Source organism: Cupriavidus sp. SZY C1 (genome assembly GCF_032190535.1).
GTDB classification, from domain to species: domain Bacteria; phylum Pseudomonadota; class Gammaproteobacteria; order Burkholderiales; family Burkholderiaceae; genus Cupriavidus; species Cupriavidus pauculus_C.
Genome location: NZ_JAUANU010000006.1, coordinates 1 through 112,443 on the forward strand (window position 1 = coordinate 1; position 112,443 = coordinate 112,443).

Annotated in this window: 105 protein-coding genes, 2 tRNA genes, 1 rRNA gene, 1 pseudogene and 2 riboswitches; of the genes and pseudogenes, 55 read left to right on the forward strand and 54 right to left on the reverse strand. The window is 69.1% G+C overall.

Annotated elements, in window-relative coordinates; genetic code table 11:
* Positions 1-545, reverse strand: a 16S ribosomal RNA gene (locus QTN24_RS11235); the annotation flags it as partial.
* Between the two features lie 531 nt (positions 546-1,076).
* Here QTN24_RS11235 and QTN24_RS11240 point away from each other — a divergent pair.
* From QTN24_RS11240 to QTN24_RS11255, 4 genes are all read left to right on the forward strand, one after another.
* Entirely contained in the window at positions 1,077-1,463 is a 387-nt protein-coding gene (locus tag QTN24_RS11240; RefSeq protein WP_313837095.1) for a DUF488 domain-containing protein, read from the forward strand.
* Positions 1,464-1,536: 73 nt separating this feature from the next.
* Positions 1,537-2,781 (forward strand): nucleoside recognition domain-containing protein, encoded by a 1,245-nt coding sequence (locus tag QTN24_RS11245; RefSeq protein ID WP_313837097.1) that lies wholly within the window; start codon positions 1,537-1,539, stop codon positions 2,779-2,781.
* A gap of 386 nt (positions 2,782-3,167) precedes the next feature.
* Positions 3,168-5,276, forward strand: coding sequence for an FUSC family protein (locus QTN24_RS11250; protein WP_313837099.1), 2,109 nt, complete (start codon positions 3,168-3,170; stop codon positions 5,274-5,276).
* A 95-nt stretch (positions 5,277-5,371) separates the two neighbouring features.
* Positions 5,372-5,650, forward strand: coding sequence for a DUF1488 domain-containing protein (locus QTN24_RS11255; protein WP_124683008.1), 279 nt, complete (start codon positions 5,372-5,374; stop codon positions 5,648-5,650).
* 57 nt (positions 5,651-5,707) lie between these two features.
* Here QTN24_RS11255 and QTN24_RS11260 read toward each other — a convergent pair whose 3' ends face one another.
* Complete coding sequence (locus QTN24_RS11260) at positions 5,708-6,178, reverse strand: universal stress protein (protein ID WP_124683007.1); 471 nt, start codon at positions 6,176-6,178, stop codon at positions 5,708-5,710.
* A gap of 207 nt (positions 6,179-6,385) precedes the next feature.
* On the opposite strand from QTN24_RS11260, the gene paaA reads away from it, so the two are divergent.
* The 7 genes from paaA (at position 6,386) to QTN24_RS11295 (ending at position 12,028) form a co-directional block, all read left to right on the forward strand.
* Positions 6,386-7,405, forward strand: a complete 1,020-nt coding sequence (gene paaA, locus QTN24_RS11265; RefSeq protein ID WP_313837103.1) for a 1,2-phenylacetyl-CoA epoxidase subunit PaaA — start codon at positions 6,386-6,388, stop codon at positions 7,403-7,405.
* A gap of 22 nt (positions 7,406-7,427) precedes the next feature.
* Positions 7,428-7,718, forward strand: coding sequence for a 1,2-phenylacetyl-CoA epoxidase subunit PaaB (gene paaB / locus QTN24_RS11270; protein WP_124683005.1), 291 nt, complete (start codon positions 7,428-7,430; stop codon positions 7,716-7,718).
* Positions 7,719-7,728: 10 nt separating this feature from the next.
* Positions 7,729-8,580: a 1,2-phenylacetyl-CoA epoxidase subunit PaaC gene (paaC, locus tag QTN24_RS11275; protein WP_313837106.1), complete on the forward strand. Its 852-nt coding sequence runs from the start codon at positions 7,729-7,731 to the stop codon at positions 8,578-8,580.
* 13 nt (positions 8,581-8,593) lie between these two features.
* Entirely contained in the window at positions 8,594-9,226 is a 633-nt protein-coding gene (paaD, locus tag QTN24_RS11280) for a 1,2-phenylacetyl-CoA epoxidase subunit PaaD (RefSeq protein WP_409559009.1), read from the forward strand.
* 12 nt (positions 9,227-9,238) lie between these two features.
* Complete coding sequence (gene paaE / locus QTN24_RS11285) at positions 9,239-10,333, forward strand: 1,2-phenylacetyl-CoA epoxidase subunit PaaE (protein ID WP_313837108.1); 1,095 nt, start codon at positions 9,239-9,241, stop codon at positions 10,331-10,333.
* A gap of 214 nt (positions 10,334-10,547) precedes the next feature.
* Positions 10,548-11,345, forward strand: coding sequence for a DUF1835 domain-containing protein (locus QTN24_RS11290; protein ID WP_313837110.1), 798 nt, complete (start codon positions 10,548-10,550; stop codon positions 11,343-11,345).
* A gap of 44 nt (positions 11,346-11,389) precedes the next feature.
* Positions 11,390-12,028, forward strand: a complete 639-nt coding sequence (locus QTN24_RS11295; protein WP_313837112.1) for a TetR/AcrR family transcriptional regulator — start codon at positions 11,390-11,392, stop codon at positions 12,026-12,028.
* Here QTN24_RS11295 and kefC read toward each other — a convergent pair.
* Both kefC and QTN24_RS11305 read right to left on the reverse strand, forming a co-directional pair.
* Positions 12,025-13,848 carry a glutathione-regulated potassium-efflux system protein KefC gene (kefC, locus tag QTN24_RS11300; RefSeq protein WP_313837114.1) on the reverse strand — a complete coding sequence of 608 codons (1,824 nt, stop codon included), beginning with the start codon at positions 13,846-13,848 and terminating at the stop codon, positions 12,025-12,027. The genes QTN24_RS11295 and kefC overlap by 4 nt on opposite strands.
* Positions 13,848-14,435: an NAD(P)H-dependent oxidoreductase gene (locus tag QTN24_RS11305; protein WP_313837116.1), complete on the reverse strand. Its 588-nt coding sequence runs from the start codon at positions 14,433-14,435 to the stop codon at positions 13,848-13,850. Before QTN24_RS11305 ends, kefC begins: the two co-directional genes overlap by 1 nt.
* 344 nt (positions 14,436-14,779) lie before the next feature.
* On the opposite strand from QTN24_RS11305, the gene QTN24_RS11310 reads away from it, so the two are divergent.
* Positions 14,780-15,478 carry a GNAT family N-acetyltransferase gene (locus tag QTN24_RS11310; RefSeq protein ID WP_124682998.1) on the forward strand — a complete coding sequence of 233 codons (699 nt, stop codon included), beginning with the start codon at positions 14,780-14,782 and terminating at the stop codon, positions 15,476-15,478.
* Positions 15,479-15,554: 76 nt separating this feature from the next.
* On the opposite strand, the gene QTN24_RS11315 is transcribed toward QTN24_RS11310, so the two are convergent.
* From QTN24_RS11315 to QTN24_RS11335, 5 genes are all read right to left on the reverse strand, one after another.
* On the reverse strand, positions 15,555-16,049 hold the full coding sequence (locus QTN24_RS11315; RefSeq protein WP_124682997.1) for an Lrp/AsnC family transcriptional regulator: 495 nt from the start codon (positions 16,047-16,049) through the stop codon (positions 15,555-15,557).
* Positions 16,050-16,256: 207 nt separating this feature from the next.
* On the reverse strand, positions 16,257-16,871 hold the full coding sequence (locus tag QTN24_RS11320; protein WP_313837121.1) for an EF-hand domain-containing protein: 615 nt from the start codon (positions 16,869-16,871) through the stop codon (positions 16,257-16,259).
* 175 nt (positions 16,872-17,046) lie between these two features.
* Positions 17,047-17,643: a type II secretion system protein N gene (locus QTN24_RS11325; protein ID WP_409559010.1), complete on the reverse strand. Its 597-nt coding sequence runs from the start codon at positions 17,641-17,643 to the stop codon at positions 17,047-17,049.
* Between the two features lie 104 nt (positions 17,644-17,747).
* Positions 17,748-18,968 (reverse strand): globin domain-containing protein, encoded by a 1,221-nt coding sequence (locus QTN24_RS11330; RefSeq protein ID WP_313837123.1) that lies wholly within the window; start codon positions 18,966-18,968, stop codon positions 17,748-17,750.
* Between the two features lie 94 nt (positions 18,969-19,062).
* Positions 19,063-19,518: an RrF2 family transcriptional regulator gene (locus QTN24_RS11335; protein WP_172966020.1), complete on the reverse strand. Its 456-nt coding sequence runs from the start codon at positions 19,516-19,518 to the stop codon at positions 19,063-19,065.
* Positions 19,519-19,743: 225 nt separating this feature from the next.
* On the opposite strand from QTN24_RS11335, the gene gspG reads away from it, so the two are divergent.
* The 11 genes from gspG to gspF all read left to right on the forward strand — a co-directional run bounded on the left by gspG (position 19,744) and on the right by gspF (position 31,246).
* Complete coding sequence (gspG, locus tag QTN24_RS11340) at positions 19,744-20,178, forward strand: type II secretion system major pseudopilin GspG (protein ID WP_172966019.1); 435 nt, start codon at positions 19,744-19,746, stop codon at positions 20,176-20,178.
* A gap of 18 nt (positions 20,179-20,196) precedes the next feature.
* Positions 20,197-20,706: a prepilin-type N-terminal cleavage/methylation domain-containing protein gene (locus QTN24_RS11345; protein WP_313837452.1), complete on the forward strand. Its 510-nt coding sequence runs from the start codon at positions 20,197-20,199 to the stop codon at positions 20,704-20,706.
* Positions 20,703-21,101: a type II secretion system minor pseudopilin GspI gene (gspI, locus tag QTN24_RS11350; protein ID WP_124682992.1), complete on the forward strand. Its 399-nt coding sequence runs from the start codon at positions 20,703-20,705 to the stop codon at positions 21,099-21,101. Before QTN24_RS11345 ends, gspI begins: the two co-directional genes overlap by 4 nt.
* A complete protein-coding gene (locus QTN24_RS11355; protein WP_409559011.1) occupies positions 21,079-21,816 on the forward strand; it encodes a type II secretion system protein J in 738 nt (245 codons plus the stop codon). The genes gspI and QTN24_RS11355 overlap by 23 nt, the downstream gene beginning before the upstream one ends.
* Positions 21,816-22,823, forward strand: a complete 1,008-nt coding sequence (gene gspK, locus QTN24_RS11360; protein WP_124682990.1) for a type II secretion system minor pseudopilin GspK — start codon at positions 21,816-21,818, stop codon at positions 22,821-22,823. Before QTN24_RS11355 ends, gspK begins: the two co-directional genes overlap by 1 nt.
* A 244-nt stretch (positions 22,824-23,067) precedes the next feature.
* Positions 23,068-24,657 (forward strand): type II secretion system protein GspL, encoded by a 1,590-nt coding sequence (gene gspL, locus QTN24_RS11365; RefSeq protein ID WP_313837128.1) that lies wholly within the window; start codon positions 23,068-23,070, stop codon positions 24,655-24,657.
* Positions 24,654-25,259, forward strand: coding sequence for a type II secretion system protein M (locus QTN24_RS11370; protein WP_124682988.1), 606 nt, complete (start codon positions 24,654-24,656; stop codon positions 25,257-25,259). The genes gspL and QTN24_RS11370 overlap by 4 nt, the downstream gene beginning before the upstream one ends.
* Positions 25,259-26,065: a type II secretion system protein N gene (locus QTN24_RS11375; protein ID WP_124682987.1), complete on the forward strand. Its 807-nt coding sequence runs from the start codon at positions 25,259-25,261 to the stop codon at positions 26,063-26,065. The genes QTN24_RS11370 and QTN24_RS11375 overlap by 1 nt, the downstream gene beginning before the upstream one ends.
* Positions 26,066-26,102: 37 nt before the next feature.
* Positions 26,103-28,478: a type II secretion system secretin GspD gene (gene gspD / locus QTN24_RS11380; protein ID WP_124685016.1), complete on the forward strand. Its 2,376-nt coding sequence runs from the start codon at positions 26,103-26,105 to the stop codon at positions 28,476-28,478.
* A 5-nt stretch (positions 28,479-28,483) separates the two neighbouring features.
* Positions 28,484-30,025, forward strand: coding sequence for a type II secretion system ATPase GspE (gene gspE, locus QTN24_RS11385; RefSeq protein ID WP_172966018.1), 1,542 nt, complete (start codon positions 28,484-28,486; stop codon positions 30,023-30,025).
* A 3-nt stretch (positions 30,026-30,028) separates the two neighbouring features.
* The gene (gspF, locus tag QTN24_RS11390; RefSeq protein WP_124682986.1) at positions 30,029-31,246 is read left to right on the forward strand and encodes a type II secretion system inner membrane protein GspF; all 1,218 of its coding nucleotides are present in this window, start codon (positions 30,029-30,031) and stop codon (positions 31,244-31,246) included.
* A gap of 228 nt (positions 31,247-31,474) precedes the next feature.
* Here gspF and QTN24_RS11395 read toward each other — a convergent pair whose 3' ends face one another.
* On the reverse strand, positions 31,475-32,872 hold the full coding sequence (locus tag QTN24_RS11395) for an NYN domain-containing protein (RefSeq protein ID WP_313837132.1): 1,398 nt from the start codon (positions 32,870-32,872) through the stop codon (positions 31,475-31,477).
* Between the two features lie 324 nt (positions 32,873-33,196).
* On the opposite strand from QTN24_RS11395, the gene QTN24_RS11400 reads away from it, so the two are divergent.
* The 4 genes from QTN24_RS11400 (at position 33,197) to QTN24_RS11415 (ending at position 39,927) form a co-directional block, all read left to right on the forward strand.
* Positions 33,197-36,790, forward strand: coding sequence for an indolepyruvate ferredoxin oxidoreductase family protein (locus QTN24_RS11400; protein ID WP_313837134.1), 3,594 nt, complete (start codon positions 33,197-33,199; stop codon positions 36,788-36,790).
* 201 nt (positions 36,791-36,991) lie between these two features.
* Positions 36,992-37,342 (forward strand): GFA family protein, encoded by a 351-nt coding sequence (locus QTN24_RS11405; RefSeq protein ID WP_313837136.1) that lies wholly within the window; start codon positions 36,992-36,994, stop codon positions 37,340-37,342.
* 112 nt (positions 37,343-37,454) lie between these two features.
* On the forward strand, positions 37,455-38,678 hold the full coding sequence (locus tag QTN24_RS11410; protein WP_313837138.1) for an MFS transporter: 1,224 nt from the start codon (positions 37,455-37,457) through the stop codon (positions 38,676-38,678).
* A 34-nt stretch (positions 38,679-38,712) separates the two neighbouring features.
* The gene (locus QTN24_RS11415; RefSeq protein WP_124682981.1) at positions 38,713-39,927 is read left to right on the forward strand and encodes an MFS transporter; all 1,215 of its coding nucleotides are present in this window, start codon (positions 38,713-38,715) and stop codon (positions 39,925-39,927) included.
* 18 nt (positions 39,928-39,945) lie between these two features.
* On the opposite strand, the gene QTN24_RS11420 is transcribed toward QTN24_RS11415, so the two are convergent.
* Entirely contained in the window at positions 39,946-40,827 is an 882-nt protein-coding gene (locus QTN24_RS11420; protein ID WP_313837455.1) for a class III extradiol ring-cleavage dioxygenase, read from the reverse strand.
* Positions 40,828-41,118: 291 nt separating this feature from the next.
* Between QTN24_RS11420 and QTN24_RS11425 the strand changes: the two genes are divergently transcribed.
* From QTN24_RS11425 to QTN24_RS11440, 4 genes are all read left to right on the forward strand, one after another.
* Complete coding sequence (locus QTN24_RS11425; protein WP_409559017.1) at positions 41,119-41,406, forward strand: hypothetical protein; 288 nt, start codon at positions 41,119-41,121, stop codon at positions 41,404-41,406.
* Positions 41,407-41,566: 160 nt separating this feature from the next.
* Positions 41,567-42,877, forward strand: a complete 1,311-nt coding sequence (locus QTN24_RS11430; RefSeq protein WP_313837143.1) for an MFS transporter — start codon at positions 41,567-41,569, stop codon at positions 42,875-42,877.
* A 161-nt stretch (positions 42,878-43,038) separates the two neighbouring features.
* Complete coding sequence (locus tag QTN24_RS11435) at positions 43,039-43,662, forward strand: DNA-3-methyladenine glycosylase I (RefSeq protein WP_313837145.1); 624 nt, start codon at positions 43,039-43,041, stop codon at positions 43,660-43,662.
* Between the two features lie 382 nt (positions 43,663-44,044).
* Complete coding sequence (locus tag QTN24_RS11440) at positions 44,045-44,674, forward strand: LysE family translocator (RefSeq protein WP_124682977.1); 630 nt, start codon at positions 44,045-44,047, stop codon at positions 44,672-44,674.
* Here QTN24_RS11440 and QTN24_RS11445 read toward each other — a convergent pair.
* From QTN24_RS11445 to QTN24_RS11530, 18 genes and pseudogenes are all read right to left on the reverse strand, one after another.
* A complete protein-coding gene (locus tag QTN24_RS11445; RefSeq protein WP_124682976.1) occupies positions 44,666-45,595 on the reverse strand; it encodes a cation diffusion facilitator family transporter in 930 nt (309 codons plus the stop codon). The two genes, QTN24_RS11440 and QTN24_RS11445, sit on opposite strands and share 9 nt — an antisense overlap.
* A 62-nt stretch (positions 45,596-45,657) precedes the next feature.
* Complete coding sequence (locus QTN24_RS11450; protein ID WP_124682975.1) at positions 45,658-45,981, reverse strand: hypothetical protein; 324 nt, start codon at positions 45,979-45,981, stop codon at positions 45,658-45,660.
* On the reverse strand, positions 45,978-46,697 hold the full coding sequence (locus tag QTN24_RS11455) for a thioesterase domain-containing protein (protein ID WP_313837457.1): 720 nt from the start codon (positions 46,695-46,697) through the stop codon (positions 45,978-45,980). Before QTN24_RS11455 ends, QTN24_RS11450 begins: the two co-directional genes overlap by 4 nt.
* Positions 46,698-46,805: 108 nt before the next feature.
* Positions 46,806-47,018: pseudogene (locus QTN24_RS11460) on the reverse strand (PAAR domain-containing protein); the annotation flags it as partial.
* Between the two features lie 391 nt (positions 47,019-47,409).
* Positions 47,410-47,485: transfer RNA gene (locus QTN24_RS11465), tRNA-Ala, on the reverse strand.
* A gap of 68 nt (positions 47,486-47,553) precedes the next feature.
* Complete coding sequence (gene soxB / locus QTN24_RS11470) at positions 47,554-49,278, reverse strand: thiosulfohydrolase SoxB (protein WP_313837151.1); 1,725 nt, start codon at positions 49,276-49,278, stop codon at positions 47,554-47,556.
* Between the two features lie 147 nt (positions 49,279-49,425).
* Positions 49,426-50,103, reverse strand: a complete 678-nt coding sequence (gene soxX / locus QTN24_RS11475) for a sulfur oxidation c-type cytochrome SoxX (protein WP_313837153.1) — start codon at positions 50,101-50,103, stop codon at positions 49,426-49,428.
* A 12-nt stretch (positions 50,104-50,115) separates the two neighbouring features.
* Positions 50,116-50,967, reverse strand: coding sequence for a sulfur oxidation c-type cytochrome SoxA (gene soxA, locus QTN24_RS11480; protein ID WP_313837154.1), 852 nt, complete (start codon positions 50,965-50,967; stop codon positions 50,116-50,118).
* Positions 50,968-51,083: 116 nt separating this feature from the next.
* Positions 51,084-51,536, reverse strand: a complete 453-nt coding sequence (locus tag QTN24_RS11485; RefSeq protein WP_313837155.1) for a DsrE family protein — start codon at positions 51,534-51,536, stop codon at positions 51,084-51,086.
* Between the two features lie 29 nt (positions 51,537-51,565).
* Positions 51,566-51,877, reverse strand: coding sequence for a thiosulfate oxidation carrier complex protein SoxZ (gene soxZ / locus QTN24_RS11490; RefSeq protein ID WP_124682970.1), 312 nt, complete (start codon positions 51,875-51,877; stop codon positions 51,566-51,568).
* A 56-nt stretch (positions 51,878-51,933) separates the two neighbouring features.
* On the reverse strand, positions 51,934-52,389 hold the full coding sequence (gene soxY / locus QTN24_RS11495; protein WP_124682969.1) for a thiosulfate oxidation carrier protein SoxY: 456 nt from the start codon (positions 52,387-52,389) through the stop codon (positions 51,934-51,936).
* A gap of 136 nt (positions 52,390-52,525) precedes the next feature.
* On the reverse strand, positions 52,526-52,855 hold the full coding sequence (locus QTN24_RS11500; RefSeq protein ID WP_124682968.1) for a c-type cytochrome: 330 nt from the start codon (positions 52,853-52,855) through the stop codon (positions 52,526-52,528).
* A gap of 289 nt (positions 52,856-53,144) precedes the next feature.
* Complete coding sequence (locus QTN24_RS11505) at positions 53,145-54,038, reverse strand: EamA family transporter (RefSeq protein WP_124682967.1); 894 nt, start codon at positions 54,036-54,038, stop codon at positions 53,145-53,147.
* Between the two features lie 118 nt (positions 54,039-54,156).
* Entirely contained in the window at positions 54,157-55,422 is a 1,266-nt protein-coding gene (locus QTN24_RS11510) for an NAD(P)/FAD-dependent oxidoreductase (RefSeq protein WP_313837158.1), read from the reverse strand.
* Positions 55,423-55,426: 4 nt separating this feature from the next.
* Entirely contained in the window at positions 55,427-55,834 is a 408-nt protein-coding gene (locus QTN24_RS11515; RefSeq protein ID WP_313837160.1) for a c-type cytochrome, read from the reverse strand.
* Between the two features lie 10 nt (positions 55,835-55,844).
* Positions 55,845-56,690 carry a BON domain-containing protein gene (locus tag QTN24_RS11520; RefSeq protein ID WP_313837162.1) on the reverse strand — a complete coding sequence of 282 codons (846 nt, stop codon included), beginning with the start codon at positions 56,688-56,690 and terminating at the stop codon, positions 55,845-55,847.
* A 166-nt stretch (positions 56,691-56,856) separates the two neighbouring features.
* The gene (locus QTN24_RS11525) at positions 56,857-57,444 is read right to left on the reverse strand and encodes a phosphoheptose isomerase (RefSeq protein WP_124682963.1); all 588 of its coding nucleotides are present in this window, start codon (positions 57,442-57,444) and stop codon (positions 56,857-56,859) included.
* A gap of 31 nt (positions 57,445-57,475) precedes the next feature.
* Complete coding sequence (locus QTN24_RS11530) at positions 57,476-57,898, reverse strand: YraN family protein (RefSeq protein WP_124682962.1); 423 nt, start codon at positions 57,896-57,898, stop codon at positions 57,476-57,478.
* Between the two features lie 15 nt (positions 57,899-57,913).
* On the opposite strand from QTN24_RS11530, the gene rsmI reads away from it, so the two are divergent.
* Positions 57,914-58,843, forward strand: coding sequence for a 16S rRNA (cytidine(1402)-2'-O)-methyltransferase (gene rsmI, locus QTN24_RS11535; protein WP_313837168.1), 930 nt, complete (start codon positions 57,914-57,916; stop codon positions 58,841-58,843).
* Between the two features lie 130 nt (positions 58,844-58,973).
* Here rsmI and QTN24_RS11540 read toward each other — a convergent pair whose 3' ends face one another.
* Entirely contained in the window at positions 58,974-59,738 is a 765-nt protein-coding gene (locus tag QTN24_RS11540) for a septal ring lytic transglycosylase RlpA family protein (RefSeq protein WP_172966017.1), read from the reverse strand.
* Between the two features lie 297 nt (positions 59,739-60,035).
* Here QTN24_RS11540 and QTN24_RS11545 point away from each other — a divergent pair, with 297 nt between their 5' ends.
* The 3 genes from QTN24_RS11545 to QTN24_RS11555 all read left to right on the forward strand — a co-directional run bounded on the left by QTN24_RS11545 (position 60,036) and on the right by QTN24_RS11555 (position 61,742).
* Entirely contained in the window at positions 60,036-60,686 is a 651-nt protein-coding gene (locus QTN24_RS11545; protein WP_124682960.1) for an MBL fold metallo-hydrolase, read from the forward strand.
* A gap of 11 nt (positions 60,687-60,697) precedes the next feature.
* On the forward strand, positions 60,698-61,342 hold the full coding sequence (locus tag QTN24_RS11550) for an exonuclease (RefSeq protein WP_313837172.1): 645 nt from the start codon (positions 60,698-60,700) through the stop codon (positions 61,340-61,342).
* A 169-nt stretch (positions 61,343-61,511) separates the two neighbouring features.
* Entirely contained in the window at positions 61,512-61,742 is a 231-nt protein-coding gene (locus QTN24_RS11555; protein WP_124682958.1) for a hypothetical protein, read from the forward strand.
* Positions 61,743-61,841: 99 nt separating this feature from the next.
* On the opposite strand, the gene arsC is transcribed toward QTN24_RS11555, so the two are convergent.
* Positions 61,842-62,201: an arsenate reductase (glutaredoxin) gene (gene arsC / locus QTN24_RS11560; RefSeq protein ID WP_124682957.1), complete on the reverse strand. Its 360-nt coding sequence runs from the start codon at positions 62,199-62,201 to the stop codon at positions 61,842-61,844.
* 205 nt (positions 62,202-62,406) lie between these two features.
* Here arsC and QTN24_RS11565 point away from each other — a divergent pair, with 205 nt between their 5' ends.
* Positions 62,407-62,979, forward strand: a complete 573-nt coding sequence (locus QTN24_RS11565) for an N-acetyltransferase family protein (protein WP_313837175.1) — start codon at positions 62,407-62,409, stop codon at positions 62,977-62,979.
* On the opposite strand, the gene QTN24_RS11570 is transcribed toward QTN24_RS11565, so the two are convergent.
* The 3 genes from QTN24_RS11570 to QTN24_RS11580 are packed head-to-tail and all read right to left on the reverse strand — an operon-like array spanning position 62,968 to position 64,532.
* Entirely contained in the window at positions 62,968-63,591 is a 624-nt protein-coding gene (locus QTN24_RS11570; protein WP_313837177.1) for an FMN-dependent NADH-azoreductase, read from the reverse strand. The genes QTN24_RS11565 and QTN24_RS11570 overlap by 12 nt on opposite strands.
* A 24-nt stretch (positions 63,592-63,615) precedes the next feature.
* On the reverse strand, positions 63,616-64,065 hold the full coding sequence (locus QTN24_RS11575) for a GNAT family N-acetyltransferase (RefSeq protein ID WP_124682954.1): 450 nt from the start codon (positions 64,063-64,065) through the stop codon (positions 63,616-63,618).
* Positions 64,062-64,532 (reverse strand): carboxymuconolactone decarboxylase family protein, encoded by a 471-nt coding sequence (locus tag QTN24_RS11580; RefSeq protein WP_313837180.1) that lies wholly within the window; start codon positions 64,530-64,532, stop codon positions 64,062-64,064. The genes QTN24_RS11575 and QTN24_RS11580 overlap by 4 nt, the downstream gene beginning before the upstream one ends.
* 58 nt (positions 64,533-64,590) lie before the next feature.
* On the opposite strand from QTN24_RS11580, the gene QTN24_RS11585 reads away from it, so the two are divergent.
* Complete coding sequence (locus QTN24_RS11585; protein ID WP_313837182.1) at positions 64,591-65,106, forward strand: MarR family transcriptional regulator; 516 nt, start codon at positions 64,591-64,593, stop codon at positions 65,104-65,106.
* Positions 65,107-65,205: 99 nt separating this feature from the next.
* On the opposite strand, the gene QTN24_RS11590 is transcribed toward QTN24_RS11585, so the two are convergent.
* On the reverse strand, positions 65,206-66,456 hold the full coding sequence (locus QTN24_RS11590) for a M20/M25/M40 family metallo-hydrolase (protein ID WP_313837459.1): 1,251 nt from the start codon (positions 66,454-66,456) through the stop codon (positions 65,206-65,208).
* Between the two features lie 66 nt (positions 66,457-66,522).
* Positions 66,523-67,779 (reverse strand): allantoate amidohydrolase, encoded by a 1,257-nt coding sequence (locus QTN24_RS11595; RefSeq protein ID WP_313837184.1) that lies wholly within the window; start codon positions 67,777-67,779, stop codon positions 66,523-66,525.
* Between the two features lie 382 nt (positions 67,780-68,161).
* Between QTN24_RS11595 and QTN24_RS11600 the strand changes: the two genes are divergently transcribed.
* On the forward strand, positions 68,162-69,565 hold the full coding sequence (locus QTN24_RS11600; RefSeq protein ID WP_124682949.1) for a C4-dicarboxylate transporter DctA: 1,404 nt from the start codon (positions 68,162-68,164) through the stop codon (positions 69,563-69,565).
* Positions 69,566-69,616: 51 nt separating this feature from the next.
* A complete protein-coding gene (locus tag QTN24_RS11605) occupies positions 69,617-70,309 on the forward strand; it encodes a GntR family transcriptional regulator (protein ID WP_124682948.1) in 693 nt (230 codons plus the stop codon).
* Between the two features lie 258 nt (positions 70,310-70,567).
* Here the strand turns inward: QTN24_RS11605 and QTN24_RS11610 are convergent, their stop codons facing one another.
* Complete coding sequence (locus QTN24_RS11610) at positions 70,568-71,521, reverse strand: LysR family transcriptional regulator (protein ID WP_124682947.1); 954 nt, start codon at positions 71,519-71,521, stop codon at positions 70,568-70,570.
* Between the two features lie 113 nt (positions 71,522-71,634).
* Positions 71,635-72,303: a hypothetical protein gene (locus QTN24_RS11615; RefSeq protein ID WP_124682946.1), complete on the reverse strand. Its 669-nt coding sequence runs from the start codon at positions 72,301-72,303 to the stop codon at positions 71,635-71,637.
* Positions 72,304-72,665: 362 nt separating this feature from the next.
* On the opposite strand from QTN24_RS11615, the gene gcl reads away from it, so the two are divergent.
* The 6 genes from gcl (at position 72,666) to QTN24_RS11645 (ending at position 80,443) form a co-directional block, all read left to right on the forward strand.
* On the forward strand, positions 72,666-74,450 hold the full coding sequence (gcl, locus tag QTN24_RS11620; protein WP_124682945.1) for a glyoxylate carboligase: 1,785 nt from the start codon (positions 72,666-72,668) through the stop codon (positions 74,448-74,450).
* A gap of 110 nt (positions 74,451-74,560) precedes the next feature.
* Entirely contained in the window at positions 74,561-75,340 is a 780-nt protein-coding gene (hyi, locus tag QTN24_RS11625; protein WP_313837191.1) for a hydroxypyruvate isomerase, read from the forward strand.
* A 294-nt stretch (positions 75,341-75,634) separates the two neighbouring features.
* Positions 75,635-76,558, forward strand: coding sequence for a 2-hydroxy-3-oxopropionate reductase (glxR, locus tag QTN24_RS11630; RefSeq protein WP_313837192.1), 924 nt, complete (start codon positions 75,635-75,637; stop codon positions 76,556-76,558).
* Positions 76,559-76,624: 66 nt separating this feature from the next.
* Positions 76,625-77,947 (forward strand): glycerate kinase, encoded by a 1,323-nt coding sequence (locus QTN24_RS11635; RefSeq protein ID WP_313837194.1) that lies wholly within the window; start codon positions 76,625-76,627, stop codon positions 77,945-77,947.
* 45 nt (positions 77,948-77,992) lie between these two features.
* A complete protein-coding gene (pyk, locus tag QTN24_RS11640) occupies positions 77,993-79,459 on the forward strand; it encodes a pyruvate kinase (protein ID WP_124682941.1) in 1,467 nt (488 codons plus the stop codon).
* Between the two features lie 105 nt (positions 79,460-79,564).
* Positions 79,565-80,443: a neutral zinc metallopeptidase gene (locus QTN24_RS11645; protein ID WP_313837197.1), complete on the forward strand. Its 879-nt coding sequence runs from the start codon at positions 79,565-79,567 to the stop codon at positions 80,441-80,443.
* Between the two features lie 174 nt (positions 80,444-80,617).
* Here QTN24_RS11645 and QTN24_RS11650 read toward each other — a convergent pair whose 3' ends face one another.
* From QTN24_RS11650 to QTN24_RS11660, 3 genes are all read right to left on the reverse strand, one after another.
* Complete coding sequence (locus QTN24_RS11650) at positions 80,618-80,962, reverse strand: hypothetical protein (protein WP_124682939.1); 345 nt, start codon at positions 80,960-80,962, stop codon at positions 80,618-80,620.
* A gap of 532 nt (positions 80,963-81,494) precedes the next feature.
* A complete protein-coding gene (gene rnk / locus QTN24_RS11655; protein WP_124682938.1) occupies positions 81,495-81,908 on the reverse strand; it encodes a nucleoside diphosphate kinase regulator in 414 nt (137 codons plus the stop codon).
* Positions 81,909-82,308: 400 nt separating this feature from the next.
* A complete protein-coding gene (locus QTN24_RS11660) occupies positions 82,309-82,743 on the reverse strand; it encodes a Cd(II)/Pb(II)-responsive transcriptional regulator (protein WP_313837200.1) in 435 nt (144 codons plus the stop codon).
* A gap of 301 nt (positions 82,744-83,044) precedes the next feature.
* Between QTN24_RS11660 and QTN24_RS11665 the strand changes: the two genes are divergently transcribed.
* Both QTN24_RS11665 and htpX read left to right on the forward strand, forming a co-directional pair.
* A complete protein-coding gene (locus QTN24_RS11665) occupies positions 83,045-83,431 on the forward strand; it encodes a hypothetical protein (protein ID WP_313837202.1) in 387 nt (128 codons plus the stop codon).
* Between the two features lie 115 nt (positions 83,432-83,546).
* Positions 83,547-84,425 (forward strand): protease HtpX, encoded by an 879-nt coding sequence (htpX, locus tag QTN24_RS11670; RefSeq protein ID WP_313837204.1) that lies wholly within the window; start codon positions 83,547-83,549, stop codon positions 84,423-84,425.
* 25 nt (positions 84,426-84,450) lie between these two features.
* Here the strand turns inward: htpX and QTN24_RS11675 are convergent, their stop codons facing one another.
* The 4 genes from QTN24_RS11675 to QTN24_RS11690 form a co-directional block, all read right to left on the reverse strand.
* Positions 84,451-87,645 carry a bifunctional cytochrome P450/NADPH--P450 reductase gene (locus tag QTN24_RS11675; RefSeq protein ID WP_409559012.1) on the reverse strand — a complete coding sequence of 1,065 codons (3,195 nt, stop codon included), beginning with the start codon at positions 87,643-87,645 and terminating at the stop codon, positions 84,451-84,453.
* A gap of 124 nt (positions 87,646-87,769) precedes the next feature.
* Complete coding sequence (gene arfB, locus QTN24_RS11680) at positions 87,770-88,174, reverse strand: alternative ribosome rescue aminoacyl-tRNA hydrolase ArfB (protein WP_124682934.1); 405 nt, start codon at positions 88,172-88,174, stop codon at positions 87,770-87,772.
* 76 nt (positions 88,175-88,250) lie between these two features.
* Positions 88,251-89,642 carry an FAD-binding oxidoreductase gene (locus QTN24_RS11685; protein ID WP_313837209.1) on the reverse strand — a complete coding sequence of 464 codons (1,392 nt, stop codon included), beginning with the start codon at positions 89,640-89,642 and terminating at the stop codon, positions 88,251-88,253.
* 241 nt (positions 89,643-89,883) lie between these two features.
* A tRNA-Arg gene (locus tag QTN24_RS11690) sits at positions 89,884-89,959 on the reverse strand.
* A gap of 322 nt (positions 89,960-90,281) precedes the next feature.
* Between QTN24_RS11690 and QTN24_RS11695 the strand changes: the two genes are divergently transcribed.
* The gene (locus QTN24_RS11695) at positions 90,282-91,184 is read left to right on the forward strand and encodes a c-type cytochrome (RefSeq protein ID WP_313837211.1); all 903 of its coding nucleotides are present in this window, start codon (positions 90,282-90,284) and stop codon (positions 91,182-91,184) included.
* 118 nt (positions 91,185-91,302) lie between these two features.
* On the opposite strand, the gene hemN is transcribed toward QTN24_RS11695, so the two are convergent.
* Positions 91,303-92,769, reverse strand: a complete 1,467-nt coding sequence (gene hemN, locus QTN24_RS11700) for an oxygen-independent coproporphyrinogen III oxidase (protein WP_313837213.1) — start codon at positions 92,767-92,769, stop codon at positions 91,303-91,305.
* 264 nt (positions 92,770-93,033) lie between these two features.
* Between hemN and QTN24_RS11705 the strand changes: the two genes are divergently transcribed.
* Positions 93,034-94,206: an ABC transporter substrate-binding protein gene (locus tag QTN24_RS11705; RefSeq protein ID WP_313837215.1), complete on the forward strand. Its 1,173-nt coding sequence runs from the start codon at positions 93,034-93,036 to the stop codon at positions 94,204-94,206.
* 270 nt (positions 94,207-94,476) lie between these two features.
* Here QTN24_RS11705 and QTN24_RS11710 read toward each other — a convergent pair whose 3' ends face one another.
* From QTN24_RS11710 to QTN24_RS11720, 3 genes are all read right to left on the reverse strand, one after another.
* Positions 94,477-95,751 (reverse strand): ATP-binding protein, encoded by a 1,275-nt coding sequence (locus QTN24_RS11710; RefSeq protein WP_313837217.1) that lies wholly within the window; start codon positions 95,749-95,751, stop codon positions 94,477-94,479.
* Positions 95,752-95,755: 4 nt separating this feature from the next.
* Positions 95,756-96,487, reverse strand: a complete 732-nt coding sequence (locus tag QTN24_RS11715) for a response regulator (RefSeq protein WP_124682929.1) — start codon at positions 96,485-96,487, stop codon at positions 95,756-95,758.
* A gap of 350 nt (positions 96,488-96,837) precedes the next feature.
* Positions 96,838-98,925, reverse strand: coding sequence for a UvrD-helicase domain-containing protein (locus QTN24_RS11720; protein WP_313837220.1), 2,088 nt, complete (start codon positions 98,923-98,925; stop codon positions 96,838-96,840).
* Between the two features lie 277 nt (positions 98,926-99,202).
* On the opposite strand from QTN24_RS11720, the gene QTN24_RS11725 reads away from it, so the two are divergent.
* The 6 genes from QTN24_RS11725 (at position 99,203) to QTN24_RS11750 (ending at position 106,746) form a co-directional block, all read left to right on the forward strand.
* The gene (locus QTN24_RS11725) at positions 99,203-99,427 is read left to right on the forward strand and encodes a glycine zipper 2TM domain-containing protein (RefSeq protein WP_124682927.1); all 225 of its coding nucleotides are present in this window, start codon (positions 99,203-99,205) and stop codon (positions 99,425-99,427) included.
* Positions 99,428-99,515: 88 nt separating this feature from the next.
* Positions 99,516-99,603: riboswitch (glycine riboswitch) on the forward strand.
* A gap of 21 nt (positions 99,604-99,624) precedes the next feature.
* Positions 99,625-99,758, forward strand: a riboswitch (glycine riboswitch).
* A gap of 62 nt (positions 99,759-99,820) precedes the next feature.
* A complete protein-coding gene (gene gcvT, locus QTN24_RS11730) occupies positions 99,821-100,948 on the forward strand; it encodes a glycine cleavage system aminomethyltransferase GcvT (RefSeq protein ID WP_313837222.1) in 1,128 nt (375 codons plus the stop codon).
* 113 nt (positions 100,949-101,061) lie between these two features.
* Complete coding sequence (gcvH, locus tag QTN24_RS11735; RefSeq protein WP_124682925.1) at positions 101,062-101,442, forward strand: glycine cleavage system protein GcvH; 381 nt, start codon at positions 101,062-101,064, stop codon at positions 101,440-101,442.
* Positions 101,443-101,517: 75 nt separating this feature from the next.
* Positions 101,518-104,442 carry an aminomethyl-transferring glycine dehydrogenase gene (gcvP, locus tag QTN24_RS11740; RefSeq protein WP_313837225.1) on the forward strand — a complete coding sequence of 975 codons (2,925 nt, stop codon included), beginning with the start codon at positions 101,518-101,520 and terminating at the stop codon, positions 104,440-104,442.
* Between the two features lie 101 nt (positions 104,443-104,543).
* Positions 104,544-105,920 (forward strand): L-serine ammonia-lyase, encoded by a 1,377-nt coding sequence (locus QTN24_RS11745; RefSeq protein WP_313837227.1) that lies wholly within the window; start codon positions 104,544-104,546, stop codon positions 105,918-105,920.
* A gap of 79 nt (positions 105,921-105,999) precedes the next feature.
* Positions 106,000-106,746 carry an MBL fold metallo-hydrolase gene (locus tag QTN24_RS11750; RefSeq protein ID WP_313837229.1) on the forward strand — a complete coding sequence of 249 codons (747 nt, stop codon included), beginning with the start codon at positions 106,000-106,002 and terminating at the stop codon, positions 106,744-106,746.
* A 12-nt stretch (positions 106,747-106,758) separates the two neighbouring features.
* On the opposite strand, the gene QTN24_RS11755 is transcribed toward QTN24_RS11750, so the two are convergent.
* The 5 genes from QTN24_RS11755 to QTN24_RS11775 all read right to left on the reverse strand — a co-directional run bounded on the left by QTN24_RS11755 (position 106,759) and on the right by QTN24_RS11775 (position 112,184).
* A complete protein-coding gene (locus QTN24_RS11755) occupies positions 106,759-107,874 on the reverse strand; it encodes a YbdK family carboxylate-amine ligase (RefSeq protein WP_124682921.1) in 1,116 nt (371 codons plus the stop codon).
* Positions 107,874-109,097 (reverse strand): cation:proton antiporter, encoded by a 1,224-nt coding sequence (locus QTN24_RS11760; protein ID WP_172966016.1) that lies wholly within the window; start codon positions 109,095-109,097, stop codon positions 107,874-107,876. The genes QTN24_RS11755 and QTN24_RS11760 overlap by 1 nt, the downstream gene beginning before the upstream one ends.
* Positions 109,098-109,282: 185 nt before the next feature.
* The gene (locus tag QTN24_RS11765; protein ID WP_313837234.1) at positions 109,283-111,250 is read right to left on the reverse strand and encodes a tetratricopeptide repeat protein; all 1,968 of its coding nucleotides are present in this window, start codon (positions 111,248-111,250) and stop codon (positions 109,283-109,285) included.
* Positions 111,251-111,441: 191 nt separating this feature from the next.
* On the reverse strand, positions 111,442-111,816 hold the full coding sequence (locus QTN24_RS11770; RefSeq protein WP_313837235.1) for a hypothetical protein: 375 nt from the start codon (positions 111,814-111,816) through the stop codon (positions 111,442-111,444).
* A 2-nt stretch (positions 111,817-111,818) separates the two neighbouring features.
* Positions 111,819-112,184, reverse strand: a complete 366-nt coding sequence (locus tag QTN24_RS11775) for a hypothetical protein (RefSeq protein WP_313837237.1) — start codon at positions 112,182-112,184, stop codon at positions 111,819-111,821.
* Between the last annotated feature and the right edge of the window lie 259 nt (positions 112,185-112,443).

The window sequence follows — 112,443 nt, forward strand, 5'->3', positions numbered from 1 at the left end:
ACGCTCGCACCCTACGTATTACCGCGGCTGCTGGCACGTAGTTAGCCGGTGCTTATTCTTCCGGTACCGTCATCCGCCCCAGGTATTAACCAGAACGTTTTCTTTCCGGACAAAAGTGCTTTACAACCCGAAGGCCTTCTTCACACACGCGGCATTGCTGGATCAGGGTTGCCCCCATTGTCCAAAATTCCCCACTGCTGCCTCCCGTAGGAGTCTGGGCCGTGTCTCAGTCCCAGTGTGGCTGATCGTCCTCTCAGACCAGCTACTGATCGTCGCCTTGGTGAGCCTTTACCCCACCAACTAGCTAATCAGACATCGGCCGCTCCTGCTGCGCGAGGCCTTACGGTCCCCCGCTTTCACCCTCAGGTCGTATGCGGTATTAGCTAATCTTTCGACTAGTTATCCCCCACAACAGGGTACGTTCCGATGTATTACTCACCCGTTCGCCACTCGCCGCCAGACCGAAGTCCGCGCTGCCGTTCGACTTGCATGTGTAAGGCATGCCGCCAGCGTTCAATCTGAGCCAGGATCAAACTCTTCAGTTCAATCTCTGTGTGCCCCGAAGGGCTCGCTCTTTCGAGCGGTCGCTCACTCTCAGAAAACTGACTGGCTCAGCTCCGAAGAGCCAAACCAACATGTTTTACTGTGCGAGCACTTGATACTGTTGAAGCAACACCAGGAACCCGAAGTCCCCGGCGGCGTTCGCCATCAAGCGCCCACACTTATCGGTTGTTTGGTTGTTAAAGAACACCAGCGAGCCGGCTTCGCCGTTCGCTGTCGCTGCGTATTTCGTCGCAGCGGAGAAACGAGATTATGCAGAGCATTCAACGTTTCGTCAACAGGTTTCGCAGAACTTTTTTCTGCCGGCCGGCGCTGGCAAACCCCGCCAACTCCAACCCCCATCAACCCCGCAACCCTTGTCGCTGCTGCGTTTGCAGCGCGGTTCGTGTTGCGAGGGGGCGAATATTAGACGGGTTCCACGCGGTGCGCAAGGGCTTTCTGAAAAAAGGGAAGACGACCCCTGCCGGGCCATCTGGCATAAGCTTTCCGACACTGAATCAATAAGGAGCAGACCGATGGCCATCCGCATCGTCAGGCTGGGCGAAGCGCGTGCCGCGGATGAAGGGCTGCGCATGGGTACCGTGCGACGGCCACCGCGCGGCGTGCCCAAGGCCGAGTTCGCCAGCCGCGATTTCTATGACGTCTGGTACCCGGTGCTGTCGCCATCCGCCGACCTCGTGGCCCAGGCGCAGGCGGCGAAGGATCCCAAGGCGTGGCGGGCGTTCGAGAGGCAGTTTCGTGCCGAGATGGCGCAGCCCGACGCCAGCCGCACGCTGGACCTGCTCGCCGCCTTCTCCCGCCAGACCAATTTTTCGCTCGGTTGCTATTGCGAGGACGAATCCCACTGCCATCGCTCGATCCTGCGCGCGTTGCTGGCCGAACGCGGCGCCGACATCGCCTAGGACGGGCAGGCTATGATGCGAGGCTTCGCCGCGCCGCGCGGGGCGAAGCCTTCCACTGGCCTCATATACGTCGATGGCACTGAACCTCGTCTGGCTCGGATTCTTCCTATTGTCTTTCCTGGCCGCCTGCGTCCGGCTCGTGGCCGGCGATACCACGGTCTTCCCTGCCCTGCTCGCCAGCCTGTTCGACAGCGCGCGCACCGCGTTCGAGATTTCGCTGGGCCTGGCCGGCGTCATGAGCCTGTGGATCGGCATCATGCGGATCGGCGAACGGGCCGGCGTGATCGACCTCTTTGCCCGGTTGATGAACCCGCTGCTGCGGCATTTCTTTCCGGGCGTCCCCCAGGGCCACCCGGCCCAGGGCGCGATGATGATGAACGTGTCCGCCAACATGCTTGGCCTGGACAACGCCGCCACGCCGCTCGGCCTGACCGCGATGCGCGAGCTGCAAACCCTCAACCGCCGGCCCGACGCCGCGACGAACGCGCAGATCATGTTCATCGTGCTCAACACGGCCGGGCTGACGCTGATTCCGACCTCGGTGATCGCCATCCGCCAGGCGCTGGCCGTCAAGCAGGGGCTGGTCGGATTCAACGCGGCCGATATCTTCCTGCCGACACTGCTGGCCACCGGCGCGTCCTGCCTGGCCGGGCTGCTCGCCGTCGCGTGGGTACAGCGGCTGAACCTGTTCAAGCCTGCCGTGCTGATCGCCTTCGCCCTGGCCGGCGCGGCCGTCGCCGGGCTGTTCGTCTGGCTGCGCCATGCCCCGCCCGACCAGGTCAGCCAGATGGCGGCGCTGGCCGGCAGCGGCTTCATCCTGTCGCTGATCATGTTGTTCCTGGTCTGCGGCGCCCTGCGGCGCGTCAATGTCTATGACGCCTTTATCGATGGCGCCAAGGAAGGCTTCGGCGTCGCGGTGCAGATCATTCCCTATCTGGTCGCCATCCTGGTAGCGATCGGATTATTCCGAGCCAGCGGCTGCATGGACGTGGCGATGCGGGCCCTGACGGCCGGATTCCAGTGGCTGGGCGTCAATACCGATTTCGTCCCGGCCCTGCCGGTCGGGCTGATGAAGATCCTGTCCGGCGCCGGCGCCCGGGGCCTGATGGTCGACGTCATGACCACCTACGGCGTCGATTCCTTCCAGGGCCGGCTCGCCGCGATCATCCAGGGGTCCACCGAGACCACCTTCTATGTGCTGGCCGTCTATTTCGGCAGCGTGAACGTGCGCAATACCCGCCACGCCCTGGGCTGTGCCCTGTTCGCCGATGGGGTCGGGCTGGCCGCGGCCGTGTGGATCGCCTACCTCTTCCGCTGAACCATCCCCCGCCTGTTGTACGACAACAACGCTGATTGTGCGGTCTTGCAGGCATTTTCACGGCCGAAGCTTGGTGCGTCGCAACAAGTCGTGTATAGTGAAGTCTGTCTCCTCCACCACCTCGGTGGATTCCAACCCGCGCACAACCTGCGCGGGTTTTTTTTACCCAAAATTTGGGCAATCCCTTGGCTGCCCGCCATCTTTCCGTCGCAAAGCTGCCGGAATGGCCTTCCGGCACCCGGGTGGATCACATTTCCCCAAACTGGTGCAACCGAGCACAAGCGACGCGCAAAACGCCGTGATTCCATGGAAATGTTGCGACGCAGCAATAGTGCCCGTAGAGTGGGATCGGTACTCACCCTGAGACATCCCGCTTCTTTCCGCCCATGCGCCGCCCCCTGCGCCTTCCCTCGTTCTGGCTTGACGCCGCGTTTGTCCAGCGCGGCGTCGTCTATGCGCTGTCGTTCTTCGCCCTGGCCGGCATCGGGTGGCTCACGGGCGACCAGGGTTACCTGTGGTCGGCCACCGCATCGATCTGGACGTGCCTGGCCGACCGCCAGGGCACCGCGGCTTCCCGCATCCGTGGCCTCGGCGCGGTCGGCATCGGCGGCGCGGCGGCCAGCCTGACTGGTGCCAGCCTGGCGCATTCGCCGCTTGCGGCCCTCGCCGTGGTAATCGCCGCGGGCGTCATCGCCGGGCTGGCCGAATTGCGCGGCCCGGCCGCCGCGCTATGGTTCAAGCTGCTCTATGTGGTGCTGATCGCCGCCTGCCTGCAGCCGGTGGGCGATGCCGCCGTGCTGGCCCATGCCGGCGCGGCTGCCGTCGATTACCTGCGCGGCGGCGTCTTTGCCTGCCTGATGTGCCTGGTGCTGGTGCCGTCGCAGCGCGATGCGCGCCCGCGCCCCGAAATCATCGCGGTCTACGACGCCCTGCAGCGCTTTGCCGATTGCCTGGCGGCGCCCACGCCCGGCGACACTGCCCCGCACAAGAAGGAAATCCGCGAGCGAATTGAAGCCGGGCGCGCCGCAGTGGCCGCGCGGCGTGGCCTTGTCGATCCGGTCGGCATGCTCCACTACGCCTACACGCTGGCCGTGGCCGACGCGATGTTCGCGCTGCTGATCGTCGCCGGCGAGCTGCGCGAGCGGGCCGGAGATAACCACGCGCTGCCGCTGGCCTACGCCGCGCGCTGCCTGGCCGATACGCAGGAGCAGGTACGGCAGGCGCTGGCCCGCCATGCCCCGGACCTGCCCGCGCTGAGCGCCATGCTCGACCGCGACGTGCGCCGCCTGATCGGCCAGCGTGCCAATGCCGGCGCCCCGCCGGCGTACCAGTCGGCGCTGGCCGCGCTGGCCCAGCATCCGCCGTTCGATCGCTGGCGCGACACCTTCGCATGGCCGAAGGCCGGCCTGGCCACCGTCATCGACCGGATCGGACAGGCGCTGGCCGACATTGCCGCCGGCGATGCGCGGGTCACGCGGCACGCGCTGCGCATGGCATTCGCCGGGGCCTTGAGCCTGCTGCCGTCGCAACTGCTGCAGGTCGACCATGGCTACTGGGTCGCCGTCACCGTGATCATGGTGTTGAGTCCGCGCCTGCAGACCACGCGCCAGATCTCGTTCCAGCGCTTTGCCGGGTCGCTGGCCGGCGCGCTGCTGGCGTGCGCGGTGGGGCTGGCCCATCCCAGCCCGGTGCTGGCCCTGGGACTCAGCGCGTTGGGGCTGGCCGCCGCCTACGCGCTGCGGCTGGCCGGCAGCGCGGGCGGCTTTGCGTTCTGCCTGACGCCGGCGGTCATCCTGTTTTCGTGGCTCGGCGAGCCGGCGTCCAGCAGCAGCCATGTGGCGGCGCTGCGCGGCGTGGATACGGCCATTGGCTGCCTGATCGCGCTGGCGAGCTATTACGTGCTGGCGCCGCGCGCGGAACTGTCGCGCGCCTATCGGCACACGCTCGATGCGCTGTCGGTCAACGCGGTCTATCTGCGCGCCGCCATCAGCAGCGCGCGGACCGTCACGCCGGCCCGGATGCGGCTGGAGGCGCTGCGCGTGGCGGCCGGCCGGGCGTCGACGCGGGCCGAGGAGACGCTGGCACAGTGCGCCGGCGATCTCGACGCGCAACTGGGCGCCGCCCACGTGGCGCTGCATGCCACGGCCCGGCGCATGGCGTCGCTGGCCGGGCTGGTCCGGGCGGGCGCCGAATCGGGCGAGCCCCACGCGCTACCGGGGCCGGCCATCCAGACCCTGCTGTCCGATCTGGAAACCCGGCTGGCCGAAGTGGCCGTGCGGCCGGGCCGCACCGGCGTCAGCGCTGCCGTGGCGCCGGCGCGCCGGGTGCCGCTGACGCCGTCCGACCCGTTGTTCGAACAGTTCCTGGCCGAGCAGTGCACCTATGCGGACGGCCATATCGACGCCGCCCACGACACCGTTGCCCGCCTGCGGCGGCTGGCGGCCGAGCAGGCCATGGCGCGGCGCCTGCGCCTGCCCGGCGCCGCTCCGGGTTGATCCAGCACCCGGTGCGCGGCTTGCCAGGCATCGGTAATTGCCTATATTGAAAGGATATTCGCGGTTTCCCCGTTCCCGGCAAGACGAGGTATGCCATGGCCGATATCACCTTTCCCACCAGCGTTCCCACCTACTGCGGGGCCAGCCTGACGCTGTCCTGTCCCGCCACGGTCAACGGCAACTGGTCGCAATATTCGGTCACGGCGGAGGCGCTGGAAGCCTATTGCGGGGCGCAATCGCCACGCGAGGAGGATCTGGTGCGGGCGTTCACGACCAACCGCAAGCGGATCGAGCAACTGGCCGAAACGCTATTCGAGCTGACCGAGGCACGCGAGATCGTGCTGCGCGGCGGACATTTCCGCTTTGCCGGATGATGGCTGGCTAATGGCAGCCTGCCCCCCGGCCGCCCGCCGCGCGGTGGCGCGACGCCGTCAGTCGGCCGCTGCCTCGCCGCGTACCAGCAGCACCGGCATGGTCGATTGCCGAATCACGGCCTCGGCCACGCTGCCCAGCACCAGCCGCCGCACGCCGCGTCGGCCATGGGTGCCGATTACCAGCAGGTCGGCGCCCCATTCGCTGGCGGCCGCGTTGATCGACCCGGCGATATCGCCAATGACGGCCGGCTCCGTCACCAGCCGCGTCTCGAATGCCACGCCCGCGTTGCCCAGCAGTTGCCCGGCCGATTCCAGCGCCTTCTTGCCGCTGTCCACGTAGGCCCGTTCGATCTGCGTCGGATCGTAGAAACCGGCATCGAACAGCATGACGCCGTTGTCGACCACGTAGAGCGCCAGGATCGTACCGCCGCCCCCGCTGGCCACGCGAATCGCCTCTTGCAGCGCCAGGTCGGACGTGCTGCTGCCGTCCACTGCCACCGCGATCTTGCTGTAAGCCTTGCCAGACATCGTCATGCCCTCCGTGAAGAAGATGAAGTTCGATACTACACGTGGCGCCGGCCTCACGTGTTGATCGGGTTTTGTCGCGCCTGTCCATCGTACAAACCTTAAATTGACCGACCGGTCGGTTTATCTATATAGTAGCCAGACTGCCCGATCCCACTACCCATACCAATCCAGCGATCGGCCCCGCCAAAGACGAGTCAAGGAGACGCGATGTACACACAGAGCCTCGACCTCCCCGGCCAGCCCCAGCCGGCGCCCGACGCGCCGCATGCCGACGCTGGCGCCAGACAGGCCGCCTTCGACGCCCGCATGGCCGAGGACGGCAAGATCGAGCCGATGGACTGGATGCCCGACGCGTATCGGAAAACGCTGGTGCGCCAGATCTCGCAGCACGCGCATTCCGAGATCATCGGCATGCAGCCGGAAGGCAACTGGATCAGCCGCGCGCCGTCGCTCAAGCGCAAGGCCATCCTGCTGGCCAAGGTGCAGGACGAAGCCGGCCACGGCCTCTATCTATATAGCGCGGCCGAGACGCTGAACGCCTCGCGCGACGACCTGGTCGATGCGCTGCACACCGGCCGCGCCAAGTATTCGTCGATCTTCAACTACCCCACGCTCACCTGGGCCGATGTCGGCGTGATCGGCTGGCTGGTGGATGGCGCGGCGATCATGAACCAGATTCCGCTGTGCCGCTGCTCGTACGGGCCGTACGCACGGGCGATGATCCGCATCTGCAAGGAGGAATCGTTCCACCAGCGCCAGGGCTTTGACGCGCTGCTGGCGATGATGCGCGGCACCGAGGCCCAGCGCGCCATGGTGCAGGACGCCGTGGACCGCTGGTGGTTTCCGGTGCTGATGATGTTCGGCCCGCCCGACGCCGCCTCCACCAACAGCGCCCAGACGATGGCCTGGGGCATCAAGCGGATCTCGAACGACGACCTGCGGCAGAAGTTTGTCGACGCCACGGTGGAGCAGGCCAAGGTGCTCGGCGTGACGCTGCCCGACCCCGGCCTGGTCTGGAATGCCGACCGCGGCCACTACGACTACAGCCCGCTCGACTGGGACGAATTCTGGCGCGTGATCAACGGCGACGGCCCGTGCAACCGCGAGCGGCTGGCCACGCGCGTCAAGGCGCACCAGGACGGCGCGTGGGTGCGCGAAGCCGCGCTGGCCCATGCCGAAAAGCGCGCCCGGCGCGCCATCGCCGGCCAGACCGCCCAGGCCGCCTGACGCGCCGGCCAAGGAGACCACCATGACACAACAGAAGGAATGGCCGCTGTGGGAAGTCTTTGTCCGCAGCAAGCAGGGCCTGGAACACAAGCATTGCGGCAGCCTGCACGCCGCCGACGCGCAGCAGGCGCTGCACATGGCGCGCGACGTCTACACGCGGCGGCAGGAAGGCGTGTCGATCTGGGTGGTGCCGTCGTCGGCCATCACGGCCAGCGCGCCGGCCGAGAAAGCCGAGCTGTTCGACCCGGCCGCCGACAAGATCTACCGCCACCCCACGTTCTACCAGTTGCCCGACGAAGTGAACCACATGTAAGGCCGGCCCCATGACGCAAACCCTGGTCAACGACGGCGCCGCCGCCCTGGCGCGCCTGCCCCTGGCGCAGACCGCGCCGCTGCAATACGTGCTGCGCCTGGCCGACAACGCGCTGGTCCTGGGCCAGCGCAACGCCGAATGGTGCGGCCACGGCCCGGTGCTGGAAGAAGACATCGCGCTGGCCAACATCAGCCTGGACCTGATCGGGCAGGCCCGCCTGCTCTACAGCCACGCCGGCGTGCTGGAAGGCCGCCTGACCGGCCGCGCGCGCCACGAGGACGACTACGCCTACTGGCGCCGCGAGTCCGACTTCCGCAACTGGACGCTGCAGGAACTGCCGCACCATGGCCCGCTGGCCGGCACCGCGCGCGCCGACCGCGACTACGCGGTCACCATCACGCGCAACTTCCTTTACAGCGCGCTGATGGCCGAGCTCTGGCCGGCGCTGGAAGCCAGCCGCGACGCCGACCTGGCGGCCATCGCGGCCAAGTCGGCCAAGGAGGTGCGCTACCACCTGCACCATGCGGCCGACTGGATGGTGCGGCTGGGCGATGGCACGGCGGCTTCGCACGACCGCATGCAGCGTGCGCTGGACCACCTGCTGCCGTACATGAACGAGTGCTTCGCCGTCGATGCCGTGGAGCAGGAAGCCGCCGCGCAGGGCGTGGGCGTGCTGACGGCCGACCTGCGCGGGGCGTGGGACGCCACGGTGACCGCCGTGCTCGACGACGCCACGCTGCGCCGCCCGGCCGCGTCGGGCTTCGTTTCCACCGGCAAGCACGGCGTGCATTCCGAACACATGAGCTACCTGCTGGCCGAACTGCAGGGGCTGGCGCGGGCCCATCCGGGCGCGCAGTGGTAAGCGGGAGCCCGCCATGCACCGCCCTGCCTTGCCGCCAGCCTTGCCGATGACGCCGCCCGCCGCCTCGCCGTTCGCGCCGGTGTTCGATGCCGCCCCGGCCAGCGCAGCGCCAGGTACGGCCGACGACCGTCTGGCGCGGGCCTGGGCGGCGCTGGAGGCCGTGCCGGACCCGGAAATCCCCGTGGTGTCGATCCGCGACCTCGGCATCCTGCGCGACGTGGCGCTGGCCGACGACGGCACGACCATCGAGGCCGTGATCACTCCCACCTATTCGGGCTGCCCGGCGATGTCCCAGATCGAGGAAGACGTCGGCCGCGCGCTGCAAGCCGCCGGCCTGGGGCCGTGGCGCGTGCGCACCGTGCTGGCCCCGGCCTGGACCACCGACTGGATCACCGAAGCCGGCCGCGCCAGCCTGCGTGCCTACGGCATCGCGCCGCCCGGGCAGTGCGCGCCGGGCCCGTCGCGGCCGGGGGCCGCGCAGCCACTGCGCTTCGTCCCGCGCGCCGCGCAGCCGGTGGCCATCGCCTGCCCGCACTGCGGCAGCCGGCACACGCAGGAAGTGTCCCGCTTCGCGTCCACGGCCTGCAAGGCGCTGTACCGCTGCCTGGACTGCCGCGAGCCGTTCGACTACTTCAAACCCTACTGAGCACCGCCGGCCATGACTCCCCAGTTCCATCCGCTGCGCGTGGCGCAGGTCCGCCCGGAGACGTCGGACACGGTTTCGATCGCCTTCGACGTGCCGCCCGACCTGCGCGACGCCTACCGCTTCACCCAGGGCCAGTTCCTGACGCTCCGGGCGCCGGTCGACGGCACGGACGTGCGGCGCTCCTATTCGATCTGCTGCGGCGTGCAGGACTACGACGAGCGCGGCGAGCTGCGCGTGGCCGTCAAGCTGGTGGACGACGGCGTCTTCTCCACGTGGCTGCACGACACCGTGGCGCCGGGCCAGACCCTCGACGTGATGACGCCGGACGGCCGCTTCCACGTGCCGCTCGATGCCGCGGCGGCGCGCCACTACGTGGCCTTCGCGGCGGGCAGCGGCATCACGCCGGTGCTGTCGCTAATCCGCACCACGCTGGCCGTGGAGCCCGAGAGCCGTTTCACCTTGATCTACGGCAACCGCAGCGTCGACACGATCATCTTCTCCGAAGCGCTGGAGGACCTGAAGAACCAGTACCTGTCGCGCTTCACGCTGTACCACGTGCTGTCGCGCCAGCCGCAGGAGGTAGACCTGCTGCACGGCCGGCTGGACGGCCCGCGCGTGACCGCCTTCCTGGAAACGCTGCTGCCCGTCGATGACATCGACGCCGCGTTCGTCTGCGGCCCCGCGTCGATGATCGACGAGGTGGAGGCGGCGCTCAAGGCCGCCGGGCTGGACCCGCACAAGATCCACGCCGAGCGCTTTGGCGTGCCGCTGGCGCCCCGGCGCCCTGCCCCGGCCGCATCGGCCGCCCATGCCAGCCACGCCGGCACGGCCGAACTGGTGGTCGTGCTCGACGGCAAGCAGCACAGCATGCGCCTGCCGCTGGAAGACGCCAATGTGCTGGACACCGCGCTGGCCGCCGGGCTGGACCTCCCCTATGCGTGCAAGGGCGGCGTCTGCTGTACCTGCCGGGCCAAGGTGCTGGAGGGCCAGGTCGAGATGGAGAAAAACTACACGCTTGAGCCGTGGGAGATGGAAAAGGGCTTCGTGCTGACCTGCCAGGCCCGCGCGCTGACCCCGCGCGTGGTGGTCAGCTACGACGAACGGTGACACGGTGACGCCCGGCCGGTGTCAAGGGGGGCCCGGGCTATGGCGGGAATCCCACATGTCAGACGGCCGCCGATGTCCGGCGCACCGCGGGCCGTGATTACAATGGCGGAACACGCTTCATGCGTCGCATCGCCCGACGTGGCGCCGTTCGCCGGCCGGTCCGGCGGGCGCGGCCGGAGGCCCGGAGCCCGTCGCACCCTATACAATCACGGTCATGCAATACATTCATGTCGTCAACGGCGATGTCGCGGGCAATACGCTGCGCCAGGCACTGGCCCAGGCCGCCCGCCCCGACCCGGTGGTCGTCCTGCGCGACGACCTGGCCGTGGGCCCGATCGCCGACGTCGACAGTACCGGCCTGATCCGCTCCGGCTTCTGGCAGCGGGTGGCCCCGCACACCGACATCGACTTCGCCGCCGAGATGCGCCAGGCGCTGGACCAGCTCCAGCAGCTTCGGCGCGACAACATGGAAGTGGCGATCTGGCACGGCCAGAGCGCGTCCGACCAGTTGATGTTGCGCCGGGTGGTCTTCCACCTCTACCAGGCGCCGCAACGCATCAACGAGGTGGCCATGGACCTGCGCGAGCTGGAAACCCCGGCCCACGGCAGCCTGACGGCCATCGGCATGTACCCGGCGGCCCGCCTGGCGCGGCGGTTCTCGACCATCGCGCCGGTATCGGTGCTGCGCCTGGGCCGGCTGGGCTACGAGTGGCAGCAGAACGTCAAGGAAAACGCCGACGTGCGGCTCTGGAAGGGCAATACGCTGGTGCCGGCCGCCTATCACAACGTCGACGACGTGATCCAGGACCGCGCCCCGGCCGATTGGACGCCCGCCGCGCAGGTCGTCGGCAGCGTCATGGGCGCCATCGAGGGCCTGCTGGCCAGCGACTGGTTCGTGTTCTGGCGCTGCCGCGAACTGGTCAGCACCGGCCAGCTGCAGTTGCGCGGCAACCCCGAAAGCCTGGATTCCTGCGAACTCCGCCGCCACCACGCCGCCAGCAGCGCCGATTGACGCCGTACCGATAACAGCACAACAGGCGGATCGATCCGACCCCTATGGCAAGAACCAAGGCGCCCGATTTCGAGGCGCAACGCGAGCAGATCCTGGACCTGGCGGCGACAGCCTTCGCGGCCACGAGCTATCCGAGCACGTCGATGGCCGACCTGGCCGCCGCCTGCGGCACCTCGAAGGCGCGGCTCTACCACTACTACGAGAGCAAGGAAGCAATCCTGTTCGACCTGCTGGACCGCTACACGGGCCAACTGATGCAGATCGTCACGGATGTGGAGCGCGACGGCGTGCGCCACGGCCGCAGCCACCGCGAGACCTTTGCCGAACTGCTGCGGGCCTTCCTGGCCGAGTACGAGACGTCGCAAACCCGCCATATCGCGCTGATCAACGACGTGAAGTTCCTGGCCGAAGCCCAGCGCAACCAGATCCTGCAGCGCGAGCGCGACGTCGTCGCCGCCTTTGCGCGGCTGCTGCAGCGGGCCTACCCCGAGCGGGTGACCGCCGACAACCAGACCGCCCTGACCATGACCGTCTTCGGCATGATCAACTGGACCTTCACGTGGCTCAAGCCCGGCGGCCGGCTATCCTACGCAGGCTTTGCCGAGATGGTGGTCGGCCTGCTCGAAAACGGCCTGGCACCCGGCGCGGCCCCGCTGGCCGCGGCCGGCCGCCCGGCCCGCTAGGACCACTCGGCCTCTTCCTGCTTGCGGCGCTGCTCGCGGTCCTGGCGGAACATTTCCTCCAGCTCGTCGCGTGCCTGCTTGGCCATCGACACCAGCTTCTTCTGGTCCTTGTAGTACGGGTAGAAGCGCTCGATGGCCTGGATGTTGTGGCGCCGGAAGCGCAGCGCCACGCCGCGCGCCTCCACGGGGTCGAAACCCAGCCCTTCCAGCACCTTGCGGCCCAGCGCCAGCGAACCCTCGAACATCTCGCGCTCGTAGCTGCTGGCGTCGATGCCGCGGTCCATGAGCTGGTAGACGTGCGAGACGTGCCGCGCCCGCGTGTAGATCCGCAGTTCCGGCCAGCGGTGGCGCACCTTGTCGATCAGGGCCAGGTTGTCGTCCAGGTCCTCGATCGCGACGATCAGGATGCGCGCCTCGCCGGCGCCGGCGGCCTCCAGCAGGTCCATCCGCGTGGCATCGCCATAGAAGATCTTGAAGCCGTACTGGCGCAGGAACTCGATCTGGTCCGGATCGTGGTCCAGCACCGTCACGCCCACGCCCTGCGCGTACAGCAGCCGGCCGATGATCTGGCCGAAGCGGCCGAAGCCGGCGATGATCACCGGGTTGTGATGATTGGTGATCTCGTCGTCGGGCCGCTGCGACATCGCGTTCAGGCGCGGCGCCAGCAGCTTGTCGAACATCAGCAGCAGCAGCGGCGTGGCCACCATCGACAGCGCCACGATCAGCACCAGCAGCGCCTCGGTGTCCTTGGGCAACAGGCCGACCGTGCGGGCCTCGGCAAACACCACGAACGCAAACTCGCCGCCCTGCGAGATCAGCAGCCCAAACAGCAGCCACTGCCCGCGCGACACGCCAAAGCGCCGCGCCAGCATCGTCAGCACCGCCGTCTTGACCAGCACGAACGCCACCACGAAGCCCACCACCTTGCCCGGCGACTGCGCCAGGATGGCGAAGTCGATCGACATGCCCACGGCCATGAAGAACAGCCCGAGCAGCAGCCCCTTGAACGGCTCGATGTCGGCCTCCAGCGCGTGGCGGTATTCCGAATCGGCCAGCAGCACGCCGGCCACGAACGTGCCGAGCGCCATCGACAGCCCCACCGCGTCCATCATCAGCGCGATGCCCACCACCAGCAGCAGCGCGAACGCGGTGAACATCTCGCGCATGCCGGTCCGCGCGATGATCCGCAGCGCCGGCCGCACCAGGTAGCGCCCGCCCACCACCACGGCGCCGATCACGGCCACGGCCTTGGCGGCCGTCTGCCAGTTCTCCGGGCCGTGCGCGGTGGCCGCCCCGCCCGCGTCGGCCGCCAGCAGCGGCAGCAGCGCGATCATCGGAATGGCGGCAATGTCCTGGAACAGCAGGATGCCGAAGCTGGCCGCCCCGGCGCCGGTGTTCATCAGGTTGCGTTCGGCCAGCGTGGCGAACGCGATGGCCGTGGACGACAGCGCCAGGCCCAGGCCCGCCACGATCGCCACCTGCCACGGCGCGCCGAAGGCCGCCGCCACCGCCCCGATGGCCAGCGCGCAGGCGGCCATCTGCACCGACCCATACCCGAAGATGCTGCGCTTGAGCGCCTTGAGCTTGCGCGGCTCCAGTTCCAGGCCGATCACGAACATCATCAGCACGACGCCGAACTCCGAGAAATGGAGGATCGACTCGACATTGGTCACCAGCCGCAGCGCGAACGGCCCGATGGCCGCGCCGGCAATCAGGTAGCCCAGCACGGCCCCAAGCTGGAAGCGGCGCGCCACCGGCACGGCCACCACGGCGGCCACAAGGAACACCAGCAGCGCGATCAGAAAGTCATGCTGGTTCATCAGGCGCCCTCCCCGGTGACTTCCGTTTCCGGAAAGTCCTGCACGCCGGGCGGCAGCGGCGGCGCGGCCAGATGGCGCGCGACGTGTTCGATATGGAGCGCGACGGCGTCGGTATCGGCACGGTCGGCGTCATGCAGCACGATGGGCGGCATCCACGTCATGCCGCACAGCAGCGCGGTCTGTTCCAGCGGCAGCAGGAAATCGCCGATCGGATGGCCGTGGGTGCCGTCCGGGCCGTAGGCATCGGCATGGCCGCCCGTGCTGACCACGGCCAGCATCGACTTGCCACGCAGCGCAGTGCCACCGGGGCCGTAGGCCCAGCCCATCTCCAGCACGTCGTCGAGCCAGAGCTTCAGCAGCGCGGGCACGCTGTACCAGCGCACCGGAAACAGCAGCACGACCGTTTCGGCCGTCGACAGCAGGCGCTGCTCGGCCACTACGTCGATGTCGTAGTCGACATAGCGCCGGTACAGCTCGCGCACCTCGACATGGGGGAGTTCCGCCAGCGCCTCGGCCAGCGGGTGGTTGACGCGGGAGCGGCGGGGCGCGGGATGCGCATAGATCACAACAATGGGTGGCTCGTTCATCGAGGGCGGGGATTCCTGGCCGGTCGGACCGATGCCGGCGGCGGGCCGGGCCGGTGCGGCGTTGCAGCATATCCACAACACCCGCCCCAATAGCGGCCCGGTCGCACCGGCAAGTCCATGATTATTCGGTTCTTTTTGATATGCGGCACTTTCTGGCCGCAGACGGACGGTTCTGAAGCTTACGCCAGGCTGACAATTCCACTACAATACTTTTCGCATCGCAGCAACCTAGTGTTTGCCCGAATCCGGCATTTTGCATCACAAATGCCGCATCGTCCGAAAACGAGCAGGCAGACACCGCGCCGGTGCTATTTTTATACCGATCCCGGAAGAAGGAAACCAAAGTGAACCCGCTCGAACTGAGCAAGGCCGTCGGCGCTGTCACCGACGAAGATCTTCGCCGCGCAGCCGAGGCGAGCCAAGCCAGCCAGCGCCCCACCACCCTGGTGCGGGAGCTCGCGGCCCATCATCGCTCGCGCCTGCAGAAGCATTTTCTCGCCCTGGGCGAGGAAGATCGCCTGCTCCGTTTTGGCCAGTCCGTTGGCAACCACGTGATCGAAGCCTACGTCGAGAGCATCGACTTCGACCATGACTCAGTGTTCGGCGTCTATGACGAACACCTGGAACTGGTGGGCGTGGGCCACTTTGCCAACCTGCGCGACAACGCGCAGGGCCGCGTGGCGGAGTTTGGCGTGTCGGTCTCGAAGAGCGCCCGCGGGCGCGGCATCGGCAGCGCCCTGTTCCAGCGCGCCGCCATGCACGGCCGCAACACCCATGTCCGCACGCTCTATATGCACTGCCTGTCGCGCAACGCGGCGATGATGCACATCGCCAAGAAGGCCGGCATGAAGGTCCAGTACGCCTACGGCGAGGCCGATGCCTACCTGGAACTGCCGCCCGCCGACACGGTGAGCCGCCTGACCGAAGCCATTGACGAGCAAGTGGCCGACCTGGACTACCTGGTCCGCCGCAACCTGCGCGATGCCCGCCGCTTCGGCCTGCGCTTCTGGCGTTCGCTGGTGCCGCAGAAGGGCACCGCCTGACCGCCCGCCGGCCAGCCGCCCCATGCAAAACGGCGCACCATCACGGTGCGCCGTTTTTCGTTTGGTGCGCGGGACGTCAGGCGGCGCCGGCCACCGGCAGGGCCGTGGTGTCCTTGATCGACTCCAGCGCGAAGCTCGACCGCACGTCGATCACCGACGGATGCGCCAGTAACTGCTCCTGCATGAAGCGAGCAAAGTGCTCCATGTCTTCCACATAGACCTTCAGCAGCAGGTCCATCTCGCCGGTCATGGCGTGGCATGCGGCCACTTCGGGCCAGTTCTGGATCGCGGCGCGGAACAGGTCCAGCGGCGCCTTGCCCTTGGGCGTGCCGCCCTGCTTTTCCAGCCGGACGTTGATATAGGCGAGCAGCCCGAGGCCGATCTTGTTCGGCTCCAGCAGCGCGGCGTATTGGCGAATCACGCCGATTTCCTCCAGCCGGCGGATACGGCGCAGGCAGGGGCTGGGCGACAGGTTCACGCGCTCGGCCACTTCCAGATTCGTCAGCCTCCCATTGGTCTGCAGGACCTCCAGTATTTTCCGGTCGATTTTGTCCAGCTCCACCTTGCTCACGTTTTGTTGCTCCGCAATATGTTTGTCGGCAATTTTTTTGCGCAAATTTAGCAAGTCGTGCACAAGTCCGCAATTTATTTCATGTAAGGACAAGTACGGTGGGCATATGCGGCGGGCGCATGCATCACGTGCAGGGAGGCAAGGATGGTGCCAGCTAACGAAAAAACGCGGCCCGGAGGCCGCGTTCGTGAGCGCTTGCGCGCCGGCTTAGTTGCCGCTGGTCGACGGGACCGCCGGCGCCGAGGCACCGCCCGGGCCGCGACGTTCCATGCGATCCATCCGGTCCTTGTGCATCTTCTGCATGTCGGACTGGATCTCGGCCATCGTCACCTTGCCGTCGCGGTTGGCGTCAAGCTTGTCGAACCGGTTGGCCATGCGCGGGAAGGCCGTCTTGAACTCGTCGCGGGTCAGCGCGCCGTCGTTGTTCTTGTCGGCCGCCTTGAACTTGGCGTCGAACTCGGCCTTCATCTCGGACCGGCGCTGTTCCCACTGCGTCTTGCGGTAGGCCGCCATTTCCGACTTGTCCAGCTTGCCGTCGCGGTTGGTGTCGATCTTGTTGAACAGCGCGTCGGCTTCGGCCTTCGAGATGGCGCCATCGCCGTCGGTGTCCACCGACTTCATCCACATCTTGCCGCCGCCATGGTGGCCGTGCTCGCCGGGACCGCCCATGCGGTGGTGCGGGGCGGTATCGCCCTGCGTGGCGCCGGGCGCGGCCGGTGCGGGGGCCGGGCTGGTCTGGGCGAAGGCGGCGCCGGCCGCGACGACCATGGCCGAGGCCACGACAAAGCTCTTGAGGATGTGCGTCTTTTGGGTGCGTTGCATGTCCGTGCTCCTTTTCATGACGTTGGGCATGTACGGATTAGAACGCAGCGCCCCCGTCAGAGTTGGCATTTTTAATACGTTGTTACGGGGCTCACAGATTCGACTCCCGCGCTGAACACACGTAAGACAGTCAAATATTGCGCAACGCTTTGAAACGCGGATTCTTACGATTGGATCAGTCGCGCGGAATCTGGTTCTCGCCCGATCCGCCCGCGTGAGGCTCCTGCGCTGGCGGCGCAGCCAGCACCGGCGCCGGCATGGGCGTCGACAGCGGCGCGGCCGCGCCGGCCGGCGGCGGGGCCGGCAGACTGCCAGGCCCGCCCGCCGCCGCGTTCTGCAGCGGCAGCGCGATTTCCTGACGCACGCCATTGCGTTCGATCACGACCGTGCGGCCGTGGATTTCCACCAGTTGGATCTGCGGCGACAGCGTGGCGCCGACGCGCACGGCCTTCGGCGGGCCGCCATCGAGCGACACGATCGCCGCGGCCGGGCCGGCGCCGCTGACGGTCGCCACCACGCCAATCACCTGCACGTCGCGCACGCCTGGCTGGGCGCTGCCGCCGAACAGCGTGGCGGTGGCGCCGGTCTCCACGGCCTCGGTCTGCGCCACGCGCGCCGATTCGGGTACGGGAATCGTCCGCATCGCGCCGAAGCCCAGCACCCAATGCGTCACCAGCGCGCACAGTGCAACAAACAACAACAGACTGGCTGCGCGAGGCAGCCAGAGAGCAGTCAGGTCAAGACGGAAGGCAGGCCGGGTGAGAGTGGGCACGAACGTACGCCGGGCGGCGGAAGCAGGAGACCGCCAAGCGTACCAGACGGATGCGACGATTGTCTGTCAGTCGTGCTGCGTCGCCCGGCCGGCGCGGGGCCAGCTCAGAGCAGCTCGTCGAGCAGGTCCGGGCCGAACACTTCGCGGTGGATATGGCCCACCGGAATGCCGGCGCCGATCAGCGCATGGCGCTGGGCCTGCATGAACCCCAGCGGGCCGCACAGGTAGAAGCGGGCATCGTTGAACGCCGACGTTTCCTGGGCCTGCAGCAGCGACGCGATCGGCATGGTCCCGGCGTGGTCGTAGTCGGCACCGGCAACATCGGCCGCCAGCGGCGCCTCGTAGCTGATGTGGGTACGCAGGTTCGGCATCCGCGCGCGGGCCCAGGCCACGTCGCCCCGGTGCGCATGGTGCTGGCCGTGGCGCGCGGCGTGCGCGAACAGTACCGGCCGATGCGGATTCTCGCGGGCCAGCGTGCGCAGCACCGACACCATCGGCGTAACGCCGATACCGGCCGACATCAGCACGATCGGCCGGCGTCCGTCGATTTCCGGCGCAAAGTCGCCCCACGGCGTGCTCACGTTCAGCGTGGTGTCGACGTGGGCATGGTCGTGCAGCCAGTTCGACACCGCACCGGCCGGCGTCTCGGCGTTGCCGGGCTCGCGCTTGACCGAAATGCGCCACGTCGGCAGCCCGCGCTCGCCGGACAACGAGTACTGACGAAGCTGGCGGTACCCGTCGGCCAGCACGGCCTCGACGCTGATGTACTGCCCCGGCGCGAAGTCGCGCAGCGGCGACCCATCGGCCGCGGCCAGCGTCAGCGCCACCACGTGCTCGCCCTCTTCCTCGCGCTGCACCACGCGCACCCGCTGCAGCTCTCCCGCCTTGACGTCGTGACGGTCATAGAGCCGCGCCTCGGCCGCGATCAGCTCGCCGGCCAGCAGCCAGTAGGCTTCGTCCCAGGCGGCCAGCAACGGCGGCGTGGCGGCGGCGCCCAGCACCGCGGCAATCGCTTCCAGCAGGTACTTGCCGACGATCGGATAGTGCGCCGGCGTCAGGCCCACGGCCACGTGCTTGTGGACGATGCGCTCCACCACCGGCGCCAGCACGTCGGCGCGGTCGATGTTGGCGGCATAGGCGAACACGGCCGACGCCAGCGACTGCTGCTGCGATCCATTGGCCTGGTTGCCCATGTTGAACAGGTTCTTCAGCTCGGGCCGGGCCGCGAACATCTCGCGGTAGAAATGGGTGGTAATGGCAAGGCCGTGCTCGCGCAGCACGGGGACGCTGGCATCGATATAGGGGCGGGAAGCAGCGGACAACATCAGAAAGGACTCCTTGTTATTTCATGCATCTTGTATGCATGTTTTCTCGCACAGTAAAACCGGCGGCTGCCTGCGGCGGGGTCTTGCCCCGTCCTCAGGCCGCGCGCCGGCTCAGGAAATCGCGATGCAGGTTGATGATCGACTCTGCCGTGCGGCTGTTGCCGGACACATCGTCCAGCGTCACGCCGTCCAGCGCCTGGTAGAACGCCTCCTCCGCCTGGTCCAGCGCGCGCTTGAGCCGGCAATTGCCGTGCAGCGCGCACGCGGGTTCGGAGCAGTCGATGATCGACTTGTGGCCTTCCAGCTCGCGCAGGATCGTTCCGATCGACAGCTTGCCGGCGCCGGGGCCCATCTGCAGGCCGCCATGGCGCCCGCGCGTGGCCGAGATCCAGCCTAGCTTCGACAGCCGCGCCGCCACCTTGACAAGGTGGTTGTGCGAAATGTCGAATTGCTGGCCAACCTCGGCGATCGTGATGGGCCGGGTGCCGTCGCCGCGCGAGACATACATCAGCAGGCGCAGCGCGTAGTCGGAGAATCGGGTCAGTTGCATCTTGACGGGAATCATAGTTAACGTGCATCTGCAATGCAAGATTTTTGTTGCAATTGCACATGGCTGCGGCGGCACCGGCACGCCCATGGCCGGATTGCGGTACCTGCGCCGCTCCCGGCACACCAAATGGTCATGAGACGAGGGTTATACTCTCCCACCATATCGTCCACTCCTGACATCAAGGCATACCAACCGATGCGCAGAACCGTCCTCCAGCCTTCCGCCATGCAGAACGCTCCCCGCCGCCGCGCCCGTGGCTTCACGCTGATCGAGATCATGGTCGTGATCGTGATCCTGGGCGTGCTCGCGGCGCTGGTCGTGCCGAAGATCATGAGCCGCCCCGACGAGGCCCGCATCGTGGCCGCGCGCCAGGACATCTCGTCGATCATGCAGGCGCTGAAGCTGTACCGCCTGGACAATGGCCGCTATCCCACCACCGAGCAAGGCCTGGCCGCGCTGGTCAGCAAGCCCACCACCGAGCCGGTGCCGAACAACTGGAAGGGCGGCGGCTACCTGGAAAAGCTGCCGAAAGACCCGTGGGGCCACCCGTACCAGTACCTGAACCCCGGTGTGCGCGGCGAGATCGACGTCTTCAGCCTGGCCGCCGACGGGCAGGCCGGCGGCAGCGGCAACGACGCCGACATCGGCAACTGGGAATAAGCGCCCACTTTCCTCATGATGCCGGCGACGCCGCGCGGCCAGGCCGCCTTTCTCCAGCGTCGCCGGCCGCACGGCTTCACGCTGCTCGAACTGCTGGTGGTCATGGTGATCGCCGGCATCGTCATTTCCCTGGTGGCCGTCAACGCCACGCCCAACGACCGCGGCCGTGTGCTCGATGACGGCCAGCGCATCGCCCGCCTGTTCGAACTCGCCCAGGAAGACGCCCAGCTAGGCGCCCGGCCGCTGGCCTGGGAAGGCGACGCCACGGGCTGGCGCTTTCTGGAATCCACGCCGCAGGGCTGGGTGCCGCTGCGCACCGACGTCTTTGCACCGGGCCGCTGGCGCATTCCGCTGGACGGCGCCGTGATCGTCCAGGGCGGCCGCCAGCCTGGCAACGGCCCCGTGCGCCTGATCTTCGGCCGTGAACTGATCGACGAACCGCAGCGGCTGGTGCTCACGCGCGGCGACATCCGCGTGGATGTGGCCGGCGACGGCAGCGGCCGCTACGTGGCCACGGTGACGCAATGAGCCGGCGCCCCCGCCCGGCCCCGGCCGGCTTCACGCTGATCGAGGTACTGGTGGCGCTGACCATCCTGGCCGTCGCGCTGACCGCTGCCATGCGCGCGATGGGGTCGATGACCGAGTCCAGCGCGTCGCTGCAGCAGCGCATGCTGGCCGAGTTCAGCGCCGAGAACCACCTGGCCACGCTGCGGCTGTCGAAGACCTGGCCCGAACCGGGCACGCGCGGCTACGACTGCCCGCAGGGCGGCGTGGCGCTGTGGTGCGAGGAATCGATCTCGGGCACGCCCAACCCGTCGTTCCGGCGCGTCGAGATCGCCGTGTATCCATCGGCCACCAACAAGTCAGTACGGCTGGCGTGGCTGGTGACGCTGGTGCCCAATGAATCCCGCAATGTCCTCTGAGCGCCGCCTCCGCCGCGCCCGCCCGCGCGGCTTCACGCTGCTGGAGATGCTGGTGGCCATCACGCTGCTGGCGGTGATGGCCGTCATCGGCTGGCGCGCGCTCGATTCCCTGACCCGCACGCGCGAGCGGCTGATCGACCACGACGCCCGGCTCGACGCGCTCAAGGTCCTCTACGGCCAGTTCCAGTCCGATTGCGAACACCTGGCGCAGCCCGCGCAACTGCAGGCCAGCCCGGTCGAGATCGCGCCGAACCAGTTGCTGATGGTGCGCGACCGCCGCGACGAAGGCCAGCCGCCGACGTGGCAGGTGGTGGCGTACCGGCTCGACGGCAACACCGTGGTGCGCGTGGCCAGCCGCGCCGCCATTTCCCGCAACGACGTGCAGAGCGCGCTGCTGGCGCTGCGGCAGGCCGGCAGCACCGGCGTGCAGGTGCGGCCGCTGCTGGGCCAGGCCGACCAGCTTTCGGCCCGCGCCTGGGTGGAGCCGGTGGGCTGGGTGGTCGACAGCAACCGCGTGCGCACGGCCCTGGTGCAGGGCAACGCGGCGGCCAGCGCGGCGGCGGCGGCCGCCCAGGCCACCGGCGCCAGCGACGCGCAGGCATCGACCTTTTCTGACGCCGTGTCGCTGCGCGCGGTGGAACTGACCGTGCTGGCCCGGATGGGCGACGGCGACACGCCGCGCCAGTTCCAGAAAGTCTGCATGACGGGGATGTGATGACGCGCGCCACCCGCTTCCGCCCCCTGTCGCGCCAGCACGGCGCCGCCGTGGTCACCGCGCTGCTGATGGTGACGCTGGCCGTGGTCGTGGTCTCGGGCATGCTCTGGCGCCAGCAGGTGCAGATCCGCTCGATCGAGAACCAGCGCCTGGTGGCCCAGGCCGCGTGGATCGAGAAGGCGGCCGTCGACTGGTCGCGGCTGATCCTGCGCGACGACCAGCGCCGCTCGCAGGTCGACTACCTGGGCGAGCCGTGGTCGGTGCCCGTGGCCGAAACCCGGCTGTCCGACTTCCTGGGCGCCGGCGTCAGCACGGCCGAAGGCGGCGAGACGTCGTTCGTCTCTGGCCGGATCCTCGACGCCCAGGCGCGCTTCAACCTGACCAACCTCTATGAATGGCAGGCCGACGCCACGGGCCGGGTCGTCAACGTCAACCCCGTCAGCCTCGCGGCCTTCCGGCGCCTGCTTCAAACGCTCGGCATGAACGCCGGGCTGGCGGAGCCCACGGCGCAGTATTTCCTGCGCGCCGCGCGCGGCGTATCGACGAACGGCCAGCCGGCGCCCCGCCCGCCCGACAGCATCGAGGACCTGCTGGCCATCCCCGGCTACACCCCGGCGATGATCGCGGTGCTGGAGCCGTTTGTCACGGTGCTGCCGGAGCGCACGCTGGTCAACGCCAATACCGCCGAGGCCGAGGTGCTGGCGGCCGTGATCGACAAGCTGCCGATCGACCGCGCGCGCGAACTGGTGCGCCAGCGGGACCGCAGCTACTTCCGGAATACGGGCGACATCACCAACCAGCTCCGTGGCATCGCCCCGCAGGCGGACGCTTCCGCCGGCACCGTGGATGTCAAAACCCGCTACTTCCTGATCTACGGCCTGGTGCGGCACGACCGGGCGCGGCGGCTCAAGGTGTCGCTGGTCTACCGACCGGACGTCGTGGGCAGCGGCAGCAGCACCCGCATCGTCTGGGTGCGCGACGCCGACGCCATGCCCGCGCAACGCTGAAACGCCGCCGGGCCGCAAGCCGGTTTTTGCCCCGATGCGTGTCGGCGTCATCCTTCCGCAGAATCAGATGGGTAGCTATTGACGCGGTTAAGTCACACAGGCAAGGTATGCTGCTGCACCGAGCCCGGCCCACCGCGGCACCCTGCCGCGCGCCACCGTGGCGCCCGCCCAGTGCGGCATTCCGGGGCCCATCGCAGCTCCCAGGCGCCTCCAGCGCGACTTCGCCACTGATAACAGGGAAATCTTGAGTACCACGCTCTACGTCCGCCTGCCGCACCGGCCGCATGACCAGCCGCAACCGTGGCAGTTTGGCGCGATGCCGTTTGCGCTGGTACGGGCTTCCGCCGAGAAAAGCCGGCCCGGCGCCACGCCGCCGGCGCCCGAGCTGTTGCGCGAAGGCCACGGACTGCCCGCCGACATGCCCGCCGCGGACCGCCTGGTCCTGATCGTCGCCGCCAGCGACGTGCTGCTGACCGCCGCGATGGTCCCGCCGCTGCCGCCGGCCCGCCTGCGGCTGGCGCTGCCGAACCTGATCGAAGACGTGCTGGCCACCGACGCGGCGCCCTGCCACATCGCGCTGGGCCCCGCGCTGGACCCGTCCGCCCCGGCGCGCGGCCCGCGCCGCCGCCTGCTGATGGTGACCGACCGTGCCTGGCTGCGCGCCGCGCTGGACCAGTTCGCCGAACACAAGCACCGCCGCCGCAGCGTGCTGCCCGCGCAGCTTTGCCTGCCGCTGGCCGAAGCGGAAGCCGAACCCGAACCCGAAGCCGAGACCCCGGCTGCGGCCGAATTGCCCGAACCGGCGCTGGCCGAAGGCGCCGCGCCCCCGCTGGCCGAAGGCGCCGAGCCGGCGCCCGCGCCCGCCCCGGCCGTGCCGCAGGCGCCCGTGGTGCCGGACGAACCGGTACCGGCCGCCACGCTGGTCGTGGAAGCCGCCGCGTCGGCACTGGCCCCGTCGGCCGGACTGCTCGACGCCGCCGCGCCCCCGCCCGCCGCCGCCGAATCCGCCCGGCTGTGGCAACTCACGGTCCGCACCGGCCCCTACGACGGCTACGGCCTGCTGCTCAACGACCAGGCGCTGGCCGCGTGGCAGGCGCTGGCCCCGGCCGGCGAATGGCACGGCGACAAGGCGGCCCTGGCCCACGCGCCCGTGCCGGCGCTGCGCAACCAGCGCCGCATCGCGCGGGCATCGCGGATTTCCGAAGACTGGCGCATCTGGCTGGCCGGCGCCGAAGCCTGCCTGCGCGAGCCGCAGGTCGACCTGGCCCAGTTCGAATTCGCCCAGGGCACGATGGACCGCTGGAACCTGCTGGCCTGGCGCCTGCCGGTGGCACTGGCCGTGGCGCTGGTGCTGGTCCAGATCATCGGCATGAATGCCCAGTGGCTGATGCTGCGCCAGGAATCGCGGCGCATCGAGGCCGCCCAGGTCGACATCCTGCACACCGCCTTTCCCAACGTCCCGCCCGTGGCCGAGCCGCCGCTGCTGATGCGCCGCCAGATCGAACAGCTTCGCACCGCCAGCGGCCGCAGCACGCCGGGCGATTTCCTGCCGCTGGCCGATGGCTTCGCGCGCGCCGCGCAGAGCCTGCCGCCGGACGCGCTGCTGCAGCTCGACTACCGTGCCGGCACGCTCTACGTCGCGCTCAAGGCCGGCACCAACACCAACGCCCTGCGCAGCGCCGTGCGGCAGGCGGGCCTACAGATGGAAGAAGACAAGACGCCACCCGACGCCGCCGTCCGCGCGGGCGGGGCTCCCACACCGCCGGGATCGCGCTGGACGATCCGCAGCGAATCGCGCGCCGAAGGCAAGGCGCCGGGCAGGGCCGCATCATGACGCCCGCCAAGCCCACCAACCCCGCAAAGCCTGCCGCCCGGCCCGCCGGCAACAGCCCGGCCGCCCGGCTGGCCCGCCTGCGGCCGCGCGTGCCGCCCGCCTGGCGCGAGCGGTTCGACACCTTCTGGAACGCCCGCAACCCGCGCGAGCAGGCCATCCTGGGCGGCGGCACGGTCGTGCTGGTCCTGGTATTCGGCTACCTCGTGCTCTGGGAGCCGGCCGCCACGGGCCGCGACCGCCTGATCCGCAACCTGCCCGCCCAGCGCGCCGACCTGGCCGAAATGGAAACCCTGGCGCAGGAAGCGCGCGGCCTGCAGGCCAGTCCGGCACCGTCGCTGCGCGGCGATGCGCTGACGCAGGCGCTGCAGGACAACCTGGACCAGCACGGCCTGAAGGCCACGCGGCTGGCCGCCACCGGCGACAACGCCGTGCAGGTCCAGCTGGACAAGGTGCCGTTCGGCGCCGTGGCAAGCTGGCTGCAGGACGTGCGCGCGCAGCAGCGCCTCAAGGTGACCGACGCGCGCATCAGCTATGTTGGCGCCACGGCGCTGGTCAACGTCACGGCGACGCTGCAGGGCCCCGGTGCCGGCGGCCGCAACTGATGGCGCGGCTCGAAGCACTGCGCCTGCCCCGCCGGCAAGCCCGCGCGTCGCGCGGCTGGCAGTGGCTGCGCTGGGCGATACTGGGCGTCGCGACGGTGGCGGTGACCGTGGTGGCATCGATGCCGGCCACGTGGATGGCGGACCGCATCGCCACCGAAACCGGCCGGCGCGTGCTGCTGGCCGACGCGGCGGGCACGCTCTGGCACGGCAGCGCCACGCTGGCGCTCTCGGCGGGCACGGGCAGCCAGACGGCCACCGTCCTGCCGGGCCGGCTCACGTGGGACGTGGCGTTCTGGCCGATGCTGGCCGGCACGCTGCGCATCGTGCTGGAACAGGACATGGCGATGGCCGCACCCGTGACGGTGGCGGCCACGCCGGCCGGCTGGACCGTGCAGCCGGGCAGCATCCGGCTGCCGGCGTCGCTGCTGGAAGGCATCGGCGCGCCGTTCAACACGCTGCGCCCGGACGGCACGATGCGCGTGGACTGGTCCGCGCTGCAGGGCAAGTTCGCCGGCAACCAGAAATTCGGACATCTGACGCTGCAGCTCGACCAGATGTCCGCGGCGGTGAGCCGCCTGCGCCCGCTGGGCAGCTATCGTGCGGAGGTCGACCTGACCGGCGCCGATGGCAAGCTGCAACTGAGCACCACGGCCGGGCCGCTGCACCTGGAGGGCAGCGGCACCCTTGGCCGGCAGTCCCGCTTCGAGGGCACGGCGCACGCCGACCCCGAGGCGGCCACCCAGCTTGCGGGCCTGCTGAGCCTGCTGGGACGAACAGAAAACAACGTGACAAGGCTGCGCTTCTGATTGCCGAAGCTGCCGAAGCCCAAGCCTGGAACCGATGATGACCACGCAATCCACCCACCGACTTGTCCGAACCGCCTGCGCCCGCGCCACGGCGCTGCTGTGCACCCTGTCCCTGCTGTCGCCGGCCCTGGCCTGGGCGCAGCCGCAGCAGCCGGTGCCGCAACCGAACGACATCACGCCGCGCAACCGCGACCAGGTGGTGCTGAACTTCGTCAACGCCGACCTGGAATCGGTCGTCAAGGCGGTGGGCCAGGCCACGGGCAAGAATTTCGTGATCGACCCGCGCGTGAAGGGCACCGTGAACCTGGTGACCGAGCAGCCGGTGTCGCGCGCCCAGGCGCTGGAAACGCTCGGCTCGGTGCTGCGCATGCAGGGCTACGCGATGGTCGAGTCGAACGGGTTCACCAAGGTCGTGCCGGAGGCCGATGCCAAGCTGCAGGGCTCGCCCACGGTGATCGGCGGCGGCGCCGGCCGGGGTGACCAGGTGGTGACGCAGGTGTTCCGCCTGAACTACGAGTCGGCCAACAACCTGGTGCCCGTGCTGCGGCCGATGATCGCGCCGAACAACACGATTACCGCCTACCCGGCCAACAACACGCTGGTCATTACCGACTACGCCGACAACCTGCGCCGCCTGGCCCGCATCATCGCGGCCGTGGACGCGCCGGCGTCGGGCGAGGTGGAATTGATCCCGCTCAAGAATGCCGTGGCCAGCGACGCCGCCGTGGTGCTGCAGAAGCTGCTGGACCCGTCGGCGGCCGGCGGTGCCGGCGGGGGCGCGGGCGCGACCGATGCGTCGCTGCGGACCACCGTGGTGGCCGAGCCGCGTAGCAATTCGCTGATGATCCGCGCCACCAGCCGTGCGCGCGTGCAGCAGGCGCGCCAGTTGATCGAGAAGATCGACCAGCCGTTCGCGCGGCCCGGCAACATCTGGGTGGTGCCGCTCAAGAACGCCGACGCCGTGAAGCTGGCCGCCACGCTGCGCGCGATCGTCGCGGCCGACAGCTCGTTCGCCAGCACGGCCCAGCCCGGCCAGGCCGGCGCCACCAGCGCCACCACGGGCACGTTCCAGAACACGGGCACGCAGCAGGCGGGCCAGTACTCGGGCGGCACCACGGGCTACAACCGCAGCGGATCGTCGTCGTCCTCGGGCTTCGGCAGCGGCACGGGCTCCAACGCGTTCTCGGCGTCGTTCGCGGTCAACCAGCAGCCGACCACGGGCGGCACGATCCAGGCCGACCAGTCGACCAACTCGCTGATCATCACCGCCAGCGAGCCGGTCTACCGCAACCTGCGCGTCGTGATCGACGACCTGGACGCGCGCCGCGCGCAGGTCTACATCGAGACGATGATCGTCGAGGTCACGGCCACCCAGGCGCAGCAGCTTGGCATCCAGTGGCAGGGCATCGTCAACCAGGCCGGCAACACGATTGGCGTGGCCGGCACGAACTTCGGCACCGGCGGCCAGAACATCCTGAACCTGACGCTGGCCGGCCTGCTGTACCGGAACAACAACACGGCCGGCATTGCCGCCGCGCAGCAGCTCGTGCCGGACATCGGCGGGCTGAACATCGGCGTGGTCAACCGGTCGTCGGGCCTGGGCGCGCTGATCAGCGCGCTGGGCACCAACGACAGCGTGAACCTGCTGTCGACGCCGAACCTGATCACGCTGGAGAACGAGGAAGCCAAGATCCTGATCGGCCAGAACATTCCGATCACGACCGGCTCGTACGCGCAGACGGGCAGCACGTCGACGGTGTCGCCGTTCCAGACCTTCGACCGCAAGGACGTCGGCATCACGCTGCGGGTGCGCCCGCAGATCACCGAAGGCGGCCAGGTCAAGATGCAGATCTACCAGGAGTCGTCGTCGGTGGTGGCCAGCACGGCCACACTGATCCAGGGGCCGACCACCAACGTGCGGTCGATCGAGACCAACGTGCTGGTGGACGACGGCCAGATCATCGTGCTGGGCGGCCTGATCGAGGACAGCTACGGCGACGGCGTGCAGAAGGTGCCGCTGCTGGGCGACATTCCCTACCTGGGTTCGCTGTTCCGCTACGAGAACAAGAACCGCCGGAAGACCAACCTGCTGGTGTTCCTGCGGCCGTACGTGATGCGCACGGCCGGCGCGACCGACCGCCTGACGCAGGACCGCTACGAGTACATCCGCGGCCAGCAGCAGGGCTTCGTGTCGCCTAACATGGTCGTACGCGACAAGGACACGCCGGTGCTGCCGCCGGCCGACGCGCCGTCGGCGCCATTCGTCGATCCGCGCTACAACGGGCCGGTGCAGGCACCGCTGCCGCTGGACCCGACGCTGCCGGCCGCGCCCGCACCGCAACCGGCGCCGCAGGTGCCGCCGCGTCCGCTGTCGCTCAACGACGGGGCAGCCGTCCAGCGCCCGCAGGGCTGAGCACCATGGCTACCGAAACACTCGCCAATCCCGCCGCCGGGGCCGAGGCCCCGCTGGAGCCGCCGTCGCCCATGGCGGCGCGGCTGGTGTCGTATTCGTTCTCGCGCGAGGCCCCGCTGCTGATCGCCCATCAGCGCCCGGACGGGCTGGAAGTGTGGGTCAGCCGCAAGACCTCGCCGGCCGCGCTGGCCGAAGTGGCGCGCGTGCATGGCGCGCTGCACCTGCGCGTGCTGGAGCCAGCCGCGCTGGAAGCGGCGATGTCCGACGCCTACAACCGCCAGGACGGCTCGGCCGCCCAGGTGGTGGGCGAGGTGGAGGGCGAGGTGGACCTGTCGCGGCTGATGCAGGACATCCCGGCCGTGGAAGACCTGCTCGAATCCGAGGACGACGCGCCGATCATCCGCATGATCAACGCGCTGCTGACGCAGGCCGCGCGCGAGCAGGCGTCCGATATCCACATCGAGCCGTTCGAGTCGTCGTCGGTGGTGCGCTTCCGCGTGGACGGCACGCTGCGCGACGTGGTGCGGCCCAAGAAGGCGCTGCACGGCGCGCTGATCTCGCGGATCAAGATCATGGCGCAGCTCGACATCGCCGAGAAACGGCTGCCGCAGGACGGCCGCATCACGCTGCGCGTGGGCGGCCGGCCGGTTGACGTGCGCGTGTCGACGCTGCCTACCGGCCACGGCGAGCGCGCGGTGCTGCGTCTGCTGGACAAGGAGGCTGGCCGGCTGGACCTGGCCAAGCTGGGCATGGCGCGCGAGACGCTGGCCGGCTTCGACCACCTGGTGCGCCAGCCGCACGGCATCGTGCTGGTGACCGGCCCGACCGGCTCCGGCAAGACCACCACGCTGTACGCGGCGCTGTCGCGGCTCGATTCGCACACGACGAACATCATGACCGTCGAGGACCCGATCGAGTACGACCTCGACGGCATCGGCCAGACGCAGGTGAACCCGCGTATCGACATGACGTTCGGCAAGGCGCTGCGCGCGATCCTGCGGCAGGACCCGGACGTGGTGATGATCGGCGAAATCCGCGACCTGGAAACGGCGCAGATTGCCGTGCAGGCGTCGCTGACCGGCCACCTGGTGCTGGCCACGCTGCACACCAACGACTCGGCGTCGGCCGTGACGCGGCTGGTGGACATGGGGATCGAGCCGTTCCTGCTGTCGTCGTCGCTGCTGGGCGTGCTGGCGCAGCGGCTGGTACGCCGCCTGTGCCCGCACTGCAAGCGCGAGGAAGTGATCGAGGTGACCGCCGCCGACGCCGCCACGCTGCAGGCCGAGGGCCGCCCGCTGCAGCGCGTGTGGCACGCCGTGGGCTGCGACAAGTGCGGCCATTCGGGCTATCAGGGCCGGATGGGCGTCTACGAACTGCTGACCGTGGACAGCGAGATCCAGACGATGATCCACCGCCAGCAGCCCGAATCCGAGATCAAGCAGGTGGCGCTGGCCAAGGGCATGCACACGATGCGCGGCGACGCGCAGCGCTGGATCGACAGCGGCGCCACCTCGCTGGAAGAGGTGCTGCGCGTCACGCGCGAGTAAGCCATGCCCGCCTTTCGCTACGAAGCCGCCGACGCCGCTGGCCGCGCCGACCGCGGCGTCATCGAGGCCGACAGTCCCAGGCAGGCGCGCTCGCAGCTCCGCGCGCGCGGGCTGACGCCGATCACCGTCGATGCGCTGGCCGGCGCCGGCCTGGCCCAGCGCAGCCGCGGCGGCATGTTCGTGCGCCGGCTGACCACGCAGGAACAGGCGCTGTTCACGCGCCAGCTAGCCAGCCTGATCGTATCCGGCCTGCCGCTGGACGAGGCGCTTGGCGCGCTGGCCGACCAGGCCGAGCGCCAGTACGTGCACGAGTTGCTGGCCGGCATCCGCGCGGAAGTCATGGGCGGCAGTTCGCTGTCCGTGGCGCTGGCCCAGCATCCGAAGGATTTTCCGGACATCTACCGCGCGCTGGTGTCGGCGGGCGAGCACTCGGGCCACCTTGGCGTGGTGCTGGAGCGGCTGGCGACCTATATCGAGACGCGCAACCAGCTTACGTCGAAGATCCGGCTGGCGTTCACCTACCCGGCCATCGTTACGTTCGTGGCGTTCGCCATCGTCATCTTCCTGCTGTCGTACGTGGTGCCGCAGGTGGTCAGCGTGTTCGCCAACACCAAGCAGAAGCTGCCCACGCTGACGATCGTCATGCTGTGGCTATCCGATTTCGTGCGCAACTGGTGGTGGGCCGCCGTGGCCGTGATCGCGGTGGTCACGGCCATCGTGCGCAGCCTGCTGCGGCAGCCCGACGTGCGGCTGTCATGGCACCGCTGGCTGCTGACCGCGCCGCTGGTGGGCAAGCTGATCCGTGGCTACAACACGGCCCGCTTTGCGAGCACGCTGGCCATCCTGGTATCGGCCGGCGTGCCGATCCTGCGCAGCCTGCAGGCCGCCGGCGAGACGCTGACCAACGTGGCGCTCAAGGCCAACGTCGACGATGCCACCACGCGGGTGCGCGAAGGCGCGTCACTGGCCCGCGCGCTGGCCGCGCAGAACCAGTTCCCGCCGGTGCTGGTGCACCTGATCCGCTCCGGCGAAGCCACCGGCAACCTGCCGGTCATGCTGGAGCGCGCCGCCACGGGCGAGGGCCAGGAACTGGAACGCCGCACGCTGTTCCTGACCAGCCTGCTGGAGCCGCTGCTGATCCTGACGATGGGGGTGGTGGTGCTGCTGATCGTGCTGGCGGTGCTGATGCCGATTATCGAGATCAATCAGTTGGTGCGGTAGCTGGGGGACGGGCCAAGGCTGTCGGGTTTCGATACGCCTTGCCCTCTCCCCCAACCCCTCTCCCGCGCGCGGGAGAGGGGAGCAAACCAAGGGGCTTGGGACGCGCGGTTGGCTCCCTCTCCGGCGCGCAGAAGCCGGCAGCAAACCGGCGGCATGCCGAGTTACGCGGGGGTCTCCCCTCTCCCGCCTGCGGGAGAGGGCCATCGCGTCCGGCACCGACAAATTCCCTTACTCCCCGCCCGCCACCTTCTTCTTGGCCGGCGCGCGCTTGCGCGGGGCGGCCTTCCTGGCGGCGGTCTTGGCCGGGGCCTTGGCCGGCGCGGCTTCCTCGGCGGCCGGCGTCACGTCTTCTGCCACCGCTTCCCGCGATTCGACCGATTCCACCGCTTCCACGGTTTCCACCGCCGCCACCGGCGCCGATGCCGACAGCACGGTCGTGCCCGGCGCCGAGAATACCGACTGGTCGATCGGCCACGGCGTTTCGCTGAGTGTCACCTCGGGGCGGCGGGTGCGCTTGCCGCGGGCTTTGGGGGCTTCTTCCACCGGGTCCACGGTTTCCGCGATCAGCGTCGAGGCCGAGCCGGCGCCCTCTTCCTCGGTCTCGGCGGACAGCGCCGGGGCCGGTTCGGGAATGGCGTCGATGTCGACGACCGGGGCCGGGGTTTCCACCGGCGGCACCGGCTGGGCGACCGTCGTGGTCGGCGGCTGCGGGGCCGGCTTCGGCTGGCCCTGCGGCGGACGCGGCTGGCCGCCCTGGGGCTGGGCCTGCGCCTGCGGCTGGCCGGAAGTCTGGCCGGAAGACTGGCCCGAAGCCTGCACCACCCCCTGCCCGCCCTGCTGTCCGCCCTCGCCCTTGCCGCGCTTCTTCAGCCGCACCCAGATGGTCTTGTTGTTGCCGCCGTTGCGCGTTTCCACCTCGAACAGGTTGGTGGCGGCCACCAGTTCCGACAGCTTGCCGTAGCCGTAGTTACGCGAATCGAACTCGGGGGCCTGCTTGGCGATGTAGTTGCCGATGCCGCCCAGCGTCGACCAGCCGTCCTCGTCGGACACGGCCTGCGACGCGTTCTGCAGCAGCCGCACCAGCCGCGAGTCCTGGCGCAGTTCCTGGCTGCTGCGGCGGCGCGCGGCCGGGGCGGCCTCGGTCTCGGCGTCGCTGTCGGTATCGGCATCGGCCACGCCGGCGCGCAGCACGTCCGAATAGATGAACTTGTCGCAGGCGGTCACGAACGGCTTGGGCGTCTTGCGCTCGCCAAAGCCGTACACCATCAGGCCCTGCTCGCGGATGCGCGACGCCAGCCGGGTGAAGTCGCTGTCACTCGACACGATGCAGAAGCCGTCGAAGCGGCCCGTGTACAGCAGGTCCATCGCGTCGATGATCATCGCGCTGTCCGTGGCGTTCTTGCCCACGGTGTAGCGGAACTGCTGGATCGGCTGGATCGAATGGGCCAGCAGGCGGTCCTTCCAGCCTGACAGGTTCGGGCGCGTCCAGTCGCCGTAGATGCGCTTGACGGCGGCCACGCCGTACTTGGCCACCTCGGCCAGCAGGCCTTCGACGATGGCGGGCGCCGCGTTGTCGGCGTCGATCAGCACGGCCAGGGTGGCGCCCTGGCGGGGGGAATTGGTCATGGTCGGGTTCTTCTCGATGGGGCCGGTTGCACCATGGCGGGGTGGCCGGCGTGTGGCGCGCGGGCGTCATGCGACGCGGGCGCGCGCCCGTTGGATGCACCGCAGTGTACACGCGCGGACCGCGCGTATACGGGAAATCACGGGGGCATCTGGCGCGTTTTATGCTGCATCGCACGGTACCGCGGCCTGCACGCCGGTGCTACCATGCCGCGCAGAGACACGGCTGCCCAATGCCTCCACAAGAGACCAGCGGACGGCCGCCCATAACTGATGTGTCGGTGATCCCGACAGCATGCCCCACGCAGGGCCCAAAGAGGAGCACCCATGAATGCCCCCCTGACCCCACCGGTCAGCGACGCCATCCGCCGCGCGCTCGAAAACGTTTCCCTCGAAGACAAGTACACGCTGGAGCGTGGCCGCATCTACATCAGCGGCACGCAGGCGCTGGTCAGGCTGCCGATGCTGCAGCAGGAACGCGACCGCGCCGCCGGGCTGAACACCGCCGGCTTCATCTCCGGCTACCGGGGCTCGCCGCTCGGCGCGCTCGATCAATCACTCTGGAAGGCCAAGAAACACCTGGCGGCGCATAACGTCGTGTTCCAGGCCGGCCTGAACGAGGACCTGGCTGCCACGTCCGTGTGGGGGTCGCAGCAGGTCAACATGTACCCCGACGCCCGGTTCGATGGCGTATTCGGCATGTGGTACGGCAAGGGCCCGGGCGTGGACCGCACCGGCGACGTCTTCAAGCACGCCAACTCCGCCGGCTCCAGCAAGTACGGCGGCGTGCTGGTGCTGGCCGGCGACGACCACTCGGCCAAGTCGTCCACGCTGGCGCACCAGTCCGAGCACATCTTCAAGGCCTGCGGCCTGCCCGTGCTGTACCCGTCGAACGTCCAGGAATACCTGGACTACGGCCTGCACGGCTGGGCGATGAGTCGCTACTCCGGCCTGTGGGTGGCAATGAAGTGCGTGACCGACGTGGTGGAATCGTCGGCATCGGTCGAGCTGGATCCGCACCGCGTGCAGATCGTGATTCCCGACGACTTCGTGCTGCCGCAGGGCGGGCTGAACATCCGCTGGCCGGACCCGCCGCTGGAACAGGAAGCCCGGCTGCTGGACTTCAAGTGGTACGCGGGCCTGGCCTACGTGCGCGCCAACAAGATCGACCGGATCGAGATCGATTCGCCGCACGCGCGCTTCGGCATCATGACGGCCGGCAAGGCGTACCTGGACACGCGCCAGGCGCTGGCCGACCTGGGCCTGGACGACGACACCTGCGCCCGGCTGGGCATCCGGCTGTACAAGGTGGGCTGCGTCTGGCCGCTGGAGGCGCACGGCGCGCGCGCGTTTGCCGAGGGGCTGCAGGAAATCCTGGTGGTCGAGGAAAAGCGCCAGATCATGGAGTACGCGCTCAAGGAAGAGCTGTACAACTGGCGCGACGACGTGCGGCCCAAGGTGTACGGCAAGTTCGACGAGCGCGACAACGCGGGCGGCGAGTGGTCGATCCCGCAGAACAACTGGCTGCTGCCGGCGCACTACGAGCTGTCGCCGGCCATCATCGCCAAGGCCATCGCCACGCGGCTGGAAAAGTTCGACCTGCCGTCGGACATCCGCGCCCGCATCGAGGCCCGGCTGGCGGTGATCCACGCCAAGGAACGCGCGCTGGCCACGCCGCGCGTGACCGCCGAGCGCAAGCCGTGGTTCTGCTCGGGCTGCCCGCACAACACCTCGACCAACGTGCCCGAGGGCTCGCGCGCGCTGGCCGGCATCGGCTGCCACTACATGACGGTCTGGATGGACCGCAACACGAGCACGTTCAGCCAGATGGGCGGCGAGGGCGTGGCCTGGATCGGCCAGGCACCGTTCGCGGGCGACAGCCACGTGTTCGCCAACCTGGGCGACGGCACGTACTTCCACTCGGGCCTGCTGGCGATCCGCGCGTCGATCGCGGCCGGGGTGAACATCACGTACAAGATCCTCTACAACGACGCGGTGGCCATGACCGGCGGCCAGCCCGTGGACGGCCAGCTCTCGGTGCAGGACATCGCGTTCCAGGTGGCGGCCGAGGGCGCGAAGAAGATCGTCATCGTCACGGACCAGCCCGAGAAGTACAACAGCGCGATCAAGCTGCCCGACGGGCTGACCGTGCACCCGCGCGAGCAGCTGGACACCATCCAGCGCGAACTGCGCGAGGTGCCCGGCTGCACAATCCTGATCTACGACCAGACCTGCGCCACCGAGAAGCGCCGCCGCCGCAAGCGCGGCACGTTCCCGGACCCGGCGCGCCGCGCGTTCATCAACGACGCGGTCTGCGAAGGCTGCGGCGACTGCTCGGTCAAGTCGAACTGCCTGTCGGTGGAGCCGCTGGAGACGGAGCTGGGCACCAAGCGCCAGATCAACCAGTCGTCGTGCAACAAGGATTTCTCCTGCGTGAACGGCTTCTGCCCGAGCTTTGTCACGGCCGAGGGCGCGCAGGTGCGCAAGCCCACGGCGCACGGCATCTCGATGGGCGGCCTGCCCGAACTGCCGCTGCCGGCGCTGCCCGACATGCGGCGCGCGTACGGCATCCTGGTGACCGGCGTGGGCGGCACCGGCGTGGTGACGATCGGCGGGCTGCTGGGCATGGCCGCGCACCTGGAGAACAAGGGCGTGACCGTGCTGGACATGGCCGGCCTGGCGCAGAAGGGCGGCGCGGTGCTGTCGCACGTGCAGATCGCCGCCAGCCCGCAGGACCTGCATGCCACGCGCATCGCCATGGGCGAGGCCGACCTGGTGATCGGCTGCGACGCGATCGTGTCGGCCACCGACGAGGTCATCTCCAAGACCCAGTCGGGCCGCACGCGCGCCGTGGTCAACACGGCCCAGACGCCGACCGCCGCGTTCATCAAGGACCCGAAGTGGCAGTTCCCGGGCATGTCGGCCGAGCAGGACATCCGCAACGCCGTGGGCGACGCCTGCGACTTCATCAACGCCAGCGCGCTGGCCGTGGCGCTGCTGGGCGACACGATCTACACCAACCCGCTGGTGCTGGGCTACGCCTGGCAGAAGGGCTGGATTCCGCTGACGCTGGCCGCGCTGGAGCGCGCCATCGAGCTGAACGGCGTGTCGGTGGACAAGAACAAGGCCGCGTTCGACTGGGGCCGCCACATGGCCCATGACCCGGACCACGTGCTGGCGCTGACCGGCAAGCTCAAGACCCAGACCGAAGGCGCCGACGTGGTGAAGCTGCCGACGTCGAGCGGCGCGCTGCTGGAAAAGCTGATCGCCAGCCGCGCGGACCTGCTGACCCGCTACCAGAACGCGGCCTATGCCGAGCAGTTCCGCGAGGCCGTGCAGCGCGTGCGCGCCGCCGAATCGGCACTGGTCGGCGCCGGCAAGCCGCTGCCGCTGACCGAGGCCGCCGCGCGCAACCTGGCCAAGCTGATGGCGTACAAGGACGAGTACGAGGTGGCGCGGCTGTACACCGACCCGCTGTTCCTGGACAAGCTGCGCGCCCAGTTCGAGGGCGAGCCGGGCCGCGACTACCAGCTCAACTTCTGGCTGGCGCCGCCGGCCACGGCCAGGCGTGACGACAAGGGGCACCTGGTCAAGCGCCGCTTCGGGCCGTCGACGATGACGCTGTTCCGCATCCTCGCCCGGCTCAAGGGCCTGCGCGGCGGCCCGCTGGACGTGTTCGGCCGCACCGAGGAACGCCGCACCGAACGCGCGCTGATCGTCGAGTACCGCACGCTGCTGGACGAACTGTCGCGGGGCCTGTCGGCCGCCAACCACGCCACGGCCGTGGAACTGGCCAACGTGCCCGACGACATCCGCGGCTTCGGCCACGTCAAGGAAAACAACCTCAAGGCCGCCCGCGCCAAGTGGGACAGGCTGCTGAAGGTCTTCCGCGACCCGAAGACGGGGCAGCAGGCGGCTTGAGGATGCCGGGGGCGGTGCTCCCGGCTGACGTATCGTTTTGCTCCCCTCTCCCGCATGGCGGGAGAGGGGCTGGGGGAGAGGGCCAGCGGTTCTGATGAAACCGGTCGCAACGTAAGCCGCCACACCCTCTCCCCCGACCCCTCTCCCGCGCGCGGGAGAGGGGAGCCAACCCGACGTCGCGACCGCCAACCGGAGCTCACCATGCCCACCTACCAGGGAAGCTGTCACTGTGGCCGCGTCGCCTTCGAGGCCGACGGGGAGATCACGCACGTCCTGCAATGCAACTGCACGATGTGCCGGCGGCGCGGCCATCTGCTGTGGTTCGTGCCGAAGGCCAGCTTCCGGCTGAAAACGCCCGAGGATAACGCGTCCACCTACCGGTTCAACACGATGAAGATCGCGCACCGGTTCTGTCCCACCTGCGGCATCGGGCCGTATTCCGAGGCCACCGACCCGCAGGGCAATCCCACCGCCGCCGTGAACGCGCGCTGCCTGGACGGCGTGGACCTGGCGGGCCTCAAGGTCATCGACTACGACGGGCTGCACAAGTAATCCGGGCGCCCTACCCCCCTACGGGCGCCTTTCCTCCCCGGCCGCCGCGCCGATACAATTCCCGCTTCTCTCACCGCATCGCACCGGCGCTCCCGCCTGCGCCGGGCGCGCCATGACCGCCTCCGCCGCCCCTGCCCCCGCGCTGTCGCCCCGCCAGATCGTCTGGACGCTCGGCATCACCGAGATCATCAGCTGGGGCACGCTGTACTTCACCTTCACGGTCTTCATCGGGCCGATGCACGACGCGCTGGGCTTCGGCAAGCCCTTCCTGGCCGGCGGGTTCTCGCTGGGGCTGCTGGTCTGGGCGATGTGCTCGTTCGCGGTGGGCCGCCTGCTGGACCGCGTGCCGGCGCGCAAGGTGATGGGGCTGGGGTCGGTGCTGGCGGCCATCGGGCTGCTGCTCTGGGCGTGGAGCCCGTCGCCGGCGCTGTTCCTGCTGATGTGGCTGCCGCTCGGGCTGGCCATGGCCACCACGCTGTACGAACCCGCCTTCGTCGTGCTGCGCCAGGCGTTCGGCGACGGCTACCAGAAGCCCATCGTCCAGGTGACGCTGCTGGCCGGCTTTGCCAGCACGATCTTCATCCCGGTGGGCCAATGGCTGGTGCTGCATCTGGGCTGGCGCGAGACGCTGGTGGTCTTTGCCGCGCTGAACCTGTTCGTCTGCGCGCCGCTGCATGCGCGGCTGCGCTACGCGGTGCATGCCACCTATGGCGGCACGCCGGTGCCGGGCGCGGGGTCGCCGGGCATTGCGCGGTCCACGCTGCGCCAGCCCGTGTTCTGGGCCGTGGTGCTGGCGTTCACGGCCACGGCGGTCATCGCGTCGCTGCTGGGCGCCCACCTGATCCCGATGCTGACCGAAAAGGGCATGCCCGTGGGCCAGCAGCTCGTGGTGGCGGCGCTGATCGGCCCGGCGCAGGTGGCGGGGCGCCTGGCGATGGCCCGGCTGCCCACGCGCCACCCGGTGCGGCTGTCGATGCCGGTCTACATCGTCATGAGCCTGGGCCTGCTGTGCCTGACCCTTGGCCACGGCTACTGGCTGATGGTCGCGGCCATCTGCTACGGTTGCGCCAATGGCGTGAACACGATGCTGCGCGCGATGGCCATGCCCGAGCTGATCTCGCGCCATCACTACGCCACGCTGAACGGGTTGATGATGACCCCGGTGCTGCTGATGCAGGCGGCCGCGCCGTGGTTCGGCGCGCTGCTGTGGCGTGCGGCCGGCGGCTACTGGCTCATGCTGTGGGTCATGGTGGCGCTGGCCGTGGGCGCGCTGGGCGCCTTCGCGTTCGCGCTGCACCAGCGGGGCCTGCTGCGGCAGGTAGCCGCGCCCGCCTGAAACTTTTCCGCCATCCGCTGTCCGGCCGTACCCGATGTCCGACTATTCGATCGAAACGCCCTCATCCGCCCCCTCGTCCGCTGCCGCCACCCCGGCCCCGTCGCCGGCGGCCGTCTCGCGCGCCACGCGCGGCACGATGGCGCTGTTCTTTGCCAACGGCGCCACGTTTGCCACCTGGGGCGTCCATATCCCGACGATCAAGGCGCGCTTCGGGCTGTCCGACGCCATGCTGTCGCTGGCGATGCTGGCCGTGGCCGGCGGCGCGATACTGATCATGGGCCCGGTAGGCCGCTGGGTTGGCCGGATGGGCAGCGCGCGGGCGTCGATGATCGGCGGGCTGGCGTTCGCCTGCATGACGCTGGCGATCCTGGCAATGCCCAGCTTTGCGCTGCTGCTGCCGGCGCTGCTGGTCTTCGGCATGGCCAACGCGCTGTTCGACGTCGGCATGAACGCGCAGGCCGCCACCGTGGAGGCCAGCCGGACCCGGCCGATCATGTCGGCGCTGCACGGCATGTTCAGCCTGGGCGGCATGGCCGGCGCGGCATTTGGCGGGCTGATGCTGGCGCTGCACGTGCCGCCGCTGGCGCACACCGCGCTGATCGCGGCGCTGACGGCGGCCGTGGCGCTGGCCAGCCATCGCGGGCTGCTGGCCGACCATCCGGTGTTGCCATCGGCCGATCACCACCGCGAGCACGCGTCGCGCGCGCTGTGGCTGCTTGGGCTGATGGCGTTCCTGGGGCTGGTGGGCGAAGGCGCGATGTACGACTGGACCACGGTCTACATGCGCGAGGTGGCGATGGCGCCGCTGGCGTGGATCAGCTTCGGCTACGCGGCGTTCTCGGGCGGCATGGCCTGCGGCCGCTTTGGCGGCGACCGCCTGCGCGCCCGGTTTGGCGATGCCCGCACGCTCACCGGCAGCGCCTGGCTGGGCTTTGCCGGCATCGCGCTGGCGATTGCCGTGCCGTACCCACTGGCCGCGCTGGTCGGCTTCAGCCTGATGGGGCTGGGCGCGGCAAACATGGTGCCGATCTTCTTCGTGGCGGCGTCGCGCCTGCCGGGCGTGACCGCGGCCGAGGCCATCGCCCGCGTGGCGCGCTTTGCCTACGTCGGGCTGCTGATCGGCCCGGTGCTGATCGGCGGCGTGGCCCACCTGGCCGAACTGCGCGCCGGGCTGGCCGTGGTGGCGCTGACGATGGGCTACATCGCCCTGTTCGGCGCCCGGGCCGTGCGTCGCTACCTGACGACCTGAGGGCCTGAGGCCCCGGCCCTAGGCGGCCTTGGGCAGCGGCGCGTGGCCGGCGCCGATGCCGTCGAACACGAACGTATCCATCGCCAGCACGCCGTAGGTGACCTCGTCGGCCACGCGGGACACGCTCGCGTCCTGCCCGGCCGCCGTGGCCGGACCCAGCGCCGCGCCCAGCGTGACGTAGAACGGCAGCAGGTGCTCGTCGGTGGGGTGGGCCCGGCGCGCGTACGGCGCCTGGGTGCGGTAGTCGGCAATCCGGCTGACGTCGCCCGTGGCCAGCGCCTCGTTCAGCGCGTCGGCCATCCAGCCACGGAACGCGTCGACGTACGGCTCGGTCTGCGGCCCATGCTGGGCCTTGCGGGCGCCGCTGCCGAACACTTCCTGCAGGTTGTGGGTGAAGCTGCCCGACCCGACCACCAGCACGCCCTCCTGGCGCAGCGGCGCCAGCGCGCGGCCGATCTCGATCTGCGTGGCCGGGCTCAGATACGGGTTGAAGGCGAGCTGGACCACCGGCACGTCGGCATCGGGAAAGAAAAAGCGCAGCGGCATCCACGCGCCGTGGTCGAGCGGGCGATCCTCGTCCTGGGCGACAAAGCCGGCGCCCGGAATGGCGGCGGCCTCGATCAGCGCCTTTACCCGCGCGGCCACGTCCGGGGCGCCCGGGGCGTCGTAGCGCAGCGCGTACAGTTCGCGCGGAAAGCCGCCGAAGTCGTGCCACGCCTCCTGGCGGGCGCGCGTGCCGACGGCCAGCGTGCTGTAGATCCAGTGCGCGGAGATCACCAGCACGGCCTTGGGCCGCAGCGCGCGCAGGCGCTCGCCCAGCGCGCTGAAGGCGGCGCCGGTGGGGCCAGGATCGATCGCCAGCATCGGCGATCCGTGGGACACGTAAAGGGCGGGAAGCATCGGGGTCATGGCAGCAACCTGTCTGGCTTTTCAAGCGATGGCCCCAGTCTGGCAAACCCGACGGCCGCTGGCGCATGCCATTTGCGGACAAGTCCTGCAAAAAACTTGAACGTGCGCGACGCCCGCTGTGACGGGCGTTGGATACCGCACACACCCCACGCCGGTTTCCGCTTGTCTGACAGCGGCCGCAGCGGGAATCGGCCTATGATTGCCGCAGAGATGCGCGTTACGCATCCGCCGGAGAAAGCCGTGTCAAAGCGTTTCGATCCCCTGCACGCCCTGCCCCACGCGCTGTGGTGGCAGCCCGGCGTCTATGGCAGCGGCCCGGCCGTGCTGCTGTGGATTGTCGCGCGGCTGCCGGCCGACGTGCTGGCCGACATCTTCGGCACCCCCTACGCCCCGGCCCTGCTGAACCACGCCGGCGACACCGTGTTCCTGGTGGGATGGCTGGCCAGCGCCGCCTGGCTCTGGTTCACGCGCAAGCGCCCGGCGCCGGCCGCCCCGGCTGCCACACTGGACCTTGGCGCCCCTACCCGGACCCCGCCCGCCGCACATCCGCCCGGCCACCACGCCGGCTGACCGTGCGCGGACATGGTTGACACGTGATCTGTCATCCACGTCGGCGGCATGGCCGTTCGACGAAACGATGTAAGGAATCGCTTAAGATGTCGGCTTGCGTCACCGCCGGGGCACACCGGCGGGGGCATCCACCGGTTCTTCTTCAGCAGTTTCCTGCCTCATGTCCGTTACCGCCGCATCCGCCAACGACCTGTCCCGCGCCACCCGACGACGCGCGATCATTGCCGCCACCATCGGCAATGGCCTGGAATGGTTCGATTTCACCGTCTACAGCTTCTTTGCCGTCATCATCGCCAAGCTGTTCTTTCCCACCGGCAATGACCTGACGTCGTTCCTGCTCACCGTTGCCACGTTCGGCGTGGGCTTCTTCATGCGGCCCGTGGGCGCCATCGTGCTGGGCGTCTATGCCGACCGCGTCGGCCGCAAGGCGGCGCTGACGCTGACCATCCTGCTGATGGCGCTGGGCACGGCCATCATCGGCCTGGCCCCCACGTACGACTCCATCGGCCTCTGGGCGCCGGCGCTGATCGTGCTGGCACGGCTGATCCAGGGCTTTTCGGCCGGCGGCGAGGTGGGCGGCGCCACGGCGTTCCTGATCGAGCATGCACCGGACGAGGAACGCGGCGCCTACGCCAGCTGGCAGCAGGCCAGCCAGGGGATCTCGTTCATGCTCGGCGCCGCCATGGGCGCGCTGGTCACCAACGGGCTGGACCAGGCGCAGATCGACGCCTGGGGCTGGCGCATCCCGTTCCTGTTCGGCCTGCTGATCGGCCCGGTGGGCATGTACATCCGCTCGCACCTGGAGGAGCCGCCCGAGTTCGAGCAGCGCCGTGCCGAGCGCCGCGCCAGCAATGTGAAGTTTTCGCCGCTGTCGCAGGTGCTGCGCGACTATCCGCGCGAGGTGCTGGCCGGCCTGGGCGTGACCATCCTGTGGACGGTCTGCACCTACGTGCTGGTGTTCTACATGCCGTCCTACGCCAAGCAGCAGCTTGGCCTGCCGCTGGGCGCGACGTTCCAGTCCACCGCCATCTGCGGCGCCATCATCCTGGTGCTGTGTCCGCTGATGGGCATGCTGTCCGACCGCGTGGGCCGCAAGCGCATGCTGAGCGTGGTGGCGCTGGCCATCCTGGCGCTGGCGTACCCGCTGTTCCACTGGCTCAACGTGTCGCCCACCACCGCCACGCTGCTGCAGGTGCAGATCGTGCTCGGCATCCTGCTGGCCGCGTTCACGGGCCCGGCGCCGGCCGTGCTGGCCGAGCAGTTCCCGACCGAGGTGCGCTCCACGGGCCTGTCGCTGGCCTACAACTTCGCCGTGACGATCTTCGGCGGCTTTGCCCCGCTGATCGTGACGTGGCTGATCGAATCGACGCAGAACAAGCTGGCGCCGGCCTATTACGTGATTGCCGCGGCAGCCATCAGCTTCGTCGCGCTGATCTTCATGCATGACCGCACCGGCAAGAAGCTGGCCTGACGCCAGGCCATTGCCGCCCTGCCGCAAAGCCAGCCCCCGGGCTGGCTTTTTTTCGTCCGGCGGTTGGCAGTTGGATGTCCGGATCCAGCGGTTTCGGTGGATTACGATGTCGGCTGCCGGTCCGATGGGGCCGGCCTGTCTGCCTAAAGGAGCTTTCCCGTATGACGACGACGTCCGCGCCGCAGCCCCCGGTACGCTGTGGCTGGTGTGGCGACCTGGAGGACTACTGCCACTATCACGACAACGAATGGGGATTTCCGGTCGACGACGACCGGCGCCTGTTCGAGAAACTGTGCCTGGAAGGCTTCCAGTCGGGCCTGAGCTGGCTGACGATCCTGCGCAAGCGCGAGGCGTTCCGCAAGGCGTTTGCCAATTTCGAGATCGACAAGGTGGCGCGCTTTACCGAGCGCGACGTGGAGCGGCTGCTGGGCGACGCCGGCATCGTCCGCCATCGCGGCAAGATCGAGGCGGCCATCCACAATGCCCGCTGCGCGCAGGAACTGCTCAAGACCGAGCCGTCGCTGGCGGCCTACTTCTGGAAGTTCGAGCCCGACCCGAAAAGCCGCCCGGCCAGGCTGACGCCCGAGGTGCTGCGCACCATGGCGATCAGCCCCGAATCCACGGCGCTGTCGAAGGACCTGAAGAAGCGCGGCTGGAAGTTCGTCGGCCCGACCACGATGTACGCGCTGATGCAGGCCATGGGCCTGGTCAACGACCACATGGACGGCTGCGCCACCCGCGACAAGGTGCTGCGCGCCCGCAAGGCGTTCAAGGTGCCACGCTAGACGCCAGCGCGCGCAACGGTCCGTATACGTATACCTGCATTGTTTACGTATACATAAATAGTAGTAGTAATGGTTAACGCGGGGTCCGGGCCGTGGATAACCGCCTTTTTCCTTGCCCGATCAGGGACTTGCCGGACAGATAACCCTCTGGGCAAGCGGGCGGCGTATACGTGGACCGGCGTGGACAAGCCGGGCGTGCCGCGCGGCCACGCCGGCCCGGGCGCCGGGTTGTCCGTATACGCTCCACACCGCATCCCCATGGCGCTCCACAGACTGTCCCCAGCCTTGCCCGGGAGATGTCCACAGGAAGCGCGTGCATCCGGGCGGGAATCGGCTCACACTGACGCCTCGCCGATACGGCGCCTTGCCCGGAGCGCGTTCGATGGATAGCAGCACCCTGTTCCTGTACTTGATTGCCGTGGCCGCCGTGATGGTCACGCCCGGCCCGACCATGCTGCTGGCGCTGAGCAACGGCGCCACGCGGCCGATGCGCGTGGCCGCCTGCGGCATCGCCGGCGCCGCGCTGGCGGACCTGATCCTGATCGGCGCGGTCGGCTGCGGGCTGGGCGCTGTGCTGCAGGCGTCCGAGCAACTGTTCACGGCCATCAAGTGGATCGGCGCGGCCTACCTGCTCTACCTGGCCATCGCAATGTGGCGGGCGCCGACGCAGGCGCTGGCCGCATCGTCCGACGCCAGCTCGGCCAGCGGCCGCTCGGCCTTCCTGCGCGCGCTGTTCGTGGCGGTGTCGAATCCCAAGGCGCTGCTGTTCACGTCGGCCTTCGTGCCGCAGTTCGTCCGCCCGGACCAGCCGGTGGCCATGCAGTACGCGATCCTGGCCGTGGTGGCGGCGCTGATGGATATCGCGATGATGTCGATCTACGCGTTCGGCGGCCGGCACGCCATGCGCACGCTGTCCGCGCGGGCCGTGCAGTGGATCAACCGGGGCTGCGCCGGGATGCTGGCCTGCCTGGCCGTGGGCCTGACGCTGTACCGGCGCAGCGACCTACGCTGACACCGCCGCGTCGCGCGGCAGCCGCACTGGGTCTACGTGCGTCATCACGTTGAGCACGTCGTCGCGCGCCATCGCCCGGCGCCGGGCCTCGGTGGCGATGGCGTGGCCCTGCTCGACGGTCAGGTCAGCCTGGATCTCCAGATGCACGTCGACCAGGATCAGGTCGCCCATCTTGCGCGTCTTCAGGTCGTGCAGGCCCAGCAGGCCGGGCGTCTGGAGCATGGCGTCGCGCAACGCGGCCACGACGTCCTCGTCGGCGGCACGGTCCATCAGGTCGTTCATCGCATCCCAGCCAAACCGCAGGCCCATGCGCGACACCATCAGCCCGACCACGATGGCCGCCACCGGGTCCAGCACGTGATAGCCCAGCAGGTTGCCGCCGATACCGAGCGCCACCACCAGCGACGACGCCGCATCGGACCGCGCATGCCAGGCATTGGCCACGAGCATGCTCGACCGCACCCGCTCCGCCACGCGCAGCATGTACCGGAACAAGCCCTCCTTGGCCGCCAGCGTGCCCAGCGCCACCCACAGCGCCATCCCCAGCACCGGCTGCACCCCCTCCGGATGCTGGATCTTGCCAACCGCCGCCCACAGCATCCCCACGCCCACGGCCAGCAACAACGCCCCCAGCGCCAGCGACGCCGCGGTCTCGAACCGCTGATGACCGTACGGGTGATCGTGATCGGCCCCCTTGCGGCTATGATGGCCGGCAAACAGCACCACGAAATCGGAAACGAGATCGGACAACGAATGCAGCGCATCCGCCACCAGCGCCTGCGACCCGGCCACCACGCCAATCGTCCCCTGCGCGACGGTCAGGACGACGTTGACGACGACACTGACGAGCGTCGACCGCCTGCCGGCAAGATGACGGGCTTCCGGAGAAAGGGTATCGGGGGCGACTGACGGTTCGCGCATGACCGGACGAGGGAGGCTGTAGCGCGTACGGTAGCATTTTTGGGGGTAGGGTATGAAGCGCTTCAGGTGTGGAGCCCGAAGCTGAAGCGCAGGACCTGCATCGACAGGCCGTAGGCGGCGACGAAAGCCAGCGCCGACAGGACGGCGATCAGGCAAAGCTGCAGGCGTCCGACGGGCGCGGCCCACAGGCTATAGGCAAAGCCGCCAAGCCCCACCACCCCCACCAGCAGATCGAGCAGCAGGACAACGCCGGTCGCGGCCCCGGCCTGGCCGACATAGAAGTCGTTCTTCGTCGGCGCGGTGACGAGGTAATAGAGCGTCAGGCCCAGCAGGGACGCCGGGAGCAAGGCAGCGGGGAACAGGAAGAGCCAGCGTGTGGCAGTCATCTGACCCCCTCGGCAGCAATTCGCCGCGCCAGTCTGTCCAGCCGTTCCGGGAGCTCCGCCGTGACATGCGCGTAATAAAAATGGCCATGTCCCTTGCCGGCCGACATTTGAGCAGCAAGGATCGGCGCCGCTGCAACAACCTCCCATTGCGATATGCCAGCGTAGAGAGGGTCCCCCTGCTCCTGGAGATCAATCACCACAACCTTGCGTATGGCCTTGTTGGCTCGAAGGTTTCCGAGAAACACGGCGTCGATGGGACTGCCGATCAGCACCAGGTGATCCACGGTATGGCCTTGGTTGGCGTAGTAGTTGGCCGTCTGCGCCGCCAGGAGAGAACCGTAACTGTAGCCAATCAGATTGAACTGCCGTGCCTCGCTGTCCATGCCTGACATAATGACCCACTCACCATCGTCCTGGTACCGTATTGTCAGGCCAGCGCGCAATGCATCGACAAACATTCCGCCACCTCCCAGGACGGTTTTCGTCGCCGTGTTCGTAAGGCCTACGTTGATCGCCGCGATGCCTGCCCGCTGAAAAGCTTTCGCAGTAATTGGAAGATAGTCGCCGTCCAACCCCGCCCCACCCCAATACAACGTTCCTTTCGGGCGAAGCAGATACGACTTAACGGGCAGGCCCGTTGGCTGTAACGTCCGCGCGCCCGATTCTGCCTCTGCCTGTCTGGCCGCATCGGCGGCCTCCTGTCCTGCCGTCTTCAAGCTCGCGTGCGAAAGGGGCGACGCATGCGAGCGGCTCCCGTCTCCCGCGTGGCAAAAGATTCGGGCATCCGCACCAGCGATGACGCGGTTCTTGCCGCATGGGCACAGTACCGCCTCTCCATCCACGACCGCCGGACGACCTTGTTCCGATATGCCGTGCCCCGCGCCGGCAATCGGATATGCCCCTTTACACCGTCCGCACGTGGCCTTGTCCCCTGCCAGGGCGACTCTCTTGCCGCTGTCACGCATTGTCGACGTGCACGCAATGACCTGCCCCCCGGTCGTGGTTGCGTCGCCATCCCGAACCACTGCCTTACGCATGGCAAGCCCCCAGTCCGTTCCAGCCGAGCAACGTCAAAACGGCGACCCTCTTTTTGTTCATATCCCGCTCCCTCAAGGCGCGACAGCGCGCGCCCTCGATACGACAGGAGGGACGGCGACGGAACAATCGGGGAACGCTTAAAAAGAGGAGTTACTGGGGGATTGCCGCTACAGGCTTTGGGGCCGGGAAGCCGGCAGATGGGCGGAAGGGATCGCGGATTGCGCGTAGCGTCGCTACGGACGCTTGCGACGGACTTATGGTGGCATTGCGCCAGTTGATGTGGTCCGTTGCCACAAATTTGCCACACGCATCGTGCAGAAAACTGCTATCTCAAAGCAAAACAACGCACTACATCGCCAGACGTAGTGCGTTGTTTTACAAGAAAAATCCTGGTGGACCGAAGGAGGATCGAACTCCCGACCTCTGCATTGCGAACGCAGCGCTCTCCCAGCTGAGCTATCGGCCCGTAGCGGAGGATTGTAGCCCAATCCCGAGCGGCCTTTCAATCGCTTCGGGGCAACAGTTTGCCCGGTTTCAGGCGGGGGCCATGCCGGGGTTGCCGTCCATGCCGCGGACCTTGGGCAGGTTCAGGGGGTGGGCGCTGACTTCCTTGCTGGCGCGCAGCCACTGGGCCATGACGTCCCAGATTGGCGGGCCGCCGGTTTGGCGGGCGTCTTCCGATACCGGGGCCCAGCCGGCTACCTTGTAGGTTCGGCTGGCGTCAATTGGCTGGCCGGCCAGGCGCATGTCGGTGATGCGCTGGCCGATGGGCTGGAGCGGGTCGATCGTGTATTGCAGGCCGCCCACGCGCACCATGTCGCCGCCCTGCTGGTAGTACGGATCGGGGTTGAACAGGTTGTCGGCCACGTCTTCGAGGATGGTCTTGATCGTGGCGCCGGTCATCGGCGTGACCGTGGTGTACGGGTAGGTGATGGCTGTCTGGTCCATCAGCGCTTCCATCGTGATGGGCTGGCCCGGCAGCAGCGTCGTGCCCCAGCGGAAACCTGGCGAAAATGCGATCTGGGCGTCCTGCACCGCCATCAGGCCGTCCAGGATCAACTGGTCGAAGGTGCCGTTGAAGTTGCCGCGGCGGTACAGCAGGCCCTGGTTGACGGCCAGTACCTCGTTCAGGCGGGTCTCGTACGGGGCGCGCACCTTGCGGATCAGCGCGGTCATTTTGGGATCGGCCGGCAGGTAGTTGGCGAAGACCGGCAGCAGCCGGTATCGGAAATCGGCCACCTTGCCCTGGCGGACGTCGAAGTCCAGCACGCCCAGGAACTTGCCGTTGGAGCCGGCGTTGGTCACCAGCGTCACGCCGCCGGCGTTGCGGACCGGCACCGGGGCCGGCACGCCGTCGTGGGTGTGGCCGCCCAGGATGGCGTCCAGCCCGCGCACGCGCGACGCCAGCTTCAGGTCCACGTCCATGCCGTTGTGCGACAGCAGCACCATCACCTTCGCGCCCTTGCCGCGTGCCTCGTCAATCACCTGTTGGAGGTTTTCCTCCTGGATGCCGAACGTCCAGTCCGGCACCAGGTAGCGCGGGTTGGCAATCGGCGTGTACGGGAATGCCTGGCCGATGATGGCCACGGGCACGCCGTTCATCTCGCGGATCACGTACGGGTCGAACACCGGGTCGCCGAAGTCGTTGGTCCGCACGTTCTGCGCCAGGAACGACACCTTGCCCTTGAAATCGTTGTCGACGATCTGCTTCACGCGGTCGGCGCCGAGCGTCATTTCCCAGTGCGGCGTCATCACGTCGACGCCCAGCAGCAGCGCCGCGTCCACCATGTCCTGCCCCTGCGTCCACAGCGCCGTCGCCGATCCCTGCCACGTGTCGCCGCCATCCAGCAGCAGCGCGCCGGGCCGGCCGGCCTTCACGCGCTGGATCAGCGTGGACAGGTGCGCGAACCCGCCCATCCTGCCGTAGCGCCGCGCGGCCTCGGCAAAGTCGATCGACGTGAATGCGTGTGCCGCCGCGCTGCCCGGCGCGATGCCGTACTGGCGCAGGAACGCCTGGCCCACCAGGTGCGGCGGCTTGCCGGCCCATTCGCCAACGCCCAGGTTCACGCTGGGTTCACGGAAGTGCACCGGGTTGAGCTGCGCGTGGCAGTCGGTGAAGTGCAGCAGGTGGACGTTGCCGAAGCGCGGCACGTCGTAGAGCCGCGCGGCCGCCTGCGCCGCCTGGGCGTCGCCGCCCGGAAAAGCCATGCCTCCGGCGCCGGCCACCGCCAGCGCCTGCAGGAACTCGCGTCGGTTCATGCTGTTATCCGTCTCGATGGGTGGCGCGGCTACGGGCGTCCGGCACGCACAACGCCGGCAAACCCTTGCGGGGGCCGAACGCGCGCCGCGGGCTGTCGGAGCCCATGGCGGCCGGGAACGTGCAGCCGCGCTGCTTCAGGTACGCCGTTACTGGTTGACCGGCGAGGCCGGGTCCAGCAGCAGCGCCATCACGTCGCGAATCTGCTGCTCGGTCAGGATGCCCTTGTGGCCAAAGCGCGGCATGTTCGAGCACGCGCTGTAGGCGTTCGAATCCCAGATCTTGCCCCACGTGTACTTGACCACGTCCGGCGAATTGCCGCGCAGCTTGCCGTACTGGTACAGCGACGGGCCGATGTTGCCGAACGAGATCTCGGCCTTGGTCAACTGGTGGCAGGCGTAGCAGTTGGCGCCGTTGGTGCCGCCGACCTGGTCGGAAAACTGCATCCCCCGGCCGTTCTGGGCGATCTTCTCGCCCTCCTTCCAGTCGCCCAGGAAGTTGTTGTCCGCCGGGTACTTCACCTGCTTCAGCTCGGCGGCCTCGACCTTGCGGGCCACGGCGGCCGGCACGTGCAGGCGGTCCGGGTACTGGCTGCACGCCTTCTGCGTGGCGTCCTGGTTGATCACGCCCTCGACCGTGGCCGGGCCCTTCGACTGGAACGACGATTCGATCAACTGCCGCAGGTCGGCATCGGTCACCTTGACCGGCTTCTCGCCCCGGGCGCCCTTCGCGGGAGTCTGGACCTGAGTCTGGGCCTGGGCTGCCGGCGCGGCCAGCAGCGCCAGTGTCGTCGCCGCTGCCAGCGCCATCGTATGCAATGTCTTCATGATGTCCCCTGGTCAGCGCTTCATGTTCGGGCCGTCGTACGTGCCGCCGTTCGCGTTCCGGGCCAGGAACATCGACAGGGCGGTGATCACGTCGGAGCCGTAGGCCGGCTCGGGAAAGCGCTGCTGGCGCAGGCAGTCGTACAGGCGGTGCTGCATCGTGCGGACCTCGCCCTGCGACACGCGGTACGCCGGCCACGTCGTGTACGCGGCCTGGGCGCCCTTGTCGGTCATCAGGTTCGGCAGGTCCTGCAGGCGGATGCGCTGGCCGTCCGCGGCGTGGCACGTGGCGCACGCGAAGTCGTAGGCGCCGCCCCGGTAGAAGAACATCTTCTGGCCCAGCGCGTAGACCCGCTTTTCTTCGGGATGCCGCAACTGGACATTCATCTTCACGCCGCGCGATTCGCCGGTCAGGAAGGCGGCCAGCCGCTCGATGTCCGACGGCTTGCCCTGCGACGAGAACGGGTTCTTCGTCGCCTCTTCCTGCGTCAGGCCCTGCAGCGTCACGCGGCACCAGGCCAGCCGCTGCTCCAGGTCCATCACCTTGTTCGCGTCCTTGAAGTAGCGCGGCAGCTCGGCGTAGGCGCCCTTGGTCACGCCCGGGCCCTTGCCCAGGTCGCACTGTTCCAGCGACGCGTTCTTCGGCCCGGCCGGCTTCTTCCACAGTTCCTCGCCGGCGGCTTCCCACAGCTCGGCGGGATTGCCCTCGGCCAGCATCTGCCGATACTTGGCGATTTCCTCGGCGGTCTTGTCCTGGGCCAGCGCGGGGCCGGCCAGCGTTGCCGCCGCGGCGGTGGCCAGCGCGCCCAGCGCCACCAGCGCGGGGGCCACGGCGCGGCGCAGGCGGATGTTGCGCACGGTAACCATTGGGGGATTCTCCTCGCCATCGCGCCGCATGGTCGGCGGGCGGACGGCCTTCTTGTGCGGGTCCGGCGGCTCGTTGCCGGACGGCTTGTCAGGGCTGGGCCGACCGGCCCGGCCCGTCACGGCTTGATATACGCGTAGCCTTCGTCGAACTGCAGCCGGGCGATTTCCACCACGCCGGCCTGCACGACCTTGGCATCCATCAGCAGGCTCTGCTCGGAAATCCGGCGCGCGGTCAGCGTGTTGCGGCAGGCGCGGAATTCCACGCCCGACGAACTGAGCGCCGCCACGGGGGCCTCGAACGTGTTGCCGCGCGCGTCCTTGGCGCCTTCCACCAGAAAGTCCACGCCGTACCCGAACGCCACCACCACGATCTTGGTGTCGGGCGCGCCGTTCAGGTGGTTGCGCAGGTTGGCCATCGCGCGCACGGCCTGGTCGATGCCGTCGGATAGCTGGTAGACCACCTTGACGCGGCCCTTGCCCGGCGCCGCCGGGGCCTGCTGGGCCGCCGCCCTGGCGGACAGCCCAATGGCGGCCAGGGCCGCCGTCGCGCGGATGAATGCTCGGCGCATGCTGGTTCTCCTTCGCCCGGTTCAGGCCGTCAGGCGATGGTCGCTTCGTCGGTCCGCTTGTCGCCGCGGTTGTCGACCCAGGTCACGGCGACCTTGTCGCCCTTGGCGCCGCCCTTGAACTTGAAGTTCAGGAACGGGTCCTTGGACACCGCCGGACCAAACTGGGCGTGGAACACTTCCTTGCCCTTGTACGACGCCACCACGGTCTGGATATGCCAGGCCGGGATGGTCTTGCCGGCCGCATCCTTGCGCTGGCCGGTCTCCATGTCGTGCTTCATCAGAATCTTGACGTCGACGACGCCGCCGTTTTCCGTGGCGCGAACGCGCATCGGGTCTGCCATGTGCTTCTCCTGTCAGCAGGTATGGGGAAATCCGGTCTCGGGGTACGTGCGCGGCATCAGCCGCCGCAGCCGCCCAGCGTGACCTTGATTTCCTTCGATGCCACGTACCACTTGCCGCCGGCCTTGACCGCGGCGTGCACCACGGACGTCTGGCCCATCTTCACGCGCGTGGACACGAACGGCTCGGTGCCGGCGGGAATGGTGAAGTCCGCCGCCAGCGTGTTCGGGTTCTTTTCCACCAGGATGGCGATCTGCTCGGTGTCGGGCAGGTTGCTGGTCACCGCCACGGGCACCACGGCGCCGTTCTCGGCGATGTCGGGCGCGTTGAACACGATGGCCGTGCTCTTTTCGGTGCCGCTGCCGCCCAGGGCCTTGATTACGTCGGCCACGCTCTTGCCATCGAAGGCGGTCTTGTTCCATTCCGCGGCCTGGGCCTCGCTGATCAGGCCGGTGGCGGCCATCAGCGACAGCACGGCGGTCATCCGCAGTACATCTCGTCGTTTTGCGTTCATCTTGCTGTGTTTCCCGTACTACCCGGTTTCCTGTCGACCCCTGCGGCGCCGGTGCGTCGCCGGCCCATGTCGTGGCGTGGATGAGCGCCCGCGCCGGCCGCCGGCATTGCCGGCCGGCCCGCGCGGGGTATCCGGATTACTTGGCCGGTGCGCCGGCCAGCACCCACTCGACCACGGTCTTGATGTCGGCGTCGCTGACGGCGGCGTTGGCCGGCATCGGCACCGGACCCCAGACGCCCGAGCCGCCGTTCTTCACCTTGGCCGACAGCTTGGCCAGGGCGTCCTTGTCACCCTTGTACTTGGCGGCCACCTCCTTGTACGACGGGCCCACCAGCTTCTTGTCCGCCTGGTGGCAGCCCATGCAGGCGTTCTTGTTGGCGATGGCCTGGGCCTTGGCGGCGTCGACGGCGGCATGCGCGGACGCGGCGGCGGCCAGCAGCGCGGCGGCGATGACAAACTGCTTCATGTGTTGTGCTCCAAACTGTATGAGAGCCGTGGGGACGGCAAATGGCCGCGCTCGGAATGGCTTCCGCGGCGCGGCGCGCGCTGGCCGCCGTTGGGGCGGGCTTCTCAGGAGTGCCTCTGCGGTGATCGGTAAGGGCTCCCGGGCGGTTGCGGCCAGTCCGCTATTTTGCCTGAAGTCAACGTCCGCAAACGGATGCGACAGTGATAACCATATGCACAAAAGCGATGGGAAATGTCGCCTTGCTACGGGTTAACCCTTGGGACAGGCCAACACGGCTCCACGGTGGCCGCTATCGGCGTGCCAGCGCCCTGCCCGCGCCCAGCCGGTTGCCGAACACGTTGACCAGCAGCCCGGCCATCACGACCACGGCGCCGGCCCATTGCGCGGGCGCCAGGTCCTCGCCCAGCAGCAGGTGGGCCGATACCAGCCCCACCACGGGCACCAGCAGCGTCAGCGGCGCCACCTTGCTGGCCGCGTAGCGCGTGAGCAGCCGGCCCCACATCGTGTAGCCGAACAGCGTGGCGGCGAACGCGAGGTAGCACACCGCGAACACGCCCCGGCCCGACACCTCGGTCAGCGCGTGGGCAATGCGGGCCGGACCCTCGAACCAGAGCGACAACAGCGCGAACGGCACGATCGGGACCAGCGCGCCCCAGACCACCAGCCCCAGCAGGTCTACCGGGCCGATTTTCTTGCTGACGATATTGCCCGTGGCCCAGCACAGCGCCGCGCACAGCGTGAGCAGGAAGCCCGCCACCGTCATGCCGCCCGGGCCATGGGCCGCCGCGCTGCCGATCAGCGCAAGCCCGCCGGCCGCGATCACCATGCCGGCCAGGTTGTGCCAGCGCACCGGCTCGCCCAGCCACAGCGCGGCAATGGCCACCGTGAAGAACACCTGCGACTGCAGCACCAGCGACGCCAGCCCGGCCGGCATGCCCACGGCCATCGCGTAGAACAGAAAGGCGAACTGCCCCAGGCTGATGGACGCCCCGTACGCCACCAGCATGCGCAGCGGAATGCGCGGGCGCGGAATGAAGAAGATGGCGGGAAACACCACCAGGGCAAAGCGCAGCGTACCCAGCAGCATCGGCGGCACGCCGGCCAGCCCCACCTTGATGACGACGAAATTGACACCCCAGACCACGATGATGGCGAGGGCGAGCAGACGGTCTTTGGCTTGCATGATCGAGAAGAAAGTGCCGCGTCCCGGGGGCGGGACGTCCGGCACGGCCAGCGTACCAGCCGCTGCGGCCGGCCGATTGCACGATCCTGCGGTTCTGTTGCCGGTCGCCGGTCGCCGCCTAGGCGAGCATGTCGGCCCAGATGCTGCGCGCCCAGGCCCAGCCGTACTGGCCCTCCAGCGCGCTTGGCGCCGTGGACAGGCCGCCCGAGCCCGGCACCGTCACCATCGTCCGCTGGGCGGGGTCGTAGCGGTGGACGCTGGCGATGTGGATCGCCTCGGTCGCCGACGTGAAGCTGTAGCAGGTATTGGTATAGAGCGGCACCGGGTCCGGCGCCTGCCCCGCCAGCAACTGGAGGATGGCCGCCGCGGCCACCTTGCCGTGCTGGTTGGCCATCGTGCCGGACTTGGGCATCAGCGGCGCGATCTGCACCGCGTCGCCCAGCACGTGGATGTCGGGCGCCACCTTCGACGCCATCGTCAGGAAGTCGACCTCGCACCACCGGCCGTTGGCGGTGGCCAACCCGGCCCCCACCGCGATGGCGCCGGCCCGCTGCGGCGGCAGCAGGTTGGCCACGTCCACTTTCTCGTCGTCCTGCACGTCGAAGCGCAGCGTGCCCGTGGCCGGGTCCACGCCCACCGTCTCGTGCTGCGGCCGGTACTCGATCATGCCGGCGTAGCGCGTCTGCCAGACCTTGCGGAACAGCGCACCCTTCGACGTGATGTCGGGATTGGCATCGAACACCAGCACCTTGCTGCGCGGCTTGTGCTGCTTCAGGTAGTCGGCCACCAGGCAGGCGCGCTCGTACGGCCCGGGCGGGCAGCGGTACGGCGCCAGCGGAATGGTGATGGCGAAGGTGCCGCCGTCGCGCATGGCGGCCAGTTGGCGGCGCAGGATATCGGTCTGCGGGCCGGCCTTCCAGGCATGGACCACCCGGTCGCCAGCGCCGGCCAGCCCGTCGATGGCGCTGGACTGCATCTCCACGCCGGGCGAGAGAACCAGCCGGTCGTACGGCAGCGTGCCGCCGCCGGTCAGCCGCACCTGGCGCCGCGACGTGTCGACGGCGGCCGCCGTGTCCCGCACGTGCTGTACGCCGTGGCGCCGCACCAGCGCGTCGTAGGGCAGCGTGAGATCGGCCATCTGCCGGAAGCCGGCCACAACCAGGTTCGACAGCGGACACGAGACGAACGCGGCATCGGGCTCCACCAGCGTCACGTCCACCGTGCCCCGGCTCCAGGTGCGCAGGTAGCGCGCCGCCGTGGCGCCGCCGTAGCCGCCGCCGATGACCACCACCTTCGCGCGGGCGGCCGCGCGCGCCTGGCGCACGGACAACGCGCCCGGCGCCGTGGCGGCCAGCGCGGCCTTCAGTACCGTCCGGCGGTCCATCGGCTTACTTCTGGTCCGCGAACCACGCGGCCATCGCGATGATCTCGGTGTCGCTGTAGCCCTTGGCGATCTGCGGCATCACCGTGCCGGGCCGCTTGCCGTTCTTGAAGTTCAGCATCAGTTCGATCAGCTCCGCCTGGGACCGCCCGGCCAGCCCGGGCACGGGACTGTCCGCCGGCGCCCGGCCGTCGGGGCCGTGGCAGACCGCACACGATGCGGCCTGGTTGCGCGCCTGGTCGGTCCGGGCGCGCTGGACCTCAACCGTCATCTTGCCGGTATCGGCCGGGCCGGCGGTCATCGGTGCCGAGGCCGGGACCGCAGCCGGTTGCGCCAGCAGCGGCGCGGCGCACATCGCCGCCGCGAGGCCGGCCATCCAACGCAGGGAGAACGGGTATCGCAGCGGCGCGGTCATGGCAGTTTCCTTAAGGGAGATTGCGGCCCGGCGGCAGCGCCACCGGGGACGATACCGGCGCGGTCACGGGGCTCGTGGTGGCGCCCGAGGTGCCCATCGACGCCGGCGCATCGGAGGTGACCGGCGCGTTCGGCTGGCTGCCCGGCACGCTCTGCACCGGCGCCGGGGTGCCCACGGCCTCGCTGCCGGCGTTACCGTTCTGCGAGCTCGACGCCTGGTCCAGGCGGGCACGCTCGGCCTCGCTGACGTAGTCGAACACCTTGACCACCTTCTGCACGCCGCTGGCGTTGCGCGCCACGTCGGTGGCCTTGTCGCCTTCGGGCGAGGTCACCACGCCCATCAGGTAGACCACGCCCTTTTCGGTCGTGACCTTGATCGAATTGGCCGGCACGCCCTCGGCCGTCACCAGCAGCGTCTTGACCTTGCTGGTCAGGTACGTGTCGTTGCTGCGCGTCATGAACCCCGGCGACGCCGTGACCTCCAGCTCGTTGACCACCTCGCGGGCGTTCGACAGGCCGCGCACGTACTGTTCGATCTGCTGTTTGATCTGGGCGTTGGCCGCCTCGCCGGTCAGCAGCACCTTGCGGTTGTACACGGTGGTGTTGACGCGCGCCTGGCTGTCACCATAGCGCTGGCTCAGCGTGCTGTCGATTTCCACCTGCAGGCCGCGGTCGATCGCCTGGGTGCCCGTGGGCCGGCGGTCCGTCGCCAGCACCACGCCGGTTCCTACCGCGCCGGCCAGCACGGGAAAGCAGCCAGCCAGCTGCGTGGCGGACACCAGCAGGGCGGCCACGGTGACGGCGGTACGGGCCATGCGGGCGGGAGAGGTCTTCTTGGAATGGGTCACGTTCGTCATGCGTAGAGGGTGTCTGGATGAATGCCGAGATTGCCTGAAAAAACCGTGCTGCGCGAGGCGCCAATGCCGCCGCGCCTGTGGATAAGCCTGTGGAAGACGCGGCCATTCCTGTGCACAGGCTGTGGGTAGCCCTGTGGATAGCCGGGGATAACTGCCGCGCGGCGCGTCATGCCTCGCCCAGCAGCGCCTCGTCGATCCCGTCGCACAGGCAGTGCAGTGTCAGCAGATGCACTTCCTGGATGCGTGCGGTGCGATCGCTCGGCGCGCAGAGGTGGATGTCGAATTCGTCGAGCACCGTGGCAATGCGCCCGCCGCCCTTGCCGGTCAGCGCCACCACGCCCATGTCGCGCTGGTGGGCCGCGTGCACCGCCGCCACGACGTTGGCCGAGTCGCCCGACGTCGACAGCGCCAGCAGGATGTCGCCGGGCTGGCCCAGCGCTTCCACCTGCTTGGAAAACACCACGGAGAAGTCGTAGTCGTTGCCGATGGCGGTCAGGATCGAGCTGTCGGTGGTCAGGGCGATGGCGGCCAGCCCCGGCCGCTCGCGCTCGAAGCGCCCGATCAGCTCGGCGGCAAAGTGCTGGGCATCGGCCGCGGACCCGCCGTTGCCGCACACCAGGATCTTGTTGCCGCTGGTCAGCGCGGCCACCATCCGCTCGACGGCCGCGTCGATATGCGGCGCCATCAGCGTGGCGGCCAGCCGCTTGGTTTCGGCACTGTCCAGGAAATGCTGTTCGATACTGTCAATACTCATGGTCTGGAGACATCCGCGGAAATCCCGCGCATTATGACGCAGCGTCCGCCCCGCCGTTCCCGTCGGCCGACGTGAGATCGAACGCGCCGGGCAGCCAGTCGATCCGGCCCGGCTCGATGGCCACCACGTCCACCCGGCACGGCGGCACACTCGGCAGCGTGGCCAGGTAGTGCGCGGCGGCGTGCAGCACCCGCCGCTGCTTGGCCGGCGTGATGCTCTGCGCCGCGCCGCCAAACCCCCGGCCGCGCCGCTGCCGTACCTCCACGAACACCAGCGTCCCGTCCGCGGCGCGCATGATCAGGTCGATCTCGCCGCCTTTGCAGCGATAATTGCGCACGACCTGCGCCAGCCCCTGGCGGCGCAGATAGGCCAGCGCGCGGTCCTCGGCCAGCGCACCGGCCTGCGTCGCGGTACGCGCCACGCCCGGCGTGGTGGATTGGAATGAGCGATTCAACGGAAGTTCTCAAGCATGAGTGACTGGACCCAACTGGCCGCCGGCCAGACCTATCCCGCCGGTACGCTGTACGTGGTGGCCACGCCGATCGGGAATGTCGCGGACCTGTCGCTGCGCGCGCTGCACGTGCTGGGCCTGGCCGACGCCATCGCCTGCGAGGACACCCGCAACACCGGCCAACTGCTGTCGCGCGTGGGGCTGCAGCGGCCGCTGGTGGCCGTGCACGAGCACAACGAGCGCGAAGCCGCCGTGCGCATCGTCGAACGGCTGGGCGCGGGCGAGCGCATCGCCTACGTCTCCGATGCCGGCACGCCGGGTATTTCCGATCCCGGCGCCCGGCTGGTGGAGGCGGTGCGCGCGGCCGGCCTGAAGGTCGTGCCACTGCCGGGGCCCAGCGCGGCGGTCACGGCGCTGTCGGTGGCCGGCGACATGGTGGAGGCCGGCGACGGCCGCTTCACGTTCGTCGGCTTCCTGCCCGGCAAGGCCAAGGCGCGCCAGGACGCCATCGCGCAACTGGCCGCGCTGGACCATGCCTGGATCCTCTACGAAGCACCCCACCGCATCGCCGACACGCTGGCCGCGCTGGCCCAGGCCCTGCCCGCCACGCGCCGCCTGCTGATCGGCCGCGAACTGACCAAGCTGTTCGAGGAAACACCGGTGGTGACCGTTGCCGATGCACCCGCGTGGCTGGCGGCCGAGGCGGCGCGCGGCAAGGGCGAGTTCGTGCTGGTGGTGGAAGGCGCGGGCCGTGCCGAGGACGCCGATGCCGACACGCCCGACCCCGAGGCGGCGCGCGTGCTGAAGCTGCTGCTGGCCGAGCTGCCGGCCAAGCGTGCCGCCAAGCTGGCGGCGGCCATCACCGGGGCCCGCACCGACGCGCTGTACCAGTTGGCGCTCGCGCAGCGCGGCGAAGCGGGTGCGGACGGCAGCGAGCAGGAAGCCTGAAACGCTGCCTGAAACGCCAAACGGCACGCCCTTGCGGGTCGTGCCGTTTGAGATATTTCTTACTGGAAGGAGAAGCGGGAGGCGGCAGGTCGGGAGCGGGAGCATCCGGTGCCAGCCGTGGCGCATCGCCTTACTTCTTCTTGTGCCGGACGGTGCGGGCCTTGGCCTTCGCCTTGGTCGGCACCAGCGTGCTGGCCGTGTCGGGCACCTCGTCGGCGCCGCTGCCGTCGCCGGCTTCCATGCCGCCCGCCTCGACGTTCGGGCCCAGCGCCGCCACTTCGGTCCGCGACAGCCGGCGGATTTCCACCTGCGTGGCGCCGTGATCGACGAAGTTCAGCCGCTTGGCGGCGGCGTAGGACAGGTCCAGGATCCGGTTGCCGTGGTACGGGCCGCGGTCGTTGATGCGCACCACGGCCACCTTGTTGTTGCGCAGGTTGCGCACCAGCACCCAGCTATCGAGCGGCAGCGACGGGTGGGCCGCCGTCATCGCGCGCATGTCGAAGCGCTCGCCGTTGGCGGTCTTGCGGCCGTGGAAGCCCTTGCCGTACCACGACGCCATGCCGCGCTGCTCGAACGTGCCCATGTCGGCGCGCAGGCCGTCGATCGACGGCTGGGACGGCGCGTTGTCGTCCTGCAGCCCGAACAGGTTCCAGTTGCCGCGATCCTCGGACTTGGCGCCGGCGGCCGTGGCCGGACGCGCCGGCCGGGTCTTGGCGGACTTCGTGGCGATGGCGCCCGAGGCATCCGCGGCGGTGTCGGTCTCGCTGCCCGGTGGCGTCGCGCACGCGGCCATCACCAGCGCCGACACGATGATGGCGCATTGACGAAGGAAGCGGTTGGAGCCGGGCGCTGCCTCGCGCACGGACCCCGGACGAAATAGGGGCAGACTGAGCATCGGCGCAGTCTAACACCGGTCGTTTCAAGCTAGTGCCTTGATTTTGTTACGAAATCTGTAAGATTGGTGCCCAATTTCCCGCAATCCGCCGTCTGACAAGGGATTGCGCCGATTGGCCCGGCGCGTCGCGCGAGTGATCGATATTTTACTTTCAGACGATTCTCACTCGCGCTTCAAACGCCGAACCGAGGATTCCGGACACCGCCGCGCCTGCCGCCGGCGGCTACAATGTTCCACCCCGCCGGCGCGCCATCCGCCCTGCCGGCCGGCCCTTCAAGCGCTCTGTCGATCACAAAAATGAAAGTCCTCCTGATCCCCGTCACGCCGTTCCAGCAGAACTGTTCGCTGCTGATCGACGAAGCCACGCAGCGCGCGGCGGTCTGCGACCCCGGCGGCGACCTGAACCGCATCACGGCGGCGATCCAGGAGCACGGCGTCACGCTGGAGAAGATCTTCCTGACGCACGGCCACGTCGATCACTGCGCCGGCGCCGCCGCGCTGGCGCGCCAGTTTGGCGTGCCGATCGAGGGCCCCCACGAGGACGAGCGCTTCTGGATCGAGCAACTGCCCGAGCAGACGCGCCGCTTCGGATTCGGGCACGCCGAGGTCTTCGAGCCCGACCGCTGGCTGCAGAACGGCGACACGGTCACGTTCGGCAACGAGACCCTTGAGGTCTACCACTGCCCCGGCCATACGCCGGGCCACGTGGTGTTCTTCTCGCGCGCCAACCAGCTGGCCATCGTCGGCGACGTGCTGTTCGCCGGCTCGATCGGCCGCACCGACTTTCCGCGCGGCAATCATGCCGACCTGGTCCGCTCGATCCGCACGCGGCTCTGGCCGCTGGGCGACGACGTGACGTTCGTGCCCGGCCACGGCCCCGTCTCGACGTTCGGCGACGAGCGGCGCAGCAACCCGTTCGTGGCCGACCACGTGATCGACGCCGCCTGACGGCCCGCCGCATGGCCAGGAAGCAGCCGCCCGACACCCGGCCCGAAATCTACGTCAGTACCGACGTCGAGGCGGACGGCCCGATCCCCGGGCCCCATTCGATGCTGTCGTTCGCGTCGGTCGCGATGCTGGCGGACAAGACCGTCGTCGGCACGTTCGCCGCCAACCTGGAGACGCTGCCCGGCGCGGCCGGCCATCCGGTGCAGATGCAGTGGTGGAAGACGCAGCCCGACGCCTGGGCGGCCTGCCGCCGCGACCTGGAACGGCCCGAGGACGTGCTGCCGCGCTACGTCGACTGGGTGGAAAAGCTGCCCGGCAAGCCGGTGTTCATCGCCTTCCCGGCCGGCTTCGATTTCACGTGGATGTTCTGGTACATGATGCGGTTCGCCGGCCGTTCGCCGTTCGGCTGGGCCGCGCTGGACATCAAGACGCTGGGCTTCGCGCTGACCGGCCGGCCCTACCGCAAGTCGGTCAAGGCCGCGTTTCCCGCCCACTGGCACGATCCGTTGCCACATACCCACGTGGCGCTGGACGATGCCCGCGAGCAAGGCGCGCTGTTCTGCAACATGCTCGCCGAACTGCGGGCGCGGGAAGCCCGGCTGGCGGCCGCCGACCCCGGCAGCCCGGCCGATCCCTCGCCGCCGTCGACGTCCTGACACAGCCGGCGGCGCGGCATCGGTGCGCTGGCCCACCGGCGCCGGCGCGACACGCCGGGCCACATTTTCGCGGCGTCTTCTATATTGGAAGGTGGGAATGGCCATCTGACGGCCATGTGAGCGCGGCCCCGGCCTCCGGGCGCGGTGGCATGCGGAAGGAGGCAAGACCATGCGATTCCATCCAGACCTGCATCTCAGGGACCTGTCCGGCAAGCTGCACTGGCCACACCGCTCTCCGGCGCGCACCAACGTCGTCTCGCATTTCCATTCCTCGTCGGAAGACGCCGAGGTCGCCAAGGCGCTGATCTACGTCAGCGCGGTCACCGCCATCGTGCTGCTGGTGGTGCTGGCAGGCATCAGTTTCGGTCAGGAAGCCATGCACTGGCTCGGTGTCGAATAACACGACGACCGCGCCTGAAGCAGATTGCCCACTGACCGGCCGGCCTCCCTCGGGGAGGCCGGTTCTGTTTTGTGCGCCGCAACAGGGCGCCCGCCCGGTTCAGTCCAGCAGCGGTGCGACGTTTTCCGGCGGGCGGCCGATTACGGCGCGGCGGTCGCGCACCACCACGGGCCGCTGCAGCAGGATCGGGTTGTCGGCCACGGCCGCCAGCAGCTCGGCGTCGGTCAGGCCCGAATCGGCGAGGTCCAGCTCCTTGTAGACCGCCTCGCCGTCGCGGATCATCTCGCGCACCGGCACGCCCAGCATGGTATGAAGCTGCCGCAGCGTGGACAGCGTCGGCGGCGTCTTCAGGTACTCGATCACCTCCACCGGCTCGCCCAGGCGCTGCGCCGCCGTCTCCACCAGCGCGAGCGTCTCGCGCGACTTCGAGCAACGGGGGTTGTGGTAAATCGTGATCATGAAGGTTCTCCTGCCGGCTTTTGGGGCCGATCCGGTGCGGTGGACGGGCGTGCGCGGGGCGCGATGACTGGCACTATACAACCGGCCCCGCCCGATGCACCATGCTGGCGCGCACCATTGGGGCGCCACGGGCATGCATCGTGCGTGGGCTGCATCACAGCGGCCCGCCGTGGCCGTTCCGCCCGATAACCGAGACCATTCCGTGATGCCCGCCGCCTCCCCGCGCCCGCCGTTCCGGCTGCGCGATGCCACCCCCGACGACGTTCCCGCCATCCACGCCATCTACGCGCACCACGTGCGGCACGGCCGCGCCTCGTTCGAGGAAGTCGAGCCCAGCGTCGACGACATGCGCCTGCGCTTTGCCGAAGTGCGCCGCAAGGGCCTGCCCTACATCGTGGCCGAGCGCGACGGCGCGGTGCTGGGCTACGCCTACGCATCAAGCTACCGCGCCCGCAGCGCCTACCGCTTCGCCATCGAGGATTCGATCTACATCGACCATCGCCATACCGGCGAGGGCCTGGGCCGCGCGCTGCTGGGTGAGCTGATCGCGCGCTGCGAAACCGGCCCGTGGCGCCAGATGGTGGCCGTGGTGGCGCTGACGTCGGCCGGCGAGGGCGCCGGCTCGGTGGCCGTGCACGAGCGGCTGGGGTTTCGCACCGTCGGCCGGCTGGAATCGGTGGGCCTCAAGCACGGCCAGTGGATCGACACCGTGCTGATGCAGCGCCCGCTGGGCGCCGGCGACGCCTCGGTGCCCGACCCCGACGCGCTACGCCAGTAGCGCCGGCACCACGGTCGCGCACCAGCCCTGGAGCTTGTCGAACGCGCGCGCCACGTGCTCGGGGCCGCGCGCCGTGCTTTCCAGCCGCACCACGTCCACCCGCCTGAGCCCGATGGTTTCCATCACGTAGGTCAGGTACGGCGTGAAGAAGTCGCGCTGGCTGATGGCGTCGTCCGAGAACCGGCCGCCGCACGCCACCACGGCCAGCACCGGCCGGTCGCGCAGCATCCCCTGCTTGCCCTGCGGCGTGCCGGCGAACGTGCGCTCGGGCCGGACGACGAGGTCGATCCACGTCTTCAGCGTGGCCGGCACCGTGTAGTTGTGCATCGGCGACGTGATCAGCACCACGTCGGCCGCCTCCAGTTCGGCGATCAGCGTCTCGGACAGCGCCAGCGCGGCCCGGTCCACGTCCGCATGGCCGGCCGCCACGGCCAGGTTGGCGTGCGTGAAGGCCGCGTCGATCGGCGGCAGCGGGCTGGCGGCGAGGTCGCGCTCGATCACGGTCAGCGTGCCGTGGTGCGCGGCCAGTTGTTCGCGGACCAGCTGGCCCGCGCGGCGGCTGGTGGAGGTGTCGCCCCGCGGGCTGACGTTCAGGTGAAGCAGGGTTGCCATGGGTCGTTCCGGCCGGGCCGGGATTCAGTCGATCGGAAAATAGAAGCGCAGCGCCCGCGCCAGCAGGCCGTTGCGGTAGTAGAAGCGGTGGCCCAGCACGTTGGTCAGCGGGGTGTCCAGCACGAGCTGGGTGCAGCCGGCCGCCGCCGTTTCGGCCTTGAGCCAGTCCATCAGCCGGCGGCCGTACCCGCCGCTGCGCGCGTGGGCGTCGGTGACCAGGTCATCGACATACAGGTGCTGGCCGACGATCAGGTTGTCGGCCAGCCGGTAGCCGGCCAGCGCCACCAGCGCGCCGTCGTCCCACAGGCCGGCCAGGTGGTAGCCGTCGCCGGTCTGGCGGCGCCAGCGCGTGACCAGTTCGGCGGCGTCCGTCAGGTGCGGGCGTAGCTGGTGCATCAGCGGGAAGGCGGCGGCAACTTCCTCGGCCGTTTCCAGCCGGCGGATTGCGATGCGGTCGGCGATGCGGTCGCTCATTGCTGGCCTCCGCGCGGTGCCTCGGCCGGCGGCGGAAAGTGCAGGCCGACGGCGATACGGTTCCAGGCGTTGATGGTGGCCACGGCGGCGGCCAGGTTGACCAGTTCCTTCTCGTCGAACACGGCGCGCGCGCGGGCCAGGGCGGCGTCGCGGGGGCCGGGGGTGCCGGCATCGGCCAGCCGCGTCAGCGCCTCGGCCCAGTCCAGCGCGGCGCGCTCACGCTCGGTGTAGAGGTCGGCGTCGCGCCAGCCGGCCAGCAGGTCGAACTTGCGCGGATCGATATCGAGCTTGCGCGCGATGTTCAGGTGGAATTGCAGGCAGAACGCGCAGCCGTTGATTTGCGAGACGCGCAGCTTGACCAGTTCGACCAGCGCCTTGTCCAGGCCCGAGGCCGTCACCGCCTTGCTGACGCCACCCAGCGACGCGTACACGTCCGGGGCGAGCTGCGTGAAATTCTGAAAGTCCATCGGGGGCTCCTGGAGTAAGATGTCAGAGCTCGAAGATTAATGTAAGAACTCTGACAACATGGCAAAGACCCCTGCATCGAAAGGGAAAACAACCGGCGACACGCCGCCGGAGGTGGAAATCCCGGCACCCGGCGAGGGCAAGCGTGGCGAAAGCGGCTACCTGGCCTATCTGCTGCGCCAGGCCAGCGCCGCCAACCGGCTGCGGATGGAACGCGCGCTGGCGGACCTTGGCGTCACGCTGCCGCAGTTCTTCGTGCTGACGATGCTTGGCGCCTACCCGGGCGCGTCGGGCGCCGACGTGGCACGGCTGGCGCTGCTGACGCCGCAGACGGTCAGCGTGATCATGGGCAACCTGGAGAAGATGGGCGCCATCGCCCGGCAGCCGCACCCGGTGCACGGCCGCATCCAGACCATCGCGCTGACCGACGCCGGCACGGCGCTGCTGGCGCAGTGCAAGGTCCGCGCGAGCGCGGTGGACGGCGAGTTGCGCGCGGGGCTGACGCCCGACGAGGAGCAGGTCGTGCGGCGCTGGCTGGTCAGCCTGGCCGTGCCCGGCGACGCCGTGGCCGAGTAGCCGGCGCCATGAAAAAAGGCCCCCCGGCGGCATGCCGGGCGGGCCATCGTCACAACCAGGAAATCAGCGGATTCGCGGCGGGCGCGAACCCTGGGGCGCTCAGCCCATCAGGTCCGACAGCGCCAGCGCCACCACCTTCGTGGCACGGTTCAGGTCGTTCAGACGCAGGTTCTCATCGGAATTGTGGCCGCGCGCTTCCATCAGCGTGCGCGGGCCGGCGCCGTACAGCACCGTGGGGATGCCGCGGCTCGTGTAGTGGCGCGCGTCGGTGTACAGCGGCACGCCCTGCACCGGGATGTCCACGCCGAACACAGCCTCGGCGCGGGTCTTCAGCGCGCCGATCAGCTTGTCGACGCCGGGCAGTTCCGACAGCGGCTCGGCCAGGATGATCCGCTCCACCTTGACCTCGATGCCTGGGCGCTCCTTCGCGGCCTTCTCCACCACGGCGCGCAGTTCGCCTTCGGCATCGAAGCCGATTTCTTCCGGAATCATGCGGCGGTCAACGCGGAACGTCACCAGGTCCGGCACCACGTTGGTGTTGATGCCGCCCTTGATCAGGCCGACGTTCAGCGTGGCGGTGTCGATGCCCGGCACCTTGCTCTTGCGCGTGGCCAGCTCGGCGCGCAGGCCGTAGATTGCCTGCAGGATGTGCGTGGCGGCCTCGATGGCGTCCACGCCCGTGTGCGGCATGGCGGCGTGGCCCTGCTTGCCCTTGACCGTCACTTCCACGTGCAGGCAGCCGTTGTGGGCCGACGTGATGCCGTACGAGAAACCGGCCGAGATCGCGTAGTCGGGCTTGGTCAGGCTCTCGTCGAGCAGGAACTTCGGGCCGATGTCGCCGCCGGTTTCCTCGTCGTAGGTGAACTGCAGCTCCACCGTGCCATTCAGCTTCGCGCCCTGCTTCTCGGCTTCCATCAGCGCCAGCACGGCGTACGTGTAGGTGGCGAAGTCCGACTTGGACACCGCCACGCCGCGGCCGTACATGACCGGGCCGTGCTCGCTGTCGGCAATCTCGCCGCCGTACGGGTCCTTGGTCCAGCCCAGCCCGGGCGGCACCACGTCGCCGTGGGCGTTCATCGCGATGGTCGGGCCGCCGCTGCCGAACGTCTTGCGCACCAGCAGGTTCGTGGCGCTGATCATGCCCGCCGCCTTGACCTTGTCCTCGGGCACCTTGTGGGCTTCCACCTTGAAGCCCAGCCCTTCCAGCAGCGCCTTGGCGCGCAGGCCGTGGGCCTCGCAGTCGCCGGCCGGGTTGTCGGACGGCACCTTCACCAGCTCGGCCAGGAACGCCTCCTGCTCCGGGCGGTGCTGGTCGACGTACTGGGTCAGCGTGGTCTCGATCGGATTCATGTTGTCTCGTGCGGTCATCTTGGTCTCTCGGATTGTCTGGATGTCTGGCGGCGCCGTGGCCGCGTCTTACTGCGGACGGTGGAAGTGTTCGACGAAGCTTGCGAACACCCGCGCGGCGATCTGCGCGTCTTCGGCCGTCATGGTTTCGGTGGGGTGGTGGCTGATGCCGCCGTTGCCGCAGCGCACGAACAGCATCGCCACGTCGGCGATGGCGGCGATGGCCATGGCGTCATGGCCGGCGCCCGACGGCAGGTGCCGCACCGGCACGCCCTGGCGCTCCACGGCTGCGGCCCATTGCGACTGCAGCCACGGCGCGCACGGCACGCTGGCCGCCTCGTGCGTCTTGCGGATCTGGGCGCGCACGTTGCGGCGGGCGCAAACGCGCTCGATCTCGGCCAGCACGTCGTTGACAGCGGCCTCGCGCTCGGCGTCGACGCCCGCGCGGATATCGATCGAAAACGTCGCGCGGCCCGGCACCACGTTGGTGGCGCCGTTGGGCACGTTGAACTGGCCCACCGTGCCCACCAGGCCCGGCTTGCCGCCGCAGCGGAGCTCGATGTACAGGCCGATCTCGGCGCCAGCCATCGCGGCGTCGCGGCGCATGTCCATCGGCACGGTACCGGCGTGGCCGGCCAGCCCTTCCAGCTCGACGATGAAGCGCGTGGCGCCGGAGATGGCCGTCACCACGCCCACGGGCAGCCCTTCGTTGAGCAGCACCGGGCCCTGCTCGATATGGACCTCGACGAACGCCAGCACCTGGCTGCGGTCGTGGCGCGCGGCGGGCAACTGGGCGGCGTCGAAGCCGGCGTCGCGCATCACGTCGCGCATGGTGCGGCCGGCGTCGTCCACGTTGTCCAGCACGTTGGTATCGAACGTGCCGGCGATGGCGCGGCTGCCCAGCAGCGTGGCCTTGAAGCGCACGCCCTCTTCCTCGGCAAACCCGACCACCTCGATGGCGAACGGAAAGCGCTTGCCCTGGCGGTTCCACTCGGCCACGCAGGCGATGGGCAGGATCACGCCCAGGTTGCCGTCGTAGCGGCCGGCGTCGCGCACGGTGTCGAAGTGGGACCCGGTCAGCAGCGCGGGCGCGCCGGGCGACGTGCCTTCGTAACGGCCGATGACGTTGCCGGCGGCGTCGCGGCGCACGGACATGCCGGCCGCCTGCATCCATTCGGTCAACTGCGCGGCCGCGCCGTGGTGGGCGTCGGTCAGGTAGGTACGGGTGAGCAGGCCGGGCTGTTCGGTATGAACGGCCAGGGCGTCGGCCCAGGACATGATGCGGGTGCCGGTGTCGGCCGACAACGGCGGAAGGGTTGCTGCCATGTGCGTGTCTCTCCTGCTGGTGGTGCGGAGCCGGTTCTGGGCGGGGATGACGGGCGGGCGCCCGCTGCCGTGGCTCTATTCTGTGCGATTCATGTTAGCACAGTGAATTCAAAAATTGCATACAAAAATGATATGCACTATATTGGCCTGCACGCACCGACAATCCGCCGCGGACAATCCAGTCCGGACAAGCGGGTAGCGCGGATTCCGCCTCAACAGGGAGGCTTATCCAGCGCGGGCAACGCCGACATGGCGTCTGCCGGCGGTGCCATGCCAGCCCGGCGTCTGCAAGGCACGTGACGGCGGGCACCCCTGAACCAGATCAGGGCCGGACGATGTGCGCCACCAGGCGCCACGGACCAGGCCCGGCACGGAGACAACGATGCAGCATGCCGTACCCCCGCAGCCCGCCAACCGCGCGCGCCTGCACATCCGCTTCACCCGTTCCCTGTTTGGCCAAGTGCTGATCGCACTGGCGCTGGGCACCCTGCTGGGGCTCGCCTTTCCCGAATTCGCCGCCAAGCTGAAGCCGCTGGGCGATGGCTTCATCAAGCTGATCAAGATGCTGATCGGGCCCGTGGTCTTCTGCGTGGTGGTGGGCGGCATCTGCGGCGCCGGCGAGCTCAAGAAGGTGGGCCGCGTCGGCATCAAGGCGGTGGTCTACTTCGAGATCGTCACGACCCTTGCGCTGGCGCTGGGCATCGTGCTGGCCTATGTGTTCCAGCCCGGCGTGGGCATGAACGTGAACCCGGGCAGCCTGGACGCGTCGGCCATGGCCGCGTACGTGGAATCGGCCGACAAGGTCAAGAGCGCGGGCACGGTGGACTTCCTGATGAAGCTGATCCCGAACACGATCATGGGCGCCTTTACCAGCGGCGACGTGCTGCAGGTGCTGCTGGTGTCGGTGCTGTTCGGCTGCGCGCTGTCCGTGGTGGGCGAGCCCGCGCGGCCGGTGGTGAGGCTGATCGACGCGTTCTCCAGCGCGCTGTTCAAGATGATGGGCTTCATCATCAAGCTGGCGCCGCTGGGCGTGCTGGGCGCCGTGGCGTTCACGGTGGGCAAGTACGGCATCGGGTCGCTCAAGCAGCTTGGCTTCCTGGTGATCCTGTTCTACGGCGCCGTGGCGGTGTTCGTGTTCGGCGTGCTGGGCGTGGTCATGCGCCTGTGCGGCTTTTCGGTGCTCAAGCTGATCCGCTACCTGCGCGCCGAGCTGCTGGTGGTGCTGGGCACGGCGTCGTCCGACAGCGTGCTGCCGCAGGTGATGAAGAAGCTCGAATTCATGGGCATCCGCAAGTCGGTGGTCGGGCTGGTCATTCCCACGGGCTACTCGTTCAACCTCGATGCCTTCTCGATCTACCTGACGCTGGCGGCGGTGTTCATCGCGCAGGCCACCAACACGCCGCTGGCGCTGGGCGACCTGCTCGGCATCCTGGCCGTGGCGCTGGTCACGTCCAAGGGCGCGCACGGCATTCCGGGCTCGGCGATCGTGATCCTGGCCGCGACGCTGTCTGCCCACCCGGCCATTCCGGCCATCGGGCTGGTGCTGGTGCTGTCGGTGGACTGGTTCATCGGCATTGCGCGCGCCGTGGGCAACCTGATCGGCAACTGCGTGGCCACGGTGGTGGTGGCCGCCTGGGAGCGCGATATCGACCGCGACCGCGCGCACGCCGTGCTCAACGGCACGGTGCCGGCCGGCGAGCTGGACGAGGGGCTGCCCGCGCTGCCGGAGGCACCGGGGGAAGTCCCGGTGCCGGCGCCGCTGCCGGGCACGGCCCCAGGGCGGTAGAATCGCGCATCCCAGTCAACGCGCAGGTCCGGCAAGAGACGCGCGCTCACCATGCCCGAGCATATCGATCCCGACATGACCGCCGAGGCGATTGCCGACGACATCGTCGCCGCCATCGTCTCGCACCGTCTGCCGCCCGGCACCAAGCTGCGCGAGGAAGCGCTCGCCAGCGTGTACCGCGTGAGCCGGACGAAGGTACGCGCGGCGCTGCTGATGTTGTCCAAGGACAAGGTCATCCAGATCGTGCCGGACAAGGGCGCCTTCGTGGCCAAGCCCAGCGCCGAGGAAGCGCGCGAGGTCTTTGCCGTGCGCCGCATCCTGGAGGCCGCGCTGGCGCGCGAGTTCGTCGCCCGCGCCACGGCGGCCGACTACAAGCGGATCGAGAAGCACCTGGTGGCCGAGCGCAAGTCGCTGGCCGGCAACGACGCGCAGACGCGCACGCGGCTGCTGGGCGACTTTCATATCGTGCTGGCCGAAGTGGCGGGCAACAACGTGCTGACCGAGATCATGCGCGAGCTGTCGATGCGCAGCGCCGTGATCACGATGCTCTATCAGAGCCGTCGCGATGCCACGTGCTCGTCGGACGAGCATCGCGCGTTCATCGACGCCGCCAAGGCCGGCGACGCCGACCGCGCCGTGGCGCTGATGGTGGAGCACCTGAACCACGTGGAAAGCGCGCTGCATTTCGAGGAAGCCCCGGCCGCCGCGCGCGGCAAGGACCTCGTGGCCGCGCTGCTGGCCTAGGACAGTGCGATCGGCTTGATCGCCATCAAGGACGAGAACGGGGTGGGAGGCGCATCATTCCTCTCGCCATGGAGTTGCGGGGGCGCACTTCATGAGCTCTCCCCGTCCTTCGCAAGAAGGACTGCCCGCAGACCGCAATGGCTGCGGGCTTTTTCTTTCGGGCGTCCGGTTCCGGCCGGGCGCCCATCCCCTTTCCCGATCCCCCTTTCCCGATCCCCCTTTCCCGATCCCCCTTTCCCGATCCCCCATACCCGATAGCTATCCGTTCCCATGCCGGCGCGTGCTGCCCGGCGTCCAGCTACTGTCGCGCTCGGTCCAGTAACCGGGCTTGCCGAACGCCTGCTTCAGGTGCTCGATGAAGAAGCGGATCTTGGCCGGCACCGGGCGCTGCTGCGGGTACACGGCCAGGATGTCGTAGTCGGGCAGCGCGAACTCGTCGAGCACCGTGATCAGCTCGCCGCTCTCCAGCTGCGGCAGGATTTCCCAGGTCGATCGCCAGCCCAGCCCCAGGCTCTCGCCGGTCCAGCGGTGCAGCAGTTCGCCGTCGTTGCAGTCCAGGTTGCCGCGCACGCGCACGGTCACGGTCTTGCCGTTCTGCTGGAAGTACCAGCCGCGCTGCTGGCCGCCCTGCAGGTTGAACGCCAGGCAGTTGTGCTTTTCCAGGTCTTCCAGCGTGTGGGGCACGCCGTGGCGCGCAAAGTAGGCCGGCGTGCCGCAGACCACGCGCTTGTTGGTCGCCAGCTTGATCGCCACGAAGTTGGGGTCGATGGCGCCGCCGATGCGGATGCCCAGGTCGTAGCCCTCGCGCACCAGGTCCACCACGCGGTCAGTCAGGTTGAACGAGATCTGGACTTCGGGGTTGGCCGCCAGGAAGGCCGGCGCGTGCGGCGCCACGTGCTTGCGCCCGAACGCGGCCGGCGCCGACACGATCAGGTGCCCGGTGGCCTTGTGCTTGCCTTCGGCGATCAGCATCTCGGCCCGGTCCAGGTCGGACAGCGCCTTCTTGCACTGTTCCATGAACGCGGCGCCCTGCTCGGTCACCACGATGCGCCGCGTGGACCGGTGCAGCAGCTTCACGCCGATGCGCGCCTCCAGCGCGTTGATCCGCCGGCCGATCATGACCGGCGTGACGTTCTGCGTCAGCGCCGCGGCCGCCATGCTGCCGTGCTCGACCACGGCGATGAATGCTTCGATTTGTTTGAGTTTGTCCATAACGCCATTTGTCTCCTGCCGCCACATTGTGAGGCATTGGCGCCGCCATGCGGTATGCCCGCCCGGCGATGCCGCCCATGCGCGGGCGGCCATGGACTGAGGCCCGCCCGGCCCTAGCGGGCCAGTTTCTCGCTGATCTCCGCCGCCTCGCCCAGCACGTAGGCCAGCCGCCGCAGCGGCGCGCTGCACTGTAGCTGGGCGAACAGCGCCAGCGCCGCGCCCAGCACCAGCACCACGCCGTAGATGGCCACCACGGCCGGCGCGTGGCCCGGCTTGACCACGGCCATGCCGTCGGCCAGCACCACCGCGGCCGGGACCAGCGCCAGCACCAGCGCCACCGTACGGGCGCTGCCTTCCCAGATGCGGGCCTGCAGCAGGATGCGCCGCTGCCGCGCGCGCAACTGCAGCGCTGGAATCCGGCCCAGCCGCCGCAGCAGCGCGTTCTCGACCTCGTTCTGGCTATCGACCCGGCGCGACAGCCAGTGCCGCGGATGCCGCCACACCTCGCGCCCGCCCAGCAGCCGCGCCAGCCATGCCGCCACGTAGAACACGCCGCTGACCGCCAGCAGGATGTGGAACGCCTGCGGCAACCAGCCCGGTGGCGGCTGGAGCAGGACCTGGTGCCACCAGACCAGCGCCCCGCCGGCCACCAGCGTGGGCACCAGCGCCAGCACGAAGCCGGCCCACAGCACCGCGCCCAGCCGGCTGTCGGGCCGCTTCTGGGCCGGCGCCGTCTGGAGCGCTTCCATCAGTTCGAAGGTGGTGGGCAGCCGCGTGTACATGGCAAGGCGATGGCAATTCCAAACCCGCTATTCTGGCCCGAGCCCCTTGCGCGCGATAGTGCGGCGTGACCCTCTTTTGGTCTGGGGTGGAGGTTGGCCTGGAATGGGTCGCGTCGCGGGTTGGGCGGCAGGCTCCCTCCCCTGGGCCGTCTCCCGATCGCGGGAGAGGGGAGCAAACATCGGCGAATTGGCCAAGCGAGAAGTGCGCAAAGCGCCATAAATCTCCATCTTCCTCGCTGCCATTGCAAACCCCACGTATCGAATCAACTGATCCCCCTTCCGTTTATCCACAGGCTGCAGCGGCATAGCATCAACTCCAGAACGAATCCCACCCATTGTTTTTGAGCGTACTGGAGAGAGACATGCCGAAAATGAGAGCAGTCGACGCGGCCATTGCCGTGCTGGAAAAGGAAGGCATCACCACCGCGTTCGGCGTGCCCGGCGCCGCGATCAATCCGTTCTACTCGGCCATGCGCAAGGCCGGTTCGATCAAGCACCTGCTGGCGCGCCACGTGGAGGGCGCGTCGCACATGGCCGAGGGCTACACCCGGGCCGAACCCGGCAACATCGGCCTGTGCGTGGGCACCTCGGGCCCGGCCGGCACCGACATGATTACCGGCCTGTACTCGGCCTGGGCCGATTCGATCCCCATCCTTTGCGTCACCGGCCAGGCGCCGCGCGCGCGGCTGTACAAGGAAGACTTCCAGGCCGTCGACATCGAGTCGATCGCCAAGCCGGTGACCAAGTGGGCCGTGACCGTGCGCGAACCGGCGCTGGTGCCGCAGGTGTTCCAGCAGGCGTTCCACCTGATGCGCTCGGGCCGTCCCGGCCCGGTGCTGATCGACCTGCCGTTCGACGTGCAGGTGGCCGAGATCGAGTTCGATCCCGAGACCTACCAGCCGCTGCAGCCGTACAAGCCGGCCGCGTCGCGCGCGCAGATCGAAAAGGCCATCGCGATGCTGAACCAGGCCGAGCGCCCGCTGATCGTCTGCGGCGGCGGCGTGATCAACGCCAACGCCAATGCATTGCTGGTGGAGTTTGCCGAGCTGGTCAACGTGCCCGTGGTGCCCACGCTGATGGGCTGGGGCGTGCTGGCCGACGACCACCCGCTGCAGGCCGGCATGGTCGGGCTGCAGACGTCGCACCGCTACGGCAACGCCACGCTGCTGGCGTCGGATTTCGTGATGGGCATCGGCAACCGCTGGGCCAACCGCCACACGGGCAGCATCGACGTCTACACCAAGGGCCGCAAGTTCGTGCACGTGGACATCGAGCCCACGCAGATCGGCCGCGTGTTCGGGCCGGACCTGGGCATCGTGTCCGACGCCAAGGCCGCGCTGGAGCTGTTCGTCGAGGTGGCGCGCGAGATGAAGATGGCCGGCCGCCTGCCGTGCCGCAAGGGCTGGGTGGCCGACGTGCAGAAGCGCCGCCGCACCATGAAGCGCAAGAGCGACTTCGACAACGTGCCGGTCAAGCCGCAGCGCGTGTACCGCGAGATGAACCAGTACTTCCCGCGCGACGTGCGCTACGTGACGACGATCGGCCTGTCGCAGATCGCCGCCGCGCAGTTCCTGTCCGTGAACCAGCCGCGCCACTGGATCAACTGCGGCCAGGCCGGCCCGCTGGGCTGGACCATCCCGGCCGCCATCGGCGTGAAGACCGCCTCGCCCGATTCGGACGTGGTGGCCATCTCGGGCGACTACGACTTCCAGTTCATGATCGAGGAACTGGCCGTGGCCGCGCAGTTCAAGGTGCCGTACATCCACGTGGTGGTGAACAACTCTTACCTGGGCCTGATCCGCCAGGCGCAGCGCAACTTCGAGATGGACTACTGCGTGCAGCTGGCCTTCGACAACGTCAACGCGCCCGAGCTGGAAGGCTACGGCGTGGACCACGTCAAGGTGGTGGAAGGGCTGGGCTGCAAGGCGATCCGCGTGTTCAAGCCCGAGGACATCGCCCCGGCCTTTGCCGAGGCGCGCGACCTGATGGCCGAGTTCTCGGTGCCGGTGGTGGTGGAGGTAATCCTGGAACGCGTGACCAACATCGCGATGGGCACCGAGATCGACAACATCAACGAGTTCGAGCCGATCGAGGACATCGAGGACGCCGACGAGGCCATCCTGGCCGAGGAAACCGCCACCGCCTGAGTTTCGCGGCAGTCGTAATCCCACGAGTTTTCCGCAGCAAGCCGCCCCTGCCCCGCCCCCTTGCGGGCAGGTGCGGTGCTTTTTCCCCAGACACCTAGAGAGACAACACAATGCCAAAGCTCGCAGCCAACCTGACGATGCTGTTCAACGAGGTGGGATTCCTGGACCGCTTCGAGGCCGCCGCCCGCGCCGGCTTTCGCGGCGTGGAGTTCCTGTTCCCGTACGCGTTCCACGCCGACCAGATCGCCGACCGCCTGAACCGCTTTCAGCTCGACCTGGTGCTGCACAACCTGCCGGCCGGCAAGTGGGATGCGGGCGAGCGCGGCATTGCCTGCCACCCGGACCGCGTGGGCGAGTTCCAGGACGGCGTGGGCGAGGCCATCAAGTACGCCAAGGTGCTGGGCGTGCGCCAGTTGAACTGCCTGGTCGGCATCGTGCCGCCGAACGTGCGCCGCGAGCAGGCCGGCGAGACGCTGGTGGAGAACCTGCGCTTCGCGGCCGGCGCGCTGGCCCGCGAGCAGATCGACCTGCTGGTGGAGCCGATCAACACGTTCGACATCCCCGGCTTCTACCTGTCCGGCACGCGGCAGGCCGTGGACCTGATCGGCCAGGTCAACGCGCCGAACCTGTACGTGCAGTACGACATCTATCACATGCAGCGCATGGAGGGCGAGATCGCCAACACGATCCGCGCCAACCTGCCGAAGATCCGCCACGTGCAACTGGCCGACAACCCCGGCCGCAACGAGCCCGGCACCGGCGAGATCAACTACCAGTACCTGTTCCGCTTCCTTGACGAGATCGGCTACGACGGCTGGATCGGCTGCGAATACAAGCCGAAGACGACCACCGAGGAAGGCCTGGGCTGGCGCAAGGCGCACGGGGTCTGAGCGGCGCTGGCTTGTTGCGCCGGTTTCCCATGGTGTGGGAGCCCCCTTGCCTGCTCACCCGCCCGCGCAGTGGGCGGCCCTGCTTCTCGCTCCCCTGCCTGCGCTGGGGGAGCCCCCGCTTCTCGCTCCCCTCTCCCGCGCAGTGGGAGAGGGGTTGGGGGTGAGGGCAAGGCAGTTCTGCTTGCCGACCTTGGCAACTTGAACCGCCGGCCCTCTCCCCCGGCCCCTCTCCCGCATGCGGGAGAGGGGAGAAAACCAGCTTCAAAACATTTCATTCATCCACCGGAGACAAACATGGCAAATCAACGAAACATCGGCTTTATCGGCCTGGGCATCATGGGTGCGCCGATGGCGGGCCATCTGCGCGCTGCCGGGCATACGCTGTTCGTGCATGACGTGAACCCGGCGCCCCAGGCGCTGGTCGATGCCGGCGTGACGGTCTGCACGAGCGCCGAGGAAGTGGCCAAGCGCGCCGACATCGTCATCGTCATGGTGCCGGACACCCCGCACGTCGAGGCCGTGCTGTTCGCCGACAAGGGCGTGGCCGCCGCGTACAAGGCCGCCGGCAAGGAAGCCACCTACGGCAAGATCGTCGTCGACATGAGCTCGATCTCGCCGATCGCCACCAAGGATTTCGCGGCGCGCATCAACAAGCTCGGCGCGTCGTACCTGGACGCCCCGGTGTCGGGCGGCGAAGTGGGCGCCAAGGCCGCGTCGCTGACGATCATGGTCGGCGGCCCGTCGGAGGCATTCGACGAGGTCAAGCCGCTGTTCGAACTGATGGGCAAGAACATCACGCTCGTGGGCGGCAATGGCGACGGCCAGACCACCAAGGTGGCCAACCAGATCATCGTGGCGCTGAACATTCAGGCCGTGTCCGAGGCGCTGCTGTTTGCATCGAAGGCCGGCGCGGACCCGGCCAAGGTGCGCCAGGCGCTGATGGGCGGCTTCGCGGCATCGCGGATTCTTGAAGTTCACGGCGAGCGCATGGTCAAGCGCACGTTCGACCCGGGCTTCCGCATCGAACTGCACCAGAAGGACCTGAACCTGGCGCTGCAGGGCGCCAAGGCGCTGGGCGTGGCGCTGCCGAACACGGCCACCGCGCAGGAACTGTTCAACACGTGCGCGGCCAACGGCTTCGGCAAGCAGGATCACTCGGCGCTGTGCCGTGCGATCGAGATCATGTCGAATCACGAAATCGCCAAGAACGCGAAGTAAGCCGCACCGCCGCCGCCCGCGCCGGGCGGTGGCCCCGTTTTTCCGCACCCGCCTTCCAGGACCCGCATGTTCGCCACCGACGCCAATGCCGCGCTGCTGTCACCCCAGCGGCCGCCCGATTACCGCCACCCCGCGCAGGCCCGCGCGCTGCTGCGCGACCTGTTCGACACGGCCGTCGCGGCCGTGAGCGCCAGCCACTGCCTGCCGCCGCACCTGCCGCAGCCCCCGCGTGGCCGCACGGTCGTGATCGGCGCCGGCAAGGCCGCCGCCGCGATGGCGCAGGCCGTGGAATCGCACTGGCAGGGCGAACTGTCGGGCCTGGTCGTCACGCGCTACGGCCACGGCGCCGCGTGCCGGCGCATCGAGGTGGTGGAAGCCGCGCACCCGGTGCCGGACGCCGCCGGCCAGCAGGCCGCGCAGCGCATGGTGCAGATGGTGCAGGGGCTGACCGCCGACGACCTCGTGCTGTGCCTGATCTCGGGCGGCGGTTCGGCGCTGCTGGCCGCGCCCGCGCCGGGGCTGACGCTGGCCGACAAGCAGGCCGTGAACAAGGCGCTGCTGCGCAGCGGCGCCAGCATCGGCGAGATGAACTGCGTGCGCAAGCACCTGTCGGCGCTCAAGGGTGGCCGGCTGGCGCTGGCGTGCGCCCCGGCGCGCGTGGAGACGCTGCTGATTTCCGATATCCCAGGCGACGACCCGACGCTGATCGCCAGCGGCCCGACGCTGCCCGATGCCACCACCTGCGCCGACGCGCTCGCGGTCATCGCCAAGTACGGCATCGAGGTGCCGGCCGCCGTGCGCGCCCATCTGGAATCGGGCGCCGGCGAGACGCCCAAGCCCGGCGACCCGCGCTTCGACGGCCACCGCAGTGTCACGCTGGCCAGTGCCCAGCAGTCGCTGGAAGCCGCCGCCGCGCGCGCCCGCGAGCTGGGCCTGACCGCGCACATCCTGTCCGACAGCATCGAGGGCGAGGCCCGCGACGTGGCCGAGGTGCACGCCGCCATCGCCCGGCAGGTGGCGTCGCACGGCCAGCCGTTCCAGCGGCCGTGCGTGATCCTGTCCGGTGGCGAGACCACGGTCACGGTGCGCGGCAACGGCCGCGGCGGCCGCAATGCCGAATTCCTGCTGGCGCTGGCCGTGGCGCTGGACGGCCTGCCGGGCGTGCACGCCATCGCGGGTGACACCGACGGCATCGACGGCTCCGAAGACAACGCCGGCGCGCTGCTGGACCCCGACACGCTGACCCGCGCCGCCGCGCGCGGCCTGTCGGCCCGGGCGCACCTGGACAACAACGACGGCTACGGGTTCTTTGCCGGGCTCGACGACCTGATCGTCACCGGCCCGACCCGCACCAACGTCAACGATTTCCGCGCGATCCTGATCGTCTGACCGACGCGCGACCCCGCATAAAAGAGGATGGAGAAGGAGACACACATGAGACGCCAGCGCAAAGCCAAGATCGTCGCCACCCTGGGTCCGGCCAGCTCGGACATCGCGGTCATCCGCCAGTTGTTCGATGCCGGCGCCGACGTGTTCCGGCTGAACTTCAGCCACGGCAACCACGAGGACCACCGCGCCCGCTACGACGCCGTGCGCCAGGTAGAGGCCGAGACCGGCCGCCCGATCGCGATCCTGGCGGACCTGCAAGGCCCGAAGCTGCGCATCGGCACGTTTGCGGCCGGCAAGGTGGCCGTGCGCGCCGGCGACCCGTTCGTGCTCGACAGCGACCCCACGCCCGGCGACGGCACGCGCGTGCACCTGCCCCACCCGGAACTGTTCAAGGCCGCCAGCGCGGGCCAGTCGCTGCTGATCGACGATGGCAAGGTGCGGCTGAACATCGAGTCGGTGTCCAGCGGCAGCATCATCACGCGCGTGGCCAACAACGGCACGCTGTCCGACCGCAAGGGCGTGAACGTGCCCGACGCGGTGATCCCGATCCCGGCGCTGACCGACAAGGACCGCCGCGACCTGGCTTTCGCGCTGGAGCTGGGCGCCGACTGGATTGCGCTGTCGTTCGTGCAGCGGCCGTCGGACATCGTGGAGGCGCGCGAGATCATCGGCACGCGCGCCGGCGTGCTGTCGAAGATCGAGAAGCCGGCCGCGCTGCAGCAGCTGGAGGAAATCGTGCGTGTCTCCGACGCCGTGATGGTCGCGCGCGGCGACCTTGGCGTGGAACTGCCGCCCGAGCGCGTGCCCGGCGTGCAGAAGCGCATCCTGCGCATCTGCCGCCAGCTCGGCAAGCCAGTGGTGATCGCCACGCAGATGCTGGAGTCGATGATCGACTCGCCGGTGCCCACGCGCGCCGAGGCGTCGGACGTGGCCAGCGCCATCTACGACGGCGCCGACGCCGTGATGCTGTCGGCCGAATCGGCCAACGGGCGCCATCCGGTGCCGGCCGTGTCGATGATGGACCGCATCATCACCGAAGTGGAGCGCGACCCGCTGTACCGCAACATGATCGATGCGCAGCACGAGGTGCCGCTGTCCACGCGCCAGGACGCCATCTGTGCCGCGCTGCGCGAGGTCACGCACATCATCGGCGCGCGGGCCACGGTCACCTACACGTCGTCGGGCGCCACCGCGCTGCGCGCCGCGCGCGAGCGGCCGGGTGCGCCCATCGTCAGCATCACGCCGAACCTGGACATCGCCCGCCGGCTGGCCATTGCCTGGGGCGTGCATTCCACCGTGAGCCCCGACGTGCAAAGCGTGGACGAAATGGTGGAGGCCGCCGCGCGCGCCGCGTTGGTGGAGGGCTACGCGTCGCCCGGTGACCAGATCACCATCGCCGCCGGCATGCCGTTCGGCCAGGGCGGCACCACCAACCTGCTGCGCGTGGCCGAGGTGGGCACGGAAGTGGGCGCGCTGGCGCTGGGCAGGTCGCCGGCGGCCGCGGCGGTCTGACCGGGGGACGGAGGGACGACGGCCGGGCCAGCCCCGGCCTCCGGCGCCCCGTGCCCCGTTGCTATACTCCCTCGGACACCCCAACAAACCCGACGGAGCCCCCAAATGCGTCTCGACGACGAAGCCGAAAGCCAGAACGTGGAAGATCGCCGCGGGGGCGGCTTTGGCGGGGGTGGCTTCCCGCTGGGCGGCAAGTCGATCGGCATCGGCACCATCGTCATCGCGCTGGCGGCGTCCTACTTCTTCGGCATCGACCCGATGCTGATCCTGGGCGGCGCGTCCAACGTGCAGCAGCAGCCGGCGCCGTCATCGCAGGCCCAGCGCGCCCCGGCCACCGACGAGCTGACCGTCTTCACGCGCAAGGTGCTTGGCAACACCGAGCGCACGTGGTCGCACATTTTCGAGACCGACCTGAACCGGCGCTACGCGGCGCCCACGCTGGTGCTGTTCTCGGGCGCCACGCCGACGGCCTGCGGCACGGGGCAGTCGGCCATGGGTCCGTTCTACTGCCCGGCCGACCAGAAGGTCTACATCGACCTGTCGTTCTACAACGAACTGCGCCAGCGCTTTGGCGCCAGCGGCGACTTTGCGCAGGCGTACGTGATTGCGCACGAGGTGGGCCACCATATCCAGAACCTGCTGGGCGTGTCGGGCAAGGTCGACGCGGCGCGCCGCCGCATGGGCGAGGCGCAGGCCAACCAGTTGTCGGTACGCATGGAGCTGCAGGCCGACTGCCTGGCCGGTGTCTGGGCCGCCACGGCGCAGAAGATGAACCAGCAGCTACTGGAGCCGGGCGACATCGAGGAAGGGCTGAAGGCGGCGGCGGCCATCGGCGACGACCGGCTGCAGCGGCAGTCGCAGGGCTATGTGGTGCCCGAAGCCTTCACGCACGGCTCCAGCGAACAGCGCGTGCGCTGGCTGCGGCAGGGGCTGACGAGCGGCGACATCCGCAAATGCGACACGTTCGCGCAAAAGCAGCTTTAGGAATTCAGGGGAACGACCAGGGGAGAAGACCGGGGCGGGGCAAAAATCACCTGCGCGACGTGAGAGAGAAGGAGGAGGTCGGTCGCGCAGGTGGGAGAGAAACCGGAAATCAGGATCGGCGGCCAGCGTGTGGAACGGGGCCGCCGATTTGCGTTCTGGCCGGCTGACGGGTCATCAGACCTTGTAGCCGTACAGGTCGCCGTTGCGTGCGTTGTCCAGCGCCGAGCCCGAGATCTCGCCGCTGAACGCGCGCGAGCCTTCGCTGAAGCTGTCGAACTTGCCGGTGCGGGCACCTTCGCTGAACGTGTCGAACGAGCCCTGGCGGGCGCCGTCCGTGAAGGTGTCGTACTTGCTGATCTTCGAACCTTCACTGAACGTGTCGAACTTGCCGGTGCGCGCGGCGTCGGCATACACGTCGAACTTGCCGACCTTCTTGGTGGCGGCGGGCGCGGCAATCGCTGCCGACGCGGCAAACGCGGCGAGCACGAGGGCGCCGCCAACGAAACGTTTGGCGTTCATCTGGGACTCCTTCAACTGATTTACGACTTGTTATGGGTGCTGCCGACTGCTGCCCGCCGACGCTCTCTGTGTAGCGATGCGAGCACGGAGTGAAGGTTAGTGGCTCGTAGTTCTACGAGAAATACCGCTGCGACGAATGGTGCGTTGCACGCCGTGAAACGCTGGGTCTGTGGACGAACGGTAGGGGTAGCCGGCCGAATGGAAAAGCGGCCGTCATTCTGCGGAGCGGAATGGGCCACCTACCGGGCGGTACGGGGAGGCGGTCTACGGGAGGAGGCGGTCTACGGGGAAGAGGTTGGGACGGGCTGGTGGTTCAGCTCCCCCCTCCCGCGGTTGGGACGGCTGGTGGTTCAGCTCCCCTCTCCCGCGCGCGGGAGAGGGGTTGGGGGAGAGGGCCAGCGGTCCAATCCGCGACAGGTCGGCAAGCAGCACCTCAACACCCTCACCCCCGGCCCTTCTCCCGCGCTGCGGTGAGAGCGGCAGCCAGACATCGCCGGATACAGGCCAACCATGCCCGCCAGCCCGGCCAGCCTCACAGCGTGAACTGCCCGCTGGCCTCCGGCTGGAACGCGATGCTGACGATGGTCACGCGCTGGGCGCTGCCGTTGGGCAGCCGGTAGTCCACCGTCTTGCCGGCGCGGGCGCCCAGCAGCGCCTGGCCGATCGGGGACAGCACCGACAGACGGCCGGCGGACAGGTCGGCGTCGTCGGGGTAAGCCAGTGTCCACTCACGCGGCGCGGGCTCGCCCTCCAGCGTGCAGACGACGCGCGAATTCATCGTCACGACGTCTTTGGGGATGGCGTCGGGCGACACGATGGCCGCGCGGGCCAGCAGCGCGTCGAGCATCTCGTCGAGTTCGGCGGTGCCGGCGCGGCTGGCAATGCCTTCCAGGCGCGTCACGTCGAGTTCGGTCAGGTAGAGGGTCGGGTTCTGGGTCTTTGCCATGACGGGTGTCTCGCAAAAGCGGCGGCGTGGCGTCGGGGCGACGCGGACGGCAGCCAGGGAAAAATCGGTCGGCGCCAGCGCGCAGGCGCGCGGCGGTTCTACAGCTGCGATGCGGGGTGGCTGGGGCCCGGTTCGGCGCCGGACCCGTGCCGTTCAGGCGTGGGGGCGGTCAGGCCGGGACCGGGCGGGATCAAGCGGGGCGTCGATCCGGCGGCTGGCGGTGATGGGCTGCGCCACCGCCATGCGCGCGCGGGCCGGCCGCATGGAGCGGACCCGGGCCAGTACGGCGGACGGAAGGTGGCGAGACATCATGAGAATGTTCTGGGTAGCGAAGGAGCGTCATGGGTGACGCGAACGGCCATGCTAGCACAGGCCCGGCGCGGCGGCGGCGGGCCGGGTGCTAGTGCCGCGGATGGCATTCGCAGCCGGCGCCCTCGGCCGCCTGCTGCAGGTTCTGCAGGATGCCGCACTCGCTGGCCGGGTGCGGGTCGGGGTTCTCGCAAGTATGGCGCAGCGCCCGAAGCTGGACTTCAAGTGCTTCCAGCGCCACGCGCTGCGCGTGGATCTGTTCGATCTGGCGGTCCAGGAGCATGTTGATGTCGTCGCAGGCCAGCGACGGATTGCGCTGGAAATCGCGCAGCCGCCGCACGTCGGCCAGCGTCATGCCGAGCGAGCGGCAATGCCGCACGAAGTTGAGCTGCACGAGGTGGCTGTCGCCATAGCGGCGATAGCCGTTGTCCTCGCGCTGCGGGGCGTCCAGCAGGCCCTCGCGCTCGTAATACCGGATGGTTTCCACGTCGCAGCCGCTATGGCGCGACAGTTCGCCGATTCGCATGGTCAATCTCCGCGATGGCCGGCCGCCGTGACGCGCGCCGTGCCGCTATCTCTGTAGTGACTACAGGGTTAAGCGGCAGTGTAGACCTGTCTGCCGCAGCGCGCAAAACCCGGCCGCGCGCAGGGTCTGGCGGCGAGGCGGCAGGCAGGCAGGCCCTTGTGCCGCCCGGCCATCGCCCCATATGAGAATCGTCGGATAGTGCGGGCCCCGCCCTGCCGGCCCGCGCGCCATCCTGTAGAATCGGCGCATCGTTTTTTGGTCTTCCGCGTCACCCGCCCCCGTGCACCCGTTTCGATTCCTGATGATGATCGTGCTGCTTGCCTTCCTGCCGCTGCAGGCGTGGGCGGGCATGGGCGCGTCCGCATCAGTGGCCGGGATGGCGCGCGCGGCGCACACGGTGACCGTCGCGCCGGCAGCCGCCAGCGCAGAACGTGCCCACCCGGCCGACCTGGCCGCGCTTGCCGATGTGGCCGGCCACGCCGACGCCGCGCCGGACACGCCCGACCCTTCCCTGCCCGGCGACACCGCCGAGCCGACCCCGCCGGGCGCCGATTTCGCCGAGCAGTTGCTGCCGGCGCCGCTGCCCCGCGTGGCAACGTCGGGCGCGCGCGGCACCGTGCCGCGCTATGCCGCCGCGGCGCTGCCCGATCCCGACCTGCCCCTGCCGCCGCGCCCACCGCGCGGCTGACCCGTCTCGCGCGCGCCCTGGCGGCCCGCGCCTGCCCTGAACGCCTGGCACGCGCATCGCGTGCCGCGCGCCCCTGCGGCCACGGCCGCGCCTTTACCCGTATTGCCCCACAACCATGAAACGCATCTTCCTGTTCCTGGCGACCAACCTCGCCGTCATGCTCGTCCTCAGTATCACGGCCAGCCTGCTGGGCGTGAACCGATTCCTGACCGCCAACGGGCTGAACCTTGGCATGCTGCTGGCCTTTGCGGCGCTGATGGGCTTTGGCGGCTCGTTCATCTCGCTGCTGATGTCCAAGACCATCGCCAAGTGGTCCACCGGCGCGCAGGTCATCACGCATCCGAGCACCAGCACGGAGCTGTGGCTGATGCAGACCGTGGAAAAGCTGGCCACGCGCGCCGGCCTGCCGATGCCCGAAGTGGCCATCTACGATGGCGAACCCAACGCCTTTGCCACGGGCGCGTCGAAGAACAGCTCGCTCGTGGCGGTGTCCACGGGGCTGCTGCAATCGATGTCGCATGACGAGGTGGAAGCCGTGCTGGCGCACGAGGTGGCCCACGTGGCCAACGGCGACATGGTCACGCTGACGCTGATCCAGGGCGTGGTAAACACGTTCGTGATCTTCATGGCGCGCGTGGTCGGCTACTTCGTCGATTCGTGGCTGCGCCGCAACGACGAGGAATCGAGCGGCCCCGGCATCGGCTACATGATCACCGTGGTGATCTGCGAGATCGTGTTCGGCATCCTGGCCAGCATCATCGTGGCGGCGTTCTCGCGCCACCGCGAGTACCGCGCGGACGCCGGCGCGGCCGGCCTGATGGGCACCCCGACGCCGATGGTGGCCGCGCTGCGCCGCCTGGGCGGCCTGGACGCCGACGGCCTGCCGCAGAACATGCAGGCCATGGGCATCTCGGGTGGCAAGTCGTGGCTGGCGCTGTTCTCCAGCCATCCGCCGATCGAAGCCCGCATCGCCGCGCTGCAGAACGCACGCTGACCGGCAGGCGCCGCGCGGGACGGGTTCAGTTGAACACGTCCTGCCGGTACCGGCCCTGCCGGACCAGGGCCGCGAACCAGTCGGACGCGGCCTCGGGCGCCATGCCGCCCTGGTCCGCGCCGATGTCGATCAGCGTCTGCCGCACGGCCGGCGCCATGCGGCGGCCATCGCCGCAGACATAGACCGTGGCGCCCGCCTGCAACTGCGCCCAGACGTGGGCGCGGCGCTGCCAGAGCAGGTCCTGCACGTAGCGCGCCGCGCCGGGCACCACCGAGTACGCGGTGTGCACCTCGGCCACGCCCGCCGCCGCCCATCGGGCAATCTCGTCGTGAAACAGCCAGTCGTGGCGCGGATGCCGGCAGCCGAAGTAAAGCTGCACCGGCGTCACGCGCTCGCCGGCCGCCTGCTGGGCCGCGCGTTCTTCCAGGAAGCCCCGGAACGGCGCGATGCCGGTACCGGGCCCGACCAGCAGCATCGGCGCCGACGGATCGGCCAGCGGCGCGAACGGCGGGTTCGGCGTGCGGATGGACGCCGACACCGTCGCGCCGGGCGCCAGCCCCTGCAGCCACGTGGACGCCACGCCCCGGAACTGGCCACGCCCCGACAGCGCCGGCGCCCAGACCGTACCCACCAGCAGCGTCGCCACGTCCGGCGACACGCGCGGCGACGACGCGATCGAATAGAAGCGCGGCCGCATCGGCACCGTGCACGCCAGCAGTTGCGGCAGCGTCGGCGTGACGGCCGGATGGGCCGCCAGCACGTCGCACAGGTTCAGGCGGCGGGCCGCCACCTGCGTGGCGTAGCCGTCGGCCTCATCGTCCGATGCCAGCCGTTCCAGCGCCGCGCGCGTGGCCGGGCAGCGCGTGGCCTGCGCCAGCGCGCGCAGCGTCTGGCGCGACACCACGTCCTGCAGTTCGACGAAATGCGTCAACACTTGCCGCAGCGGCAGCGGCTGGCCGATCGGCAGCCCGCGTCCGGCGCCATGCGGGGCGGACAGCGTGACCATCGCGTCGGCATCGAGGTCCAGCCGGGCGCACAGGTCATCCACCAGGGCGTCCGCGTTGCGGGGCCAGACCGCCACGTGATCGCCGGTCTCGTAGGTCATGCCCGGCGGCAGTTGCAGGCGGATGGCGCGCGTGGACGTGCGCGGCGGCTCGACGGCGAAATCCCACAGCCCGGCCGGGTCGCCGACCAGTTCCTCGTTGGCCAGCACCGTGAAGGTCCGGGTGCCGGCCGGCAGCGTGTCCGCGCGGATCGCCGCCACGCTGCGCACGTCGACATCCACCCCGATGCCGCCCGCGCCGGCGCCGTCGGCCTGCAGCGCCTGCCAGAGCGCGGCCAGCCAGCGCTCGGCCGCCTGGTCGAAATCGCCATTGCCGTCGGCCTCGCCGCGCGGCAGCAGCGGCACCGCGCCGGCCTGCGTGAAGACGTCGAACACGCGGCGCGGAAACGCCTGGTACGTCGCCCACTGCGAATTGCCGCAGCCCAGCAGCGCCAGCCGCAGGCCGTCCGCGCGATAGCCGTCGGCGCCGCCCGCGTCGAGCATGGCCTCGAAGCGCCGGCCCGAATCGGGCGCGTGGCCGTTGTAGGTGGCGGCCACCACAACGAGCAGGCCCGATGTGGGCAGCGCGTCGGCCACATCGTCCAGGTCGGCCAGCGTGGCGTCGAAGCCCGCCGCCACCGCGCCGCCGTGGATCTGCTCGGCCAGCTCGCGCGCGGTGCCCAGGCTCGACGCGCAGAGCACCGTCATGGGCTGCCCGTGGCCGCGCACGTCGGCCTGCGCCGCATCGGTCACGGCCGGCGTGGCGGCCTGCGCGGCGATGCGCTCGTGCGGACGCCGCCGGCGCGCGCGCAGCACCAGGTTGTCGGGCTTGATCGTCAGCGTTTCCTTGAGCCGGAACTGGTAGTCGTAGGGGTCGTGGAACGCAAAGTTGCGCAGCATCAGCGCCAGCGCGAGCTTGGCCTCGGTCAGCGCGAACTGCCGGCCGATGCAGGCGCGCTCGCCGTGCCCGAACGGCAGGTAGGCATGGGCGGGCAACTTTGCCTCGTGCTCGGGCAGGAAGCGGTCGATGTCGAACCGCTCGGGGTGGTCCCAGACCGCCGGGTCGCGGTGCAGCGCGGTAAGCACCACCGAGATCCGCCGGTTCTGCCGCAGCCGGTAGCGGCCGCCGAGCACGACGTCCTCGAACGGCGCCACCGCAAAGGCCGGCGCGGTGGGCCAGAGGCGCAGCGTTTCCTTGAGCACGCGGTCCAGCACCGGCATGCGCGCCAGGTCGGCATGGACGGGCGGCGCATCGCCGGGCAGCACGGCATCCACTTCGGCGTAGGCCTGGGCCAGCACGGCGGGGTTGCGCAGCAGTTCGTACAGCGTGAAGGTCAGCAGGCCGCTGGTGGTCTCGTGGCCGGCAATCAGGAACGTGATGACCTGGTTGCGGATGTTGGCGTCGTCGAGCTGGCGGTCGGTCTCGGGGTCGCGCGCCTCCAGCATCAGGTTCAGCAGGTCCATGCCGGGTCGGGGCGTGGCGCGCCGCTGGCGGATCACGTCGTCCACGAGGTTGCGCATGGTCGCCACGTCGTCGGCGAAGCGCCGGTGCGCGCGGCCCATGAAGCGGTCCTGGATCGGCAGTCGCGTGAGCTTGCGCATGGCCTCTTCGAGCGCGCCGACCATCGCCACGATGAACGGGTCCGGCGCGTCGCTGGCGAACGACCGGAAGTCGTAGCCGAAGCCGGCCAGCGCGATGGTGTCGAGCGTCAGCCGCGTCATGTCGTCGGCCACAGCAATGTCGGCGTCGGGGCCGTTGCGGTCCCATTTTTCGACGAGCCGGTTGGCCACGCGCAGCATCACGACGAAATAGCCCTTCATCGCGCGCTGGCTGAACGCCGGCATCAGGATGCGGTGCGCGCAGCCCCAGTTGGGCTCGTCGCTGTGGGCCGTGAACAGGCCGTCGCCGGCCATGTCGCGCAGGTACGACAGCGGCGGGCCGATGATCTTGCGAAAGCGGGCCGGGTCGCAGACCTCGGCCGCCAGCGCCACCGACGACACGAACGGCACGCGCCGGCCCGCGAAATCGAGTTCGAAGATGCCCTGGTGATGCCGGCTGCGCGCCAGCAAGTGCTGGCCGACCTCGCCCGGCGTGATCTGGAACAGGTTGCCGACGATGGGCCAGCCCGGATCGCGCGGAATCGGTTCGAGGGCGTCGGGGGCGGGGACGGATGACATGGCTGGGGGCATTCCTGGTCGTGGGCGGACGGGCGCGTGGCTCCACAGCATGCCCGCCCGCCGCCGCATTGTCCCGCCCCCGCGCCGGGCGTTTGAAATCTTTGTTCGGATTTGCGCGGGGCGCTCAGTCGGTCACCCGGCCGCGCAGCGCCTTGATCTGGCCGCGCTGGACCTTGGCGTCCACCCGGCGCACCTTCGACGCCCGCGTGGGCCGCGTGGCGCGCCGCACGCGCGGCGGCTCGGCCACGCTGCGCACCAGGTCGTGCAGCCGGCGCACGGCTTCCTCGCGGTTCATCTCCAGGCTGCGATGCTGCTGGGCCTTGATGACGATCACGCCGTCGCGCGTGATGCGGTGATCGTGCAGCGCCAGCAGCCGGTCCTTGTGGTCGGCGGCCAGCGACGACATCCGCACGTCGAACCGCAGGTGCACGGCGTTGGACACCTTGTTGATGTTCTGCCCGCCCGCGCCCTGCGCGCGGATGGCGGTGATCTCGTACTCGTGGTGGGGAATGAACAGGTCGTCGGCCATGCGCCGCATCATAGCAACGCATGGCCGCCGGGAGTGTGCCGGATGGTCTCCGGCACGCACGCCCGCCCGCCGGCCGTCAGGGCGCCGGCTGGATATTCTGGTTGGTGCAGAACAGGTTCTGCGGATCGTAGGTGCGCTTGGCGCGGGCCAGCCGGTCGAAGTTGTGGCCGTAGGCCGCGTTGACGCGCGCGGTCTCATCCTCGGTCATGAAGTTCACGTAGACCCCGCCCGTGGCGTACGGCGCCGAGGCGTTGAAGAAGTCGCGCGCCCAGCCGATGCAGGTGGCGTCCTCGTCCGCGCGGTCCCAGCGCGAGTGCACGTTCATCACATAGCGCGCGTCGCGGTGGTGGTACGCGGTGGCGTCCGGCGCCACGCGGTTGGCCACCCCGCCCACCTGCCCGATGAAGATCTCCGCATTGGCCGACGGGCCGCGCGCGGCGTAGTCGGTCATCAGGTCGATGGCGGCATCGTCCAGCCGCGTGAAGTTGTGCGATTTCCAGTAGTTGCGGGCGCCCGGCGTGAGCAGCGGGTCGAACGCCTGCTGCCAGGCCGTGTAGGGCACCGGGCCCACGTGCTCGCCGATGGCCTGGCCAAAGCCGCGCAGCGGGTCGATGGCCTGCGCGGCCGCGCCCGGATCGCCGGCATGGAACACCGCCAGCACCACCACGTTGGCGCCGTGGGCCGACGACGGCAGGAACGGCAGCGGCGGCGCCTTGCGCAGCACGACCCAGACGTTCATGTCGTCCGGCATCGCCGATTCCGTGTACGCGCGATACTGCCGCAGCACCGACTTGCCCTCCACAGCCGGGAAGACGATCAGCCCGGCCGTGACCATCGGCCCCACCCGGTGCAGCCGGAACTGGAACAGCGTGACCACGCCGAAGTTGCCCCCGCCGCCGCGCAGCGCCCAGAACAGCTCGGGCTCGTGGTTGGCATCGGCCCAGCGGCGCTGGCCGTCGGCCGTCACCACCTCGCAGCCCAGCAGGTTGTCCACCGTCATGCCGTACTGGCGCGTCAGCCAGCCAAAGCCGCCGCCGAGCGTCAGCCCGGCCACGCCCGTGGTGGAGTTGATGCCGAGCGGCGTGGCCAGCCCCAGCGCCTGGGCCTCGTGGTCGAAATCGCCCAGCGTGGCGCCCGGACTGACCCACGCCACGTTGTCCTGCGGATCGACGTGGACGCTGCGTAGCTGGGACAGGTCGACCACCAGCCCGTTGTTGCAGATCGCGCTGCCGGCGATGTTGTGCCCGCCGCCGCGCACGGCCAGCGTCAGGCCATGGTCGCGCGCGAAGTTGACGGCCTGGATGACGTCGGCGGTGCCGGTGCACTGCACGATGACCGCGGGCCGTCGGTCCACCGTGGCGTTCCAGACGGTGCGTGCGACGTCGTACCCGGCGTCTTGCGGCAGCAGCACCTTGCCGCGCACGGCGTGGCGCAGCATGTCGAGATGATCGGCGGAAAGCGTGGGCATGGCAGGTCCTCCCCTTCTGCATCGGAATCCGATGGGCGAAGGAGCGTCGATGCAAGGCACGCGCCAGCGGCCGGCAAGCGGCCTCGCATCAACGTTGGCCCGCGGCAGCCGCTGGCCGCGTCACCCGGATCGGCACGAAAGGTTGCAACGGTGAGGCGGCGGACGCGAGACATGGGGCGGCCGGCCTGCGTGGCGGGACGATCGAGGGGGAAACGACGGAGGAGGAAAACCAGGAAGGACTTGGCGCGCCCGGCTGGGATCGAACCAGCAACCCCTGCCTTCGGAGGGCAGTACTCTATCCATTGAGCTACGGGCGCGACGTGTACGGCGTTGACTCCGGCGAGTGCCGGCGTCGGAAAGTCGCATAGGATACCCGAGTTGTCCGCCGGCGTCCATGCGGGATGGGCCGGGGCCGGCGGGGTCGGGGTTTCCACAGGTCTCTGAGCCGTCGCATTTGGCCCCTGTGCCGAAGTCTTGGGTCTATAATCGGCAGCTATTTGCGTCGTAACAGAGACGCGAGCGGGGTGGAGACAGCCCCGGACGCAAAGACCGACAGATTCATCCCCGAAAACAGGGCCAGACAAGCAAGCCGCCCCCACGTGCTGTGCACCAGGTTTCCCGCAAAATCGAGAGTTCTGTATGAGTGACGTCCATCAAAACGACCACCACGAGTCGCCAATCAAGACCCCTAAGCAACTAATTGCCGTGGTGATCGCCGCCTTTCTGGTGCCGATCATCGTCATCATCCTGCTTGTCAATTTTGTCGGCCACGGCACCCGTGACGGGGACGGCACCGCGTTCAGCGCGGAAGCCGTGAACGGGCGTATCGCGCCGGTGGCCTCGCTGGAAATCAAGGATCCCAACGCGCCGCGCGTGTTCAAGACCGGCGAGCAGGTCTACAAGGAAGTGTGCGCGGCCTGCCACGCCACGGGTGCCGCGGGCGCGCCGAAGTACGGCGTGGCTGGCGACTGGACGGCGCGTATCGGCCAGGGTTTCGACGGCCTGCTCAAGGCCGTGCTGCAAGGCAAGGGCGCGATGCCCGCCCGCGCCGGCACCTCGCCCGACGACATGAGCGATTACGAACTGGCGCGCGCCGTGGTCTACATGGCCGACGCCAGCGGTGCCAAGTTCCCCGAGCCGGCCGCACCGGCCCAGGGCGCCACCGCGCAGGCGGCTGCCTCCGCACCGGCGGCATCGGCCCCGGCCGCCGCTGCGGCCCCGGCTCCGGCCGCTCCCGCCGCCGCCGCGCCGGCAGCCCCTGCTGCCGCACCGGCTGCAGCCGCCGCACCGGCCGTGGCATCGGCCGAGACCGGCAAGAAAGTCTACGAACAGGTCTGCGCCGCCTGCCACGCGGCTGGCGTGGCCGGTGCGCCGAAGTTTGGCGACAAGGCCGCCTGGGCGCCGCGCCTCAAGGAAGGCATGGACGTCGTCCACAACTACGCGCTCAAGGGCAAGGGCGTGATGCCGCCCAAGGGCGGATACGCCGGCCCCGATGCCGACGTGATCGCCGCGTCGGACTACATGGCCAACGCCGCGAAGTAAGCTGCGAACCAAGCCCCCGGTTCAGCGGCCGAGCCGGCCGCTCCGGAACGAAAAAGCCCGCGATTCATCGCGGGCTTTTTGCTTGTGGGGCCGGACAGTCCTGGCCTGACGATCAGGCTCAGACCACGCGCGAGTAGCGCACCAGCGGAATCACCTTGCCATCGTTTGCCGCCGGGGCCGGCTGCGGCCGGGCCGCGTCCTCGCGCAGGTAGCGGTCGAACACCATTGCCACGCGGCGCACCAGCAGGCGGCCCAGCGGCGTGATCTCGATCCGTTCGGGGGTGCGGCGCACCAGGTGGTCGGCGGCCAGCGTGTCCAGGTCGGCCAGCTCGGCCGCGAACGTCGATGCGAAGTCGATGCCGTGCTCGGCCTCCACCATGGCGATGTCCAGCGTGCCGTTGCACATCAGCGCGCCGATGATCGCCTTGCGCAGGTGGTCGTCGGCGGTCATTTCCAGCCCGCGCACGATGGGCAGCCGGCCGGCATCGAGCGCGGCGTAGTAGGCATCGGTCGTGCGGGCGTTCTGGACATAGTGGCCCGCCACGGCGCCGATGGCCGACACGCCGAGCCCGATCTGGTCGTAGCCGGCATGGGTGGCATAGCCCTGGAAGTTGCGCTGCAGCCAGCCCTCGCGCTGGGCCACGGCCAGGTCGTCGTCGGGCAGCGCAAAGTGATCCATGCCGATGTAGACGTAGCCTGCGGCAGTCAACCGCTCGATGGTCGACACCAGGATGTCGAGCTTCTCGGCGGCCGGCGGCAGCGTCGCGGCGTCGATGCGGCGCTGCGGCTTGAACACGTGCGGCAGATGGGCGTAGCTGTAGACCGACAGCCGGTCGGGGCGCAGGTCGAGCACGCGGTCCACCGTGGCCGCAAAGCGTGCCGTGGTCTGGTGCGGCAGGCCGTAGATCAGGTCCACGCTGACCGACTGGAATCCCAGCCGCCGCGCGGCCAGCACGATGTTGCGCGTTTCCTCGTACGACTGCACGCGGTGCACGGCCTGCTGCACCTCGGGGTCGAAGTCCTGCACGCCCAGGCTGATCCGGTTGAAGCCGAGTTCGGCCAGCAGGTCCATCCGCGCGTCGGTCACGCGGCGCGGATCGATCTCGATCGAGTGTTCGCCCTCGGGCAGCAGGTCGAAGTGATCGCGCACCGCCGCCATGACGCGGCGCATCTCGTCCGGGTCCAGGAACGTCGGCGTACCCCCGCCCCAGTGCGACTGCATCACCGCGCGGCGCTGGCCGAGCCGGCCGGCCACCATCGCCATTTCGCGCGCCAGATAGTCGACGTACTGCGCGCTGCGGCTGTGATCCTTGGTGATGATCTTGTTGCAGCCGCAGTAGTAGCAGATGTTTTCGCAGAACGGGATGTGCAGGTAGAGCGAGAGCGGGGCCGGCGCGTTGGCGCGGCAGTCCTGCAGCGCGCGCAGGTAGCCGGCGTCGCCGATCTCGTTGTGGAAGCGGTCGGCGGTGGGGTAGGAGGTATAGCGGGGGCCGTTGCCGTCGATGCGGCCGGCCAGGCTGCGGAAATCGGCAAGCGCGCGGCGGTCGAAGGCGGTGCCGGCGACGTCGGGATTGGGGGCGGACATGGCAAAACTCTGGGTTCGCGTGGGGGGACAAACGATCCTATGCCTCGCCCGATCGCCAAACCTTGATGCCAATCAAGGTCACGGCAACCGTACGCCTGCCAGCCCCGCCGACGGGGGGCGCCAAGTCGGGTAAAAGTCACGGAAGCGTCATGAAGGGCCGATAGTCTCGCTTCCGGCCCGGTGCCGGCTCGCTTTATGGCGATGTCCGCCGGCCGCCATTGCACCGCCTTCGCACCCCCGCTCCACCGTCACTTGCCTACTGCCATGCGCCAAGCCTTGCCGCAGTCGATCCCCTCTTGCGCCCCCGCCCAGGCCGGCCGCCGCACCGCGCTGCGCACGCTGGGCGCGCTGGCGTCCGCCGCGATGGTGCCCGCGTTCGCGCAGCCGGCGGGCCCGGCGGTACGTCGCCAGCTGGTGGTGGCGCATCTGGTCGATCGCGCCGGGCCGCAGGCCGACCAGGCGCGCGACTACCTGGCCGGCGCCAAGGTCATGTTCGATGCCTGGAACGCCTCGCCCGGCGCCGGCGGTGGCCTGCGCATCGTCCACGTGGTGCGCGATGCCGACGCCGCGAACCCGCGCGGCGCGGCCGCACAGGCCGTGGCGCTGGCCGACAACGAGCGCGCCGAAGTGTTGTTCGGACCCGGAGACAGCCTGCTGCCGACGCTGGCGGGCGCATCCGAACTGACCCGGCGCGGCGTGCAGATCGTGGCGCCGCTGTCCGGGCTGGCGCTGTCCGCCGACAACGTCTGGTTCACGCGCGCCGACTATCAGTCCGAACTCGATGCGGCGGTCCGCCAGTTGCGCAGCTACGGGCTCGGCAGCATCGCGCTGGCCGTGTCGCCCGACTTCGCGGCCGGCACGCTCGGCACCGGCACGCCGTGGCTGGCGCGGCTGGAGAAGGACATGGGCACGCGGGCCGTCGCGCTGGACGGCAACCTCGACGACAGCGCGCGCCGCATCGCGGCGGCGCGGCCGGGCGCGGTAATCGTGGCCGGTGACACGCTGGCCTACGGCAGCCTGGGACGCGCGCTGGCGGCGCGCAACTGGTATGGCTTCCTGGTCGGGCTGTCGGCGGTAAGCCCGTCGGCCGCGCGCGAGATCCTGGGCAGCGGCTACGCCGGCGGCATGGTCGTGACGCAGATCGCGCCGGGACCGCAGGAATCGACGCTGCGCGTGGTGAAGGAACACGTGGCACGCATGAAGCAGTATCTCGACGAACCGCCCTCGCCCGCCACGCTGGCCGGCTACATCGGCGCGGCGTGGCTGGTCCGCGCCGCCGCCGGCATGAAGGCGCCCGGCACCGCCGAGCTGCGCCGCGCGCTGCAGGCCCGTATCGACGTCGGCGATTTCACGCTCGATTTCACGCGCGGGCTGCGCGGGTCGCAGTACGTGCAGCTTGCGGCCATCGGGAAAAGCGGGTTGCCGCAGCGGGCTTGAGGGGGCTGGATGCTGGTGGCTGGGTCCCCTCTCTCACGCGGTGGGATAGGGGTTGGGGTGAGGCATGGTGGTTGGATTTGCGACATGCGCATCTTGAGACGCCGGCCCTCTCCCCCGGCCCCTCTCCCGCAGGCGGGAGAGGGGAGCAAACCGACGCCGGCCCTCGTGCCGGACATCTCTCGCGCGGGCGGCAGCGGGGAGCAAACCGGCGCCGGCCCTCGTGCCGGACATTTCTCGCGCGGGCGGCAGCGGTGAGCAAACCCGCGCGGTTTATCCCCTGGGCAGCGTGATGCTGACGCGCAGGCCGCCTTCGGGGCGGTTGGACAGTTTCAGTTCGCCGCCGTGGCGCGCCACGATGTCGGCGGCGATCGCCAGGCCCATGCCGACGCCGCCCGTGGCGCGGCTGCGTGACGACTCCACGCGGTAGAACGGTTCCAGCACGCGCTGAAGTTCGGCGGGCGGGATGCCCGGGCCGTTGTCGCACACGTCGATGGTCACGCGCTCGGGGCTGTCGGCCAGCACGATGTGCGCGGCGCCGCCGTAGCGGTGCGCGTTCTCGACCAGGTTGACCACGGCGCGGCGCAGTTCCGCCGGGTACGCCAGCAGCGGCGCGGCCTCGCCGGAGAGCCGGACGTCCTGGCCGATCTCCTGCGCGTCGTCGACGACGGCCTGCAGCAGCGCCAGCACGTCCACGCGCTGGCGCGGACCGGTGGCGTCGTCGCGCTCGCGCAGGTAGTACAGCGTGGCGTCGATCAGCCCGTTCATCTCGGCCAGGTCCTGGCGCAGCCGGTAGCGCACGTCGTTGTCCTCGATCCGCTCGATGCGCAGGCTCATGCGCGTGAGCGGCGTGCGCAGGTCGTGCGACACGGCCGCCAGAAAGCGCGACTGCTGCGCGAGCTGCGTGCGGATGCGCTGCTGCATCAGGTTCAGCGCGTGCGTGGCGTCGCGGGCCTCGGCCGGGCCGGTGTCCTCGTCCAGCGGCGGCGCGTGTACGTCCTGCGCCAGCCGGTTGGCGCCGCTGGCAAGCTGCTGCACCGGCCGCGCCAGCAGGCGCGCGCCCACCCACGACGCGATCAGGATGGCGGCGAGCTGGAACAGCAGCCCCAGGTGCGGTGGCCAGATGCCGCGGATGTGGAAACCGTCGGGCCGGCCCTGGGGGCGGCCGCCGGGGCGTTCCATGAAGGCGTCCGGCCGCAGCGGCGGGCCATCGAAATCGAACGGTTCGTTGCCACGCATGCCCGGTGGCGGGCCGGCGGGATGGCCGGGCATGAACACGCCTTCGAGCGGACGCGCGGGCGGGCCGGACAGCAGCTTGCCGGCCACCTCGGCGTCGGACGCGGCGCGGCGCATCCGTTCCATGTAGCGCTCCGATCCCGGGCGCGGAAACACGCTCTCGATCACGGTCACGCCCAGCACGTGCACGGCCAGCATGATGGCCGTCATCACGAAGAACAGGCGCGTGAACATCGAGTTGAACCGGCGGCGGCGCACCGCTTGCGGGGGCGCTGCCGGGGCGCCGGCAGCGGGCGGGGGCGTTGCGGCCATGCGCTCAGTGTTCCACGTTGACCGTGAACACGTAGCCCTCGCCGCGCACGGTGCGGATCAGCGACGAATCGCGCGGGTCGTCGCGCAGCTTCTGGCGCAGCCGCGACACCAGCAGGTCGATGCTGCGGTCGAACACGTCCAGGTCACGCCCGCGCGCGTTGTTGATCAGCATCTCGCGGTCCAGCACGCGGTTCGGGTTCTCGATGAACGTCAGCAGCAGCCGGAATTCGGCGTTGGACAGCGGCACCACGGTTTCCTCGGCATCGACCAGTTGCCGCAGCGTGGTGTTCAGCCGCCAGCCGCCGAACCGCATCTCGTGGCCCGCGGCGGCGGCCGGCGCGCGGCGCGTCTCGCCCCGGCTGCGGCGCAGCACCGTGTGGATGCGCGCCACCAGCTCGCGCATTTCGAACGGCTTGGTCACGTAGTCGTCGGCGCCCACTTCCAGGCCCACCACGCGGTCGGCCAGCTCGGCGCGGGCGGTCAGCATGATCACGGGCAGGTCGCTCTGCTCGCGGATCTCGCGGCACAGCGTCAGGCCGTTTTCGCCGGGCAGCGACAGGTCCAGGATGACCAGGTCGTACGTCTGCCGCCCCAGCGCCGCGCGCATGGCCGCGCCGCCTTCCACGCCCTCCGCCTCCATGCCGAACGTGGCCAGGTATTCGGCCAGCATGGAACGGATCTGGGGATCGTCATCGACGATCAGCAGACGGGTGGGCAGGTTCAGCGACAGGTCCATGGCAAACGGGGAAAGCGGGAAACGGGAGGGTGGAACGCGGGAAATCCGAGCGGCCAATGTACCAGCCGCGAGATTACAGGCGATGCCCGCTTTGTATCAGCGCCGATACGTGCGGCATGCGGCACCTGGGGGCCGCCATCGACGATGATCGACGCCGGGTGCCGAAAAATACGCTCCCGGTGCTGCCGCAGCCGGGAGCGTTCAACAGGGAAGAAGCCGGGCTCGCATGCGCCCAGCCACACCGCAACCGAAGGGCTGGCGCGGCGTGTCGGAGAAACGCCGAGACGTTTCCACGCGATGTCCATCGTAGTGAGACGACCCGGCCGAATCTTGTCGGCCTTGTATCAGCGTCAGCCGGCGGCGGGCTTGTTGAGCAGCGCCTTCAGGCCGGCCAGCCGGTCCTTGGGGCTCATGGCCGGCATGGCGTCCTGCGGCGCCGGGGCTTCTTCCAGCTTCATCTCGGCGATGAAGCGCGACGGCTCGACCGAGTAGGTCTCCCGCGCGCGCTTGCGCTTCTTGCACCAACTGATCTGCAGGCTGCGCTGTGCGCGCGTGATGCCCACGTACATCAGCCGGCGCTCTTCCTCGATCTTGTCGTCGCCCAGGTCCTCGTCCTCGCGCGTGTGGGGCAGGATGCCCTCTTCCACGCCCACCAGGAACACGTGCGGGTATTCCAGCCCCTTCGAGGCGTGCAGCGTGGACAGCCGCACGGCGTCCGGGTCCTCCTCGCGGCCTTCGAGCATGCTCATCAGCGCCACGGTCTGCGTCAGTTCCAGCAGGTTCTTGCCCTCGTCGCCAAAGCCGTCGGCGTTGTCGAAGCCGGTGGCCTCGCCCTCGCCTTCCGGCTCGGGCCGGGTGCCCTTGCGCTTGAGCCAGTCCAGGAATTCCAGCGTGTTGGTCCAGCGTGACTGCGCCTGGCGTTCGTCGAAGGTGTCGTACAGGTACGCCTCGTAGTGGATGCCTTCCATCAGGTCGTCCAGCACCACGGTGGCGGGGTCGCGCGCGGCGCGGTCGGCCAGCCGCACCATCGACTCGCAGAACACGCGCAGCGGCTCAAGCTGGCGCGGCTGCAGCTTTGCCTCGATGCCGCCCATCATCGCCGCCTCGAACAGCGACACCTTGGCCTGGCCCGCGAACGTGCCCAGCACCTCCAGCGTGGTATTGCCCACGCCCCGGCGCGGCGTGGTGATGGCGCGGATAAACGCCGGGTCGTCGTCCGGATTGGCAATCAGCCGCAGGTACGCGCAGATGTCCTTGATCTCGGCCTTGTCGAAGAAGCTCTGGCCGCCCGACAGCACGTACGGAATCCGCTCGCGCCGCAGGATCTGCTCGAACAGCCGTGCCTGGTGGTTGCCGCGGTACAGGATCGCGTAGTCGCGGAACTGCGCGCGGCGCTCGAACTTGTGGGCCGACAGCCGGAACACCACGGACTCGGCCTCGTGCTCCTCGTCGTTCATGGGATGCACCGCGATCGGATCGCCCATGCCGTGCTCGGACCAGAGCTTCTTGTCGAACAGCTTGGGGTTGTTGGCGATGACCGCGTTGGCCGCTTCCAGGATGCGCACCGTCGAGCGGTAGTTCTGTTCGAGCTTGACGACCTTGAGGTCCGGGAAATCCGTTTGCAGCAGGCGCAGGTTGTCGAGCGTGGCGCCGCGCCAGCCGTAGATGGCCTGGTCGTCGTCGCCCACAGCCGTGAACGCCGGCGCGCGCAGGTGCGAGCCTCCGGCCAGCAGCTTGAGCAACTGGTACTGGCACGCGTTGGTGTCCTGGTACTCGTCGACCAGGAAGTAGCGCAGCCGGTTCTGCCACTTCAGCCGCACGGCCTCGTCGCGGGCGAACAGTTCGGCCGGCAGCCGGATCAGGTCGTCGAAATCCACGGCCTGGTAGGCGTGCAGCGTGGCCACGTAGTTGCGGTAGACCATGGCGGCCTGGTGCTGGTCGGCATCGGCGGCCTGGGCCAGCGCGGTCTCGGGGTCGACCATGCCGTTCTTCCAGAGCGAGATCGCGTTCTGCACGCTGCGGATCAGCTTCTTGTCGGTGGTGCCCAGCTGTTCCTGGACCAGCCCGAAACAGTCGTCCGAATCCATGATCGAGAACTGTGGCTTCAGCCCCACGTGCTCGGCTTCCATGCGCAGAATTTGCACGCCGAGCGAGTGAAACGTACAAACCGTGAGCTGCTTGAGTGGAATGCGCTTCCCTTCGCGCGTGGTCTTGCCCTCCATGAGCTTGGCAATGCGCTCCTGCATTTCCTTGGCCGCCTTGTTCGTGAACGTGACGGCGGCAATGTGACGCGGCTCGAACCCCTTGTCCTCGATCAGGTGGGCGATCTTCTGCGTGATCACGCGCGTCTTGCCCGATCCGGCGCCCGCCAGCACAAGGCAGGGGCCGTCCAGGTAGCGAACCGCTTCGGATTGCGCGGCGTTGAGTCCGTGGGTCATGGGCAGGGGGGAAAACGGGTGCGGCCGGGATGGCGCAAGGCGCACGTGCGGGCCGGGCGCGAAAGGCGTCGATGTTAACACGCGGGCCGGTGTCGGGCGGCGTCCGACAAGAGGCGTTTCAGGCTGGTAACAATCGTAAAGCGGGGGCACCCGCGGCATGGAGATTGCCTCTTACCGTGCACGACCGCGCGGGTTTTGCGCCAGGCGCGACCGGCTCGGGAGACCAGGCCAACGGCCATCGCAACCATGACAATCCATTGAAAAGAAGGAGCCCATCATGAAGACGCTTCGCACCATTTCCAAGGTCGTGCTGATCGGTGCCACGCTGGCAGGTTTCGCCGGCTGCGCGGACATGACCCCGAAACAACGTAATACGGCCATCGGCGCGGGTGCCGGTGCGCTGGGCGGCGCCGTGCTGACCGACGGCAGCGCGCTGGGCACGCTGGGCGGCGCGGCCGTCGGCGGCGTGGTCGGTAACGTCGTGACCAAGGACCGCCGCTGATCTTGCCGGCCTGGGGGAAGACCGGGCTGCCCGCGCAAAGGCGCCGCCGGCGCGTTTGACAAAGGCAGACCGGTCCCGTACATTCTCGCGCATCCGGCCGGGAGAGCGCGCAGCGACTGCGCCGCCGAAGGGGAACTACCCAAAAACTCTCAGGCACCATGGACCGACCGGATCGGCATGCAACATGCACACGATGCATGCCGCACTCTGGAGAGCGACATCCGCCGCGGCACAGGCCGGGCGAGCATGTCCACCGAAGGGGCGCACGACGCCGGCGCACGCAAGCGCCAGGCTTCGTAATCTCTCAGGTATCGAGGACAGAGGGGTCATCGCCGTGACACGGGTCACGGCGATGACCCTTTTTTCGTTTTCGAACCGCCCCGAGGGAACTCCATGACGCTTCAGGCCACGCCTCTCAACGCTATCCACCGCGCCCTCGGCGCCCGCATGGTCGACTTCGGCGGCTGGGACATGCCGGTCAACTACGGCTCGCAGATCGAGGAACACCACGCCGTGCGCGCCGACGCCGGCATGTTCGACGTCTCCCACATGTGCGTGGTCGATCTCCACGGCGCCCAGACCCGCGCCTTCCTGCGCGGCCTGCTGGCCAACAACGTCGACAAGCTCCAGACCCCGGGCAAGGCGCTTTACTCGTGCATGCTCGACGAAAAAGGCGGCGTGATCGACGACCTGATCGTCTACTTCTTTGCCGAGGACCATTTCCGCCTGGTGGTGAACGCCAGCACGGCGCTGGGCGACATCGAATGGATCCAGCAGCGCAACGCGGCCACCGGCAGCGACGTGACGATCACGCCGCGCCGGGGCGACGTGGCGCCGGACGGCGCCGGCAAGCTGGCCATCGTGGCCGTCCAGGGCCCGAACGCGCGCGCCAAGGTCTACCAGGCCTTCCCGTCCACGCAGCCGGCCGACGCGCTCAAGCCGTTCAACGCGCTGGTGGTGCAGGACCCCGAGATGGGCGAGCTGATGGTGGCCCGCACCGGCTACACCGGCGAGGACGGCTTCGAGCTGGTGGTGCCGGCCGAGAACGTCGCCGGCATCTGGGAAAAGCTGTCCGCCGCCGGCGTGCGCCCGGCCGGCCTGGGCGCGCGCGACACGCTGCGCCTGGAAGCCGGCATGAACCTGTACGGCCAGGACATGGACATCCACACCTCGCCGCTGGACGCCGGGCTGGCCTGGACGGTCGACCTGCAGAGCGAGCGCGACTTCGTCGGCAAGTCGGCCCTGGTGGCCGGGGGCCAGAAGCAGACCTTCGCGGGCCTGATCCTGCGCGACAAGGGCGGCGTGCTGCGCGCGCACCAGAAGGTCGTCACGCCCGCCGGCGACGGCGAGATCACCAGCGGCACCTTCAGCCCGAGCCTGCAGCAGTCCATCGCCTTCGCGCGGCTGCCGAAGGACGTGGCGCCCGGCACCGACGTCCAGGTCGAGATCCGCGACCGCAAACTGACCGCGACTGTGGTTAAACTGCCGTTTGTGCGCAATGGCAAGGCACTCGTGAGCTGAGGCATCGCCCGGCTTCACCCAACGGTCGCCCCTTCCACCCGTCCGCGTCGAGCCCAACCTGCTGCGGGCCGGGTGATTGAAACAAGAAACACACTGCATTGACGGAGAACCTCATGAACTTCCCCGCTGACCTGAAGTACACCGAGTCGCACGAATGGGTGCGCGTCGAGTCCGACGGCACGCTGACGATCGGCATTACCGACCACGCGCAGGACGCGCTGGGCGACATCGTCTTCCTGGAACTGCCCGAGGTGGGCAAGTCGGTTGGTGCTGGCGACGCGCTGGCCGTGGTGGAGTCCGTGAAGGCGGCCTCCGACATCTACGCCCCGGTGGCCGGCGAGGTGGTGGCCGTGAACGACGCCGCCTCGGCCTCGCCGGAATCGGTCAACGCCAACGCGTTCGACGCGTGGCTGTTCAAGATCAAGCCGGCCAACGGCGACGACGTGAACGGCCTGATGGACGCCGACGCCTACAAGGCCAGCGTCGGCGCCTGAGCCCGCCCGTTTGATGCCGCGCGCGGCGCGCCGGGCTGACCACCCGGGCGCCGCCCGCTCCTCGAGATCCTTGCCATGAATGCCCCGCTTCCCATGAACGCAGCCGCCCAAGCCCGGCCCACGCTGGCCGAACTGGAGGCGCGCGACGCCTTCGCCGCCCGCCACATCGGCCCCGATTCCGCCGAACAGCAGCACATGCTCAAGGTACTGGGCTTCGACAGCCGCGCCGCGCTGATCGACGCCGTGGTGCCCGCCGCCATCCGCCGCCGCGACGGCATGCCGCTGGGCGAATTCACCGCCCCGCTGACCGAGGAAGCCGCGCTGGCGCGCCTGCGCGGCCTGGCGGCCAAGAACCGGGTGCTCAAGAGCTTCATCGGCCAGGGTTACTACAACACGCTGACGCCGGGCGTGGTGCTGCGCAACGTCTTCGAGAATCCCGCCTGGTACACGGCCTACACGCCATACCAGCCCGAGATCTCCCAGGGCCGCCTGGAAGCGATGCTGAACTTCCAGCAGATGGTGACGGACCTGACCGGGCTGGACATCGCCAATGCGTCGATGCTGGACGAAGGCACGGCCGCCGCCGAGGCCATGACGCTGCTGCAGCGCGTGAACAAGCATGCGTCGAACACGTTCTACGTGGCCGACGACGTGCTGCCGCAGACGCTGGAAGTGGTGCGCACGCGCGCGCTGCCGATGGGCATCGAGGTCAAGGTCGGCCCCGCCGCCGACGCCGCGCAGGCCCACGCCTTCGGCGTGCTGCTGCAGTACCCCGGCGTCAACGGCGACGTGTCGGACTACCGCGCGATTGCCGACGCCGTGCACGCCGCCGGCGGCCTGGTGGTGGCCGCGGCCGACCTGCTGGCGCTGACGCTGATCGCCGCGCCGGGCGAATGGGGCGCCGACGTGGCCGTCGGCAACTCGCAGCGCTTTGGCGTGCCGCTCGGCTTTGGCGGCCCGCACGCCGGCTACATGGCCGTGCGCGACGACTTCAAGCGCTCGATGCCGGGCCGGCTCGTGGGCGTGACCATCGACGCGCAGGGCAACCGGGCGTACCGCCTGGCGCTGCAGACGCGCGAGCAGCACATCCGCCGCGAGAAGGCCACGTCGAACATCTGTACCGCCCAGGCGCTGCTGGCCGTGATGGCGTCGATGTACGCGGTCTACCACGGCCCGCAGGGCCTGAAGCGGATTGCCCAGCGCGTGCACCGCCTGACCGCCACGCTGGCCGCCGGCCTGCAGGCGCTGGGCCTGCCGCCGGTCAACGCCACGTTCTTCGACACCCTCACGCTCGAAACCGGCTTCAACACCGACGCCTTCCACGCCACGGCCACGCAGCGCGGCATCAACCTGCGCCATGCCGGCGCCACGCGCATCGGCATCTCGCTGGACGAGACCGCGTCGCGCGAGGACGTGGTCACGCTGTGGGAAATCTTCGCGCACGGCAAGCCGGTGCCCGACTTCGACCACATCGAGGCGCAGGTGGGCGACGGCTTTCCGGCCGCGCTGGCCCGCCAGAGCGACTACCTGACGCACCCGGTGTTCAACACGCACCACGCCGAGCACGAAATGCTGCGCTACCTGCGCTCGCTGGCCGACAAGGACCTGGCGCTGGACCGGACGATGATCCCGCTGGGCTCCTGCACGATGAAGCTGAACGCCACCAGCGAGATGATCCCGGTGACGTGGCCCGAGTTCAGCAACATCCACCCGTTCGCGCCGCTGGACCAGACCGTGGGCTACCGCGAGATGATCGACCAGCTCGAAGCCATGCTCTGCGCGGCCACCGGCTACGCGGCGGTCAGCCTGCAGCCGAACGCCGGGTCGCAGGGCGAGTACGCCGGCCTGCTGATCATCCAGGCCTACCATGCCAGCCGGGGCGAGAGCCATCGGAACATCTGCCTGATCCCGTCGTCGGCGCACGGCACGAACCCCGCGTCGGCGCAGATGGCCGGCATGCGGGTCGTGGTGGTGGCCTGCGACGAGAACGGCAACGTCGACCTGGACGACCTGGCGAAGAAGGCCGAGGCGCACAGCCAGAACCTGGCGGCGATCATGATCACGTACCCGTCCACGCACGGCGTGTTCGAGCCGGGCGTGCAGCAGATCTGCGACATCGTGCACAGGCACGGCGGCCAGGTCTACGTGGACGGCGCCAACATGAACGCGATGGTAGGCGTGGCCGCGCCGGGCCAGTTCGGCGGCGACGTGTCGCACCTGAACCTGCACAAGACCTTCTGCATCCCGCACGGCGGCGGCGGCCCGGGCGTGGGCCCGGTGGCGGTGGGCCCGCACCTGGCGGACTTCCTGCCGAACCAGGACAGCGTGGGCTATCGCCGCGACGACAACGGCATCGGCGGCATCTCGGCCGCGCCGTTCGGCTCGGCCAGCATCCTGCCGATCTCGTGGATGTACATCGCGATGATGGGCTCGGCCGGCCTGACCGCGGCCACCGAGAACGCGATCCTGACGGCCAACTACGTCGCCCGGCGCCTGTCGCCGCACTACCCGGTGCTGTACGCGGGCCAGGGCGGGCTGGTGGCGCACGAGTGCATCCTGGACCTGCGGCCGCTGCAGAAGAGCACCGGCATCACCAACGAGGACGTGGCCAAGCGGCTGATGGACTACGGCTTCCACGCGCCGACCATGAGCTTCCCGGTGCCGGGCACGCTGATGATCGAGCCGACCGAGAGCGAGGCGCTGGCCGAGCTGGACCGCTTCATCGACGCGATGATCGCCATCCGTGGCGAGATCGCCCGCGTGGAGGACGGCAGCTTCGACCGCGAGGACAACCCGCTGCGGCACGCGCCGCACACGGCCGCCGTGGTGGTGGGCAACGAGTGGACCCACAAGTACACCCGCGAGGAAGCGGCGTACCCGGTGGCGTCGCTGCGCACGCAGAAGTACTGGCCGCCGGTTGGCCGTGCCGACAACGTCTACGGCGACCGCAACCTGTTCTGCTCGTGCGTGCCGATGAGCGAGTACGCTGAAGGGGAATAAGCCCTTCAGCGAGCACCCGTTCCCTGCGTCACGCATCCGCCCCGCCGGGCGGTTCTGGCGGCGTGCCATGGGGCACGCCGTCTTTGCATCTGGAGTCAGCCGTGGCAGTCAGCGTTTTCGATCTGTTCAAGGTGGGTATCGGCCCGTCGAGCTCACATACCGTCGGCCCGATGCGTGCCGCCCTGATGTTCGCGCACGGCCTGGAGCGGGACGGCCTGCTGCCGAAGGTGGCCAGCGTGCGCGTGGAGCTGTATGGGTCCCTGGGCGCCACGGGCAAGGGCCACGGCACCGACAAGGGCGTGATCCTGGGGCTGATGGGCGAGGCGCCCGACACCGTCGATCCCGACACCATCGACGCCCGGCTGGCCGCGCTGCGCGCGAGCCGGACGCTGTCGCTGCTGGGCCGGCACGCGGTGCCGTTCGTCGAGCGCGAGCACGTGGCGTTCTACCGCCGCGAGGCGATGGCCGAGCATCCCAACGGCATGAAATTCCACGCCTACGACGCGGACGGCACGCCGGTGCGCGAGGCGCGCTACCTGTCGGTCGGCGGCGGCTTCGTGGTCACGGCCGGCGCCCCGAACACGCAGGTGCTGGCGGCCGAGAAGCAGTTGCCGCACCCGTTCCGCAGCGGCCGGGCGATGCTGGACATGGCGCACGGCAGCGGCAAGTCGATCGCGCGGCTCATGCTGGAGAACGAGCTGACGTGGCGCACCGAGAGCGAGGTGGTCGACGGCCTGCTGCACATCTGGGACGTCATGCAGCAATGCGTGGCGCGCGGCTGCCGCACCGAGGGCGAGCTGCCCGGGCCGTTCAAGGTCAAGCGGCGCGCGCCGGAGCTGTACCGCAACCTGACCCAGCGCGCCGAGCGGACGCTGTCAGACCCGCTGTCGGTCATGGACTGGGTCAACCTCTACGCGATGGCCGTCAACGAGGAAAACGCCGCCGGCGGGCGCGTGGTGACGGCGCCGACCAACGGCGCGGCGGGCATCATCCCGGCCGTGCTGCACTATTACGACCGCTTTGTGCCGGGCGCGAACCGCGCGGGGGTGGTCGACTTCCTGCTGACGGCCGGCGCCATCGGCCTGCTCTACAAGCTCAATGCGTCGATCTCGGGCGCCGAGGTGGGCTGCCAGGGCGAGGTGGGCGTGGCGTGCTCGATGGCGGCCGGCGCGCTGGCCGCCGTGCTGGGCGGCACGCCCGGGCAGGTCGAGAACGCCGCCGAGATCGGCATGGAGCACAACCTGGGCCTGACCTGCGACCCGGTGGGCGGGCTGGTGCAGATTCCGTGCATCGAGCGCAACGCCATGGCATCGGTCAAGGCGGTCAACGCGGCCCGCATGGCGCTGCGAGGCGACGGTACGCACTACGTGTCGCTGGACTCGGTCATCAAGACGATGCGCGAGACCGGTGCCGACATGAAGACCAAGTACAAGGAGACGGCGCGCGGCGGACTGGCCGTCAATATCGTCGAGTGCTGACGCGCCGTGCGCGGCTTGCCGGCCCGCGCCGGCGACGTATGATGGAAGCACTTTTCCGGTTTGCCAGAAAAACACCGCCATGCAGACCTTTCACCAGCTGTTCGACGATGTCTCGTCCACGTTCACCTACCTGCTGATGGACGCCGCCACGCGCGACGCGCTGCTGATCGACCCGGTGGACCGGCAGTCCGCGCGCGACCTGGCGGTGCTGGAGCAGGCGGGCGCCCGGCTGGTCTGGATCGTGGAAACGCACGCCCACGCCGACCACATCACCTCGGCCGGCCATCTGGCCCGGTTGACCGGCGCCGGCACGGCCGCCCCGGCCGGCTGCGACATCAAGCCCGCGCTGAAGCAGTTGATCGACGGCGACACGCTGGCCTTCGGTACCCAGGTGCTGCGCGCGATCCACACACCCGGCCACACGGCGGGCAGCATGAGCTATCTGTGGGAAGAAACCACGGCGGAAGGCACCACGCGCCGCATCTTTACCGGCGACGCGCTGCTGATCGACGGCTGCGGCCGTACCGACTTCCAGTCCGGCGATGCCGGCACGCTGTTCGACAGCCTGACGCAGAAGCTTTTCCGGCTGCCGGACGACACGCGCGTCTATCCGGCCCACGACTACAAGGGCCAGACCGAATCGACCATCGGGCGCGAACGCGCCACCAACAGCCGCGTTGCCGGGCGCACCCGCGACGAGTTCATCACGATGATGCGCGGCCTGAACCTGCCGCGTCCAAAGCTGATCGACGTCGCCGTGCCGGCGAACCAGCAGCTTGGGCTGGTGACCGGCCGGGACGGGGAAAGCGTGCCGCACGGGGCCTGACGCACCGCGCGGCTACGACTCCCACTGCTCGCAGGTCCGCCGCACCGTGTCGCGCAGGCTGTGCGCCTCGTCGTTGACGGTGCGCACCATGCGCGCGTCGTTGTCGCGCGCCGCCGCCTGGGCGCGGATGTTCGCCAGCGCCTGGAGCGACCCCAGCGCCTCGGCGTGCGGCTCCAGCGCGTCGCAGATCGACAGGATATGGTCAGCAATCGGCATCCGCGTCAGCTCGTTGGGATGCACGTACTCGCCCTCCAGCCCGAAGCGGCACGCCTGGAAGCGGTTGAATGTGTACACGAGGTAGTCGTCTTCCTGGGGCATGAACGGCCGCGACAGCAGCAGGTAGCGGGCCAGCGCCTGGATATAGGCGGCGATGTCGCAGGCGCGCTGCACCGTCAGCGGCGTGTCCATCACGCGCACCTCGATCGTGCCGAACTCCGGCTTGGGACGGATATCCCAGTAGAAGTCCTTCATGCTCTCGATCACGCCCGTGGCGTGCATCTTGTCGAAGTACGCCCGGAAGCCCTCCCACGTCAGCACATGCGGCGCCCGGCCGCTCATCGGGAATGCGGCCACCGAATTGAGCCGCGCCGAGGCAAACCCGGTGTCCACGCCCTGCACGTACGGCGACGACGCGGCCAGCGCGATGAAGTGCGGCACGTAGCGGCCAATGGCGTGCAGCAGGAACAGCGACTCGTCGGCGCTGGGGCAGCCGATATGCACGTGCTGGCCGAACACCGTGAACTGCTTGGCCAGGTAGCCGTAGAGCTCCGAAATGTACTGGTAGCGCGGCGAGTCGGAGATCGTCCGCTCGGACCACACCTGGAACGGGTGGGTGCCGCCCCCGCAGATGCCCAGGTTCAGGCCGCGCGACGCATTGACCATCAGGTCGCGCATCACGGTCAGCTCCTCCAGCGCCTGCGCGTAGTCCCGGCAGATGCCGGTGCTGATCTCGATCATCGACGGGCTGATTTCCGGCTTGATATCGCCGGCGTGCTGGGCGCCCTTCAGCGCCCGGATCAGGTCGGGCGCGAACGGCGCCAGGTCGTAGTCATGACGATTGACGAGCTGCAGTTCCAGCTCGACGCCGAAGGTCAGTGCCTCGGAATGCTTGAACGGTTCGAGCGACATCAGCGCCCTCCTCCATTGACCCGTGCCTCGCCCGCGTACCGCAGCGCCCACGCGGCGATGATGGGCCCCAGCAGCTGCTCGATCGCCAGCGCGCACAGGATGATCGATGCCAGCGGCGCGCCCGTGCCCGGATACAGGCGGGCGACGTCGCTCATCAGAAGATAAGCCAGCCCCGACATTGGCGCCAGCGCCAGGCCCAGCGCCATGCACTGGCGCAGGCTCAGGCCCGAGAACGAACCCAGCGACACCACGCCGGCCAGCTTGGCCACGTGGCGGAAGAACACCAGCGCCACGGCCAGCGTGCCGCCGATGACCCAGTCCTTCGCGGTCAGCGGCAGGCCCAGCGACACCACCATCACGATGATCAGCAGGCTGCCGGCGCTGCCGAAGTGCGTGGGCCAGACATGCGGCTGGCGGTCCTGGTGCTTGAACACGATGCCCGCCAGCATCAGCGTCAGCGGCATCGACAGCTTCAGCACGCGCGTCAGCGCCAGCGTGAACAGCACCAGCCCCACCAGCACCAGGAAGCTGTAGTGATCGTCAGCCGACATCCGGGCGTAGATCGCATGGCCCACCTTGCCCACCACCCACGCCAGCAGGCTCGACCCCACCAGCAGGTACAGCGGATGGAGCAGCGCGGCGCCGATGTTGCCGTATTCCGAATGAAGCCAGCCCGTGGCCACCTGGACGATCGCCGCGGCATAGATCGAGTTCAGCGCGGCCATCGCCAGCAGCCGCTCGGTCACCTGGCCATCCGCCCGAAGCTCGTTCTTGAGCTGCAGCACGATGGTCGGCGACGTGCTGACCGCGATACCGCCGGCCAGGATCGCCACGCCAGGCGAGGCGCCCAGCCATTGCAGCACCGTGGACACCAGGCCCCAGGTCAGCAGGCTTTCCGCCGCGCTGGTGATCAGCAGCCACGGGTTGGCCCGCAGCCACGACAGCGACACCCGATGCCCGAGCTCGAACAGCGCCAGGGCCAGCGCCATGTCGATCAGCACGCGCGTCTGCGCAATCATGTTGTCGTCGACGATGCTGCGGCCGAGCATGCCGGCAAACAGCCCTACCACCGCGTAGCCGACGATACGCGGGCACCCCAGCCAGCGGCGGCAGACCTCTCCGGCCAGACCCGCGCCAACCAGCGCAAGGCCCACCCAGAACAGTCCGCCCGGCGCCAGCGGCAGGGAGGGGAAAAGTTGGCTCAATCCGTTCATGCGCGACATGGTAACGGAAGGACACGTCGGGAAATGTAAGTGCTTGTCCGACACTTTCTCGAACATGCGCGCAACTCACGCCATCCACAAACAAAAACCGCCATCGTCTCCGATAGCGGTTTTGTAGGTCTTTCAAAATCAGAATCGTCGCATATGGCGCCGCGTGCGGTGGCTCACATGGCGCGGCGCCCGGTTCACACGCCCCAGAGCTTCCACTTGGGACGGGTGGCCTTCAGCGACGCCTCGACCTTGGCGAACAAGCCACGCGTGCTGCCCTTTTCGGCATCCTGCCCACGGGCCCGCTCGAACCACGCCAGCGCCGATTCGCGCTGACCCATGCCGAGGGCCGCCTGCACGGCCACCAGCCAGGTATGGGCGTCCCAGTCGTCGCGTGCGGCAAACGCCATCTGGAAGTCGGTCAGTGCCTCGGGGTAACGCTCCAGATCGACCAGCAGCCGGGCACGCTGCACCCGCGCCGTGGCCTGGGCGCGGGGATCGGCCTGCGCCAGCGTCACGGCCTGTTCCAGCAGTGGCAGCGCGCGTTCGTGGTCGCCCAGGTCCCGCCAGAGCTGGCCGAAACGGCCCGATACCCAGGCGTCGTCGACCAGCAGCGACCGCCGTTGCAGCGCTTCCAGCTCGGCCACCGCGTCGGCCTTGTCGTGCTCATCCATGGTCGCCATGCCGGCTTGCAGCAGCGCGGCATAGTGGGCGCGGGCATGGGCCATGGCGTGGGCGCCCTCGGTGCGGGCCTCCACGGGCAGCGCGTCGAGCCGCATGTCCATGTGGGAAAGCGCGGCGCTGGCCGATTCGGTGGCATCGCGGCCGCCGATCGCCGCCCAGGCGGCCACCAGCCGGCTGAACGCCCAGCTCACGCGGGCCGGATCGCGCTCGACCGGATACCGGTTCAGCACCTCGCCGGCCAGGTCCACCACCTGCTGGTGCTGGCCGGCCGCGGCGTGGGCGTCGAGCAGGTCGATCCAGTGGTCGATGAACTCGCTGGCGGCCATGCCTTTCTGGTGCAGCGCGACCTTCTCTTCCAGGTGTGTGGCGTCGGCCGGCAGCGTGCGCGCCAGCAGGCGGCACAGCAGCGAGTACAGATGCGGATCGGCGTTGCCGCCGTGGCCGTGGGCGTCGCCCTCGCCGGTCTCGAAATACGACTCGAAACAGGCCAGCCCCTTGCGGCACATGGCCTCCAGCATCGGCTTGAGCGCGGCCTGCGAGGCGGGCACCTCGTCCAGGAAGCTGCCGAGCGCCGTGGCGGCGTGGAAGTACAGCGCGCCATCGTCGGCATCGGCCGTGACCGCAAAACCGGTCCAGGCAGGCTGGGCCGGCGCGCTGGCCCCGGCGGCCACGTGCGACTGGTGGCGCCACGTCAGCGCGCGCACCTGCGCGAGCGGATCGGGCCGCTGGCGCAGATAGGTCTCCAGGTCGTCCAGCGCGGCAGCCGGCTCCGAGCCTAGCCGCAGCGGGGCCCGCAGGCGGCGCGCCTCGGGATGGTCGGGCTGCTCGGCGAGCACGCGTTCGGCCTGCGCCGCGGCCAGGGCATCGCCCTGCGCCGGCGTGAGATCGAGCAATTCCGGCGAATCGAGCGCGATGCGGCCAAAGCAGATCCGCAACAGCGGCTCGCCAAGCTGCGCTGCGGCGTCGCTACGGGCCACGTAGTCCTGCACCAGCGGCAGGATGTCGCCCGCGCCGAGATCGGGCGCCCGGTACAGCAGGTCGTGCCAGTACCGGCCGGCCAACGCAAAATCGTTGAGCCGGAACGCGACAAAGCCGGCATAGAAATGCGCGGCCCACTCGCCAGTAGCCAGCCCGTTGCGCCGCGCCGCCTCGTGCAGCCACGGCTGCGCCTCGGCGTCGCGGCCTTCGCGCATCAGCAACGTGCCATACATGTGCGCCAGCGCCCCGCGCGACGCCCAGCGGTGCATCGGCGCCAGCGACAGCTCCGGCAGCCGGGCCATCGCCTCGTCCAGCGCAGCCAGCGCACCAGCCACGTCGCCCCGGTCGGACTGGATCTGCGCACGCAGCGCGGCGTAGTCGACAACCTCGGGATGCGCCGCCCAGAGCTGGTCGGCTACCTGCAAGGCATCGTCATGGCGCCCGGCGTTCGCAAGCGCAATGGCTTGGTCGTAACGGACATCCTGCAAGGCCCGCTCCTTCATCAGAATTCAGCAAAAGCGGAATTATGCGCCAACGGCGCGACATGCTCCCGGGAGAACAGCGGAAGAATGGGGGTTGATCGGGGTTGACGGGGGGATTTTGGGGGTGGGTGGAGCTTGAAGACGAAGCCGAAGCCGATATAGAACGCGAGCCATGGCGAGACCTGTCGCAGCCACCGGAAGCGCATCCATGGTCAATAGCAAAGCCGATGGAAATCGCTCATCCCCGCGTCCGTCGGGAGATGCAGCGTGGCTTGAGGTTTGTTGAAGATATGGACCTCGGTGCCAAACCACCACGGCCCACCTTCGGTGTTGAGCGCGCCATCCCATCGATGCACGAGATTGCCGTACTTGTCGTAGATCAGCACCCAACCCTCCCGGTCTTCGTGTCGCCACGTCCACGAGGACACCAGCGATTCCTTGCGCACCATGAAATATTCGTGATTCGGGCTCCAACAATCGTCGTCGTAGGGAACGCCGCGCTCGAATTTGAAGACGACGAAGCCGAAGCAGATATAAAACACGAGCCATGGCAAAACGCGTAGCAGCCACCGGAAAAAACGCCTCATGGTCAATAGCAGAGCCGTACCAAATCAGTCCGTCCCGCGTCGGTCGGAAGATCGAGCGTGGCTTGGGGCTCATTGAAGAAATGGATAGCAGTGCCCGACCACCACGGCCCGCCCTCGGAACTGAGCCCGCCGTCCCACCGATGTAGCAACTTGCCGTACTTGTCGTAGATCAGGACCCAACCGTCCCTGTCTCCATGCCGCGAAGTCCAGGAGGACACAAGCGACTCCCTCCGCACCATAAAGTACTCATGATTCGGGCTCCAGCACTCGTCGTCGTAGGGAGCGCCGCGCTGGAACTTGAAGACGGCGAAGCCGAAGCAGATATAAAGGAAGGCCCAGGGAAGAAGCCTCCTAAGGTAGCGCCACATGACCGTCAGCGGATCCAGCTATCGAATTGCAGAGAGACATCCAGCGGATCACCCTCCACCGCCGCGTAGAACATCGCCATCGTTCCCCCTGTTTGTCGAAGCTGACGCAGCAGGCTAGTAGGCGTGGGCGATAGGCCGCAATCGGTGTTCCCTGAAATGCGCGGCCAATAAAAAACGCCACCGCGGGCCGATGCCCGGGTGGCGTCAGTTCTGCCTGCGCGCCGGCCGTAGGAAAGCCGTCCGGCGCGCGTTGGGGCGG

Bases quoted from the DNA above. Each gene is read 5' to 3' on its own strand.
- QTN24_RS11595 (WP_313837184.1), bottom strand. From the start codon at position 67,779: ATGGCAGCAACCCTTCCGCCGTTGTCGGCCGACACCGGCACCCGCATC.
- QTN24_RS11695 (WP_313837211.1), top strand. From the start codon at position 90,282: ATGAGTGACGTCCATCAAAACGACCACCACGAGTCGCCAATCAAGACC.
- QTN24_RS11635 (WP_313837194.1), top strand. From the start codon at position 76,625: ATGTTCGCCACCGACGCCAATGCCGCGCTGCTGTCACCCCAGCGGCCG.
- QTN24_RS11255 (WP_124683008.1), top strand. From the start codon at position 5,372: ATGGCCGATATCACCTTTCCCACCAGCGTTCCCACCTACTGCGGGGCC.
- soxA (WP_313837154.1), bottom strand. From the start codon at position 50,967: ATGGTTACCGTGCGCAACATCCGCCTGCGCCGCGCCGTGGCCCCCGCG.
- glxR (WP_313837192.1), top strand. From the start codon at position 75,635: ATGGCAAATCAACGAAACATCGGCTTTATCGGCCTGGGCATCATGGGT.
- QTN24_RS11410 (WP_313837138.1), top strand. From the start codon at position 37,455: ATGACCGCCTCCGCCGCCCCTGCCCCCGCGCTGTCGCCCCGCCAGATC.
- hyi (WP_313837191.1), top strand. From the start codon at position 74,561: ATGCCAAAGCTCGCAGCCAACCTGACGATGCTGTTCAACGAGGTGGGA.
- QTN24_RS11485 (WP_313837155.1), bottom strand. From the start codon at position 51,536: ATGCGCCGAGCATTCATCCGCGCGACGGCGGCCCTGGCCGCCATTGGG.
- paaE (WP_313837108.1), top strand. From the start codon at position 9,239: ATGACTCCCCAGTTCCATCCGCTGCGCGTGGCGCAGGTCCGCCCGGAG.
- htpX (WP_313837204.1), top strand. From the start codon at position 83,547: ATGAAACGCATCTTCCTGTTCCTGGCGACCAACCTCGCCGTCATGCTC.
- rsmI (WP_313837168.1), top strand. From the start codon at position 57,914: ATGAGTGACTGGACCCAACTGGCCGCCGGCCAGACCTATCCCGCCGGT.
- soxB (WP_313837151.1), bottom strand. From the start codon at position 49,278: ATGAACCGACGCGAGTTCCTGCAGGCGCTGGCGGTGGCCGGCGCCGGA.
- QTN24_RS11685 (WP_313837209.1), bottom strand. From the start codon at position 89,642: ATGCCCACGCTTTCCGCCGATCATCTCGACATGCTGCGCCACGCCGTG.
- QTN24_RS11555 (WP_124682958.1), top strand. From the start codon at position 61,512: ATGCGATTCCATCCAGACCTGCATCTCAGGGACCTGTCCGGCAAGCTG.
- QTN24_RS11415 (WP_124682981.1), top strand. From the start codon at position 38,713: ATGTCCGACTATTCGATCGAAACGCCCTCATCCGCCCCCTCGTCCGCT.
- QTN24_RS11545 (WP_124682960.1), top strand. From the start codon at position 60,036: ATGAAAGTCCTCCTGATCCCCGTCACGCCGTTCCAGCAGAACTGTTCG.
- QTN24_RS11540 (WP_172966017.1), bottom strand. From the start codon at position 59,738: ATGCTCAGTCTGCCCCTATTTCGTCCGGGGTCCGTGCGCGAGGCAGCG.
- paaD (WP_409559009.1), top strand. From the start codon at position 8,594: ATGCACCGCCCTGCCTTGCCGCCAGCCTTGCCGATGACGCCGCCCGCC.
- QTN24_RS11295 (WP_313837112.1), top strand. From the start codon at position 11,390: ATGGCAAGAACCAAGGCGCCCGATTTCGAGGCGCAACGCGAGCAGATC.
- QTN24_RS11320 (WP_313837121.1), bottom strand. From the start codon at position 16,871: ATGCAACGCACCCAAAAGACGCACATCCTCAAGAGCTTTGTCGTGGCC.
- QTN24_RS11435 (WP_313837145.1), top strand. From the start codon at position 43,039: ATGACGACGACGTCCGCGCCGCAGCCCCCGGTACGCTGTGGCTGGTGT.
- QTN24_RS11710 (WP_313837217.1), bottom strand. From the start codon at position 95,751: ATGGCCGCAACGCCCCCGCCCGCTGCCGGCGCCCCGGCAGCGCCCCCG.
- arsC (WP_124682957.1), bottom strand. From the start codon at position 62,201: ATGATCACGATTTACCACAACCCCCGTTGCTCGAAGTCGCGCGAGACG.
- gcl (WP_124682945.1), top strand. From the start codon at position 72,666: ATGCCGAAAATGAGAGCAGTCGACGCGGCCATTGCCGTGCTGGAAAAG.
- QTN24_RS11290 (WP_313837110.1), top strand. From the start codon at position 10,548: ATGCAATACATTCATGTCGTCAACGGCGATGTCGCGGGCAATACGCTG.
- paaA (WP_313837103.1), top strand. From the start codon at position 6,386: ATGTACACACAGAGCCTCGACCTCCCCGGCCAGCCCCAGCCGGCGCCC.
- gspF (WP_124682986.1), top strand. From the start codon at position 30,029: ATGCCCGCCTTTCGCTACGAAGCCGCCGACGCCGCTGGCCGCGCCGAC.
- QTN24_RS11585 (WP_313837182.1), top strand. From the start codon at position 64,591: ATGGCAAAGACCCCTGCATCGAAAGGGAAAACAACCGGCGACACGCCG.
- arfB (WP_124682934.1), bottom strand. From the start codon at position 88,174: ATGGCCGACGACCTGTTCATTCCCCACCACGAGTACGAGATCACCGCC.
- QTN24_RS11250 (WP_313837099.1), top strand. From the start codon at position 3,168: ATGCGCCGCCCCCTGCGCCTTCCCTCGTTCTGGCTTGACGCCGCGTTT.
- QTN24_RS11395 (WP_313837132.1), bottom strand. From the start codon at position 32,872: ATGACCAATTCCCCCCGCCAGGGCGCCACCCTGGCCGTGCTGATCGAC.
- QTN24_RS11605 (WP_124682948.1), top strand. From the start codon at position 69,617: ATGCCCGAGCATATCGATCCCGACATGACCGCCGAGGCGATTGCCGAC.
- QTN24_RS11720 (WP_313837220.1), bottom strand. From the start codon at position 98,925: ATGACCCACGGACTCAACGCCGCGCAATCCGAAGCGGTTCGCTACCTG.
- paaC (WP_313837106.1), top strand. From the start codon at position 7,729: ATGACGCAAACCCTGGTCAACGACGGCGCCGCCGCCCTGGCGCGCCTG.
- QTN24_RS11675 (WP_409559012.1), bottom strand. From the start codon at position 87,645: ATGTCATCCGTCCCCGCCCCCGACGCCCTCGAACCGATTCCGCGCGAT.
- soxX (WP_313837153.1), bottom strand. From the start codon at position 50,103: ATGAAGACATTGCATACGATGGCGCTGGCAGCGGCGACGACACTGGCG.
- QTN24_RS11245 (WP_313837097.1), top strand. From the start codon at position 1,537: ATGGCACTGAACCTCGTCTGGCTCGGATTCTTCCTATTGTCTTTCCTG.
- QTN24_RS11570 (WP_313837177.1), bottom strand. From the start codon at position 63,591: ATGGCAACCCTGCTTCACCTGAACGTCAGCCCGCGGGGCGACACCTCC.
- gspG (WP_172966019.1), top strand. From the start codon at position 19,744: ATGCAGAACGCTCCCCGCCGCCGCGCCCGTGGCTTCACGCTGATCGAG.
- hemN (WP_313837213.1), bottom strand. From the start codon at position 92,769: ATGTCCGCCCCCAATCCCGACGTCGCCGGCACCGCCTTCGACCGCCGC.
- QTN24_RS11645 (WP_313837197.1), top strand. From the start codon at position 79,565: ATGCGTCTCGACGACGAAGCCGAAAGCCAGAACGTGGAAGATCGCCGC.
- QTN24_RS11705 (WP_313837215.1), top strand. From the start codon at position 93,034: ATGCGCCAAGCCTTGCCGCAGTCGATCCCCTCTTGCGCCCCCGCCCAG.
- QTN24_RS11580 (WP_313837180.1), bottom strand. From the start codon at position 64,532: ATGGACTTTCAGAATTTCACGCAGCTCGCCCCGGACGTGTACGCGTCG.
- QTN24_RS11750 (WP_313837229.1), top strand. From the start codon at position 106,000: ATGCAGACCTTTCACCAGCTGTTCGACGATGTCTCGTCCACGTTCACC.
- QTN24_RS11445 (WP_124682976.1), bottom strand. From the start codon at position 45,595: ATGCGCGAACCGTCAGTCGCCCCCGATACCCTTTCTCCGGAAGCCCGT.
- QTN24_RS11770 (WP_313837235.1), bottom strand. From the start codon at position 111,816: ATGAGGCGTTTTTTCCGGTGGCTGCTACGCGTTTTGCCATGGCTCGTG.
- QTN24_RS11500 (WP_124682968.1), bottom strand. From the start codon at position 52,855: ATGAAGCAGTTTGTCATCGCCGCCGCGCTGCTGGCCGCCGCCGCGTCC.
- QTN24_RS11650 (WP_124682939.1), bottom strand. From the start codon at position 80,962: ATGAACGCCAAACGTTTCGTTGGCGGCGCCCTCGTGCTCGCCGCGTTT.
- QTN24_RS11405 (WP_313837136.1), top strand. From the start codon at position 36,992: ATGCCCACCTACCAGGGAAGCTGTCACTGTGGCCGCGTCGCCTTCGAG.
- QTN24_RS11240 (WP_313837095.1), top strand. From the start codon at position 1,077: ATGGCCATCCGCATCGTCAGGCTGGGCGAAGCGCGTGCCGCGGATGAA.
- gspK (WP_124682990.1), top strand. From the start codon at position 21,816: ATGACGCGCGCCACCCGCTTCCGCCCCCTGTCGCGCCAGCACGGCGCC.
- QTN24_RS11345 (WP_313837452.1), top strand. From the start codon at position 20,197: ATGCCGGCGACGCCGCGCGGCCAGGCCGCCTTTCTCCAGCGTCGCCGG.
- QTN24_RS11335 (WP_172966020.1), bottom strand. From the start codon at position 19,518: ATGCAACTGACCCGATTCTCCGACTACGCGCTGCGCCTGCTGATGTAT.
- QTN24_RS11600 (WP_124682949.1), top strand. From the start codon at position 68,162: ATGCAGCATGCCGTACCCCCGCAGCCCGCCAACCGCGCGCGCCTGCAC.
- QTN24_RS11520 (WP_313837162.1), bottom strand. From the start codon at position 56,690: ATGACGAACGTGACCCATTCCAAGAAGACCTCTCCCGCCCGCATGGCC.
- QTN24_RS11575 (WP_124682954.1), bottom strand. From the start codon at position 64,065: ATGAGCGACCGCATCGCCGACCGCATCGCAATCCGCCGGCTGGAAACG.
- QTN24_RS11660 (WP_313837200.1), bottom strand. From the start codon at position 82,743: ATGCGAATCGGCGAACTGTCGCGCCATAGCGGCTGCGACGTGGAAACC.
- QTN24_RS11715 (WP_124682929.1), bottom strand. From the start codon at position 96,487: ATGGACCTGTCGCTGAACCTGCCCACCCGTCTGCTGATCGTCGATGAC.
- QTN24_RS11725 (WP_124682927.1), top strand. From the start codon at position 99,203: ATGAAGACGCTTCGCACCATTTCCAAGGTCGTGCTGATCGGTGCCACG.
- QTN24_RS11775 (WP_313837237.1), bottom strand. From the start codon at position 112,184: ATGTGGCGCTACCTTAGGAGGCTTCTTCCCTGGGCCTTCCTTTATATC.
- paaB (WP_124683005.1), top strand. From the start codon at position 7,428: ATGACACAACAGAAGGAATGGCCGCTGTGGGAAGTCTTTGTCCGCAGC.
- QTN24_RS11610 (WP_124682947.1), bottom strand. From the start codon at position 71,521: ATGGACAAACTCAAACAAATCGAAGCATTCATCGCCGTGGTCGAGCAC.
- QTN24_RS11420 (WP_313837455.1), bottom strand. From the start codon at position 40,827: ATGCTTCCCGCCCTTTACGTGTCCCACGGATCGCCGATGCTGGCGATC.
- kefC (WP_313837114.1), bottom strand. From the start codon at position 13,848: ATGAACCAGCATGACTTTCTGATCGCGCTGCTGGTGTTCCTTGTGGCC.
- QTN24_RS11450 (WP_124682975.1), bottom strand. From the start codon at position 45,981: ATGACTGCCACACGCTGGCTCTTCCTGTTCCCCGCTGCCTTGCTCCCG.
- QTN24_RS11765 (WP_313837234.1), bottom strand. From the start codon at position 111,250: ATGAAGGAGCGGGCCTTGCAGGATGTCCGTTACGACCAAGCCATTGCG.
- QTN24_RS11615 (WP_124682946.1), bottom strand. From the start codon at position 72,303: ATGTACACGCGGCTGCCCACCACCTTCGAACTGATGGAAGCGCTCCAG.
- QTN24_RS11355 (WP_409559011.1), top strand. From the start codon at position 21,079: ATGAATCCCGCAATGTCCTCTGAGCGCCGCCTCCGCCGCGCCCGCCCG.
- QTN24_RS11440 (WP_124682977.1), top strand. From the start codon at position 44,045: ATGGATAGCAGCACCCTGTTCCTGTACTTGATTGCCGTGGCCGCCGTG.
- gcvT (WP_313837222.1), top strand. From the start codon at position 99,821: ATGACGCTTCAGGCCACGCCTCTCAACGCTATCCACCGCGCCCTCGGC.
- QTN24_RS11305 (WP_313837116.1), bottom strand. From the start codon at position 14,435: ATGAACGAGCCACCCATTGTTGTGATCTATGCGCATCCCGCGCCCCGC.
- QTN24_RS11370 (WP_124682988.1), top strand. From the start codon at position 24,654: ATGACGCCCGCCAAGCCCACCAACCCCGCAAAGCCTGCCGCCCGGCCC.
- QTN24_RS11510 (WP_313837158.1), bottom strand. From the start codon at position 55,422: ATGGACCGCCGGACGGTACTGAAGGCCGCGCTGGCCGCCACGGCGCCG.
- soxY (WP_124682969.1), bottom strand. From the start codon at position 52,389: ATGAACGCAAAACGACGAGATGTACTGCGGATGACCGCCGTGCTGTCG.
- gcvH (WP_124682925.1), top strand. From the start codon at position 101,062: ATGAACTTCCCCGCTGACCTGAAGTACACCGAGTCGCACGAATGGGTG.
- QTN24_RS11505 (WP_124682967.1), bottom strand. From the start codon at position 54,038: ATGCAAGCCAAAGACCGTCTGCTCGCCCTCGCCATCATCGTGGTCTGG.
- rnk (WP_124682938.1), bottom strand. From the start codon at position 81,908: ATGGCAAAGACCCAGAACCCGACCCTCTACCTGACCGAACTCGACGTG.
- QTN24_RS11375 (WP_124682987.1), top strand. From the start codon at position 25,259: ATGGCGCGGCTCGAAGCACTGCGCCTGCCCCGCCGGCAAGCCCGCGCG.
- soxZ (WP_124682970.1), bottom strand. From the start codon at position 51,877: ATGGCAGACCCGATGCGCGTTCGCGCCACGGAAAACGGCGGCGTCGTC.
- gspI (WP_124682992.1), top strand. From the start codon at position 20,703: ATGAGCCGGCGCCCCCGCCCGGCCCCGGCCGGCTTCACGCTGATCGAG.
- QTN24_RS11430 (WP_313837143.1), top strand. From the start codon at position 41,567: ATGTCCGTTACCGCCGCATCCGCCAACGACCTGTCCCGCGCCACCCGA.
- QTN24_RS11550 (WP_313837172.1), top strand. From the start codon at position 60,698: ATGGCCAGGAAGCAGCCGCCCGACACCCGGCCCGAAATCTACGTCAGT.
- QTN24_RS11515 (WP_313837160.1), bottom strand. From the start codon at position 55,834: ATGACCGCGCCGCTGCGATACCCGTTCTCCCTGCGTTGGATGGCCGGC.
- QTN24_RS11665 (WP_313837202.1), top strand. From the start codon at position 83,045: ATGATGATCGTGCTGCTTGCCTTCCTGCCGCTGCAGGCGTGGGCGGGC.
- gspD (WP_124685016.1), top strand. From the start codon at position 26,103: ATGACCACGCAATCCACCCACCGACTTGTCCGAACCGCCTGCGCCCGC.
- QTN24_RS11400 (WP_313837134.1), top strand. From the start codon at position 33,197: ATGAATGCCCCCCTGACCCCACCGGTCAGCGACGCCATCCGCCGCGCG.
- QTN24_RS11760 (WP_172966016.1), bottom strand. From the start codon at position 109,097: ATGTCGCGCATGAACGGATTGAGCCAACTTTTCCCCTCCCTGCCGCTG.
- QTN24_RS11755 (WP_124682921.1), bottom strand. From the start codon at position 107,874: ATGTCGCTCGAACCGTTCAAGCATTCCGAGGCACTGACCTTCGGCGTC.
- gcvP (WP_313837225.1), top strand. From the start codon at position 101,518: ATGAATGCCCCGCTTCCCATGAACGCAGCCGCCCAAGCCCGGCCCACG.
- pyk (WP_124682941.1), top strand. From the start codon at position 77,993: ATGAGACGCCAGCGCAAAGCCAAGATCGTCGCCACCCTGGGTCCGGCC.
- QTN24_RS11260 (WP_124683007.1), bottom strand. From the start codon at position 6,178: ATGTCTGGCAAGGCTTACAGCAAGATCGCGGTGGCAGTGGACGGCAGC.
- QTN24_RS11590 (WP_313837459.1), bottom strand. From the start codon at position 66,456: ATGAATCCGATCGAGACCACGCTGACCCAGTACGTCGACCAGCACCGC.
- QTN24_RS11330 (WP_313837123.1), bottom strand. From the start codon at position 18,968: ATGTTGTCCGCTGCTTCCCGCCCCTATATCGATGCCAGCGTCCCCGTG.
- QTN24_RS11525 (WP_124682963.1), bottom strand. From the start codon at position 57,444: ATGAGTATTGACAGTATCGAACAGCATTTCCTGGACAGTGCCGAAACC.
- QTN24_RS11565 (WP_313837175.1), top strand. From the start codon at position 62,407: ATGCCCGCCGCCTCCCCGCGCCCGCCGTTCCGGCTGCGCGATGCCACC.
- gspE (WP_172966018.1), top strand. From the start codon at position 28,484: ATGGCTACCGAAACACTCGCCAATCCCGCCGCCGGGGCCGAGGCCCCG.